This window comes from Corynebacterium minutissimum (assembly GCF_000805675.1).
Classification (GTDB): Bacteria; Actinomycetota; Actinomycetes; order Mycobacteriales; family Mycobacteriaceae; genus Corynebacterium; species Corynebacterium minutissimum.
This window is the reverse complement of sequence record NZ_JSEF01000012.1, coordinates 172,177-287,130: the sequence shown is the minus strand read 5'-3', so window position 1 is coordinate 287,130 and position 114,954 is coordinate 172,177. Positions and strand designations below refer to the sequence as shown.

General features: G+C 58.2%; 105 protein-coding genes, 2 tRNA genes and 1 pseudogene (2 of these 108 cut by a window edge). 50 read left to right on the top strand and 58 right to left on the bottom strand.

From position 1 onward, the window contains the following. From recN to der, 12 genes are all read left to right on the top strand, one after another. On the top strand, positions 1-724 hold the final stretch of the coding sequence (gene recN / locus NX84_RS07650; RefSeq protein WP_039675481.1) for a DNA repair protein RecN. It extends 953 nt beyond the left edge of the window; the window shows 724 of its 1,677 coding nt (coding positions 954-1,677); its start codon lies off the left edge, out of view; the stop codon is at positions 722-724. Between the two features lie 26 nt (positions 725-750). After that, on the top strand, positions 751-1,935 hold the full coding sequence (gene steA / locus NX84_RS07645; RefSeq protein ID WP_039675479.1) for a putative cytokinetic ring protein SteA: 1,185 nt from the start codon (positions 751-753) through the stop codon (positions 1,933-1,935). Further along, complete coding sequence (locus tag NX84_RS07640; protein ID WP_039675476.1) at positions 1,935-2,897, top strand: copper transporter; 963 nt, start codon at positions 1,935-1,937, stop codon at positions 2,895-2,897. The genes steA and NX84_RS07640 overlap by 1 nt, the downstream gene beginning before the upstream one ends. Next, the gene (locus NX84_RS07635) at positions 2,898-3,536 is read left to right on the top strand and encodes an NUDIX domain-containing protein (RefSeq protein WP_039675474.1); all 639 of its coding nucleotides are present in this window, start codon (positions 2,898-2,900) and stop codon (positions 3,534-3,536) included. Next, complete coding sequence (gene xerD, locus NX84_RS07630) at positions 3,533-4,456, top strand: site-specific tyrosine recombinase XerD (RefSeq protein ID WP_231913844.1); 924 nt, start codon at positions 3,533-3,535, stop codon at positions 4,454-4,456. Before NX84_RS07635 ends, xerD begins: the two co-directional genes overlap by 4 nt. Before the next feature lie 48 nt (positions 4,457-4,504). Further along, positions 4,505-5,647, top strand: a complete 1,143-nt coding sequence (locus NX84_RS07625) for an ICP22 family protein (protein WP_052319708.1) — start codon at positions 4,505-4,507, stop codon at positions 5,645-5,647. 142 nt (positions 5,648-5,789) lie between these two features. After that, the gene (locus NX84_RS07620; protein WP_174519849.1) at positions 5,790-6,668 is read left to right on the top strand and encodes a ParA family protein; all 879 of its coding nucleotides are present in this window, start codon (positions 5,790-5,792) and stop codon (positions 6,666-6,668) included. 9 nt (positions 6,669-6,677) lie between these two features. Further along, a complete protein-coding gene (locus NX84_RS07615; protein WP_039675473.1) occupies positions 6,678-7,475 on the top strand; it encodes a segregation and condensation protein A in 798 nt (265 codons plus the stop codon). 20 nt (positions 7,476-7,495) lie between these two features. Beyond that, the gene (gene scpB, locus NX84_RS07610; RefSeq protein ID WP_039675472.1) at positions 7,496-8,068 is read left to right on the top strand and encodes an SMC-Scp complex subunit ScpB; all 573 of its coding nucleotides are present in this window, start codon (positions 7,496-7,498) and stop codon (positions 8,066-8,068) included. 84 nt (positions 8,069-8,152) lie between these two features. Continuing rightward, on the top strand, positions 8,153-9,073 hold the full coding sequence (locus tag NX84_RS07605; RefSeq protein ID WP_039675471.1) for a pseudouridine synthase: 921 nt from the start codon (positions 8,153-8,155) through the stop codon (positions 9,071-9,073). Then, on the top strand, positions 9,073-9,783 hold the full coding sequence (cmk, locus tag NX84_RS07600; RefSeq protein WP_039675469.1) for a (d)CMP kinase: 711 nt from the start codon (positions 9,073-9,075) through the stop codon (positions 9,781-9,783). The genes NX84_RS07605 and cmk overlap by 1 nt, the downstream gene beginning before the upstream one ends. Further along, the gene (gene der / locus NX84_RS07595) at positions 9,776-11,404 is read left to right on the top strand and encodes a ribosome biogenesis GTPase Der (RefSeq protein WP_039675466.1); all 1,629 of its coding nucleotides are present in this window, start codon (positions 9,776-9,778) and stop codon (positions 11,402-11,404) included. Before cmk ends, der begins: the two co-directional genes overlap by 8 nt. 36 nt (positions 11,405-11,440) lie before the next feature. On the opposite strand, the gene NX84_RS07590 is transcribed toward der, so the two are convergent. The 5 genes from NX84_RS07590 to NX84_RS07570 form a co-directional block, all read right to left on the bottom strand. Next, positions 11,441-12,049, bottom strand: coding sequence for a response regulator transcription factor (locus tag NX84_RS07590; protein WP_039675464.1), 609 nt, complete (start codon positions 12,047-12,049; stop codon positions 11,441-11,443). After that, the gene (locus tag NX84_RS07585; protein WP_039675462.1) at positions 12,046-13,161 is read right to left on the bottom strand and encodes a sensor histidine kinase; all 1,116 of its coding nucleotides are present in this window, start codon (positions 13,159-13,161) and stop codon (positions 12,046-12,048) included. Before NX84_RS07585 ends, NX84_RS07590 begins: the two co-directional genes overlap by 4 nt. After that, positions 13,158-13,955, bottom strand: coding sequence for an ABC transporter permease (locus tag NX84_RS07580; RefSeq protein WP_039675460.1), 798 nt, complete (start codon positions 13,953-13,955; stop codon positions 13,158-13,160). The genes NX84_RS07585 and NX84_RS07580 overlap by 4 nt, the downstream gene beginning before the upstream one ends. A 13-nt stretch (positions 13,956-13,968) precedes the next feature. Then, positions 13,969-14,907: an ABC transporter ATP-binding protein gene (locus NX84_RS07575; protein WP_039675458.1), complete on the bottom strand. Its 939-nt coding sequence runs from the start codon at positions 14,905-14,907 to the stop codon at positions 13,969-13,971. 87 nt (positions 14,908-14,994) lie between these two features. Beyond that, a complete protein-coding gene (locus NX84_RS07570; RefSeq protein WP_039675456.1) occupies positions 14,995-15,807 on the bottom strand; it encodes a class I SAM-dependent methyltransferase in 813 nt (270 codons plus the stop codon). Positions 15,808-15,947: 140 nt separating this feature from the next. On the opposite strand from NX84_RS07570, the gene NX84_RS07565 reads away from it, so the two are divergent. Next, complete coding sequence (locus tag NX84_RS07565) at positions 15,948-16,928, top strand: CE1 family esterase (protein WP_306302906.1); 981 nt, start codon at positions 15,948-15,950, stop codon at positions 16,926-16,928. A 32-nt stretch (positions 16,929-16,960) separates the two neighbouring features. Here NX84_RS07565 and NX84_RS07560 read toward each other — a convergent pair whose 3' ends face one another. After that, positions 16,961-18,211, bottom strand: coding sequence for a site-specific DNA-methyltransferase (locus NX84_RS07560; protein WP_052319707.1), 1,251 nt, complete (start codon positions 18,209-18,211; stop codon positions 16,961-16,963). A 502-nt stretch (positions 18,212-18,713) separates the two neighbouring features. Between NX84_RS07560 and NX84_RS07555 the strand changes: the two genes are divergently transcribed. The 5 genes from NX84_RS07555 to NX84_RS07535 all read left to right on the top strand — a co-directional run bounded on the left by NX84_RS07555 (position 18,714) and on the right by NX84_RS07535 (position 26,291). After that, positions 18,714-18,926: an antitoxin gene (locus NX84_RS07555; protein WP_039675451.1), complete on the top strand. Its 213-nt coding sequence runs from the start codon at positions 18,714-18,716 to the stop codon at positions 18,924-18,926. A gap of 254 nt (positions 18,927-19,180) precedes the next feature. After that, positions 19,181-20,584 (top strand): WHG domain-containing protein, encoded by a 1,404-nt coding sequence (locus tag NX84_RS07550; protein WP_039675449.1) that lies wholly within the window; start codon positions 19,181-19,183, stop codon positions 20,582-20,584. A 364-nt stretch (positions 20,585-20,948) separates the two neighbouring features. Next, positions 20,949-22,532: a collagen-like protein gene (locus NX84_RS07545; protein ID WP_039675447.1), complete on the top strand. Its 1,584-nt coding sequence runs from the start codon at positions 20,949-20,951 to the stop codon at positions 22,530-22,532. A 727-nt stretch (positions 22,533-23,259) separates the two neighbouring features. Next, positions 23,260-25,611 carry an FtsX-like permease family protein gene (locus NX84_RS07540; RefSeq protein ID WP_169744706.1) on the top strand — a complete coding sequence of 784 codons (2,352 nt, stop codon included), beginning with the start codon at positions 23,260-23,262 and terminating at the stop codon, positions 25,609-25,611. Continuing rightward, positions 25,608-26,291, top strand: coding sequence for an ABC transporter ATP-binding protein (locus tag NX84_RS07535; RefSeq protein ID WP_052319706.1), 684 nt, complete (start codon positions 25,608-25,610; stop codon positions 26,289-26,291). The genes NX84_RS07540 and NX84_RS07535 overlap by 4 nt, the downstream gene beginning before the upstream one ends. Before the next feature lie 45 nt (positions 26,292-26,336). On the opposite strand, the gene NX84_RS07530 is transcribed toward NX84_RS07535, so the two are convergent. From NX84_RS07530 to NX84_RS07520, 3 genes are all read right to left on the bottom strand, one after another. Beyond that, positions 26,337-26,410, bottom strand: a tRNA-Pro gene (locus NX84_RS07530). 127 nt (positions 26,411-26,537) lie between these two features. Next, the gene (locus NX84_RS07525; RefSeq protein WP_039675443.1) at positions 26,538-26,936 is read right to left on the bottom strand and encodes a YchJ family protein; all 399 of its coding nucleotides are present in this window, start codon (positions 26,934-26,936) and stop codon (positions 26,538-26,540) included. A gap of 9 nt (positions 26,937-26,945) precedes the next feature. Next, positions 26,946-28,133, bottom strand: a complete 1,188-nt coding sequence (locus tag NX84_RS07520) for a bifunctional alpha/beta hydrolase/OsmC family protein (RefSeq protein WP_174519848.1) — start codon at positions 28,131-28,133, stop codon at positions 26,946-26,948. Positions 28,134-28,231: 98 nt separating this feature from the next. On the opposite strand from NX84_RS07520, the gene secA2 reads away from it, so the two are divergent. From secA2 to NX84_RS07495, 5 genes are all read left to right on the top strand, one after another. Continuing rightward, positions 28,232-30,523, top strand: coding sequence for an accessory Sec system translocase SecA2 (gene secA2 / locus NX84_RS07515; protein WP_039675441.1), 2,292 nt, complete (start codon positions 28,232-28,234; stop codon positions 30,521-30,523). 87 nt (positions 30,524-30,610) lie between these two features. Beyond that, a complete protein-coding gene (gene odhI, locus NX84_RS07510; RefSeq protein WP_039675438.1) occupies positions 30,611-31,042 on the top strand; it encodes an oxoglutarate dehydrogenase inhibitor Odhl in 432 nt (143 codons plus the stop codon). A gap of 88 nt (positions 31,043-31,130) precedes the next feature. Further along, positions 31,131-31,880 carry a transcriptional regulator FtsR gene (gene ftsR, locus NX84_RS07505; RefSeq protein ID WP_039675436.1) on the top strand — a complete coding sequence of 250 codons (750 nt, stop codon included), beginning with the start codon at positions 31,131-31,133 and terminating at the stop codon, positions 31,878-31,880. 72 nt (positions 31,881-31,952) lie between these two features. Further along, positions 31,953-32,549 (top strand): bifunctional nuclease family protein, encoded by a 597-nt coding sequence (locus NX84_RS07500; RefSeq protein WP_039675538.1) that lies wholly within the window; start codon positions 31,953-31,955, stop codon positions 32,547-32,549. 275 nt (positions 32,550-32,824) lie between these two features. Next, on the top strand, positions 32,825-33,379 hold the full coding sequence (locus NX84_RS07495) for a MerR family transcriptional regulator (protein WP_111689417.1): 555 nt from the start codon (positions 32,825-32,827) through the stop codon (positions 33,377-33,379). 160 nt (positions 33,380-33,539) lie between these two features. Here NX84_RS07495 and NX84_RS07490 read toward each other — a convergent pair whose 3' ends face one another. The 3 genes from NX84_RS07490 to NX84_RS07480 form a co-directional block, all read right to left on the bottom strand. Then, on the bottom strand, positions 33,540-34,418 hold the full coding sequence (locus NX84_RS07490; protein WP_039675431.1) for a VWA domain-containing protein: 879 nt from the start codon (positions 34,416-34,418) through the stop codon (positions 33,540-33,542). Positions 34,419-34,486: 68 nt separating this feature from the next. Further along, positions 34,487-35,344 (bottom strand): hypothetical protein, encoded by an 858-nt coding sequence (locus tag NX84_RS07485; RefSeq protein ID WP_039675429.1) that lies wholly within the window; start codon positions 35,342-35,344, stop codon positions 34,487-34,489. Beyond that, positions 35,341-36,675, bottom strand: a complete 1,335-nt coding sequence (locus tag NX84_RS07480) for a DEAD/DEAH box helicase (protein ID WP_039675427.1) — start codon at positions 36,673-36,675, stop codon at positions 35,341-35,343. The genes NX84_RS07485 and NX84_RS07480 overlap by 4 nt, the downstream gene beginning before the upstream one ends. 235 nt (positions 36,676-36,910) lie before the next feature. Here NX84_RS07480 and NX84_RS07475 point away from each other — a divergent pair, with 235 nt between their 5' ends. Next, positions 36,911-37,513 (top strand): hypothetical protein, encoded by a 603-nt coding sequence (locus NX84_RS07475; protein ID WP_052319705.1) that lies wholly within the window; start codon positions 36,911-36,913, stop codon positions 37,511-37,513. Between the two features lie 97 nt (positions 37,514-37,610). After that, positions 37,611-38,606 (top strand): hypothetical protein, encoded by a 996-nt coding sequence (locus NX84_RS07470; RefSeq protein WP_126297609.1) that lies wholly within the window; start codon positions 37,611-37,613, stop codon positions 38,604-38,606. Between the two features lie 110 nt (positions 38,607-38,716). On the opposite strand, the gene gndA is transcribed toward NX84_RS07470, so the two are convergent. Next, a complete protein-coding gene (gndA, locus tag NX84_RS07465) occupies positions 38,717-40,174 on the bottom strand; it encodes an NADP-dependent phosphogluconate dehydrogenase (RefSeq protein ID WP_039675534.1) in 1,458 nt (485 codons plus the stop codon). Positions 40,175-40,217: 43 nt separating this feature from the next. Between gndA and NX84_RS07460 the strand changes: the two genes are divergently transcribed. Then, entirely contained in the window at positions 40,218-40,664 is a 447-nt protein-coding gene (locus NX84_RS07460) for a PaaI family thioesterase (protein WP_039675423.1), read from the top strand. A 10-nt stretch (positions 40,665-40,674) separates the two neighbouring features. Here NX84_RS07460 and corA read toward each other — a convergent pair whose 3' ends face one another. Then, positions 40,675-41,748 carry a magnesium/cobalt transporter CorA gene (gene corA / locus NX84_RS07455; RefSeq protein WP_039675421.1) on the bottom strand — a complete coding sequence of 358 codons (1,074 nt, stop codon included), beginning with the start codon at positions 41,746-41,748 and terminating at the stop codon, positions 40,675-40,677. A gap of 107 nt (positions 41,749-41,855) precedes the next feature. Between corA and NX84_RS07450 the strand changes: the two genes are divergently transcribed. Further along, complete coding sequence (locus NX84_RS07450) at positions 41,856-42,458, top strand: class I SAM-dependent methyltransferase (RefSeq protein ID WP_039675419.1); 603 nt, start codon at positions 41,856-41,858, stop codon at positions 42,456-42,458. Here NX84_RS07450 and thiD read toward each other — a convergent pair. Next, positions 42,447-43,268, bottom strand: coding sequence for a bifunctional hydroxymethylpyrimidine kinase/phosphomethylpyrimidine kinase (thiD, locus tag NX84_RS07445; RefSeq protein WP_039675417.1), 822 nt, complete (start codon positions 43,266-43,268; stop codon positions 42,447-42,449). The genes NX84_RS07450 and thiD overlap by 12 nt on opposite strands. Before the next feature lie 104 nt (positions 43,269-43,372). Continuing rightward, complete coding sequence (locus NX84_RS07440) at positions 43,373-44,716, bottom strand: NAD(P)/FAD-dependent oxidoreductase (protein WP_039675415.1); 1,344 nt, start codon at positions 44,714-44,716, stop codon at positions 43,373-43,375. A gap of 184 nt (positions 44,717-44,900) precedes the next feature. On the opposite strand from NX84_RS07440, the gene NX84_RS07435 reads away from it, so the two are divergent. The 6 genes from NX84_RS07435 (at position 44,901) to NX84_RS07410 (ending at position 51,702) form a co-directional block, all read left to right on the top strand. Next, complete coding sequence (locus NX84_RS07435) at positions 44,901-46,193, top strand: class I SAM-dependent methyltransferase (RefSeq protein ID WP_039675413.1); 1,293 nt, start codon at positions 44,901-44,903, stop codon at positions 46,191-46,193. 56 nt (positions 46,194-46,249) lie between these two features. Beyond that, positions 46,250-46,969, top strand: coding sequence for a glycerophosphodiester phosphodiesterase (locus NX84_RS07430; protein WP_039675411.1), 720 nt, complete (start codon positions 46,250-46,252; stop codon positions 46,967-46,969). 239 nt (positions 46,970-47,208) lie between these two features. Further along, a complete protein-coding gene (locus tag NX84_RS07425; protein WP_231913846.1) occupies positions 47,209-48,183 on the top strand; it encodes a carbohydrate ABC transporter permease in 975 nt (324 codons plus the stop codon). Beyond that, a complete protein-coding gene (locus NX84_RS07420) occupies positions 48,184-49,155 on the top strand; it encodes a carbohydrate ABC transporter permease (protein ID WP_052319704.1) in 972 nt (323 codons plus the stop codon). It abuts the gene before it with no gap. A gap of 79 nt (positions 49,156-49,234) precedes the next feature. After that, on the top strand, positions 49,235-50,545 hold the full coding sequence (locus NX84_RS07415) for an ABC transporter substrate-binding protein (RefSeq protein ID WP_039675407.1): 1,311 nt from the start codon (positions 49,235-49,237) through the stop codon (positions 50,543-50,545). 26 nt (positions 50,546-50,571) lie between these two features. Beyond that, complete coding sequence (locus NX84_RS07410; RefSeq protein ID WP_039675405.1) at positions 50,572-51,702, top strand: ABC transporter ATP-binding protein; 1,131 nt, start codon at positions 50,572-50,574, stop codon at positions 51,700-51,702. A 68-nt stretch (positions 51,703-51,770) separates the two neighbouring features. On the opposite strand, the gene NX84_RS07405 is transcribed toward NX84_RS07410, so the two are convergent. Beyond that, positions 51,771-54,692 carry an FAD-binding and (Fe-S)-binding domain-containing protein gene (locus NX84_RS07405; protein ID WP_039675403.1) on the bottom strand — a complete coding sequence of 974 codons (2,922 nt, stop codon included), beginning with the start codon at positions 54,690-54,692 and terminating at the stop codon, positions 51,771-51,773. A 109-nt stretch (positions 54,693-54,801) separates the two neighbouring features. Here NX84_RS07405 and NX84_RS07400 point away from each other — a divergent pair, with 109 nt between their 5' ends. Next, positions 54,802-55,785: a bile acid:sodium symporter family protein gene (locus tag NX84_RS07400; protein WP_039675401.1), complete on the top strand. Its 984-nt coding sequence runs from the start codon at positions 54,802-54,804 to the stop codon at positions 55,783-55,785. Positions 55,786-56,469: 684 nt separating this feature from the next. Here NX84_RS07400 and NX84_RS12990 read toward each other — a convergent pair. The 3 genes from NX84_RS12990 to NX84_RS07385 are packed head-to-tail and all read right to left on the bottom strand — an operon-like array spanning position 56,470 to position 57,718. Next, a complete protein-coding gene (locus NX84_RS12990) occupies positions 56,470-56,634 on the bottom strand; it encodes a hypothetical protein (protein WP_039675399.1) in 165 nt (54 codons plus the stop codon). A 22-nt stretch (positions 56,635-56,656) separates the two neighbouring features. Further along, positions 56,657-57,355, bottom strand: a complete 699-nt coding sequence (locus tag NX84_RS07390) for a YceI family protein (RefSeq protein ID WP_039675396.1) — start codon at positions 57,353-57,355, stop codon at positions 56,657-56,659. A gap of 3 nt (positions 57,356-57,358) precedes the next feature. Beyond that, positions 57,359-57,718: a hypothetical protein gene (locus NX84_RS07385; RefSeq protein ID WP_052319703.1), complete on the bottom strand. Its 360-nt coding sequence runs from the start codon at positions 57,716-57,718 to the stop codon at positions 57,359-57,361. Between the two features lie 129 nt (positions 57,719-57,847). Here NX84_RS07385 and NX84_RS07380 point away from each other — a divergent pair, with 129 nt between their 5' ends. After that, positions 57,848-58,231, top strand: coding sequence for an RNA polymerase-binding protein RbpA (locus tag NX84_RS07380; RefSeq protein ID WP_039675391.1), 384 nt, complete (start codon positions 57,848-57,850; stop codon positions 58,229-58,231). Between the two features lie 75 nt (positions 58,232-58,306). Here NX84_RS07380 and NX84_RS07375 read toward each other — a convergent pair whose 3' ends face one another. From NX84_RS07375 to NX84_RS07340, 9 genes and pseudogenes are all read right to left on the bottom strand, one after another. Next, positions 58,307-58,939, bottom strand: coding sequence for a MusI family membrane protein (locus NX84_RS07375; RefSeq protein ID WP_039675389.1), 633 nt, complete (start codon positions 58,937-58,939; stop codon positions 58,307-58,309). Positions 58,940-59,040: 101 nt separating this feature from the next. Beyond that, positions 59,041-59,955 carry a carbohydrate ABC transporter permease gene (locus NX84_RS07370; protein WP_039675387.1) on the bottom strand — a complete coding sequence of 305 codons (915 nt, stop codon included), beginning with the start codon at positions 59,953-59,955 and terminating at the stop codon, positions 59,041-59,043. Positions 59,956-59,958: 3 nt separating this feature from the next. Continuing rightward, positions 59,959-60,804, bottom strand: a complete 846-nt coding sequence (locus tag NX84_RS07365; protein ID WP_039675386.1) for a carbohydrate ABC transporter permease — start codon at positions 60,802-60,804, stop codon at positions 59,959-59,961. Between the two features lie 173 nt (positions 60,805-60,977). Continuing rightward, a complete protein-coding gene (locus NX84_RS07360) occupies positions 60,978-62,312 on the bottom strand; it encodes an ABC transporter substrate-binding protein (protein WP_039675385.1) in 1,335 nt (444 codons plus the stop codon). Positions 62,313-62,710: 398 nt separating this feature from the next. Then, positions 62,711-63,958 carry a DUF4032 domain-containing protein gene (locus NX84_RS07355; protein WP_039675384.1) on the bottom strand — a complete coding sequence of 416 codons (1,248 nt, stop codon included), beginning with the start codon at positions 63,956-63,958 and terminating at the stop codon, positions 62,711-62,713. 26 nt (positions 63,959-63,984) lie between these two features. Beyond that, entirely contained in the window at positions 63,985-65,115 is a 1,131-nt protein-coding gene (locus tag NX84_RS07350) for an ABC transporter ATP-binding protein (RefSeq protein ID WP_039675383.1), read from the bottom strand. Positions 65,116-65,300: 185 nt separating this feature from the next. Then, a complete protein-coding gene (locus NX84_RS13305; protein ID WP_082013931.1) occupies positions 65,301-66,176 on the bottom strand; it encodes a polyprenol monophosphomannose synthase in 876 nt (291 codons plus the stop codon). A gap of 195 nt (positions 66,177-66,371) precedes the next feature. Next, positions 66,372-67,703 (bottom strand): annotated as a pseudogene (lnt, locus tag NX84_RS13300) (apolipoprotein N-acyltransferase); the annotation flags it as partial. Continuing rightward, complete coding sequence (locus NX84_RS07340; protein WP_039675382.1) at positions 67,703-68,266, bottom strand: FxsA family protein; 564 nt, start codon at positions 68,264-68,266, stop codon at positions 67,703-67,705. The pseudogene lnt and the gene NX84_RS07340, both read right to left, overlap by 1 nt. A 70-nt stretch (positions 68,267-68,336) precedes the next feature. Between NX84_RS07340 and NX84_RS07335 the strand changes: the two genes are divergently transcribed. Continuing rightward, positions 68,337-69,161: a cobalamin biosynthesis protein gene (locus NX84_RS07335; protein ID WP_039675380.1), complete on the top strand. Its 825-nt coding sequence runs from the start codon at positions 68,337-68,339 to the stop codon at positions 69,159-69,161. Here NX84_RS07335 and NX84_RS07330 read toward each other — a convergent pair. Together NX84_RS07330 and NX84_RS07325 are read right to left on the bottom strand one after the other, a co-directional pair. Continuing rightward, positions 69,158-69,892: an SDR family oxidoreductase gene (locus NX84_RS07330; RefSeq protein ID WP_039675378.1), complete on the bottom strand. Its 735-nt coding sequence runs from the start codon at positions 69,890-69,892 to the stop codon at positions 69,158-69,160. The two genes, NX84_RS07335 and NX84_RS07330, sit on opposite strands and share 4 nt — an antisense overlap. After that, a complete protein-coding gene (locus tag NX84_RS07325) occupies positions 69,892-70,974 on the bottom strand; it encodes a M24 family metallopeptidase (protein ID WP_111689418.1) in 1,083 nt (360 codons plus the stop codon). Before NX84_RS07325 ends, NX84_RS07330 begins: the two co-directional genes overlap by 1 nt. On the opposite strand from NX84_RS07325, the gene NX84_RS07320 reads away from it, so the two are divergent. Then, positions 70,973-71,665, top strand: a complete 693-nt coding sequence (locus NX84_RS07320) for a trypsin-like peptidase domain-containing protein (protein WP_231913857.1) — start codon at positions 70,973-70,975, stop codon at positions 71,663-71,665. The two genes, NX84_RS07325 and NX84_RS07320, sit on opposite strands and share 2 nt — an antisense overlap. On the opposite strand, the gene NX84_RS07315 is transcribed toward NX84_RS07320, so the two are convergent. From NX84_RS07315 to NX84_RS07265, 11 genes are all read right to left on the bottom strand, one after another. Next, positions 71,652-74,450: a DEAD/DEAH box helicase gene (locus NX84_RS07315; protein ID WP_039675374.1), complete on the bottom strand. Its 2,799-nt coding sequence runs from the start codon at positions 74,448-74,450 to the stop codon at positions 71,652-71,654. The two genes, NX84_RS07320 and NX84_RS07315, sit on opposite strands and share 14 nt — an antisense overlap. 78 nt (positions 74,451-74,528) lie before the next feature. Continuing rightward, positions 74,529-75,581: a twin-arginine translocase subunit TatC gene (gene tatC, locus NX84_RS07310; RefSeq protein WP_428829327.1), complete on the bottom strand. Its 1,053-nt coding sequence runs from the start codon at positions 75,579-75,581 to the stop codon at positions 74,529-74,531. A gap of 87 nt (positions 75,582-75,668) precedes the next feature. Further along, the gene (tatA, locus tag NX84_RS07305) at positions 75,669-75,932 is read right to left on the bottom strand and encodes a Sec-independent protein translocase subunit TatA (RefSeq protein WP_039675369.1); all 264 of its coding nucleotides are present in this window, start codon (positions 75,930-75,932) and stop codon (positions 75,669-75,671) included. Between the two features lie 81 nt (positions 75,933-76,013). Then, positions 76,014-76,979 (bottom strand): helix-turn-helix transcriptional regulator, encoded by a 966-nt coding sequence (locus tag NX84_RS07300; protein ID WP_039675367.1) that lies wholly within the window; start codon positions 76,977-76,979, stop codon positions 76,014-76,016. After that, positions 76,972-77,970: a helix-turn-helix transcriptional regulator gene (locus NX84_RS07295; protein ID WP_039675364.1), complete on the bottom strand. Its 999-nt coding sequence runs from the start codon at positions 77,968-77,970 to the stop codon at positions 76,972-76,974. Before NX84_RS07295 ends, NX84_RS07300 begins: the two co-directional genes overlap by 8 nt. 48 nt (positions 77,971-78,018) lie before the next feature. After that, on the bottom strand, positions 78,019-79,401 hold the full coding sequence (gene pafA / locus NX84_RS07290) for a Pup--protein ligase (RefSeq protein WP_052319711.1): 1,383 nt from the start codon (positions 79,399-79,401) through the stop codon (positions 78,019-78,021). A 47-nt stretch (positions 79,402-79,448) separates the two neighbouring features. Then, a complete protein-coding gene (locus NX84_RS07285) occupies positions 79,449-79,640 on the bottom strand; it encodes a ubiquitin-like protein Pup (RefSeq protein ID WP_039675360.1) in 192 nt (63 codons plus the stop codon). Between the two features lie 56 nt (positions 79,641-79,696). Then, positions 79,697-81,241 (bottom strand): depupylase/deamidase Dop, encoded by a 1,545-nt coding sequence (gene dop, locus NX84_RS07280; protein WP_039675525.1) that lies wholly within the window; start codon positions 81,239-81,241, stop codon positions 79,697-79,699. A gap of 11 nt (positions 81,242-81,252) precedes the next feature. Further along, positions 81,253-82,809 (bottom strand): proteasome ATPase, encoded by a 1,557-nt coding sequence (gene arc / locus NX84_RS07275; protein ID WP_039675358.1) that lies wholly within the window; start codon positions 82,807-82,809, stop codon positions 81,253-81,255. 36 nt (positions 82,810-82,845) lie between these two features. Next, positions 82,846-83,682, bottom strand: a complete 837-nt coding sequence (locus tag NX84_RS07270; protein ID WP_039675356.1) for a tRNA (adenine-N1)-methyltransferase — start codon at positions 83,680-83,682, stop codon at positions 82,846-82,848. Between the two features lie 41 nt (positions 83,683-83,723). Further along, positions 83,724-84,995, bottom strand: coding sequence for a M18 family aminopeptidase (locus tag NX84_RS07265; protein ID WP_039675354.1), 1,272 nt, complete (start codon positions 84,993-84,995; stop codon positions 83,724-83,726). Positions 84,996-85,084: 89 nt separating this feature from the next. Between NX84_RS07265 and NX84_RS07260 the strand changes: the two genes are divergently transcribed. Then, positions 85,085-85,879 (top strand): RecB family exonuclease, encoded by a 795-nt coding sequence (locus NX84_RS07260; protein WP_039675352.1) that lies wholly within the window; start codon positions 85,085-85,087, stop codon positions 85,877-85,879. 60 nt (positions 85,880-85,939) lie between these two features. On the opposite strand, the gene NX84_RS07255 is transcribed toward NX84_RS07260, so the two are convergent. The 9 genes from NX84_RS07255 to NX84_RS07215 form a co-directional block, all read right to left on the bottom strand. Beyond that, the gene (locus tag NX84_RS07255; RefSeq protein ID WP_039675350.1) at positions 85,940-87,607 is read right to left on the bottom strand and encodes a formate--tetrahydrofolate ligase; all 1,668 of its coding nucleotides are present in this window, start codon (positions 87,605-87,607) and stop codon (positions 85,940-85,942) included. Positions 87,608-87,669: 62 nt separating this feature from the next. Then, entirely contained in the window at positions 87,670-88,977 is a 1,308-nt protein-coding gene (locus tag NX84_RS07250) for an anaerobic C4-dicarboxylate transporter (RefSeq protein WP_039675348.1), read from the bottom strand. 413 nt (positions 88,978-89,390) lie between these two features. After that, positions 89,391-90,914: an aspartate ammonia-lyase gene (aspA, locus tag NX84_RS07245; protein WP_039675346.1), complete on the bottom strand. Its 1,524-nt coding sequence runs from the start codon at positions 90,912-90,914 to the stop codon at positions 89,391-89,393. Positions 90,915-91,005: 91 nt separating this feature from the next. Continuing rightward, positions 91,006-91,851 carry an ATP phosphoribosyltransferase gene (gene hisG, locus NX84_RS07240; RefSeq protein ID WP_039675344.1) on the bottom strand — a complete coding sequence of 282 codons (846 nt, stop codon included), beginning with the start codon at positions 91,849-91,851 and terminating at the stop codon, positions 91,006-91,008. Between the two features lie 15 nt (positions 91,852-91,866). After that, the gene (locus NX84_RS07235) at positions 91,867-92,130 is read right to left on the bottom strand and encodes a phosphoribosyl-ATP diphosphatase (protein ID WP_039675341.1); all 264 of its coding nucleotides are present in this window, start codon (positions 92,128-92,130) and stop codon (positions 91,867-91,869) included. A gap of 79 nt (positions 92,131-92,209) precedes the next feature. Further along, positions 92,210-92,911 (bottom strand): HAD family hydrolase, encoded by a 702-nt coding sequence (locus NX84_RS07230; RefSeq protein ID WP_039675339.1) that lies wholly within the window; start codon positions 92,909-92,911, stop codon positions 92,210-92,212. After that, entirely contained in the window at positions 92,912-93,295 is a 384-nt protein-coding gene (locus NX84_RS07225; RefSeq protein ID WP_039675337.1) for a hypothetical protein, read from the bottom strand. Between the two features lie 24 nt (positions 93,296-93,319). Further along, positions 93,320-94,579: a cysteine--1-D-myo-inosityl 2-amino-2-deoxy-alpha-D-glucopyranoside ligase gene (gene mshC / locus NX84_RS07220; RefSeq protein WP_039675335.1), complete on the bottom strand. Its 1,260-nt coding sequence runs from the start codon at positions 94,577-94,579 to the stop codon at positions 93,320-93,322. A gap of 72 nt (positions 94,580-94,651) precedes the next feature. Further along, positions 94,652-95,476 carry an undecaprenyl-diphosphate phosphatase gene (locus NX84_RS07215; RefSeq protein WP_174519854.1) on the bottom strand — a complete coding sequence of 275 codons (825 nt, stop codon included), beginning with the start codon at positions 95,474-95,476 and terminating at the stop codon, positions 94,652-94,654. 102 nt (positions 95,477-95,578) lie between these two features. Here NX84_RS07215 and NX84_RS07210 point away from each other — a divergent pair, with 102 nt between their 5' ends. Both NX84_RS07210 and NX84_RS07205 read left to right on the top strand, forming a co-directional pair. Then, a complete protein-coding gene (locus NX84_RS07210; RefSeq protein ID WP_039675331.1) occupies positions 95,579-96,604 on the top strand; it encodes an NHL repeat-containing protein in 1,026 nt (341 codons plus the stop codon). A 96-nt stretch (positions 96,605-96,700) separates the two neighbouring features. Next, positions 96,701-97,813: a quinone-dependent dihydroorotate dehydrogenase gene (locus NX84_RS07205; RefSeq protein ID WP_039675329.1), complete on the top strand. Its 1,113-nt coding sequence runs from the start codon at positions 96,701-96,703 to the stop codon at positions 97,811-97,813. Here the strand turns inward: NX84_RS07205 and NX84_RS07200 are convergent. Both NX84_RS07200 and NX84_RS07195 read right to left on the bottom strand, forming a co-directional pair. After that, a complete protein-coding gene (locus NX84_RS07200) occupies positions 97,810-98,193 on the bottom strand; it encodes a hypothetical protein (protein ID WP_039675327.1) in 384 nt (127 codons plus the stop codon). The two genes, NX84_RS07205 and NX84_RS07200, sit on opposite strands and share 4 nt — an antisense overlap. 23 nt (positions 98,194-98,216) lie before the next feature. Further along, positions 98,217-98,792: a YbhB/YbcL family Raf kinase inhibitor-like protein gene (locus tag NX84_RS07195; protein WP_039675324.1), complete on the bottom strand. Its 576-nt coding sequence runs from the start codon at positions 98,790-98,792 to the stop codon at positions 98,217-98,219. 183 nt (positions 98,793-98,975) lie between these two features. On the opposite strand from NX84_RS07195, the gene NX84_RS07190 reads away from it, so the two are divergent. Next, positions 98,976-99,061: transfer RNA gene (locus NX84_RS07190), tRNA-Leu, on the top strand. A gap of 471 nt (positions 99,062-99,532) precedes the next feature. Further along, positions 99,533-99,802, top strand: a complete 270-nt coding sequence (locus tag NX84_RS07185) for a hypothetical protein (RefSeq protein ID WP_039675322.1) — start codon at positions 99,533-99,535, stop codon at positions 99,800-99,802. A gap of 28 nt (positions 99,803-99,830) precedes the next feature. On the opposite strand, the gene NX84_RS07180 is transcribed toward NX84_RS07185, so the two are convergent. Further along, entirely contained in the window at positions 99,831-100,415 is a 585-nt protein-coding gene (locus NX84_RS07180; RefSeq protein ID WP_428829326.1) for a DedA family protein, read from the bottom strand. A gap of 67 nt (positions 100,416-100,482) precedes the next feature. Between NX84_RS07180 and NX84_RS07175 the strand changes: the two genes are divergently transcribed. Then, a complete protein-coding gene (locus NX84_RS07175; protein ID WP_039675521.1) occupies positions 100,483-101,223 on the top strand; it encodes a TVP38/TMEM64 family protein in 741 nt (246 codons plus the stop codon). 37 nt (positions 101,224-101,260) lie between these two features. Beyond that, a complete protein-coding gene (locus NX84_RS07170) occupies positions 101,261-101,836 on the top strand; it encodes a MarR family transcriptional regulator (RefSeq protein WP_039675320.1) in 576 nt (191 codons plus the stop codon). A 15-nt stretch (positions 101,837-101,851) separates the two neighbouring features. Here the strand turns inward: NX84_RS07170 and NX84_RS07165 are convergent, their stop codons facing one another. Further along, positions 101,852-102,700 (bottom strand): DUF3097 domain-containing protein, encoded by an 849-nt coding sequence (locus NX84_RS07165; RefSeq protein WP_039675318.1) that lies wholly within the window; start codon positions 102,698-102,700, stop codon positions 101,852-101,854. Between the two features lie 33 nt (positions 102,701-102,733). Here NX84_RS07165 and NX84_RS07160 point away from each other — a divergent pair, with 33 nt between their 5' ends. Continuing rightward, on the top strand, positions 102,734-103,501 hold the full coding sequence (locus NX84_RS07160) for a hypothetical protein (RefSeq protein ID WP_039675316.1): 768 nt from the start codon (positions 102,734-102,736) through the stop codon (positions 103,499-103,501). Here the strand turns inward: NX84_RS07160 and NX84_RS07155 are convergent. From NX84_RS07155 to NX84_RS07145, 3 genes are all read right to left on the bottom strand, one after another. Then, positions 103,498-104,616: a ferrochelatase gene (locus tag NX84_RS07155; protein WP_039675314.1), complete on the bottom strand. Its 1,119-nt coding sequence runs from the start codon at positions 104,614-104,616 to the stop codon at positions 103,498-103,500. The genes NX84_RS07160 and NX84_RS07155 overlap by 4 nt on opposite strands. Positions 104,617-104,642: 26 nt before the next feature. Continuing rightward, positions 104,643-106,541 carry a DIP1281 family NlpC/P60 protein gene (locus NX84_RS07150; RefSeq protein ID WP_039675312.1) on the bottom strand — a complete coding sequence of 633 codons (1,899 nt, stop codon included), beginning with the start codon at positions 106,539-106,541 and terminating at the stop codon, positions 104,643-104,645. Between the two features lie 1,724 nt (positions 106,542-108,265). Beyond that, positions 108,266-108,772, bottom strand: a complete 507-nt coding sequence (locus NX84_RS07145) for an Rv1476 family membrane protein (protein WP_039675309.1) — start codon at positions 108,770-108,772, stop codon at positions 108,266-108,268. Positions 108,773-109,054: 282 nt separating this feature from the next. Here NX84_RS07145 and can point away from each other — a divergent pair, with 282 nt between their 5' ends. From can to NX84_RS07120, 5 genes are all read left to right on the top strand, one after another. Then, entirely contained in the window at positions 109,055-111,871 is a 2,817-nt protein-coding gene (can, locus tag NX84_RS07140) for an aconitate hydratase (RefSeq protein WP_211251546.1), read from the top strand. 219 nt (positions 111,872-112,090) lie between these two features. Then, positions 112,091-112,660 carry a TetR/AcrR family transcriptional regulator gene (locus NX84_RS07135; RefSeq protein WP_039675305.1) on the top strand — a complete coding sequence of 190 codons (570 nt, stop codon included), beginning with the start codon at positions 112,091-112,093 and terminating at the stop codon, positions 112,658-112,660. 408 nt (positions 112,661-113,068) lie between these two features. After that, entirely contained in the window at positions 113,069-113,515 is a 447-nt protein-coding gene (locus NX84_RS13165) for a hypothetical protein (protein WP_231913678.1), read from the top strand. Between the two features lie 103 nt (positions 113,516-113,618). Next, entirely contained in the window at positions 113,619-114,398 is a 780-nt protein-coding gene (locus NX84_RS07125) for a hypothetical protein (protein WP_039675301.1), read from the top strand. A 186-nt stretch (positions 114,399-114,584) separates the two neighbouring features. After that, on the top strand, positions 114,585-114,954 hold the 5' portion of the coding sequence (locus NX84_RS07120) for a hypothetical protein (protein ID WP_052319701.1). Its footprint extends 191 nt past the window's final position; the window shows 370 of its 561 coding nt (coding positions 1-370); its start codon is at positions 114,585-114,587; its stop codon lies off the right edge, out of view.

Here is a 114,954-nt window from a genome sequence, read left to right as displayed (position 1 = left end):
GTATGCCGCCGATATTGACGGAGTGTTGGCCTGGCGCGAATCTGCCGAATCGAAGCTTGCCACGCTCGATACGTCCACTGAAGCCCTGGAAGCCCTCAAAAAGAAGGTGATGGAAGCGGAAAAGGACATGGTGGCGAAGGCAGAGAAACTCACCGCTTCTCGTGCCACGGCAGCGAAGAAGCTGGGGGCTGAAGTTACCGAGGAAATCCACGGCCTAGCCATGCCAAATTCCACTCTGACGGTCACGGTCAACAAGGCTAAGTATTCCAAAACGGGCGCGGATGAAGTCGAATTCCAGCTCAATGGCAAGCCTTTGGCATCGGCCGCTTCGGGCGGTGAGCTCTCCCGCGTCATGCTCGCCATGGAGGTCGTCCTGGCCAGTGGCGACGGCACAACCTTGGTCTTCGACGAGGTCGACGCCGGCGTGGGTGGGCGCGCGGCGGTGGAAATGGGGCGTCGGCTAGCACGGCTCTCCACAACCAACCAGGTCATATGTGTCACCCACTTGCCCCAAGTCGCCGCCTATGCGGACTCGCATCTGCACGTGTCCAAGGAAAAATTCACCTCCGGCGTGGCAGATCTTAGTCCCCTAGAACGCGTCGAGGAGCTTGCGCGAATGCTCGCGGGCCTCGATGACACCGCGACGGGCCGCGCACATGCGCAGGAGCTCTTCGACCGTGCGCAGGCAGAAGTAGCAGACTTCCGCGCGCCTTCCACACATTGAGCCTCTAACAGGGGAAACTGTCACTCATGAGTCTGTTTTCCCGTAATACCGATCTGCCTGGAGAACACGGCGCGCTCCGTGACTGCACCCCAGGCGGAAAGGGCATGAAGAAGTTCAGCGCCGGTGATTTCGCCGTCATCAACGCAGCCAACATCTCCCGCCAAGAGGCCCAGACCCTCGTTGATATGAAGCCGGCGGCCGTGATTAATGTGGCTGAATTTTCTACTGGTTCCATTCCCAACTATGGTCCGCACATGCTTCTCGACGCCAACGTGACCCTCATCGAGGGCGTCGGCGAAGACTTCGTGGCACATTTCAAGGACGGTAAGAAGGCCCGCCTGACTGAGGACGGCACCGTCTACGTGGGCGACACGCAGCTGGCAGCAGGGACCGTCGTTACTCGTGACCGAGCAGAGAAGAACTTCGCCTCGGCCCAGCAGGAACTCATCGATCATATGGAGGCATACTTCGGTAACTCTATCGAGTTCATTCATTCGGAGGGCCCGCTGCTGATCGACGGTCTCGGCGTCCCTGATGCGGGTTCTGACATGGCAGGCCGCAAGGTACTTGTGGTCTCGCCTTCTGAGGAACACCGCAAGAAGCTCTCCCTACTGCGTAACTTCATTCGCGAATACGAACCTATTATCATCGGCGTCGATGCCGCAGCCGATACGATCGTGGAGCTGGGCTACCAGCCGCATTTCATCGTGGGCAATCCTTCCGAGGTTAGCTCTGAGACCCTGCGCGGGGGTGCCCAGGTTATCCTGCCGGCAGAACCAGACGGCACTGCCGAGGGCCTTGAGCGCATTCAGGACTTAGGCATTGGTGCTATGACTTTCCCGGCTGCTACAGACTCGGCCACGGATCTTGCACTGTTGCTGGCGGATTATCACGATGCGCAGATGATCGTGCAGGTAGGCGGTGCACTCGACCTTGATGACGTCTTTGCCAACAAACCTAATGCCACTCCGGCGGCGCTGTTGTCGCGCATGAAGGCTGGTACCCGTTTGGTGGATGCCGAGGCCGTTATCAACCTCTACACCGCGCCGAGCTCCGGAGCCATGGGGTGGCTGTGGGCTCTTCTCGGAATCCTCGTTGCCCTCGCTGTGGTGATCCTCATCGTGGGACTTGGCGGCGATGAGTCCTTCCTGCAGAACCTTATTGACACCTGGAATAATTTTGCGCTTAGCGTCCAGGGGTGGTTTAAATAATGGCTTCGCCTAAGTCGCTTGTCGTCGCTGGCCTGGGCTTTGGCACGGCACTCGGCGTTGCCCTGGGCACGCTGCTGATTGCACCAAATATGGACTCCACTCCAGGCGGGGGCAAAGCTGGCTCTCACGACGAGGTACGGGAGAAATATGCCGAGCTGGTGGTCGAAAACGAGATTCACGAGGCCCAGCTGGATTCCGCGGACTCGGTCTTGCGCGATCTCAACCGGTTCGTCGTCGATGGTTCTTTGGTACAGCGTCCAGTCATGGTCATTAGCACTCCGGACGCTAAAGAACCGGACGTGAATGCGGTGAAGGATCTGCTGAAGTCCGCCGATTCGACGAACGCCGGCCACATCACTCTCACCAGAAAGTTTGTCGATCAGGGTTCTGCTGACAAGCTGCTGTCCTTAGTGACGAACACGCTTCCGGCGGGCGCCAAGCTTAGTGAAAAGACGGTTGACGCCGGTACGCATTCGGGCGAAGCTTTGGCGGCTGCTCTCATGCTGGATCCGAAGAGTACTGAGCCGTTGGCCTCCGTGGATGACCGCGCTACCCTTTTGCGTGCGCTGCGGAAAGCTGGCTATATCGACTATGAGGACGGCACGATTGTGCCTGCCCAAGCAGTAATTGTTGTCGGCGGCCGCCAGACCGCTAACGATAGCGAGGAAGATGCTCCGGCCCGGTACGCCATCGATACGACAGTGAAGTTCCTCGAAGGATTCGATTCCGTTGGAATGACAACCGTTTACGCTGGTCAGGTGGAGGCTGCGGGAAACGGAGGCGCGCTGGAGAAACTGCGCAAGGCCAAGACGGAAATCACTACTGTGGATTCCATTGATCACCCGGTGTCCCAGATGGCTGCCGTTCTTGCGGTCAAGGAACAGCTGGAGGGCGGACAAGGTGTATACGGCGCCGCTGCCAACGCGCAGAATGCCGCACCGGCGCTGCCGAAGGACCTGTAAATGGCTCACCAGTTTCGCACAGTAGGTACCGAGCAGCTTCTCGACGCCCCCATTATCGCCGTCCGCCGCGATGACGTCGTCATGCCCGGCGAGGTCGTCGCTCAACGCGAAGTCGTGGAACACCTAGGCGCCGTCGCAGTGGTGGCCCTCGATGATCGCAATCGAGTGGCCATGGTGCAGCAATACCGTCACAGTGTGGGCCGACGCCTATGGGAATTGCCCGCAGGGCTTCTCGACGTCAAAGGAGAGGACGAACTCACCGGTGCCCAGCGCGAGCTGCAGGAAGAAGCTGGCCTTTCCGCCTCGCAGTGGGGCGTACTGACTGACTTGGTAACCTCACCAGGTTTCTGCGAGGAAGCAGTGCGAGTGTTTCTGGCCCGTGGTTTGTCTCAGGTGGACAAGCTCGATGCCGAAGGCGATGAAGAAGCCGACATGGCTTTTGCGTGGGTAGACCTTGAAGAGGCCGTGGAACGCGTCCTGTCAGGCGAGATTGTGAACTCCATTGCCGTGGCAGGAATTCTAGCCGCGCATGCCTGCGTCAGTGCTGGCCGAACCCCACGTTCAGTGGACGCACCTTTTGATATCCGCCCGCAGTCTATGGCACGTCGGCGCTTAGGCCCGGACCTCAAGAAGCTATGAGCGGCGACACTCCGGCCCAGTCGGCAGGGCATGCTTGGCTAATGCACCTCATGGTGGAGAAAGGCGCATCGAAAAACACGGTGAGCAACTACCGCCGTGACATCAACCGCTACATCACCTGGCTGGCTGAGCTCGGCATTAAGGACCTGCGGCACGTCCAGCGCACCCATGTGGAAAACTATCTGGTCCATTTGCGTGAATCGCTCGCGCAATCTTCTGCGAGCCGTGCGCTTATCGTAGCTCGCGGCCTACACAAGTTTGCCTTGGCAGAAGGCCTTATCGAAACTGATGTGGCGGCGGAAGTATCGCCGCCCAAGCGGGCGCAGCACCTGCCGGAAACACTGACCGTCGAGGACATTGACACGCTACTGAGTGCAATCCCTACTGACGATGCCGCCACGCCCATCGACATCCGTGACCGCGCCTTGCTGGAGATGCTTTATGGCACCGGTGCGCGAATCTCCGAGGTTATTTCCTTGAACGTCGATGATGTGACGGGCGAGGGACCGCGCTCTGTGCGGGACATCCTCATGCTCAGCGGCAAAGGCGACAAGCAGCGCCTTGTGCCCATGGGGTCACATGCGGTCAAGGCGGTGGAGGACTATCTTGTGCGTTCACGACCAGTCCTGTCCACAGGCGCGTCCCATTCCTTGTTTCTCAATACTCGCGGTAAAACATTGTCGCGCCAAAGCGCCTGGGCCGCGATCAAGTCAGCTGCGGAGCGTGCCCAGATCAAGGCCACTATTTCTCCCCATACCTTGCGCCATTCCTTTGCTACCCACCTGTTGGAAGGCGGTGCGGACGTTCGAACCGTCCAAGAGTTGCTGGGGCATTCCTCGGTGACGACCACCCAGATTTACACTCACGTCACCGCCGATTCACTCCGTGAGGTTTGGCGTACCGCCCATCCCCGCGCCTAAAATCGCGGCAGCTATTCCTTAGAACCAACCCCATACTGAAAGATCCTTATGCCTCAATTTGCATCGCACCGCCGCCGTTTCGCTGCCGCCATAGCCGCTGGGTGCCTCACTGTGCTTCCCGTGGCAGCGTCCAACTGGGGTGATGGTGTGGTTGCGCACGCGCAGGATGCCACGATTCCGGTCCCGGCTGGGCAGACCACGACGGTTTCTCTGCCTGTGCCCGTCAACGTCAACATGGCCGCTGACGGCTGGACCGTCTCCGCTTCCGGTGGTTCCGCCACGGTCACCGCTCCCGCTGCTGGCGGACAACTTAGCGTCCCTGTGACCTACCAGGGCGTCACCATGACCTTTTTGTTGGTCGCTGATGATCACGTCACCGGTCAAGACCTCAATGACGCCGCAGCCAATGGTGATCCAGAAAGCCTTGGCGGGCCCGCTGAGGGAGCTGGCCCTGAGGGCGACCCCGCCCTTGGCGCTCACCGTGATGGAGATTCTGGCGCCAATTCAGGTTCCGGTGAGCGCGAAGGGCGGGAGGCTGATGAAGGAGATGGTGGCACCGCCCCTGGCGCTCACCATGATGGAGATTCTGGCGCCAATTCAGGTTCCGGTGAGCGCGAAGGGGGAGAGGCTGGGCACGGCCAAGCACAGACACCGCATACGGGTCGCGGCTGGGAAGGCGTGGATGATTCTCATACGGAGTATGTCAACCTCGAATCCTCCATTGAAGGGCAGACCATCACCGCGAAGCTTGGCTTCAAGCAAGCATTGGATCTGTATAACCGCTTCAAACACCTCGAAGATGATGGCGTGACCCTGCGCTATCTCAATGCGCAGGGAGAGTTCGTGGAAGGCGTCCAGCGCGACATCGACAAGGCTTCCCGGACAATGACTTTGACCTACCCGGAGGGAACGACTCCCGACAACCCCTTCATCATGCAGTTCGTTCAGAAGGAATCACAGACCGCAGAACTCGTTGTGACGCTGACAGATCCCACGACAGCCATCGCAGAAGGAGTTCCGGCTGACCAGCAACTGGGTGCGGATGGAAAAGACAATGCCGAAGAAAGCGGTGCGGATGACGAGGGGAACAGCGCTGGCAGGCTCATCGCTGCCTTCGGTGGCGTGGGTCTTGTGGCGCTCATCGCTGGACTTGTGTTCTGGCGCTCACGTGGTCGAAAGTCAGGCCACTAGGCTTTATCTCAGTATTATTGCTGGCTATAATCGCGGGGTGGGTGCCCAAGGGGGTACTCTGTAATCACAACGATGTAAGAAGGCGGCGTGGGCACGCGCTGCGGGCCAGACATGAGAGGCCGTGTAGGTCAAGGAAGCAGGTGTGACTGTGAGCGACGAGGGACTGTTTGAGGCCTCGGAGGCACAGGTGGGTTTGACCGGCCGCCCACTGCGGGAGCTGCCGGAACCGGAGCCACTGGAAAAGCATGGGCCCGCCACCATCATTTCGATGTGTAACCAGAAGGGTGGCGTGGGAAAAACTACCTCGACCATCAATATGGGAGCTTGTCTGGCCGAGCTCGGCCGTAAAGTCCTCCTCGTTGACTTGGACCCGCAGGGCGCGCTTTCTGCAGGGCTGGGTCTTACGCATGACCAGATTGGTGACACCATCTATGACGTCATGCTGGATAGCGATGTTTCAGTGCATTCCGCCATCGTGCATACAGGGGTCCAAGGTCTTGACCTAGTCCCCGCCAACATCGACCTCTCGGCGGCAGAGATTCAAATGGTCAACGAGGTCGGCCGCGAGCATACGCTTGCCCGCGCATTGCGTCCTGTACGCAAGGAATATGACTTCATCATTATTGACTGCCAGCCTTCTTTGGGTCTCCTCACCGTCAACGCTTTGGCCTGCTCCCAAGGCGTCATCATCCCTATGGAATGCGAGTTCTTCTCCCTGCGTGGCCTAGCACTGTTGACGGACACCGTGGAGAAGGTGGCCGATCGGATTAATTTTGACCTTGAGGTCATGGGCATCCTCGTCACCATGTTTGATCGCCGTACCCGCCACGCACGTGAGGTTATGGATCGCGTAGTTGAGTACTTTGGTGACAAGGTCTTCGACACCGTCATTACTCGGACGGTTCGATTCCCCGAAACCTCCGTTGCTGGTGAGCCGATTACGTCGTGGGCGCCAAGCTCGCAGGCAGCTAAGCAATACCGTGACTTGGCCAAAGAGGTCATTGAGCGAGCCACCGTCTAGCGTGCCGGTATGACGCAACCGGAAATCACCGGCTTTCGCATCGCGCTGGGTAACTTTGAAGGTCCCTTTGACCTTCTTCTCCAGCTCATCCAGGCGAAGAAGCTCGATGTCACTGAGGTGGCGCTGTCTGAGGTCACCGATGAATTTGTGGCGTATACCCGAGCACTTGGGGAAACCGCGGAGTTGGATGAAACAACTGAGTTCCTTCTCATTGCGGCGACGTTGCTCGACCTAAAAGCGGCCCGCTTGCTTCCACGCGGTGACGTGGATGACCTCGAAGACCTTGAGCTACTAGAAACCCGTGACCTGCTTTTCGCACGTTTGCTGCAATATAAGGCCTATAAGCAGGTTGCGGACCAATTCGCCCAGTGGCAACGTCAAGCCCAACGCCGTTACCCGCGTGCTGTGGCGATGGAGGAGCGCTTCAGCGAGCTTCTGCCACCGGTAAAGCTCGGACATACCCCAGCTAGTTTTGCGGAACTTGCTGCCAGTGTTTTTCGGCCCAAACCACCTGAGGAAGTGGCAACCGGCCACATCCATCAGGTGGCGGTCTCCGTGCCGGAGCAGGCAGGAAAGATTCTCGGCACACTCAAGATGTTGGGCTCTGGTCAATGGATGAGCTTTGACGCGTTGACTAGGGATTGCACGGTGTCCATGGAAATCGTCGGCCGTTTTCTCGCATTGCTCGAGCTGTACAAAGCCAAGGCTGTTGATGCCGTTCAGGAGGAATCCCTTGGGCCGCTTGAGCTGGCTTGGACCGGACTCGATGTGGATCCTGCCGTCGTGGCGGCAGCCAACTGGGATTAAGAAAGGTACGCTACCCAGTCATGGACGCCCACACCGAAGGCACAGCTTTACCACTTATCTCCCAATTGCGCTCACGCGTGGAATCCATCCTGTTAGTGGTGGATTCACCGGCGAGCGTCGAGGCCTTAGCCCGCGCGCTTGATGCGGAGACCACTGTGGTTAGTGATGTTCTTCGCAGCTTACAGCGCGAGCTCACCGAGCGGGGCTCTGGGATTGATCTGCGTGAAACCCCTGAAGGTTGGCGCTTTTATACCCGCAAGGAAAATGCGGATGCCGTGGAGCAGTTTGTGCTCGATGGAACCCAAACCAAGCTCTCTCGCGCCGCTTTGGAGACCTTGGCTGTCATTGCCTACCGCCAGCCGGTCACTCGTGCCCAGGTAGCCGGTGTGCGCGGAGTCAATGTCGATGGTGTGGTCCGTACCCTGATGATGCGTGGTCTGATTCGCGAGCTTGAAGGTGCTGAGGGCCTGGCCCACCAGTACGAAACGACTGAGCTTTTCCTTGAGCTCCTCGGCATTGACTCGCTAGAACGCCTTCCCGACCTTGCGCCGCTGCTGCCGGACATTGAACAGATCGATGAGGACTATTCATAACGTTTGACTCTGGGGTAGGATTGCGCGCAGACCACGGTGCTTTCCGCACCGCAAATTGAAGAACTATTGAGAGGACACAATTCCGTGACTCCACCCGCTCGCCGCGATGGCACACCGGAAAAGAAGCAGCGAGACAGCGACATGATTGTCTCCAATGCTAAGCCGGCCCGCCATCAGCACGTTAAAAAGAAGAAGGCCACTGCAGATTCCGTCGCCCGCGACTTGGGCGCTGATTGGCTGGTAGACGGCAACGATAAGAAGAACTCCCAGAACCAAGGAGAACGCCTCCAGAAGGTCCTGGCTAAGGCTGGCGTCGCATCGCGCCGCCACGCAGAAATCCTCATTGACCAGGGCCGCGTTGAAGTCAACGGCCAGGTCATCATCACGCAGGGCACTCGCGTGAATCCGAACAAGGACGTCATCCGCGTTGATGGCACCCGTATCAACGTCAACGAAGAAACCCAATACTTCGTGCTCAACAAGCCACGTGGCATGCAGTCCACGATGTCTGATGACATGGGGCGTCCCTGTGTGGGAGATGTCGTCGCTGACCGAGTTGTATCGGGCCAGCGACTGTTCCACGTCGGCCGCCTCGATGCTGATACTGAGGGCCTATTGCTCCTCACCAACGACGGCGAGCTAGCAAACCGTCTCATGCACCCAAAGTATGAGGTCACGAAGACCTACCTAGCAACAGTGCTGGGAGAAGGCGACAAGAAACTTGTCCGCCAGCTTCAGGAGGGCATTGAGCTCGAGGATGGACTCGCCAAGGCGGACTATGTGCAAATCGTGGATAAGAATCAGGGCTATTCCCTCGTCCGCGTCGAGCTGCATGAGGGCCGTAAACACATCGTGCGCCGCATGCTGAAGGAGGCTGGCTACCCAGTCCAGCGCCTCGTGCGAACCAAGCTCCACACGGTGCAGCTCGGTGATATGAAGCCAGGCTCCCTGCGTGCTCTGAACTCTAACGAATTGACCAGTCTGTACAAGGCGGTGGGGATGTAATGATTTCGAATATGCCAAACCACGGCCTTATCGTGGCCGTCGATGGTCCCTCCGGCACGGGTAAGTCTACGACTTGCCGCGCGCTGGCCAAGCGTCTAGACGCCAAATACGTCGATACCGGTGCCATGTACCGCGTGGCGACCCTCGCCGTGTTGCGCGCAGGCGTGGATCCTGCAGATACTGCAGCGGTTATTAACGCCACTGCCAACCTTCCTTTGGAAGTCTCGGATGATCCGGACTCCACCCAGGTCATCTTTGATGGTGAGGACGTCTCCCGGGTCATTCGTGAGGATGAGGTTACCCGGAATGTCTCTGCCGTTTCTGCCATTCCGGAGGTGCGCCAGAACCTCGTTGACCTGCAACGTAACCTCGCTGAGAAGGCTCACCGCGCTATCGTGGAGGGTCGCGATATCGGCACTGTGGTGCTTGCGGACGCACCGGCCAAGGCGTTTATGACGGCGTCGGCCGAGGTGCGTGCACAGCGCCGCCATGACCAGAACCTCGCGGCAGGAATTGAGTCTGACTTTGACTCCGTGCTTGCCGCCGTTCAGCAGCGCGACGCTGCGGATTCTTCCCGCGCGACCTCACCGCTGCGTCCAGCGGAGGATGCCGTGCTCGTCGATACTTCAGACATGTCCCGCGATGAGGTCCTTAACGCGCTCGTAGCCGTGGTCGAAAAGTCAGCCTTAAAGGAGGCCTCCCATGACTAATGAACCGCAGAACCCGAATCGGGCCCCAGACCAGGAGCCCGAGGAGTTCGAGACGGAGTTCCATTACCCAGTGGGCAAGCTGGAAGAAGAAGTCGTGCGCGATCCGCATGGCGGTTGGGCTCCGGATGATTTCGACTCAGATGAGTTTGACTATGAATTCGATGAGTCTGAGTTTGACGACTCTGAATTCGGTGAAGCCGATTTCGGTGATGACGAGGATGAAGCTGACAGCGAAGCCCCGCTGAGCGAAGAAGAGTGGGCAGCTCTGTCCTCTGAATTTGGCGTCGATGATGGCCACACGGAGGAGAACCTCTGCACGGTAGCTGTCGTGGGGCGCCCGAATGTGGGTAAGTCTTCTCTGGTGAACCGCTTTTTGGGGCGTCGAGAAGCAGTGGTGGAGGACCACCCTGGTGTCACCCGTGATCGCGTCTCCTACGTGGCGGATTGGAATGGCCAGCGCTTCTTCGTCCAAGACACAGGCGGTTGGGACCCCAACGTCAAGGGCATTCACGCCGCTATTGCGCGCCAGGCAGAGCAGGCCATGGCCACTGCCGACGTGATCGTCTTCGTCGTCGACACCAAGGTCGGCATCACCGAGACGGACGCGGTTATGGCCCGTAAGCTGCAGAAATCCGAAGTGCCGGTCATCCTCGTATCGAACAAGTTCGATTCGGAGACAATGTATGCCGACATGGCGGAATTCTACGCACTGGGCTTGGGCGATCCGTGGCCGGTTTCTGCACAGCACGGCCGCGGCGGCGCCGACGTCCTCGATGAAATCCTGCGTCTGTTCCCGGAGGAGCCACGCAATTCCTCAATTACCTCTGGTCCGCGCCGCGTCGCACTCGTGGGTAAGCCGAACGTGGGCAAGTCCTCGCTTCTTAACAAGCTGACCTCGGAGGAGCGTTCCGTCGTCGATAACGCCGCCGGAACCACCGTGGACCCCGTAGATTCACTCGTGCAGTTAGATGAGCGTCTGTGGAAGTTCATCGACACTGCAGGACTGCGCAAGAAGGTCAAGAATGCGCAAGGCCACGAGTACTACGCGTCCCTGCGTACCCGTGGCGTCATCGATGCGGCTGAGGTATGCATCATGCTTATCGACGCCTCCCAGGAAGTCTCCGAGCAGGACCAGCGCGTCCTCAACATGATTCTGGAGGCAGGCAAGGCTCTCGTCATCGCCTTCAACAAGTGGGATCTGGTTGATGAGGACCGTCGTTACTACTTGGACCGCGAGATTGATGAGAACCTGCGCCACCTACCGTGGGTCACTCGCGTCAATATCTCTGCAGAGACTGGCCGCGCCCTGCAGAAGCTGGAACCGGCGATGATTGAGGCGCTAGACAGCTGGGACCAGCGCGTTTCCACGGGCCAGCTCAATAACTGGATGCGCGAGGCGATTGCTGCCAATCCGCCGCCGATGAACAACAACCGCCTCCCGCGCGTGCTGTTTGCCACCCAGGCATCAACCCAGCCGCCCACGATCGTGCTGTTTACCACCGGTTTCCTGGATGCAGGCTACCGCCGCTATCTGGAGCGCAAGTTCCGCGAGCGTTTCGGTTTCCACGGCTCCCCAGTGCGCATTGCAGTGCGCGTGCGCGAGCGCCGCCAGCGCCGCTAGTCGGCCGAGAGCGACGTCGCCAAGCGCAGAGCATCCCTAGATCCAACCGTTGGTTTCGGCACGTCGCGCGGCCTCGAAGCGATTGGCCGCCCCAGTCTTGGTCATGATGGCGGAGATATGGTTACGCACGGTGCCGCCGCTAAGATGCAGCTGCGCTGCGATGTCCGCGGACCCAAGACCACGAACAAGCAAACGACAGACCTCAATTTCACGCTCGCTAAGAGGGTTATCCGGGGCAAAGAGGATGTCTTGGGCAAGTTGCGGATCGATGACGCGCAGGCCTGCGTGGACGCGGCGGATGGCGTCAGCCAACTCGTCTGGGGGAGTGTCTTTGACGAGGAAACCATCGACACCTGCGTCAAGTGCGCGTTTGACGTAGCCGGCACGCCCAAAAGTGGTGACGATGAGGCTTCGACAATCAGTAGCGGCGATCGTCTTAGCAGCATCTATGCCGTTCATACCCGGCATCTCAATATCGAGCAGCGCCACATCAACGCGATGCTGAGCGACGAGGGCGGCGACCTCGACTCCGGATGAGCACCCAGCAACGACCTCGATGTCCGGCTCGGTATTAAGCAATGCTGTCAGCGCTCCGCGGACTAGCGACTGGTCTTCGGCAATGAGCACCCGTATGGGAGGTGTCATGATGGGACAACCTCCTTTATCTCGCGGACACCATCAAGAGTAAGTAGGACAGTGGTCAACCCTTCCGCTCGCTGAATGATGACATCGCCACCGACATCTTGGGCTCGGCGGCGAAGACCGGCGAGTCCCGTAAGGCCCGCAGCAAGCGCTTGCGTAGCGTCCTCGGTAAAACCGTCTCCATCATCTGTGACCTGAAGGGAATCCTCGCTAAGGATAACCCAGCAGTGCGCAGCCCCCGAATGGCGTACGACGTTGGTGGTGAGCTCGCGCAGCGCCCACGAGAACAAGTCCTCATGCGCCCGCGGACGGATAAGAGTTTCAGGCAGGTGGGGACGGATGCCGGCAGTGTCCAAGATCCGGCGTGCGGCCTGAATCTCGCCAGCAAAGGTGGGGTTCTTCATGCGCGTGACGGTGGAGCGTACCTCTGCGAGGGATAATCGCGACAGAGAACTGATCTCATCAAGCTCGGCTGCGGCCTTGGCTGGATCACGGTCGATAAATCGGCGCGCTACCTCGGCTTTAAGATTGATAGCGGTCAAGGTGTGGCCGAGGAGATCATGGATATCGGCGGCAATGTCCTCGCGTTGTTGGGCTAAATCCAAATCATGCCTTAAGGCTGTTTCGGTGTCTTCGCGCTGAGATAGCGTGCCGAGGGCCAAAATAAGCAGGGGCCAGCCAAAGAGAATGATCGCGAGATCGATAAAGCTTGGGCGAGCGAAAATCCACGCGGAGATACTTGCGACGATACCGGTAAGCGTGATTATGGTTGCGGCAGTCATCAGGGGCTGGGTGAAAGCGACCAAGGCTCCAAGATAGGGCACAAAGCATACGGCCCACACCCCATACGCGGGAATCGCGGCAAGTGCGAGCGCGGCGAGGATGACCCACCGAATTGCCACCCGACGTCCCTGGGACCATCCGCGAGGATAGGCATGGACGGTGCCGAATGAAACAAAATAGGTGACGCAAAATATTGCCGTGATGGCAACGGCCCAGAGGCGCTGCGCCGTGGAATAGGAGGGCAGAACAAGGATCTGCACCAGCCCTATGAGAAGAAAGAGCAACCAAATGGCGGAGAAGACAGCGTCCCGCAGCCTAAAGTCATCCATCATGCTCGGTTCTTGTCGCGGTTGTGAAGGAGTAAGCAAATCCCGACGAAAACCACTGTCCATACAGTGATGTTAACCCATGCGTACCAGAGTGGGTCCTCAATGAAGAGACGCTCACCGTTGATCATTTGGGCACCTTCAGATAGCGGCCAGCGGGCAAGGGCCTGTGCGCCGTACATCGGGGTGAATCGTCCGACCTCAAGCAGGGATTCCTTGAGCGGCATAAAGACGTTTCCGGCGAAAGCGAGAATGACGATTGTGGATGTCGCGATGGAAACAGTGTTCTCCGAAGGGATGAGCATGGCGCAGGCCATACCGTAGACACCGAACGGGATGGCACACGCCGCGGTAATGAGAAAAGAGAGCGCCCATTGGTCCGGCTGCATCGTGGCCTTAGTGAGCCCGCCGGTGATGAAGACAGCGGCGATAGGCAAGATGGCACGGACCGCAATGTTGAGGACATTGGCAAGGCCAAGCTGAGAAGCCCGTAGGGGAGTGAGCGCCAATTGGCGGCCCCACCCAGCGCGATTTTCTGCAACCATAGAACCAGCTGCACCAACGGCTCCAGTAGCGCCGGCGTAGAGCGCCATGCCGATCATGACCAGCGCTGCGACGTTTCCGCCGTTGAATTCGATAGCGCCGTATTCCTGCATGGCGCCGAAGAGAATGTAGAAGATGACGGGTAAGCCGATACTGAAAAAGAGAGTTGGTAGGTCGCGGCGCAAGCGCTTCAGGTCGTGGGCCGCGTACTTTAAGGCCGTACCAAGCGTCGGTGTGGCTGAAGTGAGTGTGCTCATGGCGGATGACTCCTTAACGGGAAATTGTGTCGAGTGAAGAGCCAGAGAGCTCAAGGAACGAATCCTCGAGGCTGTGGCCGGTGATGGTGATATCCTGCGCTGTGGTTTCAGTGAGTAGAAAGCGGGCTACCGCATCAGAATCGCGCGTAGTGATATCGAGGCCGGTGTCTGTGGGAACTAGATGGAGCACTCCCGGTAAGGGCTCGTTGAGGAGACGATCGGGCACGCCATCTGGGAAGGTGGCCCGGATAATGCGGGTGGAATTTGCGTTGCGGATTTCCTCAGTGCTGCCGTCAGCGTGAATCTCGCCTTTGTTGAGCATGACGATGCGCTGTGCAAAGGTGTCGGCTTCTTCGAGGTAGTGAGTGGTCAGCAGGATGGTTCTTCCGGCTTTGGCTTCCTCTCGCATGGTCTCCCAGAAGTGGCGGCGGGCACCAGCGTCCATGCCGGCAGTTGGTTCGTCGAGAAGCAAGAGCATCGGGTCCCCCAACAGAGCCAATCCGAAACGCAGGCGTTGTTGCTCGCCGCCGGAGCATTTGCCTACCCGGCGCGAAAGAATATCTCCTAAATTCGCGCGCTCGATGATGTCCTCGTATGGGCGGTGAGTGGGGAAGGCAGCGCCGAGGAGTTCCAAAGTTTCCTTCACGGTGATATCCGGAAGGAGGCCGCCTGATTGCATGACGGCGCCGATTCGGCCGCTTTTAACAGCAGTATGTGGGGCTTGGCCGAACACGGTGATGGTGCCTGACGTAGGGGTAGTCAGCCCCAAGATGAGATCAATGAGCGTGGTCTTGCCTGCACCGTTGGTGCCAAGTAGGCCGACGATTTCTCCTTGGTGGATGGTGAAGGAGACGTCGTGAAGCGCGCGTACAGGGCTGTGGGACGAAGCGTTGAAGGTTTTGCTGATTCCGGAGACTTCGATGGCCGGGGGTGAGGTATGTGTCGTGCTCATACTTTCACGCTAAGCTCGTAGGGAACCTGCAGCGTAGCCATGACGTCATGAGTGTCGCATGACAATTGTCATGGTTACAGAAGTCAGCTACTCGCCGGGGCGGGCAAGGACGAAGGCATCGGTTCGGTAGGGAATAGCCAACTCTTGTCCGTGGTGAAATCCCATATGTTCAAAGAGGTACCAGTTGAGGTTGTAGGTCATGCGGTCATGAATCTTCTCGCCGTTGCGCAGCCAGTAGGACCGGGTATGCATAAGCTGGTGAAGCTGCTCCGGTGTGAGGGCGTGCTCCCATGTCAGGCGAAGCTCCTTGCGTATCTCCCACGGTGGGGCAATGGTGGGGTAGAAACCGGGACGCTGCACGTCACCCGAGTGCATGATGCGGGATAGACGCAGAATCCATGGGTCCGCTCCGACATCGAGAGTGTTCCACACCAGAACTACTCGGCCACCCGGGCGCAAGACACGATCAAACTCGGCACACGCACGTTTTTCATCTACCCAATGCCAGGTCTGGGCGCAGGTAATAGCGTCGAGCGAGGAATCACTGAGCGCAGTCTCCTCTGCAGTGGCCCGCCAGCAGGGCACGCCCAGTCGAGTGAGCACGCGGGCCATGTCTGGGGAGGGGTCACTGGCATAGACCTCGGGATTACTCAGCGTTTCGGTGAGCTTTCCGGTTCCCGCGCCGATGTCGAGCACCGTGTGGGCCGAGCTGATGAGTGCGGCTACCTCGTAGGGGTAACTCGGGCGCACGTCATGGTAGGTATCGGCCCCATGGGCAAAAGCACGCGCGGAACGTGCGCGCTGCTGAGAGCTCCGGAACGTTGGTCCTTCCTGCGCAGATGCCTTGCGGTAACTGGGATAGTTCTCCGGGCGGGGATGTGGGGAACTGGTGGTGGCCATAATGCTCTTTAAGATACCGCGCCGCTTCGTGATCTTAAGCAACGACCTGTTACTTTGTAGTGGTCATAGTTCAGAAACAACCTTGAGGGGGATGGGCAACCGTGAAGACGCGCGGCGAGCAAGTACAACGGCCGCGTGTTATGCGTACCGTCTGCGCCGTATTATCCGCAGCTGCCTGTGTGGGCGCACTCGGTGCTTGCGGGGGACATGATGATGCCCCTTCGGCCCCCACTAGTCCGGCCGTATGGACAAATGATCTCGGCGTCCCTCTGTCGCCCATGCTTGTGGGCCCGGAACCTGGCGAGACCAAGAATATGAGGCTGTCGTCGGGGCGAACTTTTTTACTGCACGTGCCCGCTGATTACACTCCTGAACGTTCGTGGCCGGTTCTACTCGCGTTCCATGGATGGAATGACAGTCCTGAAAACATGGAAGGCTACACGCAGTTTGATGCGGCGCACGCCATCGTGGCGTATCCCCAAGGATTGGACAAAGCGTGGTCGCCGGCACCCTACGCGACGACAAGTGCCGAAGAAGACCTAGATTTTGTCCATACGATCGTCGATAGTTTGCGAGCGACGTACAGCGTGGATGATGACGCGATTTTTGCCGCTGGATTATCCAACGGTGGTGGCTTCGCAGCGTTCTTAGCCTGCCGGATGCCGGGCACGTTCCGCTCTGTGGCAACAGTGTCGGCGGCGTATTACGAGGGTATTCACTCGGAGTGCTCAGAGCGGCCGGTAGGCCGCCTCGACATTCATGGCACTGATGATCCCGTAGTTAACTATGAGGGCGGAGTCCGCCATGGAACTGCCTACTCTTCGGTGACGGAGGTCATGAACCAACACCAGAAACGCAACAAATGCGTGGGTGATGTACAAACAGCGCGCCTGACAAACGACGCCGTCAAAGAGACCTGGACCGCTTGCCGGGCCCCGCTTCAGCACATTCGTATTGAAGGTGGGTCACACGTGTGGCCGGGACGGCCAAGTAGGGATAAACCTGAGGTGGGGCGCGGATTCGCAACCGACACGGTGTTGGATTTCTTCGGGATTCCCGGCAGGCCGGAAGGCACCGAGGAACATGGCGTAGCGGAGTCCTCGCAGCGCCCAGCCACCTGAATCTAGCAAGGAGAGCCGAGGCTAGCAGTCTTTCAGAGTTCGTCAGGGACAAGCCGAATGTGGTCGAACTCGAGGCCCTCCAATGCTTCTACACGGGCTAGACAGATATCTGCCACTGTGTCGAAGCCAGCACGCCGAGCGGCGCTCGAAGCTTCCGTTGGCTGCGCAATCTGAACGAGGTGGACGCTGCGATGGCCGCCGTCGTCTCGATTGAGCTCAGCCACGGCTTGGGCCGTGGTCCCTGAACCAGCGAAGAAGTCGAGGACTACGGCGTCGGGACCACCAGCAATGGCGATGAGGTGCTTGATAAGTCGTACGGGTTTGGGAAAATCGAAGGTTCCTTGAACGCCAAGTGCCTCTTCGGCGTCCTTGCGCCCGGTGCGGGTAACACCGAAGCGCTCGCCATCAAGGATGGACCGTGGACGAGCGCCCTTCTTTTCATAATTTTTGGTGTAGACGAATCCGCGACGAAAAACTAGCTCGTCATATTGTTCTGCTACCTTCTCCCTGCCCCAGCGCCAGCGGGCAACCTCACTTTTGCCCTCCGGTTGGTGGGGCCAATAGTCGCGGCCATCGGGGCCGGTAATGGGGAAGTCTAGAGACGGAAGATAGCCTAGGGTCTTGGAATCGAGGCGTACTAGTGAGTAATTCCCTCGTTCATCAGTGTGGTTATACCGTGTTGTGGTTTGTGCCTGCGCATCAAGATTGAATCCTGGATTGGATGCAGATTTGGCGTAGCACAGCACATACTCGTGCTCGACGATGGCGTACTTGGAGTCATTCTTGCCGGTTCCGCCCTTCTTCCAGATGAGCTGGCCAGCAAAGCAATCCTCGCCAAAAACCTCATCCATGAGGAGCCGGAGATGAGCCACTTCGGATTCACCAATAGAGACGAAAATGAAACCGTTCTTCGACAGTACGTCCCGTGCCAAGATGAGCCTAGGCAGCATCATGGACAGCCATTCTGAATGCCATTGGCCGAAATGCTCTGAGCGCATGTCACGGCGCTGGCGAAAGTTGTCACGGTAGACGAAGTCCTTGCCAGTGTTGTAGGGAGGATCGATATAGATAACGTCTGTCTGAACACTGCGAGCAATATAGTCCTTGAGAGCATCAAGGTTATCGGCAACGGTGACAGAATTCGGACTTGAGCCAGTGCCTTTGACGACGTCCCTTTTAACCCGAGCTTCTCCGTGCGCTTGGGCAGCAGCCTCATCTTTGCCCGGCCATGTGAGTCCGAAGAAGGATTCGGGGTTTGAGGGTGAGGAACTAGGTGAAGACATAGTGCTGAAAAAATTCTTATGAAAACCGAGATGAGGAATGCATGCACGCCCGCATATCCTGCGCCACGCCCGGAGCTGTCGAGCCTGGATAATGCAGCGCCGGACCTAGATGTTGCATCCGTGGGGCAGTGCTGAAATTAGGGTACAGGGGCCTGTAGCTGAGATGTAATAGCTCACCGCAAGTTGTTGAACGAAAAGGGGTGACGAAGGGGGGTAAACTTTCGTTAAGAAGCTTAAGAATCTCAGCTAGGTCTACCGGCATTGGAGGACGGGCGCAAGCCGAAAGCGCATTTATAAATTACGTGGCAAAGTTTGAAAGTCATCGGTACCGTGGGGGGCGTGGTCGCGAGCAGAAGTTGACGGCTGCTCCTTACTGAGGTGTCGAGAAACAGGAAACATTTCCGTTGCCGGCACTGTCCTGCAGTAATTAAAGGAGAGTCTCAGCCACTTGCTGCGGCCGCAGTGAATTAGAGATGTAATTAGACAGAAGGGATGATACGACATGGGTATCTTCGACAAGGCTAAGGATGCGCTGAACTCCGATAAGGGCGAGCAGGTTTCTGACTCTGCACTGGATAAGGGCGCTGACCTCGCAAAGGGCAAGCTGGGCGAGGATAAGGCTGACAAGATTGACTCCGCACGCGACCAGCTGGATGAGCGCATTGGCAACCAGGGTGCTGAGGGCAACCAGGCGGAGCAGAACGACCAGAAGTAATTAGGTTTCTGCGCCGCTTTTCTGAGTGGTGCCCCTATTGTGGGCATGCTTGGTAAGCGGCACAGCGCAGGAGAGTCCGGGCCCATTCATGTGGGCTCGGACTCTTTTTCTATCCACTATGATGAATATTACATGTCCACTATGTGAGAAAATGATTTCCATATCCTGAACTTAAAGCTGAGTGTAACATTAATAAATGTTAAGTTGTATCGCGTGAAACTAAAACGACGGTGCTACTGGGTAGGCTTATATCCGTGATTACTTCAGTAGGTGCGGAAAAGGGCAACCAGCCCTCACGGCAACTCCTCATTGAACAAGCCGGTCGAGTTATCGCTAAAGCCGGTATGGACGCAGTTCGCCTGCGTGATGTTGCCGACCAAGTCGATGTGCCCCTAGCGGAAGCTCAGGAGCAATTCGCAAGTGACGCCGAACTGGTCGAGGAAACCAAAGAGACTTTGAACCAGGCCCTTCTGTCCGTGGTGGATCTGCACTTTAAGCGCCTCCCAGAGAATGCCACCGCAGTGGATAAACTACGGGCCGCAGCGATGTCCTACTTCTCCTTTGCTGTGGAGGACCCCACCTCTTTCGCCGCCTTCACGGCGGTGCAGGCATCCCCGCGTGAAGGCCTGACCGCTGAGGTTTTCTCTGAGCAGGGCGGCAGCGCAGATACGTGCCCTATTCTAGAGCTTCTCTTCAATTTAACTCGTGATGCCATCAAGGAAGCTGGAGGCACTACTGATGCCCGTGGCACGATGCTTTCCGCATTGGCTATCTTCTCGCACCTACACGGCGTAACCCAGTTGGCCGCCGAAGGTATCCTTCGCTATCTGTCGCCCGCTGCAAAGAAGCAGACCTTTGGCGGCGTTATGGACACTTTGAGTGTGGGGCTTATCCCATTCTTCCGAGGTGAGCGCGTTGAGCACACCGCGCCATTCGGTTTGGTGGGTGAGCAGCCTGAGCCTTTGCTGACTAAGGCCGTTGATTTCCCGCGCGACACGGAAGAGGAGAAGCGCACGGCACTTCTTCGAGGGGCCATCGAAGAGTCTCTTGACCATGGTGTTACTGGTCTCCATATTGGTGGTGCCGCGACTCGTGCCGGGCTGACTGTCCAAGAGGCGGAGCACCTCATTGAAAGCGACCAGGAATTGGCAAGCTACCTGGAGCGATACCTGGACAAGATTAACTACGAGTTTATTTTCCGTCAGGTAACTGCGGTGCCAGAGGGGTCCGGCGCGGTATCCAAGATTAAGGCGACTGGCTATGGCTATGTGTCTCATGCTCTGGCTGATCCGCTCGGCTTCGAGGCGCTCATCAAAATTGCTTCCGGACCCATCGTCCCGATGTCCTTCGAGGATGACTTCCTGCCGAACGCCAACAAGGCTGCGGAAGTCCAGCGTGACTTCAGTGAATTTGGTCAGGCTTTCGGTTTCATCATGTCCCTAGTGCGGGAAGCTATCGATGAAGTTGATGGTCCACGCGCACCGTGGGTTCTCTTCACTCTCGTGATTTCTGTCTGGGCAGGTGCTCATGGTTTGGCCATGTTGAGTGCCAAGGGGCCACTGCGTGGGTACTCCACGGACTTTATCTTCGAGATTCTTACGCACTACATGGATATTGAGCTTGGCGGTGTCATGCGCAGCCTTGGTGTTGCGAAGTAGCCGTTGGGCCTAGGCCTACGCGTGATGTTGTTATGTGCATCACGGTTCCCTGCCTTTCTCTCAGGAAAGGCAGGGAATATTTTTTGCCGATAGGCCTTGGCGCTGACCTAGGGAACCGCACGATTTATCGAAAGGTGCCCACGTGGGGATGATAAATGTCGTAGGCATATGTGTATCGACATTCTGAATGTATACGCTGTGAACTGGCGTTATGTTCAATGGGGTTGGGATCCCAAAAAGGGGGCAATAGTTAATTAAGTGTAGAAATCATTTCTGCACGGCGGTACTGTGGCCTCGTCCGAAACTTGTCGCGCAATTCGATAGCGGTAAGTTGTTCTTCATTTAGGCTTAAGAAAGAATCACCATGCGCCCTATTTCCTCCCGCATTGTTGCCACCGCGGTGGCTGTAGCTACCTCCTCGTCCGTCATCGTTGCACCTCAGGCACTTGCAGTAGAAGCGCCTGAAGATTCCGCCTTCGTTCATGAGCAGTCGGGGTCTGACACGGTGGATGTCAACGGCACCACCTTTGACGAAGACGGCAACCTGATTGATTCTGACAATGCCGGCGACAACGCTATCGATGAGATTGAGCGGGAGTCCCGCGGCAACGAATTTGGTTTCTACGGCGCTGACGATGCGAAGCCATCCACTCTCGATGAGCTGAAGACCACCAAGGCTACGACGACTGACGTGACCGTGACCGCCGTGGAAAAGAACGGCAAGCTGGTGTGTGAGATCTCGGATGCGCCGGGCAAGGAAGGTCAACTGCTGGAGCGCAAGCTCGACCTTGCCAAGGCTTTCTATGATGGCGGCAATAAGCTTTTGCAGACCGTCTGGGAGGTCATCCCAGTGGTAGGGGACCTCGTACCCGCAGATTTCATCAAGAAGATCGGTGCCAGCTCGTGGGAAAAGATTGAGAAGCTCGTCCGCGAGGGCGAAGCGGATAAGTCCGTAACGTGGGACCTGGCTCGCGCTCAGGGCATGGCGATCGGACGGATTGACAACGCAGACGCGGAGGTTGATCTCAAGAACCCTGACGCAGCCAAGAAGACAGTTTCTAACCTCATCAAATTTGCCGATGGTGCCTTTGGTCAGGGCGTGTCTGTAGTCCTTAAGATTTTCAATGCCGCGGTCACCATCGCAGGTCTCTTCCCAGGTGCTAGCGCTGCAAAGGACTTGAAGCTTTCCGACGCCCAGCGTGCTGAGATTGAAAAGACTCTTGGGGGTATTTCCACTTCGGCCTCCGCGCTTGCAGCCGTCAACGCACCTGCCGGCCAGAAGTGCGCTGACATGCTGAACGGCAAGAAGGTCAACAGCGATGAGACCAAGCCCAGCGACGAGACTAAGCCTAGCGACGAGACTAAGCCTAGCGACGAGATCAAGCCCTCTGAAACTCCTGAGACGGGCACTGACGGCAAGGACGGCGTTGACGGTAAAGACGGCGAGCCAGGCCGCGACGGCAAGGACGGCATTGACGGTAAAGACGGCGAGCCAGGCCGCGACGGCAAGGACGGCATTGACGGCAAGGACGGCATTGACGGCAAGAACGGCCGCGACGGCAAGGACGGCATTGACGGTAAAGACGGCGAGCCAGGCCGCGACGGCAAAGATGGCATTGACGGCAAGAACGGCCGCGACGGCAAAGACGGCCGTGATGGCTCCAACGGCATGAACGGTGCGCCCGGTGCCCCCGGTGCACCTGGTCGTGATGGAGTGGACGGACAAGATGGCCGCGATGGTCTCAACGGCCTGAATGGTCGTGACGGTGTAGACGGCAAAGACGGAAAGGATGGCAAGGACGTCGATACGTCCTCGATGGTGGGTTACTCCTTCCTCGCTGCAATCCTTGGTGGCGGTCTCATCGTGTCTGTCTTGGGCGCGATGGACTACCTCTACCTCCTGGGCTACCTGCCCAAGGAAGGCATCCCGTGGCGCGCTAACCGCTAGTTGAGGAGGCTTTCTGCGGTGTAGCCCAGATAGCTTACGCAGATAGTTTGAGGCCACATCCCCGGCTCTTAGCCAGGAGGTGTGGCCTTGCTCTTTTCGTGGGCTTGTTGATCGACGGTTGTGCTGACACGGGGGCATCGTCGCGGCATAAGAGTAAAGAGCACACCGTGCTTTGCTTTCCATCGCAACGACCACGATTCCCTCGAGTTCTACAGGTCGGTTTTCAGCGGTAGGCTCGAAATCCAGACCTATGTGGGCAGCTCGAGAGTGGGGGAGGTTATTTCGGCATGGTGGTTGACCAGTGTCGTGTTGGCCTTAACATCACAGTCCCCGATAGCATCGGTTCGCCAGCGTAGGTCCAAGGGCGATGAGGGACGAGGGACCGCACCATTCATAAGAGCTACCCAGAACGACAACCTTTCCGAGCCGTCCGCTTCCGGCGAGCCCACTGCCGAGCCTTGTGAGGCTCCTGTCGGCGGAGCCGATGGCGTGGAAGGCAATGACGCTGATATGTCCTCTATGGTTAGCTCTTTCTTCCTCGCGGCCCTTCTTGGCGGTGGAATCTTTGCACCATGTGCGTACTTGGGAGGTAGTGCGGAAAGCGGAGGATTTCGTGGGGGACATCATGGCGCACAATCCGTACGTGGGAGGCGTGCTGAAGTAAACTCGACCTTACAGGGTAAGGCTGTCTTTCGACGGTGAGGTGATCCACCCCATGTTTGGCCGAATGCTTCGCAACGATGTCCGCCGAAATGCGGTGTTGACTTTTGCAGTTGCGGCTCTCATGGCGGTTTCGGTCGCGCTGGCGACAGCAAGTGCCGGCCTCATCGCTCAATTGGGCGGGGCAGCCGATGCGTTGCTTGACCAAGCGCGGGCACCACACCTCGTGCAGATGCATGCGGGGGACGTCGATAAGCACAGCATTGACAGGTTTTCCCAGGACAACCCGAATGTCACCGACCACCAAGTCGTTGAACTGTTGACACTCAACAGCTCCGACCTTGTCTTCGCCGGTGTGGACCAACGCGATAACGTCCAACAGAACTCACTCGTTGTTCCACCAAAGAGCGGGGATCTCTTGCTCAATGAGGACAACCAGCCCATTGACGCCGTAGAGCCCGGTACCGTCATCATGCCGATCATGTACAAAATTGAGGGTTCCCTGCAGGTAGGGGACGTTGTGGAGATCGGCACCGGGCCCAGCGCGCGATCCTTGACGGTTGTAGGTTTCACGAGGGATTCAATCATGAATCCACCGATTGCCGGTTCCAAGCGTATCGCGGTCAACGACGCGGATTTTATGGATATCGCTCGTAACTACGGCACGCGAGAGTACCTCATCGAGTTCTGGGTACAGGATCCGGACACCCAGATCCCAACTGTGAGCACCGCATACATGGATGCTGGATTGCCGACTAATGGCCCTACGGTGGACCGTGCTACCTTCCGTATGTTTATTGCAGTAGGCGAGGGGTTTAGTGCCGGAGCGATTATCTTGGCGTCGCTGCTTCTTCTCATCGTGGGGCTGCTCGTTCTGCGCTTGTCGTTCTTGACAACGTTGCGCCACGACGCCAAGGAGATTGGCGTGCTCAGTGCCATTGGCGTCCCCACAAGCCGGATCCGGCGGCTGTATTTGGTGAAATACGCTGCGCTAGCTGCCGCCGCTGCCGTAGTGGGGTTGGCACTTGGTCTAGGATTGTTACCCCTGATGACTCAGCGGTTATCTGCCTACCAAGGCGTGCAGCATGGTGGCGCGGGCGTGGCCGGCGCGATGTGTGGCGCGCTGCTGATGTTTGTTCTTACCGTTCTGTTTGTCCTCGTCATGTTGCGCAGGGTGGGGCGCACGAGCGCCGTAGAGGCTCTCCGAACTGGAGGCACACAGGAGGTTGGCAGGGGACCGCGCCTCCGCCTCGCTACGGCGAAGCGGACACCGACCAATATTCGTCTGGGCTTTATCGCGCTGCTGCGTGGATTGAGCGCGCACGTCCTTCTCTTCTGCGTTCTGGTGATTTCTACCTTCATCGTCATTGTGCCCACCGCTGCAGCCAACACAGCCAATGATCCGCGGTTTAGCATCTATATGGGTATCGCGCAGGCAGACGTGTACATGGGCTGGCGAGCGGAATCGCTTGCGGATGCGGACATTGCTCACGACATTGATGCCACCCTCCAAGAGTCAGATTCCGTGGCTCAACACGTCCTCACCAGAACGTCTCGTCACGATGTGCTTGCGGCTTCCGGAGAACGTATCAGCATGAACATTGTCAGCGGCGACCACGACACCATGCCCACCGCCTATGTCGAGGGCCATGCACCCCGAACCCCTAACGAAATCGCTCTGCCTTTGATGTCCTTGAGCGCAACCGGATATGAGGTGGGGGAGAAGATTCCCGTTGATGTACAGGGTGAACTCAAACCACTGACCATCGTCGGTTCTTACCAGGACATCACCAACGGCGGTAAGACTGCCAAGGCGCTGTTGGATCCCGAGCCCGAAGATGTTACGTGGTATACGGTGTTGGTTGATCTTCAACCTGGCGTTGCGCCTGAGGACGTCCTAGAGGAGTGGTCTCACCGTTGGCCCAAGGCTAACCCCGTCGCCTTGGAAACCATTGCAGAGCAAACCTTTGGACCCGTAGCACGCTCCCTGCGTACGGTAGCTCTTATTATCCTAGCCACAGCGGCCCTGCTTGCCGCTCTAATCACGCTGATGTTCGTACGTATGCTTATTGCTACTGACTCCACGCCGATTGCCATTCAGCGTGCGCTGGGCAACACCGACGACGGCATCCGCGCCCAGTACCTCACTCGGACTCTTTCCGTGCTGGCGTGCGCGGTTCCGGTAGGAATGGTATTAGCCCTCATTGCCGGGGAAGGTGTGTTCAACCTCGGAATGGAACTCATCTTCGGCGGGATGGAGGCGGCCGGCCAAGGAGGCAGCCAGATTCAGCTCATGGTTAATCCCTGGTTGGTTTATGGACTTGTTCCCCTCGTTCTTTCTCTTTCGGTTGCCGCTGCCACCTGGCTGGGTAGCCGCTCCATCAGCCGTACCCATATCACGGAGGTGACTGCGCAATGACAACCATTCTGTCCGCCCGCAACGTAACCAAGGCTTTCGGCGATAACACCGTGCTTCACGGAATTAGCGTCGACATTGCTGCCGGGGACATGGTGGCCATTACCGGGCCTTCTGGGTCAGGAAAATCCACGCTGCTTTATGCGCTCAGTGGAATGGATAGCGTTACCTCGGGGCACGTGACACTCTGCGGCGAAGACCTCACCCAGCTCAGCCAGAAGGAATTGGCGCGACTGCGACTGACCCACATGGGCTTTGTCTTCCAACAGATCCACCTGCTCACTAACCTCAACGTGCTCGACAACATCGTTTTCCCGGCCTTCCTTGCCGGCCTTGCGCCGCGGGATGAGCTCGTGGAACGCGCGCACGAACTCATGCAGAACTTGGGTGTAGCATCCCTAGCGCGCCGCGACATCACCGAAGCCTCGGGAGGCCAACTCCAACGAGTCGGCATCTGCCGCGCGTTGATCAATGAACCGCGTATCATCTTCGCTGATGAGCCCACGGGTGCTTTGGACAGTGAGAATAGCCGCCAAGTGATGGACATCTTCCGTGATATCAATGCTGCGGGCACGACGATTGTCATGGTCACTCACGATGAGGACATTGCATCCTCGAGTCCCCGCCGAGTTCACCTCGTCGACGGGCTCGTGGACTATGACACTCGCGCGAAAGAACGGTAAAACGAAGAAAGCTGGTCAGAACTTCTCTGACCAGCCGGAAAGCTGTCGGACTAACAGGATTTGAACCTGCGACCCCTACACCCCCAGTGTAGTGCGCTACCAAACTGCGCCATAGTCCGCCGTTGCACGCTTGGTGCAACTGCTTCAGATTACACCAGCGGTATTCGCTTCGACAAATTGCTGTTCACGCCGCTTTTTGGTGACCCCGCTGTGCAAGGTGTGGCCTGAGTGGCGCGTGGATCTGTCCTAGAATTCGCCGGAGGAGTAAACCCACTGCCCGCCTTGTCGGCGGAAAGAGGAACGCTCGCGCTGGGAACCTTTAGCAGCACCTTTGTAGAAGGCCTCGAATTCGACGATGCCGGAGTCATCGAGGGGGCCACCGGCAACGGTGTCGATAATGTCGAGGCGGTAGAAGCGAATGCCGGTATCGGCCAGCTCTAGGCGCTCGGGGCGGGTTTCAGGATCCCAGGTGCGCAATAGGTAGTCTTCGTCGCCGGTGACGAAAGCGCTAAACCGGGAGCGCATAAGAGCCTCCGCCGAGGGCGCAGGTGTACCCGCGTGGTAGCGCGAGCAACATTCACCGAAGGTTAAACCCGTGCCACAGGGGCACCGGGCACCAGAGTCGAGGGGGTTGAGAACGATCATGTCTGGTGCCTAGGAATTCATGGCCTCGTTCGTCACGATGGTGGTCGTGACGGTGGCATTGAGGAGGGTGTCGATGGGGGTGGCCATGGAGGCGTCGACAAGCGCGGTGCGTTGCGCAGCGCTCAAGGAATCCGGAAGCGAAATGGTGCGTGTAAACGAGGACTCGGAGTCCTGTGTGACGGTAACGCTGATAGCATCCACAGCCGTGGAATCCACCTTGTGTTCCTTACCCGCAGCCTTCAGCGTTTGGGTGGTAGCGGTGGCGAGGGCCGACATGAGCAGGCCTTCAGCCGTAAAGCCTTGGCCTTTGCCGCCGTCCTTCTTCGTGCGGTCAGCAGTAACGGTGTGCTCGTTGCTGCGCACGACGACTCCCATGCGCGAGCCCACCGCCGGGATGGCGACGGCGGTCGCAGCGTCGACGGGCTCCGGGAGGTTTTCCGGAACAATATACTGTTCAGCCCAAGCGCCAATGAGATCCGCTGCGCGCGCAGCAGCACCCTGTTTGGTCACGAGGTGGTCTGCCTTATCCAAGGCCACAAGGGACTTGGGGTAACGGGTGGTCAGGAAGATATTCTGGGCGTTATCGATGCCCACGGTCTGATCAATCGGGGAGTGCAACAGAAGCAGCGGCTTGCGCAGGCGCGGCAGGTAGGTCTCCGGATTGGTCTCAGCCAGATCCTCGAGGAAGTGGCGGGAAATCGTCAGCGCGCGACCGCCTAGCGTGACTTCAACCTCGCCGTTGGCGTCGACCTCACCAATCTTGTCGGCGTAATGGAGAACGGAGTGTGCTGGGTCAAACGGCGCACCAATGGTAGCCACAGCTTTGAGGGAACGAATGCCGTTAGCCGCAGCGAGGGAAGCTGCACCGCCCAGCGAGTGGCCCATGAGTAGCTGCGGGGCAGAGTAGTTTTGGCTCAGCCATTCAGCGGCAGCCTGAATATCCGCAACGTTTTGGCTGAAGTTGGTCTCCCCAAAGTTTCCTTCCGACTGGCCCAGACCAGGGAAATCAAAGCGCAGGGTGGCGATGCCGAAGTTGGTGAGCTGCTTGCTCACGCGGGCAGCACCCGGTGTGTGGCGGGAGCCGGCAAAGCAGTGCGCGAAGATGGCGAATGCTTGCGGTGGGGTGTCAGGGAAATCGATAGTTCCGGCCATCGCGGTGCCGGTGCTGGAGGGGAGCGTCACGTTCACGGATTGCATGCCAATAAGGATATAAGGGCAAGTGTGAGGCTGCGAACCGGGGTTGACTAGAGTCGACAGAAGACGAGTAAGGCCGCTCAGAAAGGTAAGGAGTGCACATGGGCGCATTCGATTGGTTCTGGAAGGCGATGGGCGCGCAGTCCGAACGCAACAACAAGAAGTCCAAGGCTGTGGTGGCGGCTGCAGATTCAGCGGTGGAGGATGTTGCGGCGCTTGACGACGTCTCAGTGGCCGCCACTGCTCGCTCCTGCGTCAAAGACGGCGCGATCGCGGACAAGTCGCAGTTCCTCGCAGCCCTCGCCGTAGCGAGTGAACGCAAGCTTGGCATGCGCCCCTTTAACGTGCAATCCCAGGCCGTGCTCCGGTTACTAGAGGGCGATGTCATCCAAATGGCGACTGGTGAAGGCAAGACCCTGGTCGGTGCTATGGCAGCGACCGGCTTCGCGTTGACCGGCAAACGCGTGCACGTGGTCACGGTGAACAACTATCTGGCCGCGCGCGACGCTGAGTGGATGCGCCCGCTCGTGGAGTTCTTTGGCCTTACGGTGGCCTCCGTGACGGAAAAGCTGGCACCTGATGAGCGGCGCCAGGCCTACCGCGCTAACATCATTTATGCCCCAGTCAATGAGTTGGGCTTTGATGTGTTGCGTGATAATCAGATCACCTCTCGCGAGCAGACTGTTCAGGCCCGTGCCGACGTAGCGCTCGTCGATGAAGCGGACTCTGTACTGGTGGATGAGGCCTTGGTTCCGCTGGTTCTTGCCGGCAATCGCCCGGGTGAGGAGTCCACGGGTCATATCACCAATGTGGTGTCCCGCCTGCGCGAAGACCAGGATTACGTCATCGCGGAGGATGGGCGCACGGTGGCGCTTACCGATGATGGCGCGGCGCGAGTGGAGCGCGAATTAGGCATTGATTCGCTGTACTCCGAGGAGAACATCGGCTCGGTGTTGGTCAAGGTCAACTTGGCTTTGCACGCAAAGGCTCTACTTATCCGTGATATTCACTACATCATTACGGATGGCAAGCTGCAGCTTATCGACGCCTCCCGGGGCCGCGTTGCCGACCTGCAGCGCTGGCCCGATGGCCTCCAAGCAGCCGTGGAAGCGAAGGAAGGCCTTGAGGTTTCTGAAGGGGGCCGCATCCTCGACACCATTACCCTGCAGGAGTTGATGCGGCGCTACCCCTTGGTGTGTGGCATGACTGGTACAGCCGTTGAGGCCACTGACCAGCTGCGCCAATTTTACGACCTGCATGTCTCCGTTATCGATCGCAATAAGGAGCTGCAGCGCTTCGACGAAGCTGACCGCATTTATGCGACTATCGATGACAAGTCGAAGGCCATCGTCGAAGAAATCGCTGCCCTCAACGCCACTGGGCAGCCGGTGCTCGTGGGCACACACGACGTGGCCGAGTCTGAGGACCTTGCGGATGCTTTGAGGGAACGCGGCATTGAGGTCAGCGTGCTCAATGCCAAAAACGATGAGGATGAGGCTCGCATTGTGGCTGAGGCCGGTGACGTGGGGAGGGTCACCGTCTCTACCCAAATGGCTGGTCGTGGTACCGACATCAAACTGGGTGGCGCTGATGAGGCTGACCGCGATGCGGTGGTAGAGAAGGGCGGCCTGGCAGTGCTGGGCACTTCCCGTCACAGGTCGTCGCGTTTGGATAACCAGTTGCGCGGCCGCGCTGGACGCCAGGGCGATCCTGGAATGTCCGTGTTCTTCGTCTCCCTAGAGGATGATGTGGTCCAGCAGGGAGGAGAGGATGAGTCCCTCTCCGCGCGCCCGGATGCTGACGGCCGCATCGAGTCCAAGCGGGTGAGCGATTTCGTGGCGCACTGCCAGCGCGTGACCGAGGGGCAACTGCTTGAGATTCACGCGCAGACCTGGAAGTACAATCAGCTGCTTGCAGACCAGCGCATCATCATCGATGAGCGCCGTGCCAAGCTACTCGATACCGCCCAAGCGTGGGAAGAATTAGCCGAGCGCGCCCCGCAGCGGGCCGCCGAGCTTGCCGACGTCCCCCAAGACGCCCGCGAGCGCGCCGCCCGTGAGATTATGCTTTACCACCTGGATCTATCCTGGGCAGATCACCTCGAGCTTATGGACGATGTTCGCGAGTCCATCCACCTGCGCGCCATTGCGCGTGAAACCCCCATCGATGAGTATCACCGTATCGCCGTTCGCGAGTTCAAGGACTTAGCCCAACGCGCAGTGGATGATGCTGTTGAGACGTTCAACACTGTGGTGATCGATTCTGATGGTGCCCATTTGGAGGACCACGGTCTTTCCCGCCCGAGTGCGACGTGGACCTACATGGTTTCTGATAATCCACTGGCAGGAGGCGGAAACTCGGTGCTCAAGGGCATCGGAAATATTTTCCGTTAATATAATTTCTCTGGTGGTGGCTCGCGAGGGCAGTGGAGTCGCTACTATGGATTTAGTCAATATCGATCCGACCCTTCGGAGGTAAAAATGAGCGAGAACACCGGAACGCCGGAACCGCAGGCAGAGACTACTTCTGTCTTCCGCGCCGATCTTCTCAAGGAGATGGAAAGCGGTGCGTCGGCAAGCTCTGACGCTTCCGTCGCTGGTGCTGAGAACCTAGCTGAGGGGCAGGCGCTGCTCGTCGTCAAGCGTGGCCCTAACGCTGGCGCGCGTTTCCTGCTGGATCAGCCGACAACCACCGCTGGCCGCCACCCAGAGGCAGATATCTTCCTTGATGATGTCACCGTCTCCCGTCGCCACGCTGAGTTCCGCGCCCAGGACGGCCAGTTTGAGGTTGTGGACGTTGGATCGCTCAACGGCACCTACGTCAACCGCGAGCCGCGTAACGCACAGGTGCTCGAGGTGGGCGACGAGATCCAGATTGGTAAATTCCGTCTGGTCTTCATCGCCGCTAAGTAAGTCCACACCAAGCGGAGGGCTGAGGGAGTTTTCTCCCCGCCACCGCTGTGATGTCCAGACCGTGTAGAAAGCAGAAGTAGTTCCCATCGTGAGCGTCCAGAACTCCACCGCCGCAGCAGCGTCCACTGCCGCTAGGAAGCCCAAGGCCGCCAAGCAGAAGCCGATGTCTATCGGTGTGACGCTGAAGCACCTGCAAAAGCAGTTCCCTGATGTCACGGTGTCAAAGATTCGCTTCCTTGAGTCTGAGGGTCTAATCACCCCGGAGCGCACGCCCAAAGGCTACCGCCGCTACTACCAGAAGGACCTAGACCGCCTGCGCTACATTCTGACAGCGCAGCGCGATAACTACACGCCGCTAAAGGTCATCCGCGAACAGCTGGAGGCAATGGACTCCGGCCAGGTTACGGCGATTGTGTCTTCGCAGGCCGAGGCCCTTATCAGCGCTGGACAGCTGCGCGCGCCGGTGGTCAATCGGCTTACTGACGCCGACGTGGCTGACCAAGCTGGCACCACCCAGGAAGAGATTGCTGGTCTCGTTGCGGTCGGGCTTATCAAGCCGGATTCGGCGGGCTTTTTCGATACCGACGATGTATCGATTGCTTCAGCTGCCGTGGCACTGGAGTCCTTTGGCTTCGACGCTCGCCAGCTGAAGTCCCTGCGCAATGCTGCTCGCCGGCAAGCTGACCTTATTTCACAAGTTGCCTCGCCAGTAGCGCACTCTAAATCCGATACCGCCCCGCAGCAAGCAGAAGAGCTTTCCCAGCAGATGGCAGCGCTCGTCCTGTCCTTGCACAGCACGTTGGTCAAGACCGAGCTGCGCGACGAATTTTTACCGTAGATTCCTCTCGGGCACGTCTATCCGAAGTGGTGCAACAGTTACCATTGCCAAAAGTGTGGGAGAGTGGAAACCATGAATTCTGAAGTATTGAAATTTCTAGGTATCCATCCGGTCGGTCCCGAAAACAATCTTTGCGCTCTGTTTTACTGGGAGGAAGCCGACCGCCACGTGCCCGTTTGGGTGTCACCCATTGACGGGGCGCGTGTTCTCCAGATGTTGGAGCGCCACTTTAACGCTCGCCCGAGCACCTACGAACTTCTTATCGCCTTTGCGGATGAGCTCGACGGTATTGATGAGATCTGTGTATCCGAGTACCGCAAAGGTGCCTTCATGGTGGATCTCGTGGATGGCAGGGGAGAAGAGCACGATGCCCGGATGTGTGATGCTCTCGTCCTCGCAGACCACTACGGGGTTCCCATCACTTTCGAGAAAGACGTGCTCGATGAGGTAGCTATCTACATCAGCGATGAGGACCTGAAGGAGTACTACGGCCTTGAGCGCGATGCTGCTTCACCGGAGACGTTCCCGCACAAGCGCGTGCGGGAATTCCAGGAAAGACTGGCTCAACAGAAGAGCCAGGATGATGATGACTTCGAACAAATGATGCGTGATTCCGGCATCTCCGAAGAAGACTTGCTCGGTGATGACAAGTCTGACGACGAAGACTAGATTCTCACATTAGACACACCACCACGGCGCCCTTCGAGGGGGCGCCTTTTTCTTTACGTCCGCGAACTTTTTAATGACACGCGTGTGACTTATGATGACAATGAGGTAGAAAAAGTCTAAAGTTCTACTAGAGGTTCACGCCGATGTACCCTTGACGTGGTTGACGGCGTGCCCTTTAATAGACAACTAGAACTCCCTTCAAACATCACTGGAGTAATTACGTGAGCAGTAAAGACCTTCACACTGAAACCCTGGACCTTGAGACCGGCGCTGCGCTGGACTACGACGACTGTGGCAGCTACGTCCAAGAGTCCCTGTTCGATATTGGCCCGGATGAGGAGCTGGGCTACCGCGTGCCCATCGCGTGCCAGGTGGCCGGCATTACCTACCGCCAGCTGGACTACTGGGCGCGAACCGATCTGGTGAAGCCTTCTATCCGAACTGCCCGTGGCTCCGGCTCCCAGCGTCTGTACTCCTTCAAGGACGTCCTCGTCCTCAAGATTGTCAAGCGCCTGCTGGATACGGGTATCTCCTTGCAGAATATCCGCCTCGCCGTGGAGTCTTTGCGTGACCGCGGCGTGAATGACCTAGCTGAGCTCACCCTAGTGTCTGATGGCACCACGGTGTATGAGTGCCGCTCCAACGACGAAGTCATTGACCTCCTCGCCGGTGGCCAGGGTGTCTTTGGCATTGCAGTGCCGGGCATCCTCAAGGAGCTGTCCGGAACCATTACGTCTTTCCCGGCTGAGCGCATCGTTGAGGAAGACGAGACCGACGTGGTCGTGGGCCTCGACGAGCTTGCTGCTCGCCGCAAGCGCAAGTCCTCCTAAGGCTTACTGTTCTCTTAAAATAACGCCGCCGCACCTTCTCAGCACTGCTGCTCACGTCAGTGCCTTGGGAAGGTTCGGCGGCTTCATACTTGCTGTAAGGGAAAGTTGGTCAGCGCGAATTCACGCGCGTTAGCTTCTGACTGCCCACGTCCCTGACTGACTACTGTGCGCCAGCCGCGGCCGTGATGCTCTTCTTGTTCGCAATAGCATCTGAAGGATCTGAGACAGTGCTGTAGGAATCAGCAAGTTTTTCTAGCTCAGCATCCTTCTCACCGTTGCCGACGTGGACCACGCTCAAGCTCACGCCCTCGGCACGCGCGTTCTTGACGGCCTCTGCAAATGCGGCGTCATCCATGTCCTGTTGGGTTCCTGTAGTGACCAGGACAACGCGGGTATCCTTGCCGCTTTCGGTAGCTTGGTCAGAAGCGTTTCCCAGCGCGGCAACGACTGCGCTGCGCGTTTGTGGCACGCCACCGGTGCCGAACAACCCCACTGCCTGCGCGACGTTCTCAGCGGGTCCGTAGGCCACGTTCGGACGGTAACCCACGGTTGCCGTAGCAGAAATGGGGGAGGAATAGTTCCACAGGCCCACCTGGCTGCCCTCATCACTGGCAGCCGTCGCGGCATCGGCGACACCCTGGCTTACCGCCTCGAAATAAGGCGCAAGGTTTTCAGAGGTATCAAGAAGGAACAGCGTATTCGGGGCAACCTCAGCAACTGCATCTGCAGGTTTGTCTTCGGAGCTGGGAGTGGCTGACGAGGACTCGGCCTCAGACTCTCCTGCCTTTGTGGACGAGGTGGCTTCTGTGGACGTCTCCGACGCGGACGCCGTTGCTTGAGCGGGGGATTCGCTCTCGGAGTCTGCCGCAGCCGTGGATTCTGCGGGTGTTTCCGCAGCCACGTTCTCGGTGGGATCCGAATTGCCACCGCGGAAAAGGAAGAAGCCACCAATAATCAGCGCCAGCACTGCAAGGATGGCCACAATGATGACCCACGGTGCAAATGAGTAGTTGTTCTTTCCATCCGAGTGTCGGGCCATCTTCTTCCTTCCGCGCTGGGGCCGTGGTGGGAACCTCGGGACATTTAAGTGTGCCCCGACTGGTCACATCAATGGTTCTTCATTGTAGCGGGCATCACGGCACGAATTTGGGAGACAAGCCGTGCGCGGAGGGGCGCGGCGGCGTCGGACAGCGCACGCTGTCGGCGCACATATTCGGACTTACCCTCGGGAGTTTCAATTGGCACAACGCCAAAGCCCCACTCACGGCAGTCATAGGGCGATGCTTCCATATCTAGTGTCCGAGCAGCGACGGCCAGGCGGAAGGTATCAAGGAAAAGTTCACCGGGTATCAACGGCCCCAATTTCCATGCCCATTTGTACAAATCCATCGTTGCGTGGACGCAACCGGCTTGGTCATGATCCGGCTGGTCATCACGTGAAAGGACTGTGAGGTTGAGAGGGCGGGCAGGAGCGGTGAAGAAGCGGAAGGCGTCGTAGTGCGTGCATTTGATGCGGTGTTTGTCGACGACCTCATTCGTTCCTTCCGCACCCAGTCTCAGTGGCAAGTCATGACGCGGAGTATCCGTGTGATAGACCATCGCCCACTCGTGGAGGCCGAAGCAATCGAATTGTATGGGGTTACGGGCAGTCTTCTCTAGCAGCTCGAGGACGTAGCGCACCGTACCGCCGCGACTTTCGAGGAAAGCCTCGGTATCAAGCGCGATTCCCTCAGCAGTGCGGTGATAGAACCGCCACTCGGCGTGGGGAACCTCCTCACCTGCCAGTGCGACACCAATGCCTGGGTGCCAGCGCCGCAAATGCGAGGGGCGCACAGGGTAGTACTCGAAGAGAAAATCGTAGACAGGGTGGTACGAGCCAGGATGGCGGTAGCGCGAGAGGTACTCGTCAGCCGCCTCCTCATGGGCGCGCATTTGCGCCTGCCAGTCTGCGGGTTGAAGTATCATCGCTGACCTGCATTGCCGCGCCGCCGGCGTTGGTTTCGGCCGCGACTGCGGTGGCCCTGGCTACCCGAACGCTGACGCGAAGACTGCTTGTGGGCCTCGCTCTTCGGCTTGTTCTTCGGCTGCTGTTGGTGTGGCGGTCCAAGCGGCTCACCGGTGGGCTTGCGCGCTCCTGTCATCTGAGCGAGTTCGGGGCTGCTGGCGGGGTTGGCGCGGTCACTAATATCGAGGTCCGTGTGGTTAACACCAGCCTTCTGGATGAGCTTGGCTACCTCATCGCGTTGCTCATCGGTCACTAGGGTGACGACGGTGCCAGAATCACCGCCACGTGCCGTGCGTCCGGAGCGGTGTAGGTAGGCCTTGTGCTCCGCAGGCGGGTCGACGTGGACGACGAGCGACACATCCGCGATGTCGATGCCGCGCGCGGCGATATCCGTGGCAACGAGGACGGGGACGCTGCCGTCAGCGAAGCCTTCGATTGCTGCGGTGCGGGAGCCTTGGCCCTTATCGCCATGCAGCGGTAGGGCATTGATGCCGACGCGGCGCAGCTTCTTGGCTTGCCGGTCTACTCCATGCTTGGTGCGCATAAACATGATGGTCTTGCCTTTACGTGCGCCTAGGCGCAGGACCACGTCATTACGGGCTTCACGAGTGCCAATAAAGATGAGGTGGTGTTCCATGGTGTCCACGGCGGCCTCAACTGGTGCGGTGGAGTGGGTAACCGGATCGTGCAAGAACTGATTGACGAGCTTGTTGACTTCACCGTCGAGAGTCGCCGAAAAGAGTAAACGCTGCCCATCTGCGGGCGTGAGCTTAAGAAGTTTTCGCACCTGGGGGAGGAAGCCCATATCGGCCATCTGATCGGCTTCATCGAGTGCGGTGATGGCGACGTGGTCGAAGAAAAGCTTGCCTTGGTCGATGAGGTCTTGAGCGCGGCCTGGTGTAGCGACGAGCAGGTCTACCGGACGCGCGAGCGAGCGAATGTGGTTGTTGATATTGACGCCACCAACGACAGCTAGAACACGCAGCCCCAAAGCAGCGGCGGGTTCTTCTAATCGCTGCTGAATTTGGATAGCTAGCTCACGCGTAGGCGCGAGCACCAGACCACGCGGATGGGCGGGACGGGAGACACCGGACTCCGCCAAGCGGGTGAGCATAGGAAGCCCAAAGGTAAACGTTTTTCCCGAGCCCGTCGGGCCACGGCCAAGCACGTCTTTTCCTGCAAGAGCGTCAGGAATCGCAGCGGCTTGGATGGGGAAGGGGGTCGTGATGCCCTGTTTATCAAGGACACGGACGACGTCGCGGGGAAGGCCGAGATCGGCAAAAGTAGTCATCGCTTCCACAGTTTAACGCCCAGCTTAGGGATTCAGAAACTATGGTGAATCCCTCTTTCGCTAGTAGGGGAAAGATCCCCGTGGCCTGCAACTATGTCAAAATTGCGGCCTAGTTCTCTGTTACTCTTGGCCCATGACAAGCCCTTACGGAAGCTACGATCGCTTTCAACAGTCGCAGCAGGGTAGCAGCGGCTCAAAGCAGGCGCTTTGGACCACTCTCGGAGTGATTTTAGCTGTGGTGCTCATACTCGGATTGTCTCTCTTTGTCGCCCTCCAGGCCCTAAAAGATGCCACCGGTGGCGTCAGTGGGAACCACAATGGGGCGGAGTCGTTAACGCCAGCTGATGACGGCTATTGGGACCGGACCATTGATGTGGATGACATCAATACCCTCCGCGATTCTGCGGGAGATGCACCGGTACCTTCCGTACTCTCAGACCTTACGTCTGACTGCTATGAAGGCACATCCTACTTTGGTCAATCTGACGACGATGGCCGCGATGCACACTGGGTGCCGACCGTGGAGTGCATGTTTGGTGATGATAACGAATTCACCGCGCAATACACCGAGAACAAGGAAGCCATTGCTGCTGCGGAGAGCATGGGGCTGCAGGAATCGATAGTGGACTTTTCTACTGCGCGCGGCTCTATCATTGCTGGCTATATACAGGACTCTGATCTGGTGATTGTTGAGGTTCTGGCTAATGGAGAAGCCGTGATTGAGTACCTCATGCTGCTCACTGAAGATATAACAGGCTTTGACTACGACTGTATGCAGAGGCTCGTCGATGCCGGAATTCTCGACAGAACTCCGGTCCCACCCTTCATCGACGCCTAGCAGTCTCAGTGTGAATGACTGATGACAGGTGGGGATTAGCACCCATGGCCTGTCATTTTCCCGGGAGCACTCGGCGATACTTTGCTAATTTGCAACCATGACGCAACCCCACAATGGCTCGCACTTCCAGCAGGGACCACAGAATCCACAACAACCCACACAGCAGTTCAATCACTCCGGACCGAATGGGGCTCAACAATATGGGATGCAGCAGGGCGCCCCATATGGAAACCATCAGGCAGGGCCGTATGGCGCCGGCGCCCAGGCAAACCCCGCCTTTGCTGAGCCGCAGAAGAAGTCCTCATCGGCAGCGATATGGATTCTTCTTGCCGTCATTATCGCGATGCTCCTTCTTCTTGGCGTTGGGTTTTTCCTAGTTCGGGAGCTTGTCAACAACGATGATGATGGCAGATCCGCTCGCACACCGGAGTCAGCAACTGAAGCGAAGGCGACTGCGCAATCAACAGTGCCGACCTCGGATGACGGTGCAGATACAACTGAAAAAGACTCCGCTGATGATGAGAAACCCACGCAGGTAGAAGCCGCACCGCTTGCACCGCTTGAAGGCTTGCCGGACGACTACTTCGACCACTCACTATCCATTGAGGAAGCCGAGAAGATCCGCGAGGGAGACCTGAAGGAGGCACCTGTTCCGGAAGAACTGGCGGGGTTGAGCGACACATGTGTGCAGGGAGCATCGTTCTTCGGTAAACCCGATGACCAAGGATTCTTCTCTAGTGGCATGGTGCCTACTATCACCTGCTTCTTCGGCGAAGAGGGGGAACTCATGGCTAACTACACCAGAAACACGGATGCGATTGCTGCCGCAGCCAAACCAGGCAGGGAACACAAGGAAAAGTTCGAGTCGCTGGCCGATACGGTCGATATCGTCGGTACAGCCAACGAAGTGAAAACAACTCGTGGGTCGATGCTCTTTATGATTTACAACTCGTATGAGGGCGAGAAAGAGTACGTCATGTCTGAAGTTCTTGCCGGGGAGACGGCCGCCATCGAATACATCTCGACTACAAGCGAAGTTCTTCTGCGCCAACCGCTCATCGACGCAGGAATCGTAGAGCGTGATCGAAAGTAGCATCGGCCGCTAGCGGCTGCGCAGTACGCAGTACATAGTAATGGGCAAAGGCCTCTCACAATGACGGCGAGAGGCCTTCACCCACAGTGTTTGAGCTTGGTACTCGGCAATTAGTACTCGGTGAGGGAGCGATCCCGCGACCACTCAATGTGGAAAGTGCCTTCGCGGTCAACGCGCTTGAAGGTGTGGGCGCCGAAGAAGTCACGCTGGCCCTGGATTAGAGCAGCAGGCAGGCGCTCAGCGCGGAGGCTGTCGTAGTAGGACAGGGAAGACGCAAAGACCGGTGCTGGAAGGCCAAGCTGAGTGGCGGCGACCACGACGCGGCGCCACGGATCGATGAGGCCCTCGAGCTCACCCTTGAAGTATGGGTCCAGGATGAGGGCCGGGAGGTCCGAGTTATTGTCGTAGGCCTCGCGGATGCGGTCGAGGAACTTGGCGCGAATGATGCAGCCACCGCGCCAAATGGTGGCCAGATCACGCGGATCGACGTTCCAACCAAACTCTTCAGAGCCAGCCTTGATTTCATCAAAGCCCTGAGAGTAAGCGATGAGCTTGGCAGCATACAGGGCGCGGCGCACATCCTCGATGAATCCAGCCTTATCAACGTCGAGTTCCTTGATAGTGCCGGATGGCAGCTGGCCCTCTTGTGCAGCCGCACGCTGCGCAGTGGAGGAGGACAAGGCGCGGGCAAAGACAGACTCCGCAATGCCGGTAATGGGCACACCTAGCTCCAGGCCATTAATGGCTGTCCAGCGGCCGGTGCCCTTTTGGCCGGCGGCATCTACGATGACGTCGACAAGCGGGGCACCCGTCTCCGGGTCCTTCTGTGCCAAGACCTCGGCGGTGATCTCAATGAGGTAGGAGTCCAAATCACCGGAGTTCCATTCCTTGAAGGTCTCCGCGATCTCCGCCGGCTCCATACCTGCGCCGTAACGCAACAGCTGGTAGGCCTCACCAATGACCTGCATATCAGCGTACTCAATACCGTTGTGGACCATCTTGACAAAATGGCCAGCACCATCGGGGCCGATGTGAGTCACGCACGGCGTGCCATCGACGTTAGCTGCGATGGATTCGAGAATGGGGCCGAGCGTCTCCCAAGACTCGGCCGGGCCACCCGGCATAATCGACGGACCGTTGAGGGCGCCCTCTTCACCGCCAGAGATACCGGCGCCCACAAAGTGACGACCCTTCTCAGCGACTTCCTTCTCGCGACGAATCGTGTCAGTAAACAGCGCATTTCCGCCGTCGATGATGATGTCGCCTTCATCCATAGCCTCAGCCAGCTGGTTGATGACGGCGTCAGTTGCCTTACCTGCTTGCACCATGATGATGGCCTTGCGCGGACGCTCCAGGGATGCCACGAAATCCTCAACAGTTTCGGATGGGACGAAGTGTCCCTCATCGCCATGGTTCTCGATGAGCGCTCGGGTCTTCTCCGGACTGCGGTTGTACACCGCTACGGTGTTACCATTGCGGGCAAAATTGCGTGCCAGGTTGGAGCCCATAACGGCCAAGCCCACGACACCAATCTGAGCGAGATCTGTCTTTTCAGCAGTTTGAGTCATGTTCACCATCTTACGTCACCAAAATCGACTACTCTGGTGTGGCATGGAACACGCTGAAATCTTTGTAAAGCTTCTCGGCGCGGCGCAAAAACGCCCGCTCAACGAGGAAGAACTCGACCTCATTAACTCCAACCCGCAGGGCCTAGCAGGTCTAATCGGTCTGCGTTATACACACATTTCCGGCGATGAAATCCGCTCTGAGGTTGAAGTTGTTCCGGACCACCACCAGCCGTGGGGTGTGGCTAATGGCGGTCTCTACTGCACGATTACGGAGTCCACCGCGTCCGTCGGCAGCCTCATCGTGGCAGGCAAGCCGGTCGTTGGTGTGAACAATAACACCGATTTCCTCAAACCCGTGGCTGAAGGCATCGTTTCGGCTGTGGCCACGCCGCTCTACAAGGGGCGCCGCACGCAGCTGTGGGAGGTCAAGATTAGCCAGGGCGACGTGCTGCTGGCTGCCTCCACGCTGCGAACGATGGTCGTGCAATAAGCGGCAATCGCTACAGCCAGTGGTTGCGGCGGAACCACCACCACATGGCCGCGACCACTAACACCATGAGCCCAAGTGCGCCGAAGTAGCCCCACGCGAAATGGAGCTCAGGCATGACATCGAAGTTCATGCCATAGATACCAGCGACGAGCGTGGGAGCTGCCCACATGCCGACCACCGCGGAGATAGTGCGCATGTCAGAGTTCTGCTGCATGGTGACTTTGGCCACGGAGGCGTCGATTAGCGAGGTCAAGCGCTCATCAAAGCCCGCTACCTGGTCTTTGACTACCAGCTCGTGATCGTTAACGTCACGGAGGTAGGAACGGATCGTCTTGGAAATGAGATCCTTGTGGTCGGAATTCATCGCGCGCAGTGCCGGCGAGAGTGGGTCGATGGCGTGCTTCATCTCGAGAATCTCGCGCTTAAACATGTAGATGCGGTCAATGTTGGGCAACGAGTTGGGCGTAAAGACTTCCTCCTCGAGCTCATCGACCTCAATGGCGATGAGACGGCAAATTTCGGAGTAGCGGTCCACCATCATGTCCAGAATCTTCCAGGCCATGGCCACCGGCCCTTGTTCCACGAGGTCTTGTTCGTCCTGCACCACGTAGGCCAAGTTGGGCAGTTTGGCGGAGTGGCGCACGGTGATGATGAACGTATCGCCAATAATCATCTGCACCTCACCGGTGGAAATGATTTGGCGCTTATCAGTCACCTCGTCGTGGTCACGGTAGTTCACGGAACGCGCAACAACGAAGAGCTGGTCGTCATAGCGCTCTAGCTTCGGGCGCTGGTGAGCTTGGACGACGTCTTCCACGATGAGCTCGTGAATGCGAAACTCGGAGGCCACCTTGGTCATTTGGGACTCCAGCGGCTCGTGCAGGCCGACCCACACGAAGCCACGTCCGTATTCTTCGATGGTTTGCAGGGCGCTGTGCGGGGTGTACTCACCGGGCAGGGCCTCACCGTCGACGAAAACGCGGCAATGCTCGATGGCGCGCTCGGCTGGCACGGAGAAGGAAGCGGAGGAACTGGGAGGAGCACTCTTTTTACGTGGCCTAAATGGCGACGGTACGTTCGGCATCGGTGACAGCCTCCTTCGCGTGATGTGAGCCCGGGAGGCAAGCTTCCCTGGCGAGTTTTATCTGAGCGGCTAAAGCTTACACCGTGAAAGGGCATATAATTGCTTTTATGCCTACCTGGAAAGAAGTTACCGCAGCTAATCCGGCCCATTCGCACAACTTTGCGCGGAAATGGAAGACGCTTCGAGCCCAGGGTAAGGATATCGACGGCGAAGCCCGGCTAATCGATGCCATGGTGGAACGAAACTCCCGCGTCTTTGATGCGGGCTGTGGCTCTGGGCGCCTCGGCGGTGAGCTGGCTAAACGTGGACACACTGTCGTGGGCGTGGACGTCGATCCAATTCTTATCGAGCATGCCGAACACGACTATCCGGAGGCACGCTGGGAGGTGGGGGATCTTTCCGAAGATGACATCCCGGAGGATAATTTCGACATCGCCGTGGCAGCGGGCAATGTCATGACGTTCATTGACCCTGAAGGTAGGGACGCTGCCCTGCGCAACGTCTTCGACGCTCTTCGCCCAGGCGGGCGTTTCGTCGTCGGCTTTGGTGAAGGCCGCGGCTGGGGCTTTGAGGAGTTTCTCGCCCTGGCCGGAGCGGTTGGTTACCGCGTGGATTTCACCTTCTCCTCATGGGACATGAAGGTGTTCAAGGACAACTCGACGTTTCTCGTCGCGGTACTGACTCGCCCCGGCGCGGACTTACTCGGATAAAGCGAGGCGGCGCATGCGGTGTCCATGGTCGATAGGGCCGTGGCCCTTGCCAACGTGAAGCTCGTCTGCATGCGCGATAGCCTCGTGAATCCACTCAGTGGCCCACTGAAGGGCGGCGTCAAGCGTATCGCCGGCAGCTAAGCGCGCGGCGAGTGCTGAAGAAAGGGAGCAGCCGGTGCCGTGCGTATTCTTCGTCTCCACGCGGGGGCAGGGCACGCGGGTGACGTGGCCATCGGGGCTTACCGTGGCGTTATCGGCGTGCTTGCCGTTGAGGTGACCTCCTTTGACCACGACCCACGTGCCATTGGTGGCCGCCCACTCGCTCGCCACCGCAATCGCCTCTTCCAGTGTGCGCGGTTCCTCCACGTCTGCAAGCACTGCAAGTTCTGGCAGGTTCGGTGTGACGACGGTGGCTCGACGCGCGAGCTCTTGTACCGCGCGTTCTGCCGCTGGCTCCAAGAGGCGGTCCCCGCTGGAGGCAATCATGACTGGGTCGCACACGACCGGAACCCCATCCGGCAATGAGGACACGAACTCGCTGACCGTTTCGGTGATGGCGACGGAGCCGAGCATGCCGATCTTGATGGCGTCGATAAGCACATCGTCCTTCACACAGTCCAGTTGTTCTTGAAGGAAACTGACCGGGGGAGTATGAATACTCCGCACGCCCTGCGTGTTTTGTGCAACCAACGCGGTCACCACGGCCATTCCGTACGCCCCGGCAGCCGCGAAGGATTTTAGATCCGCATGAATGCCAGCGCCGCCTGTGGGATCAGTACCGGCGATGCTAAGAACTCGGGGCAGGGTCATGGTGGCTCTCCTTCAGGCTGGGAACTGGGTGCACCCTCCACCGTAACCGGGAATGAAAAAAGGGGAGAGGATTATCTCCTCTCCCCACGGTGACGCGACGTTCTTTAGTGAAGGTCGCGGTCAATCACATTGCGGGCAACGCGCTGCTGCTGGGTAATCTCCAGGTTGCCGCGGTCACGCGATACAGCGTTGAGCAGCCAGTGCAGGGCCACGAGCACACGGCTGCGGAAGCCCACGATGTAGGAGATGTGCAGGCCCAGCCACGACAGCCACGCCGGGAAACCAGTGAACTCGGTCTTGCCCAGCTTGACCACAGCGTTGAAGCGGGAAATAACTGCCATGGAGCCCTTGTCGAAGTAGTCGAAAGCCTCAGACTCGTTCGCGGTGGATTCCTCATCAATCTTGGCCTCGATGAGCTTGCCCACGTGGTTGCCGCCCTGGATTGCTACCTGTGCCACGCCCGGCAGGCGGTTGAGGGAAATCATGTCACCAACGATGTAGACGTTCTTGTACTCGCCCACGGTGAGGTCCTCGTTAACAGCAACGCGGCCAGCACGGTCAGCCTCAACACCGGCCTGGTCTGCGATGAGCTTGCCCAGCGGGGAAGCAGCCACACCGGCGGACCAAATCTTGGTGGCAGCCTCGATGGTGACCTCTTCCTCGGTCTTCATGTTCTTGTAGGTCACGGCATCCTCGGTCACGTCGGTGACCATGGCGTTGAGGCGGACGTCGACGCCCAGCTTCTCCAGGACGCGCTGTGCCTTGCGGCCGAGGCGCTTGCCAAACGGAGGCAGAACCTGCGGGGCACCATCGAGCAGGTAAATCTTGGCGGAGGTGGAACCGAAGTTGGAGTAAGCGCCGGCGAAGGTACGCTGTGCCAACTCAGCAATCTGGCCGGTGAGCTCCACACCGGTCGGGCCGGCACCGACGATGACGAAGGTGAGCAGCTTTTCACGCTTGGCAGGATCTTCTTCCAGCTCAGCCTTCTCGAAGGCGGAAATGATGCGGGAGCGAATTTCGAGGGCATCATCCAGCGTCTTCATGCCCGGGGCGTACTGGGCAAAGTGGTCGTTTCCGAAGTAGGACTGTCCAGCACCGGCAGCGACGATGAGGGAATCGTACTCGTAGGTGCAGGTTGCCCCGTCGAGCTCAGCAGTAACGGTCTGGTCCTTGAGGTTGATGTCAGTGACCTCACCGTTGATGAAGTGAGCATTGTCCTGGTTGCGCAGAATCTGGCGCGTGGACGGAGCGATCTCACCGGCGGAGATAACACCGGTTGCTACTTGGTAGAGCATCGGCTGGAAGAGGTGGTGGTTCTTCTTGTCGATGAGGGTGATCTCAACGTCTGCGTCCTTGAGCTTCTTGACGGCATTGATGCCGCCGAAGCCTGCACCGATAACAACGACGTGGTGACGGCCGTTAGCTGGACGGTGGGGAGTGTGCGCCATAGCGATTGTGTACCTTCCTGAAGAAAGCTAGAAAATTTTACGCGAGTTAGTCTAAACCCTTCTAGCCGTACATGCATACTATTTGGGGGATTAACTGGCTTTTTGGGCCGCGCCTCCACCCCTTGTGGGCGGGGGCGCTTTATTCTTATCGGGACATGTGTGCGATGAGGAGGCGGGCTTAAGCGTGTATTCCCACTTGGCTTCGATTGATGCTGAGGCGTGGCCGGGCGTGGCCTCGGTACCGTCCTCGCGTCTGCTGCGTTTTACTGCTGGGCGTGCGGAAGCGGAGTTTGCGCAGGCCTGTGCCAAGGCAGGGGTGGACTTAGAAGGAAACGACCCCGATATTGCAGTGCTTCACGACGCCCTCTTCTCCCGCATCGCCGATTCCGGCTGGCTCGGCCTCGCAGAGTCCTATATGGCGGGTGAGTGGACCACCCCTGATTCTGATCGCTTGGTCAAGGTGCTGCTGCGCCTGCTGGGAGTGGGCTACCGCCCGAAGGCGAAGGATGTGGCGGTGGAAGAGTCCACGCCGGGGGAGTTGCCGCTGGATGTGGTGAAGCTTTATGCCGGGGATTCTTTGAGCCACTCGGGAGGCATTTTTGCTAGCGGTGTGCCAACGACAGTGCGCGAAGCGGTGCGTAGCTATAGCGCTCATGCAGGCCGCAAGGAGCCTAAGGAGCATTTTGTCGATGTGACGACGGTGAGCGAACCTACTTCAACCGACCGTGAGGATCTGGGAGATGCGCAGCGCCGGGCTGCGCAATGGCTCCTTGACGCTACCCATACGGGTGCCGGTACCCACCTGCTGGTTTATCCTGCTACGGGTTTGCAGGTGGCGGTGCAGGCAGTGGCTCGCCGTGCGACGGTAGATGTTCTTACGGGAGATGAGGATCAGCGTGCGCTTTTCGACGAACAGCTTCTCCTCGAAGGCGCTGCCGATTCGGTGCATGTGCAAGCAATCGATACCGCGCTGCCGGATCCGAAACAGTGGCGTGGTAGGTATGACGCCATCGTGAGCGTGGAGAAATTGGAGACCCTCTCTCCGCGGGAACGCCGCCGCTTTGTGCAAGTGCTTGACCGCTCCCTCATCAATGGCGGCCGCGTGGGCCTATCCTCCTTGTTCGCGACCTCCAAGATGACTCCGTCTGCGCGTTCAGCAGTGCAGGTCATGCGCGCCTATATCTGGCCAGGCTTGGATTATCCGACGCTAGAGGAAACCTACCAACTTTTTGATAAGCGCTCTAACCTGCGCATCGTTGCGCAAACGCATGTGGGTACGCATTATTTGGAAACCGTGCGCTATCAGCGCAGTTTCTTCGATGGCCGCCTACGTGAGGCAGCGGCCGCTGGCTTTGACCACGTGTTCCGCCGTCTGTGGACCTTCCAGTTTTCCCTGCGTGAGGCGTTGCTTACCTTAGGCATGTTGGACGCGGTCCACGTTGTGGCAACACATCGCCACCGCGGCGGGCGCCGTTAGCGCGGTCTACACTGGGCGGCGCCATCACAACCCACCTCGCGGCTCGGAGGAAAATCATGTCAGACCGCACAGGAATTATCGCACACCGAGGCTATAACGGCTGGTACCCGGAGAATACCCACCGTTCCTTCGACGAAGCCCTCAAACTTGACGTGGCTGGAGTGGAGTGCGACGTCAACCTGACCAAGGATGGGGAAGTCGTGGTCATCCACGATCAGACGGTGGACAGGACATCAGACGGCAGCGGTGCAGTAGGTGATATGACGCTGAAAGAGCTGCGCGCACTTAATGTGGGCACCACTGAGGATCCGCAACGAATCATGCTTCTCGACGAATTGCTTGACCTCGTCGAGTCCTATCCCGGCAAGCAGCTACTCATTGAGACTAAACACCCGTCCCCATTTGGCGCGCGGCTTGAGGAATCGGTAGCGGAGGTCTTGCGTAACCGACAGCTCGATGCCGACCCACGGTTTAGCCTGATTTCCTTTAATCCCGAAGCAATTACTCGGTTCCGGAACCTGCTGCCGTCCCTGCAATCCTTTTTGCTCCTAGAGCCGGAAGAGGGGCTTCCGCAGTCCCGTGAGGGCGCGACGGGTTTCGGGCCTTCCATTCGCCAGGCGCGGAGTGAAGCCGACTTCTTTGGTGGGGTTGAATGCCCGACCTACGTGTGGACGGTGAACTTGTCCAAGGACATGGCGTGGTGCCGCGATAACGGGGTAGAGCTCATGGCAACCGACCTGCCGGAGCTGGCTCTAGAAGTGCTTTCGCGCAGCTAATTAGCGTTAAACCAGGTCTGCATTGGTTTCGCTCATGAGTCTAAAAGGTCTAGCTATAAAAGTGGTGGCGTCACTATTTTAGCGACGTGTGACCGGACGTTTATAGCCGTCGCATTTGTGGCGTGCGACACGCGTATAAGGGGCTTTTGCGGGCTTCACCCCTGAAATTTGTCGGTTGTTTGTCCGGCCAAAACTTTTCGTCAACTTTCTGTTAACCGTCTTGGTCTACCTTTCTCTGCATGGCAATATCCAACCCGGCAAACGGGCACATGACTGCGATCCCCGCAGTCACCGAGAAGCCGGTCGTCTCCGAGGAGTACGCGCGTCACCCACGCAAGCAAAAGCTCGACTGGAGGCAGATCGGCCTCGCGGCATTGCTCATTGGCCCGAACCTTCTCCTTCTCATTCTTTTCACGTATCGACCACTAGTCGATAACATCCGCATCTCTTTCTTCAACTGGAATATTTCTTCGCCGACGATGACCTTCGTCGGCCTGCAGAACTACATCGACTGGTTCCAGGCACCGGATACTGGGCGCGTCGTGTTCAACACTGTCGTGTTCACCTTCTTCGCGGTGGCCGGTTCGATGGTTCTGGGGCTAGCGCTGGCATTGTTGCTGGACCAAAAGCTGTTTGGTCGCGCGGCGGTGCGCTCGATGGTCTTTGCTCCCTACGTCATCGCTGGCGCGGCAATCGGTGTGGCCTTCCAGTTCGTTTTCGATCCTAACTACGGCCTCATTCAGTACTTCTTGGGCCTTATCGGGGTCGATGTGCCGAACTTCTACCAGCAGCAGAACTGGGCACTGTTCATGATTACGGTGACCTACGTGTGGAAGAACGTCGGCTACGTCTTCGTCATCTATCTCGCAGCTTTGCAGGGCCGCCGCCGAGACCTTGATGAGGCCTCGGAGATCGACGGCACCCCAGCCGCACGGCACTTCTTTCGCGTGGTCCTGCCGCAGCTTCGCGGCACCACCTTCTTCCTGCTGATTACTGTGCTGCTTAATTCCTTCCAGGTCTTCGACATCATCAATGCGATGACCGGTGGTGGACCGTTTGGCTACGGTACCTCCACGATGGTCTTCCAGGTGTACCAGGAGACTTTCATCAACAATCGCGCTGGCTATGGCGCTGCTGTGGCCACCATCATGTTCCTTGTCGTGCTTGTCATTACGGTGCTGCAGATCAAGTTGCAGGAAAGGATGGATAAGTAAATGTCTGACCGTCGCGCAATTCCGGCTTCCGTACGCGTAGGCCTGCCACAAGCTCAAGGCGAACTGCCGCCGGTTCCTGGATCCCAGTCCCTCGCAGCGCCCGTCATTACCGAGGCCCAGCGCAAGCGCAAAGGCGAGCCCATCGATCACAGCCACCCAGCAACGAAGGTCGTCGGCTACATCGCCCTCGTTCTTACGGTTCTGATGATTTTGGTGCCGCTGTACTTCATCTTTATCACCAGCTTCAAGTCTTTCCAGGATGTGTACTCGGATCCGATTTCCTTCTGGCCCAATCCTTTCAAGGCGGAAAACTATTCCTACGTCTGGCAGACCTCTGGATTTTCGAGCTACCTTAAAAACTCCGTCATCATCACTCTGATCCTGACGGTGGTGGAAGTAGTCCTTGGCGTTCTGACCGCCTATGCCTTCGCATTCATTCGCTTCCCCGGCCGAAATCTGCTGTTCCTGCTCATCATCGCCTCGCTGATGGTGCCCAACCAGATCACCATTATTTCGAACTACTCGCTGGTTGCGTCGTGGGGTTGGAGAGACACCTACGCCGGCGTCATCATCCCGCTGGCGGGCGTGGCGTTTGGTGCCTTCCTCATGCGCAATCACTTCCAGTCATTGCCCCCGGAAATTCTCGAGGCCGCTCGCATGGACGGGGCAGGATTCTTCACCACCTTGTTCCGCGTGGTCCTGCCGATGTCGTGGCCAACGCTGTCTGCGTTCGTCCTCATCACCGTGGTCAATGAGTGGAACCAATACCTGTGGCCCTTCCTCATTACGGATACACCGGCCGCAGCCACCCTTCCAGTGGGCCTGACCCGCTTGCAGGACGCGGAAGGCGTGACCAACTGGGCGCCGGTGATGGCCGGCACCGTGCTGACAACCCTGCCCATGATCATTATCTTCCTCATACTTCAGAAGCCGATGATCAAGGGTCTGACTGCGGGCGCAGTCAAGGGTTAGTCTGCCCCCAGCCTGCTGTCTCAACGCCCAACTCAATCAAACCCCTCATACTCTTCACTTTTCAAGGAGAACTCCCACCATGTCTCGTAAGACTTCTACTCGCATCGTTGCCGTCTGCGCGGCACTGCTGACCACCGTGTCCCTGACCGCCTGCGCAGGTGGCTCCACCACTGCCGGAAGCGGTTCCAAGGACGGCGGCGACGCCAACACCATCACCTTCTGGTCCAACCACCCGGGTTCCTCCCGCGACCTGGAGCAGGAGCTCATCGATGAGTTTGAGAAAGAAAACCCCGATCTGAAGGTTGAACTGGTCACCGCCGGTTCCAACTATGAGGAAGTTGCACAGCGATTCAACGCTGCCCTTGCAGGTGGCGACCTGCCTGACGTCCTCGTTGCGTCCGACGTCACCTGGTTCAACTTCGCACTGAATGAGGCCACCACGCCGCTCGATGAGCTGTGGGAGATGAACGACATTGACTCTGAGAGCTACGTCGATACCCTGCGTGAGGACTACAAGTACAAGGACAAGCACTACGGCGTACCGTACTCGCGCTCCACGAACCTGATGTACTGGAACACCGATGACCTTAAGGCAGCAGGTCTTCCGACCGATCGCGGCCCGAAGGACTGGGAAGAGTTCGATGAGTGGGCCACCAAGATCAAGGACAAACTCGACAAGCCTGCCGTAACCGTTCCGGATGGCTCCAACTACCTCGACTGGTACTTCCAGGGCATGATTTGGGCCTTCGGTGGTTCTTACTCTGATGAGTGGGAACCGAACTTTACCTCGAAGGAGTCCATCGAGGCAGGTAAGTTCCTGCAGGACCAGGTCAAGGAAGGCCACATCGAAATCTCCACCGACCCGACCGTTGCATTCGGCTCTGGCAAGGCTTCCGGTCTGCTGGAGTCCACCGGTTCCCTGGGTGGTCTGAAGGAGACGGCGACGATTCCGTTCATCACCACCTACCTGCCCGGTCCTGGTCCTTCGGCAGCAACCGGTGGTGCTGGTTTGGCCGTGCCGGCTGGGATTTCTGACGAGCGTAAAGCCAACGCGGTTAAGTTCATTGACTTCCTGACCAACACCGAGAACACCATCAAGTTCTCTCAGAAGACGGGCTACATGCCAGTGCGCAAGGACGCCCTGGATGATCCGGAAGAGAAGAAGTTCTTGAAGGAGAACCCGAACGCCCAGACCGCTATCGAGCAGCTCAACGAGAACACCAAGCCGCAGGACTACGCTCGCGTCTTCGTGCCGGGCGGCGGACAGCGCATCGGTGGCGTTCTGGACCGCATCACTGTGGGCAATGAGGACGTGGAGTCCGCATTCGGTGACCTGCAGAAGGAGACCCAGAGCGTCATCGACCGCGACATCACCCCGAAGCTCAAGTAACACTTCGGATCGTTTGAAAGGACATCATGGCTACTGTTGAATTCCGCCAAGCTTCCAGGATCTACGATCCGAAGAAGCCCCCGGCGGTCAGCCGCATAAACCTCGACATCAAGGACGGCGAGTTCCTGGTACTCGTCGGACCTTCAGGCTGCGGCAAGTCGACGACATTGCGTATGCTCGCTGGGCTTGAGCCGATCGACGAAGGTCAAATCTTCATCGATGGGGCTGACGTTACTGAGACCCGTTCGCGGGACCGCGATGTAGCCATGGTGTTCCAGTCTTACGCGCTGTACCCCAACATGACAGCGCGCCAGAACATGGCGTTTGCATTGCAAAACGCCAAAGTGGATAAGGCAACCATCGAAGAACGCGTGAACTTTGCCGCGAAGATGCTCGAACTGGAAGACCTTATTGATCGCAAACCTTCCGCGATGTCGGGTGGCCAGCGTCAGCGTGTGGCCATGGGGCGTGCTATCGTGCGCCAGCCCAAAGTCTTCCTTATGGATGAGCCGCTATCCAACTTGGATGCAAAGCTGCGTGTTTCCACACGTGCGCAAATCCTGCAGCTGCAGCGCGAGCTCAACACCACCACGGTCTACGTCACCCACGACCAGACTGAGGCAATGACCATGGGGGATCGCGTCTGCGTCCTCAAAAACGGCATCATCCAACAGGTCGATGCGCCAAACACCTTGTATGAGAACCCCGGCAACTCCTTTGTGGCGACGTTCATTGGTTCGCCGGCGATGACGCTCATTGAGAACGTTCCGTTCGTTGACGGACGCGTCGTTGGCGGCAAGGACCATGCTCTGGACTATTACATGCCGCAGGAGCAAGCCGCGAAGGTGTCATCGAACCGCGTCATCGTTGGTGTGCGCCCAGAGAACTGGGAGATTGTCGGCGTAAACCAGCCCGGCGAGCAGTATGGGCTACCGATACGGGTCGATATCGTCGAGCACCTAGGCTCCGAACTGTACGTCTACGGTAGCCGCGAGGAATCGGCCGACGACGTCATCGCGGTCCGTGGTGACCGGATCACGGTGAAGGTGCCGCGCGGTGTTGACGTGCACCAGGGCGACACTATCTACCTGCGCCCGATGAAAGGCGGCTGCGTGTTCTTCGCCCCTGACACCGAAATCAACTACGACTACCTCTAAACCGGGTCGACCACATTTAGCGCGCCGGTGGCGGGGCTCCCACAGTGGGTACCGCCACCGGCGCGTTGCTATGGGGTCACGACCGGACGAGATGCGCGTTCGAGCAGGACAGCGATAGAGTCGTAGGTCTTACCCGCGATCATCTCTAGCCCCATCTCGCAGGTGCGGTTATCGGAGACGTACGCATCGAAATGCTCAGCGTCGAGCGAGGCACGTTCCTCGCGGGTGGCGGACTCGACGAGCTCCGGGTGAAGCATGACGCGGTCACCAGCGGAGCCGCAGCACATCGCACCTTCGGGAACCTTGGCGTCACCGCAGAGGTTGGCCAAGTCGACAAGGTCTTGGCTGATGCCCATGTGATCCGTTGAGCACGTGGGGTGAACGGCAATGCTTCCCATGTTCTTGACAATCGGCAGGTGCGGTGCAATCTCATCGCGCAGCCACTCCACGAGGTCAAGGATGCGCAGGTCCTCCCAGAGTTCGCGGTCAGCCGCGGACAACGCGTCCGGTACCGAATCCAGCAGGCCGTGGGTACAGCTGGCGGCATCGACCACGATGGGCAAGCGGCCATGCTCAGACCAGTGCCACAGGTCACGCACAATCTTTTGCGCTTGGTATTCAAAACCTTCTTGGTAGCCCTTAGAGGACCAAGGCGTACCGCAGCAATCGCCGGCTACATCGTCCGGAATCCATACTGGTTGGCCGGCACGACGGCCGAGCTCGACGACTGCGCGTGGCAGCTCGACCGAGTCCTGCGCGGCTCCTGCCGGGCGGCCGAAGATGCGGTTAATGCAGGCAGGGAAGTAGAGCGCCTGAGCGCCCTCACGTGGGGTCTCTGGAAGTCGGGAGGCACCTTTCGGCAACGGGCCTGGAACAGTCGGCAGAAGGTCAGGCGCCACGACGGTACGGGCCATGTTCGCGCCCAGCTCCAGTGGCTCGTGTGGAATCTTGTTGGCGGAAATAATGCCGGCGCGGGCAAGCTTTTCCACCACATCCCAGCGCTGCGCTGTGGTCAGCGCGACCTTCTCACGGGCTGGGGTAGCTTGCTGGTTACGCAGCTTCTTCATCACGGCACCGGTATCAATGCTGATGGGGCAGGGGATGGAGCACGTTCCGTCGGCAGCACACATATCCACCGCGTCGTACTGATATTCCTTCTGCAGCTGGGCAAGAACCTCCGAGCCTTCCTCTTGTCGGGCCATTTCGCGGCGCAGCACAATGCGCTGTCGCGGGGTAACCGTTGCGTGACGCGACGGGCAGACTGGCTCGCAGAAACCGCATTCCACGCACGGGTTAATCTCCTCTTCCACCTTGGGGAAGGACTTGAAGTTGCGTAGGTGAATGGTCTCATCGCGGGTAAGTTTCACATCAGGAGCAAGGATGCCTTTCGGGTCAATCATGTTCTTGACCTCCCAGAAAAGCTCAAAGGCCTCCGTGCCCCATTCGTGCTCGAGGAAGGGCGCCATATTCACACCGGTGCCGTGCTCTGCCTTCATTGAGCCCTGATACTTATCGATGACCAGCTCCGCCAACTCGTCGAGGAAGTTGGCATAGGATTCACGTTCTTCCTCGCGGTCGAAGCGCGGGGTAAAGAAGAAGTGCAAGTTGCCGAAGGCTGCATGTCCCATGACGGACTCCGGGTAACCATACTTGGCCTGCAGATCCATCAGATCAGCTGCGGCTTCGCCTACCTGTGCCGGTGGGAAGCAAACATCCTCGGTGATGTAGGCCGTGCCGTTGGGGCGGTCAGCGCCGAGCAGACCATACAGGCCATTGCGCAGCTCCCAGGCCCCGCGCATGCCCTCTGGGGTGGTGAGGAATTCGAGGGGGCGGAGCAGTGGGGCGTCGGCAAGCACAGCGCGCAGTCGCTCCATGGCCTGGTTCAGCTCTTCCTCGTCTCCACCGCCGACTTCTACGAGGAGGGCCGCTGCGTCATCGTCGAGGGTTCGCCACGACTCCGGCGCGTGGGAATAGTGCTCAGCCGAGCGGCGCATAACGGGGGCAACGAGCAACTCGCAGGCCTCAGCACCGGTTTCCATAATGGGGTGCACGAAGTTGGCGGCATCACGCAAGTTGGGCAGCTCGACCCAGGTGGTGGCCTTGACGCGAGGTAGCTTCACCGTGCGCATAACGGACTCGGTAATGGCACCGAAGATACCTTCGGAACCAATGAGGAGGCGCTTGAGGATGTGTACCGGCTCGTCCTCATCGAGGAAGGCATCGATGCGCAAGCCGTTGGTGTTGCGGATGGAGAACTTGGTGCGCAGGAACACCACCATCTCGGTATTGGCGCGCAACTTATCGCGGAAGGCGAGCAAGTCTGCATGGAGCTTCGGCTCCTGCTTTCGGAAGGCCTCATCACCGCGAGCGGTGTCAACGATGGTGCCCGACGGGAGAACGAAGACGAGTTCTTCGATGCTGTGGTAGCTATCGCGCTCTAGTGAACAGCGCATTCCTCCGGAGTTATCGGCCAACACACCACCGATGGTGCATACGGAGGTGGACCCCGGGTCCGGGCCCAGCATGAAGCCATGGCGGGAGAGCACCGCTTGGGCATCGCCCAAAATGACGCCGGGACGTGACCATAGTTTGGTGCCTCCTTCGCGCACCTCCATGCCGGAGAAGTGCGTCTTGACGTCGACCAAGATGTCATCGCTCATTGCCTGCCCATTGAGGGACGTGCCGGCGGCACGAAATGTCATATGGCGGTTATTCGCGTCGCAGTAAGTCATGAGCGCCGAAAGGTCAGCGGCGTTGCGCGGGGAGACCACGATGTTGGGGATAGAACGGTAGGGACCGGCATCCGAGGAGAAACGCACGAGGTCGCTTAAGCGGCCGTGTACGTTTTCTTTACCGACGATGGCTTCCATGTCCGCGACGAGCTCGGCAGGGGAGCCGTGGCTGTAGCGGGCAGGGACGGCGTCAGCTTGGCTGGTAGTTCCCTCAGGACGTGAGAGGCGAGAGGTATCGGGGCTGAAGAGCTTTGACATACCTCTAATCTATCGGTTGACAGTAAATATGAGCCAAATGGGGTACGTGTCGTCTGTGATATGAGATACTTAGTCCACTGAATGAGATTCTTGATGGAAAGGACGCGCTATGACCAGCCCACGTACGGAAGGGGAGCGCGGCGAGAAGATCGCCGTCTATGCCTTCCCCCTCGTCATCATTGCCTGCGCTGCCGTGGCATTTGTGAGCCCCAGTACTTTTGAGCCGGTTGGCCAGTACACCAAGCAACTGCTCATGGTCATTATGTTCTCCATGGGCTTGACGCTGACCATCCCGGACTTAGCGCTGGTGGCGAAACGTCCCATGCCTATCTTTTTGGGTGTGCTCTGTCAGTTCGCCATCATGCCCACGAGCGCGCTGCTGGTGGCACAGGTGCTGGGGCTTTCCGACGCCGCCACCGTCGGCCTCATCCTCCTGGGCTCCGTCCCCGGTGGCACAGCTTCCAATGTCATGGCCTTCTTAGCCAAAGGCGATGTGGCGTTGTCCGTGGCTATGACCTCGGTGTCCACGTTGGTCTCACCAATCATGACGCCGCTGCTCATGTTGTGGTTGGCGGGCCAGACCGCGGATGTGGATGGCAAGGGCATGATGTGGTCGCTCGTGCAGACCGTCCTTATTCCGGTGGGCTTGGGTTTGCTCCTGCGCGTGTTGGCTAGCAAGGCTGTGGACAAGGTTCTCCCTTTACTGCCGTGGGTGGCGATTGCCGGCATTGGCGCTGTGGTGATGGCCGTGGTGTCGAAGTCGCAGGAGAAACTGGTAACAGTAGGCCTTGTCGTCTTTGTGGGCGTAGCGATTCAGAACCTCATCGGATTCGTCTTCGGCTACTACTTGGCCAAGCTTGCCCGCGAGCGCGAGTCCGCAGCGCGCACAACTGCTATTGAAGTCGCCACGCAGAACTCTGGCTTGGCCTCAGCACTAGCGTTGCAGTTCTTTACTCCGGAGGCAGCACTTCCTGGAGTGGTGGCTGCCGTGTGGGCCAATGTCACCGGCGCAATCTTTGCGGCCATCGTGAGGCGCAAACCCCTCGACGAAGAACCTGCGGCCGAAGCACGTGCTGCACAGGCAGTGAGCTAGTTAAGAGAAGGCAAGAGCCTCCTTAACTCGCGAAAGTCTTACTTCAGAAGCAATTCTGAGCCGGACTTTGTAGAGTTAGGGAGGCCTTAATACTGTGGTTGGTGCTGGACAAGATCTGGGCGCTTATCGGCGCCACGCGAATCACTTCGCCCTAGGCCAACGTTGGCAAAGCCCCAGACCTGAAACCCGCAACACGCTGGTCGCCAAAAGGGGGATCAAGTAGTCGCGGGATAGGCGAGCATGGAGTTTCGGGATCGAGGTCTGGGGGTATGGAGAACCTTGCGGGAGCTCACTATGGCAGGGGCGTGGGCCATCCTTATAATCTGACATAATGTACATTATCGGACAACGGGATTAAAGGCTCTGCTGGTGGCTTTAAGTATTGCCGGCGTTCTGCTGACATCCTTCGCGCTTGGATTTGGAGTGATGCCCATTCATCCCCACACGGATATGGACGTTTCGAAACTGTGCCGATGAGCGGCTAGCGCGTTGCAGGGTGAAAATGAACCTTAGGGGCTGAGGGTTATGATGATCGTCCCTTCATTCCCTTGGTTGGGTCTGCTGGTGTGTGAACACTCACTCCAGGCTTGAACCTCCCTCGTGTTGTCTCCGGCCAAGACATTTCATAATAACGTCAAGTGACTTTAAGTGGGGTATGTGGATGTAAGGAGAAAACTCGCGGTTTTAACGCTGGCGGTAAGCAATGACGAGTTGAACGGCCGTCAAAGCCACCAAAAGCGCCGAGATTGCCACCATCAACTTGGTTCCGGTGAACCAGATAAAGATTCCGAAACCCGTGAGTACCGCGAGGCGAATCCACAACACAGTGATGAGATACTGAGACTTCATAATTGATATGCCCTAAAGCAGGTTATTTCTGAAGAGTCACGCGGACGTTGACGTCGCCCACCTCAGAGATTTTGGCGGCGATCATCTCAGGGGTCTCAATGCCGAAGTCCAAGCGGTTTATCGGGATATCGCCGCCGAGGATGATGGTGTCACCATCGCGCACGACCTGGAAATCTGCCGTGACCTTCTGGGTTTCGCCATGGATGGTGAGATCACCGGTGAGCGGAATGGTGGCTGGTGAGGCATCATCAGGAACGCTGGATAGATCGGCCGGTTCGGTCAGCGTAAACGTTGACTCTGGGAACCTTGTGACCTCAAAGAGTTTGGTCTTCATGTTCTGATCGCGCACCTTCTTATCGGTGGTAAGCGAGGTCATATCTACGGTGATGGTGGCTTCCTCTACAACCGAGCCTGAAATGGTGGCCTGACCAGTAACTTCTTTGGTTGAGCCAGAGGTAGTGCGCTTGTCTGCAGGAAGGATTTCGTCGATAGTAAAGCCCGCTGATGTGAAGTTATATGGTGAGCCTTTGACCACGTGCCATTCGCCGTCAAGCTCAGTCGACGCTGCCTTAATTCGGTCTAGATTGATCGGCTCAGTCTTGACACCGCGGCCCATAACCAGGGAGAACACGAGCGGTCCGAGAGCTAATGCGGTCGAGGCGAGAATCAGAATCACGAAGATGCTGATGACCAGCTTGCGGTTACCAAATACAGATTTCATGTTCTATCTCAATTCCTCCAGCTTGCGTGCTAACGTGACCAGCTCCGTACACAGCTCCTCCATCTCTTCGGCGCTGGCGCTTTCTGACGCCGCCGTTGCCACATCCTCTGCGCAGCAACGCAACTCAAAGAGGCTATCTCGAAGCTGATCTGCCTTTTCTGGGGTGAGGATAACGGCATTGGCAGGGATGGTAGTTCCCGCTACGTTCTGGCGCTGCTCATATGCACGCTGCTTACATGAGGCAGAGCAGAACTTGCGTGGTCGACCGCGCCCGCCCTGCGGGATGTCTTTGCCGCACCATTGGCAGGTGGTGGCGCCTTTTCGACGTGGCGAGCCTGGCTGCCGATCCTGTGTACCAATCACTCCACACACCTTAGCCCATAAAGCTGAGGGTGGGAACAAAGGCTTGGGGCCGTTCGTTATACTAGAGGAACTTTAGGTGATAAAGGTCGATCCTTACCCTCCCTCACTACTTGAAAAGGATGATGTTGCATGGCAGATCGCGTGCTCCGTGGCAGCCGCATGGGCGCAGTGAGCTACGAAACCGACCGTGACCACGATTTGGCACCCCGCCAAATGGTGAAATACCGCACCGAGGACGGCGAGATTTACGAGGTGCCATTCGCGGACGATGCGGAAATTCCTGAGGAGTGGATGTGCAAGAATGGCAAGCTTGGCACCCTCGTGGAGGGCGAAGGCGTGGAATCCAAGCCAATCAAGCCGCCGCGTACCCACTGGGACATGCTGCGTGAGCGTCGCTCTATCGAGGAACTTGATGAATTGTTGACGGAGCGCATCGACAACCTCCGTTCCCGCCGTCGCGCAGCTGCTCGCTTGCTTAAGGAGCAGAAGGAACAGGAAGAAAATGAGTCCTAACACCACACCGAGCTTCGTGTGGTGATGACGAAGGGTAGAGGCCCATGTGGGTGCCTCTACCCTATTGTCGTTTTATCAGTCACGTGCTGCCTGCGTCGAGAGCTCTGGCCACTGCAGCGCAAGCTCAGCTAGGTAAATGGCGAGGGCCGGGCCGAGCACGGCGAGGAAGAATACGTAACTCCCCCATTGTTCCGGGAAAAAGAACGGAAAGAGAACCAAGAGCACACCTGGCGCAATGGCCAGGAGTGTTCGAGGTAAGTGCGCTACTGCGTTGGTTATGGCTGCTGCACACCGACGCCGAAACCCAATGTTCGGCGCATCGAGATGGAAGAACCACACACTGATGCAGCTCAGTACGATGAGTCCGGAGATAAGTGCGGCACGTAAAACGATACCCATGTGCCCTAGGTCGGCCCTTGCAATGATGGCGAACTCATATGCAGTTAGCCCTACTGCTGCGAGACAGATGAGCCACCAGGCGGTATTGGTCCATGGACGGGTGAGCAAGTTCCGGATGAATGCGGAACCACGTCGCGAGCCCTCCTCCCGAACCATGTGACCGGTGACCTCGTGAGCCGTACGCAGCGACATCCCTCCGGTTACCACTGGAAAACATGTGATGACGACAAGCACGTTGACGATGACAAGGTCAGCGAACAGGCTCAGAACGGCATAGAACTTCGATTCGGGCCCTAGGAAGCGGTTCATGGTTTCCTAACCTATCGGATGTGAGCTGACAACAGAGAACAAGCCTCCCGACTGGTTACGGGAGGCTTGTTGACACGATGGTGGTTCGAGGCCGAGATTGCTTAGCCCTTGACCGCGCCCGCGGCCACGCCTTCGATAATGTGCTTCTGCGTCGAGAAATAGAAGATGACAATCGGAATGATGGCGAGCACGAGCATGGCCATCATGGCACCCATATCGCGGTTACCGTTGGAACCGACGAAGGACTGGATAACCACCGGGATGGTCTTGTAGCGGGTCGACAAACCAATGACCAAGTACGGTAGCAGGTAGTCGTTCCATACCCACATGGCGTTAAGAATGGCAACCGTTACGGCAGTGGGCTTGAGCATAGGCCACACCACGCGGAAGTAGTTCTGAATCGGGCCACAGCCATCAATCATGGCGGCTTCCTCAACATCGATAGGAATCGATTTTACAAAGCCTGCAAACATGAACACCGAGAGTCCAGAACCGAAGCCCAAGTACAGGACCACAATTCCTAGTGGGTTATTGAGGTGGAGCATGTCAGCAATCTTGACCGTCGGGAACATGACCATCTGGAACGGGATAATCATGGATACGACGAACAGGTAGTACAGCAAATTAGTCCACCAGGTCTTGACGCGCGTGATGTAATAGGCCGTCATGGCGGAGAAGAACACGATGACGATAACGGAGAGAATCGTGATGACGAAGGACCACAGCGTGGCCTCAAGGAAGCCCTGCTTGGTGAGTCCCACCATGAAGTTCTCAAATCCTACCCAGGTTTCGCCAACCGGCAAGGAGAACGGGTCCGAGGAAATCGCGAACTTCGACTTGAAAGAGTTGATAAAGATGAAGAGGATCGGGCCAAGGAACACGAAGGTGAAGAACACCAGGATGGCGTAGATCACGAACTTGGCAGCACCCGACATGCGGGTTTCATTGTCTGAAGGTAGTTTGTGCTCCTTCTTCTTGGTGGCCGGAACGGCTTGCGCTGAAGTGCTGGTAGTCATGACTTAAGCCTCGATTTCCTTGGAGCGGGTCGCGCGCAGCTGGAAGTACGCGATGACGACCACAACGACGACGAAGATGACGGCCTTGGCCTGTCCCACGCCTTCGACGTTCATTCGGTTGAACAGCGTGTTGACGATGTTGAGCGCCACCATTTCCGTCTGTCCGCCAGGCGCACCGTTGGTCAGTGCTAGGTTCTGGTCGAAGAGTTTGAAGGAATTCGACAGAGTGAGGAAGAGACAAATGGTGATCGATGGCATGACCATCGGGATGGTCACGTGGCGGAGCATTTCCCACTTGTTAACGCCATCAAGCTCAGCGGCTTCGATGAGTTCTGGTGGAACGTTCTGCAAGCCGGCGATGTAGATAATCATCATGTAGCCAATGAGCTGCCAGTTGAGCAGCATGATGAGGCCGGCGTAGCCGAACTTCCAGTCGGCCGAAATCGTGGTGGCATAGTTGGCGAGGACCGCATTGATCATCGTCTGCCAGGTGTAACCCAGCACGATGCCACCGATGAGATTAGGCATAAAGAACACTGTGCGGAAGAAGTTGGTACCTCGCAGTTTGCGGGTCAGCATCCACGCCAAGAGGAAGGCGAAGACATTAACGGTGATCACCGAGACGATGACCACGAGGACGGTGAAACCGAAGGCTGAGATAAAACCTTCGCGTTCGGAGAAAGCTTTGACGTAGTTGTCAATGCCCACCCACTTGGCGTTGGTGATTGTGGTGAACTTCGTGAATGACAGGAAGAAACCCACGATGAATGGGACCAAGAAGGCAATCATGAATGCCAGCAAGGTGGGCAAGACAAAGACTGGGAAGTACTTCTTCAGCGTTGCTTGCATGGTGGTGAGACCTTCAATTCAGTAAAACTGTGTGAGTGAATCGTGCGCGGCTCGCACACGCGGTGTGTGAGAGCGTCTGCTTCCCCTCCCCCTGCGTTGACTGCTCTTGAGAGGGGTAGCACACGCCCCCACAGAGGGAGCGGGCTGGGGCCGTAGCCCCTAGGAGTTATCAATTAACCCCAGTTGGTTTCCTTTTCAGCGGCCCAATTGTCCTTAAACTGAGCAACAACATCCTCCCACTTCAAGGTGCCGGAGGCGTACTGCGAGAGAGCCTGGCCAAAGTCATCCTTGAACTGCTGGGACGGGAAGTACTGGAAGTTCCATGGATACGTGGTGAGATCCTTGTTTGCGATGGCCTCTGCCACCTGCTTTGCCAGCGGATCGCTTGGAGTGTCTTCCTCGGTGTAGGACTCGAATGGCGCGATGAAGCCTAGGTCGTTGACCACGTGCTCCTTGCCTGCATCAGAAGTAAACAGCCAGTCGACGAAGTCCTTCGTGGCCTGCTGGTCTGCTTCAGATGCCTCGGAGTTGATGCCGAGGTAGTTCTCGGTACCAACGTTGAGGCCAAACTTCTCCTCATCCGGAAGGCCCATGTACATCGGGAGGAACTTAATCTTGTCTTCCTTCACCACGTTGCCAGAGGTCTCAGAAATCTGGGACCATGCCCAGTTACCGTTCTGGACCATGGCGGCCTTGCCTTGGGCAAACTCAGCCATGGAGTCGGTCACCGTCTTGGACGGAGCGAGAGTCTTTTCCACGGTGGAATTGTCCAGGTAGAGGTCGAAGAGGTTCTTGAACTCCTTGTTGTAGGAGAAATCAATTTCGTTGGTGTCTTCGACGTTCTTGTCCTGGTACTCCTGCCAAATTGGGGCGTTAGCCAGGTGAGTCTGCCAGCGCCAGTCTTCACCAGAGGTCAAGGAGGTGGAAGCGAAGGCGCCGTCAATGCCGAGCTCGTCCTTCTTGGACTGCATATCCTTGGCAACTTCCTCGAGCTTCTTGTAGCTGGTGATTTCATCGGTGGACTTGATCTTTGCGCCAGAGGTTGCGATGTACTTGTCGAAGATCTCGTCGTTGTAGATGATTCCGAATCCCTCTACAGCAAACGGAACACCGCGTACTTCGCCGTCCTCGGTGGTGAGTGGCGGAATATCCTCGGTGAGCTGCTTTGCCACCTCAGTATCGGACATGTCAGCCATGTAGTCCTGCCAGGTGATGAATCCTGCCGGGCCGTTTACTTGGAAGAGCGTCGGGGCTTCGTCCTTACCAATCTCAGCCTTGAGCGTCTGCTCATAGGAGCCGGAGGCGGCGGTAACGACCTTGACCTTCACGCCGGTTTCCTCGGTATAGGCCTTAGCAATCTCTTGGTATGCGGCATCCTGCTCAGGCTTGAAGTTCAGGAAGTAGACATCGCCTTCGTCGTCTGCAGAACTGGAGGAGCAAGCTACGAGGCTGGCGGCGGCAAGCATGGAGGCCATGGTGACCGACGCGATGCGAGTGAGACGCTTCATTGTTTCCTCATCTTTCTTGATGAAACGCGGGTTAAAGGGGCGTGCAGTAATCGCTGACCCCTGCGTATGTGGTTATCTCCGGGCCATTGTCCTCAGTAAAGAAGAGGCGCCCGGCGCCTACTAGTTGTGAAACTAACGGGATATATCCGGTTATGAACTAGTTAGCCTGACTCCTACTTTAGTGAGATAATCCACATAAACAAAAATAAATTGCACGAATACGTCCGATTGTGACCATATGCATAGCCAAGTGCCCGTAAATGCCCCATTTATGGGGGCATACGGACTCAAATATGGGTTCTAGAACAAGGAAGTGCGCCTCAGAAGTTTGTAGATCTGTTGGTTCACAGCGTTAACTAGGGCGCGCGGGCGGTTATAACAAATCGCCGATCTTGTGACTAAAGCTCTGCGTCGGAACTGCGTGAAACCGTTCGTAAAAGCCGTGCCTCATCGCGGCGAGATGGCAGTACGGTAGCGAGATACGACTCGGTAGCCTCTGGGAGAGAAACGGCTTCTCCCCTATCTTGAGAAAGAAACCAGCGGTGATCCGTAATCTCGTGAAACACCTGGGCTGGTTCAAGCTTGCCCAGCATGTCATCCGGAATGGCGGCAATGGTGGGTTCGTATTCATGAGTCATCCAGCGGTGTGCGGCTTGGGTAAGGCCGACATGGGGACTGCATTCTACTGCTTGGTAGGCCTGAATGGAGCTGAGGAGACGCTGGGCCTGGTGTTCCTCCACACTCAACCCTGTGAGACTGAGGAGCTGCGCGCGGTAATGCCCTGGGTCCACCACAACGGGCCGGATACGGACGGTGTGCTTGGAATCGTCCTTGGTGACCTTGAGTTCGCCCACTTCGAACCCCAGCTGATTGAGGCGATCAATGCGCTCGGAGACTTTCCAGTACTCGTTCGCGTCCACAGATTCTTCCGCGGTGAGTTCCTCCCAGAGCTCGAGATACGAGGACTCGACGAGGCTGCCGAGCGCGATAGCATCGATGTCCGCGTCTAAACAGTCACCCGCTTGTAGGTCCATGAGTTCGCCGATGATGTTTACGCGGGCAATGTCGAGGTCGTAAAGCCTGCGTGACTCGGACAGATTTGGCTGAAATTCCCCTGTTTCAGCGTCAACGAGGTAAGCCGAGTAGGTCTCGGCATCACGCCGGAAAAGCGTGTTGGACAGGGACACATCGCCCCAGTAAAAGCTGAGCAGATGCATGCGCACGAGCAACACGGACAAGGCGCGGATGAGCTTCTCAGCCTCCACGGTTGTCAGTTGTCGGGAAAAGATTTCACGGTACGGCAGAGAGAATTCCAGGTGCTCGGTGACCAAAGCAGCAGTGAGCTCGCCATAGTCCTCATCCGCAGGATGGCGGCCAGTAATTACCGCAACCGGACGGACGCTAGGCGCCCCTAAGCGCTGGAGTTCGCGAAGCATCTTGTACTCATGATGAGCAGTGCGCACACCAATCTCCTTCACCGCGACGATGCCTCGCTCGACACCCACAAAGCGAACGATGTGCCTAGAAATACCCCTAGGCAGCGCGGCGATGAGTTCATCGGGCCAGTGCTCCAAAGGGGTATCCCAGGGAAGCGTCAGCAATGCTGACGCATACGTCGAGGAGGTGATGCTCATGGACTCCTTCATGACAGGTCACCTCTTTCGCAGACGTCTTAGGGCAGACGGACGCCGGTCGATGCCGAGAAGTTGTGTTGGCCGCCCTCAGCAATGCGGGCATGGAACACACTGCCGGGAGCGGGCGCGGTGTTCGGAGCTGCGCGCACGACGATCTGACCAGACTCCGGAACGTCCTCGGCCGAGGAGCCAAGGTCACCATCGCCAACGAGCTTGCCGTAGAGGAAGGAATCGGAACCAAGCTCCTCCACGAAGTCCAAGGTAATCGGGATGGAGTGCTCGGTGGACTCGCCTTCGGGGATGATCTCCAAGGCTTCTGGGCGGAAACCGATGGTAATCCGGTTGTTGTCCTCCGGAGTCATTGCGGCGAGGGTTTCTTCAGAGAGCGCGATACGCGCCTGGCCAGAGGTTGCCACCCCATCCTTCACCGTGAAGGTACCGAGGTTCATGGCTGGGGAGCCAATAAAGCCGGCGACAAAGACATTGGCCGGGCGGTCATAGAGCTCGCGCGGGGCACCAACTTGCTGGAGGTAACCGTCCTTAAGCACCGCGATGCGGTCGCCCATGGTCAAGGCCTCAGTCTGGTCATGGGTGACGTAGACGGTCGTGACTCCCAGCTTGCGCTGTAGCGCGGCGATCTGGGTACGAGTCTGGACGCGGAGCTTGGCATCGAGGTTCGACAGGGGCTCATCCATGAGGAAGACCTGCGGGTTACGAACGATGGCACGGCCCATGGCCACGCGCTGGCGCTGACCACCCGACAGTGCCTTCGGCTTGCGCTCGAGATACTCCGTAAGGCCGAGGGTTGCTGCTGCCTCATCGACTCGCTGGTTAATTTCGTCCTGCGACTTGCCAGCAATCTTGAGGGCGAAACCCATGTTCTCGCGCACGGTCATGTGGGGATAGAGCGCGTAGTTCTGGAAAACCATGGCAATGTCACGATCACGCGGGGCAACATTGGTCACGTCCTTGTCGCCGATGTAGATGGCGCCATCTGTGACGTTTTCCAGACCTGCCAACATGCGCAGCGTGGTGGATTTACCACATCCGGACGGGCCGACGAGAACGAGAAATTCGCCATCGGCAATGTCCAAATTGAACTTCTTTACGGTGGGCTCTGAGGCGCCAGGATAGGTCAGAGTAGCGTCTTTGAACGATACGGTTGCCATTGCAGTGTCTCCTCCATCGGCAGGTACGTGCCGAACGATCCTTAGTGTGAGAATGACGTGAAGTGAATCACGTTGCACGGTGAAAAGTGCTACTTACGACATTAGCACTGCACCTGGTCATTACCACAAAAGCCCGCAAGCAATTTTCTGCTTACGGGCATTAAGGGCGGGAGGCAAACCGGTGTTTAGCGCTTCAACGTGTTGGAAACCAAGTGGGTTACATCGTTTACGAAATCGCTGATTGCGTTCTTTGCCTTGGTAGCCTTGGCACCGAGCTCTAGATCGTCCACGGTGCGGCTGGCAAGCTTGGATACTTCACCGCTGAAATCGCTGACCTGTTCCGAGCGGTGCGCGATTCCCCACTTGGTGACCTCGAGGAGAGAATCCTTAACAAATGAGCCGTCCAGCTTGGACTCGCCCAGCTCACGCTCGGTAAAGGTAATCGGGACCTCGCGAACATCAAAGCCATCCTTGATTGCGCGGAAGGCCACGTCCACCTGGAAGATGTAGCCAGCCTTGGACAAGCTGTCGAAGTCGAGATGCTCAAGCAGTTCACGGCGGAACGCACGGTAACCGGCGGTCATATCGTTAATACCTGCGCCAAGGGCGACAGAAATGTACCTATTGCCTAGGCGTGAGAGCAGCTCGCGGTTGGCCGGCCAGTTCACGGTTTCACCACCCGGAACATAGCGCGAGCCGATAACGAGATCTGCGCCCTTGTCGATCTCTTCGAGCAGCAGGTGCAGCTGCTCCGGGGCGTGAGAGCCGTCCGCGTCCATTTCGCACAGCACCTGGTAGTCTTTTTCCAAGCCCCACTCGAAGCCAGCAATGTAGGCACCCAAGAGGCCGCCCTTGCCTTCGCGGTGCAGGACGTGCAGGTTAGCGTCCTCTGCAGCCAGCTTGTCGGCTGCTTCACCGGTGCCGTCCGGGGAGTTATCGTCCACGATGAGAATGTGAACCTCCGGGGTGGCCTCGCGCACGCGGCCGGTGATAAGTGGCAGGTTCTCAATCTCGTTGTAGGTAGGGATAATGACCAGGGTGGATTCGCGGGTCGAGCTCACTAGTTCTTTGCTCCTTAAGACTTCTTTTCTAGGCGCGCTGCCGCGTGACACGCGGGTGGAATAGACCGCCAGCAGCGCGCAGACCGTTCCAATGATAACCATGAGCCATTGCAGGATCGAACCATAACGCACCGCAAAAGTCCGGCCTTCTCTTAAGGGAAGCTCTTCCTCAAGATAAGCCGGTTCAAAGATTCCGCTCGCCTGGCTGACACTGCCATCCGGATGCACAATGGCGGAGACCCCCGAGGTGGCGGCGACGATGACCGCACGGTCAGTCTCCAATGCCCGAAGCCTGCTCATAGCGAGCTGTTGGTAAGTCATGTCCGAGTCACTAAACGTCGCGTTATTCGTGGGCGTGGTAAGTATCTGCGCCCCGTTGTTAATCGCTGTGCGGAAGGCTTGATCAAAGCTCACCTCGTAGCAGGTAGCAACGCCCACAGTCGTGCCAGCCATGGTGACCACGCCTGGGCCATCTCCTGGTTTCATATCCCCGGCAAGGTCCACCAGATCGGTGATCTTGGCAAAGAAGTCCCGCATCGGCATTGTTTCACCGAAAGGCTGCAAATACTTCTTGTGGTGGTGCTCTCCTACCGTGCCATCGGGATTGAAAACCTGCATCGTATTGCGTGCTCCCACCTCATCAGTGGTCAAGGTACCGACGAGGATAGGGGCATCGATGTCGTGAGCGGAGGCGTCGATAAGCGCCCGCGCGTCTTGGTTGGTGAAGGGATTGATATCGGAGGCGTTTTCTGGCCAGATGACGATGTCGGGGTGCGCGCCATCCTGGGCAGCCTGTTCGGTAACCCGGACATGGTTGTCCAGCACCGCGCGGCGTTGGGCAGCAAAATCCAAGCCGAGGCGTGGAACGTTGCCCTGGACTGCCGCAGCCGTTACCGAGCCCGTCGTGTTACCGGGACGATTGATGCCGAAGCCTGCGAGAAGACCCGCGAGCAACGGCAGCGCCATGAGCGCGCAGGCAAGTTTCGGTGCGCGGGCTAGACCGACCAGGCCCGCCGCGACACACACCACGGCAAAGGAGATCAGCGCAGGTCCGCCCCATGGCGCGAGGTATGCCAGGGGACCTTCAATCTGCCCCCAAGCCAGACGCACCCACGAGAACCCACCGAAAGGCACCGAGGACCGTAACAACTCCACCGCGACGTAGAAGAAGGGAAAGAGCGCGAAGCCATGGCGCCACCGCAACAGGGCCGCCCCACCGATGCCCAACAGAATGCTGTAGAGGGACAAAAAGATCGCCAGCGCAATGTAGGGCATACTGCCGACGAGCTCACCAATCCACGGCAGTGTGAACAGGTACAGCACCGCACTGTGCACCGCGGCGATGAGGGCAGCCCACGCAAGCGTCGGCTGAAGCTTCGACACATCACTCCGCCACGGCGACAACGCTGCCACGAGCAGCGCAATGCCAATGATGCCAGCAGCCCACCAGCCGCGTGGTTCGACGGCAAGAAACGTGATACCGCCGGAGACAGCGGCCAGTATTAGGCGCGCGAGTACCTCTACCACTACTTCTTGCCGTCCCCGAAGTCCTCAGGCTTGACGTGCTGGGTCCACTCCCGCAGCTCGTCTTCATCAATGACCTCGTGGTTAAGGTTGTTCGGATCCGTCGTCCCCGATGGTCCCATAGATCCAAAAGAACCATAGGAATCGCGGTGCTGGGCCATTGGTGAGGCCTCATACACACGCACACCGAGGTTCTCAATCTTCTTAAACATGGATGCGGCCAAGAGCGTTCGGATAATAGAACGCGTCGGTGCAAAGATCAGCAGCGCACCCAATATCGTGGACACAAAACCCGGCGCAGAGAGCAGCATGCCGCCTACCATGGTCAAACCCACATTTCCTGCGGTTTTACCTGGCGTGGGGTCTTCCATGACATACATGCCGTCCCCGGTCTGGCGGATGCGGGCAGACATCATGCGGCGCACCTCCCAGCTGGCGATAGTCATGCCGAAGAGCATGGTAAGCCCTAAAGCAAGCAGGGCCCACAGAACGCCGATCCAATTCGCGACGGCCCAGAAGGCGAGGGTTTCCAGAAGGATGTACGCGATGAACAGAACAAAGGGCATGCCGCCTACCCTACTTGGTTTACCTGCCCGTTCGCTGTTACCCCTCCCTGGGCAATTAGACTGAGTCATCATGTCTCATACCTTGCACTTCTATCCCGCTGGCGGCGTGGTGACACCTGAGCAGTGGCTGGCGCTGGGCCAGGCCGCGCGCGAACACGCTGATGGTTACGTCTACCTCGATGAGCACAGCGTGGTTACCCTGCGTGGAGTGGACGACGAAGCCGATATGAGCAGTGTGTCACTGCCCCACAGCGCCCCGCACGTCGTGGCCTCTCCGCTGTCTCTGCATGCTCGTACCTTGGCTGTGCGCGTGGCTGAGGAGCTCGCTGCGGCGGTGCCGGAGCACGAGGCTGTTTACACGCGCTTGGTGCACACCGTCGTGGGCATCGACGGCGGCCACGGTGACATTGTGGCGCACGGAGTGTCGCTAGGCCTACAGCTGCAGAACCCGGCAAATACCACGTCGGTGCGCCTTATCCAGGATGGTCGTGTGTCCGATGAGGCGCTGGCGCTTGACGACGCCCTCCCCGCCCTCATCGATTCCGTTCTTACGGCGGTCACGAGCGACGCCGTTGCGAGCGAAGCTACGTCCTCCGCCGAAGCTGAAGGAGCCCACTCGGATCGTGGTCCCGCAGCATCGGCACAGGCGCCCATCGGTTGGCTTACTGAGCACACTGCTGAGGGCCGCGTCGATTTGGGCGCAGGTTTGCACAAGGGCGTTCTGCCGGGCGAGTACGCGGGGCTGATAGCACAGCTAGATGTACCTATTACGGTGACACCGTGGCGGGGCTTGGTGCTCCATGACCTTGCGGATGGTGATGCGGACGTCGTCCTGCGCGTCCTTGCTCCACGCGGCTTTATTTTCGACGCGCAATCCCCCTATCTGCAGGATTAACGCGGCATGTGTCGCCAGATGGGGCGCGGCACGAGCTTCATAATCCAGGCCAAGAGCTGAAGCGCGCGTGGAATCCATAGCGTGCGCGAGCCTGAACCGGATTCAATAGCCCGCGCGACGGCTTCCGCGACGACGTCTGGCGTCACCGACAACGGCGCCGGCTTCATACCAGTTGTCATGGAGCCGATAACAAAACCAGGACGTGCGGTTATGAGTGCCAAGTCCGTGCCGTGCAGTCGGTCCGCTAGGCCCTGGCAGAAAGCATCCAGCCCAGCTTTGGTCGAGCCATAGACATAGTTGGCACGGCGCGCCCGCCACCCCGCAATCGACGAGAAAGCGACGATATGGCCAGAGCGCATGACATCGGCCAACACGGTGAGCATGGATACCTGCGCCGCATAGTCCACCAGCGCGATGTCGAAGGCATGGGCCTCGTCGTGTTCGGCACGTTCTTGATCCCCCAAGATGCCGAAGGCAACCACGGCCGTGGTGATGGATTCGCCCGCTAGCTGTGCCGCGCGCTCGACGACGTCTCGATGACTCTCAACTTCAGTGGCATCAAAGGACAGGGTATGGACGGCGGTGGCTCCTGCATCGGATAGCTCCTTGTGTAACTCCTCCATGCCGTGCTCGCCCCGTGCTGCCAGGACGACCGGGCGGTCATGGCACAACCGACGAGCGAGCTCTCCGCCAATGTCGCTGCGCCCGCCAAGAATCAACAGAGCACCCATTAGCGCAGCTCCCGGGGTGCCTGGTTGAGAGATTCGTGGCCTTCCGCAGTGGTCACCACAATGTCCTCTAGGCGCATTCCCCATTTACCTGGAACATAGATGCCTGGCTCGATGGAAAACGCCATGGACTCAGTGAGCTCCAGCCCATTGCCTTCCATGATAAAAGGCTCCTCGTGAGTAGACAGCCCAATGCCGTGGCCCGTGCGGTGCGTGAAATGCTCACCCCAGCCGGCTTCCTCAATGATCTGGCGGGTTACACGGTCAATTTCTTGTGCACTTACGCCGGGGCGTGCCGCTGCACGTCCCGCCGCCTGCGCCTTCTCCAGCACTGCATAAGCCTCACCGAAATCGGCCGGTGCTGCAGCGACATCACCACCGACGACATACGTCCTCGTGCAATCGGAATGGTACCCCGAAGGCAGCGTGCCACCAATGTCCACCACAACGGGATCGCCGGCAGACAGCACGCGGTCACCATAATCGTAGTGCGGGTTCGCACCGTTGGCACCGGAACCGACGATGATGAAGTCAACCGCGCTGTGTTCGCGCAGTATGAGCTGACGGAGGTCCTCTGCTACCTCTGCCTCTGTGCGGCCTGGCTGCAGGAGACGAGGCACCTCGATGTGGACCGCATCGATTGCGTGCGCCGCCGTGCGGAGCTGATCAATCTCATCGGCATCTTTGCGAGTAAAGAGCTCAGAGAGGGCGTCCGTGGCTAAGACATAGGATGCTCCGTCGAGCAGAGCTTGGAAGCGCAGCACGTGATCGGCCGTTAGCGTCGAACCTAACGCTACATGGTGCGGGCTAAGCCCTTCCAAGGCCAGCGCATACGGATCCTCACCGTCTTTCCACCCGCGAAGCTCGGCGTCGACGCACTTAAGGGACTCAATATCGGTGCTCGGAGCCACGATTTCCGGCTCAGCATCGGGGCGCAGCACTAAGCAAGTAAGCCGTTCATGGGAAGACACCCAGGAGCCAGTCAGATAAGCGAATTCAGCGCCAGTGCCCAAGAGAGCCACGTCAATGCCGTGTGCGGCCACTGCCTCACGCGCGCGCGAAAGACGGGAAGCGTAATCAGTCATGCCCGTCAGCTTACCCGTCATGCTGGGCCGTACCGAGTGCCGAACTGTGCGCTTCCTCGATAGGCTAGAGCACGTGAAAGCTCATCCTGCTGTCGTGAAAATCCGCACCCGCAACGGGTACTGCTCGGGTGTATTAGTGGACTCCTCACTTGAGCCACGAACTCAGCACCGCGCTGAACTGGTCCTGACCTGCGCGCACTTCTTCCGTGACGGCCTCGAAGAGAGCGACCAGTACAAAGTCAGTGGTGGTTTTAGCCGGCGAATTAAAGCCGTGCGCACCATCGACGGCACCGATATGGCACTGTGTGCGCTCGATTCTCCAGCTCCTGCTCGCGACGTGCCCGGAATTGCTGCACAGACCCCATCGTTCCGTGATCCGATTTCTACGTGGGGATTCGGGGGCAAGGCGCGTCGCGCACAGCTGCGTCAAGGACTCTTTCTTATGCCCTTCTTCCGCGTTTGGTCGGTGGACTTTCGCACGACGGTCTCGCCCGCCGGCATGGTGTTTAACACACTTCCGGCTGTGAAAGGTGATTCAGGTGGCCCAGCATTCCTCAATGACGAGGTCGTAGGTACCCAAGCTCTCATCCTCAATCCTTTGGGCAAGAACCTTCGCATCGCTACCTTGGCGCTGGTTGCGCCCCACCGCCGAGCACTCATCGCGGCGGCCGCGGACCTTAAGCGCCGATAGCCACCACTCCTCGCTGAATAGCGTCTATGGCGCGCCGGGCATTGCGGCGAATTTCGTCCTCGTAGCCGGTCTTGGCTATTTGTTGGAGCAGGTCCACCACCTGGCGGCACCACCGCACGAAGTCACCCGGGGTAAGCTCAGCGCCCGCTTCGTTGGCGGCGGCCATGCAGTAGGCCAACGGTGCACCTGCGGTCCACTGGTGAATGGCGAGCGCAAAAGCAGGTTCCGGCTCACGAGTTTGGGGCAGGTTATGCCGCTTTTCATCAGCAACAAGTTCGGTATAAATCCGCCACGTAGCCTCCATGGCGTCCGCCATGGGATCGGTAGCTGCGCTCGCCTCACCGCGTGTGGCCTTGCGGTTTTCAAAGACACAAAGGGAAGCCACACCAGCTAGTTCTGCTGGGTCTAGCTCGTTCCAGATACCTCTCTTGAGACATTGCGCTACGAGGAGGTCCGATTCGGAATGAATCTTGGCCAAGCGCTCACCTTCGTCGGTGATGACGGGCTCGCGGTCATCACCGTAGCCCTCAAACTCGACATAATCCATCTCAGCGAGGAGGTCGACGATGCGCTCGAAGGTGCGGCCCAAGGTATCCGTGGCACGTTCCACCGTAGTTTCGAGCTTTTCCAAGTCCCGCTCGCGACGAGCCAGCTTCTGGGCTACACCGGCTAGCTGTTCGCGGTCAGTAGCCGGCCAATGGTGGACTGGGTGTTGGCGAATCGCATCGCGTAGCTCTCCCACCTTTTTATTGGGACGGTGTCGTGGTTCCGTACGCATCTTTTTCGGCCGCTTGTAGAAGTCCCGCTTGAAGGCATCCTGAACATATTTGTTGTTGCGGCGCGGATTCTTCTGCACTCCGCGTGGCAGCTTCATGTGGCCCACGGTGATGGGTGGGTTCTCAATACCTTCGGCGTCGATGCGCCCGGACCATCCTGTTTCGGTGGTGACCCACGGGCGGGGATCAGCGGTTTGATTAGCTGGAGTAATAACGACTGCCAAGGTGGGGCGCTTGCGTGTAGCGATGGCGATGACGTCACCTACCTGGAGGCGTGCAAGGACAGCGGCGACTTCCTTGCGGCGCTCGTGTTTCTTATTGGCTTGGGCGGCCTTCTCTTCCTCAGACAGCGCACGGCGCAGACGCATATAGTCCATGAGGACCTCGGCGGCATCATCACCGTCTTTTGTAGGTGGTGCTAGGTGGGAGATGGCGTCCTCAAGTTGCGCTCTAAGTTCGCGCACGCGGTGTTCCGCACGTTCAATCTCACGGGTTTCTTCCACCACGGAACCGTCTGCTTGGAACTGAGCGAAGGACTTCTCCAGCAAACGGAGAGACTCGTCAAAGCCGAGCATGCCGAGCAAGTTAATCGCCATGTTGTAGCCCGGTTCAAAGGTGGAAATGAGCGGGTAGGTACGTGTTGAGGCAAGCCCGGCGACGGCTTGAGGGTCCATAGCTGGCGCCCACTGGACAACGGCATTGCCCTGCGTATCGATGCCACGGCGTCCCGCGCGTCCGGTGAGCTGCGTGTACTGTCCCGGGGTGAGGTCGACGTGAGCCTCACCGTTGAATTTGATGAGTTTCTCCAGCACCACCGTGCGCGCAGGCATATTAATGCCAAGGGCCAAGGTCTCAGTGGCAAAAACAGCCCTGACCAAACCCTTGACGAAAAGCTCCTCCACGATGTGCCGGAACGCCGGCAGCATACCGGCATGATGGGCGGCGAACCCACGGGATAGCGCTTCGCGCCAACGCTTGAAGTCCAAAACCTGCAAGTCTTCTTCCGGGATTCCTTCCACTCCGCGGTCCACGATGGCCTTGATTTCGGTTGCTTCCTCCGGAGCGGTCAGAACCATGCGGGAGCGCAAGCACTGGTAGAGAGCGCCATCGCAGCCAGCCCGGGAGAAGATAAAAGTAATTGCCGGCAGCATGTTCATGGACTGCAGCTCTTTGAGCACCTCTGGACGGCCGAGTGGGCGGTAGCGGTCCTGGGCGCGGGGCGCTCCGCTGCGCCTGTCACCACCTTTGTGGCGGGCACGAGAGCGGAAGCTGGCACGTTTGTACTCGTAGCGTTCGTTGCCGTGATCGGACGTGCGCTCCCCCGACTCCAGCCGCTCAATGCGGCGCGCCAATTCGGTGTTGACCTGTCCGCCGGAATCCGGCTCGAAGAGCGGGTAAATCTTACGCCCCACCATCATCCATTGATCCAGCGGGACTGGGCGCTTCTCTGAGACGATGACGGTCGTATCTCCACGCACGGTGCTGAGCCATCGACCAAATTCTTCTGAGTTGGAAACGGTTGCGGAAAGACCAATGATGGAAACATGTTCATCTAGGTTGAGGATGACCTCTTCCCACACGGCTCCACGGGAGGCGTCTGCAAGGAAATGGATTTCATCCATGACCACGTGAGTCAGCCGGTCGAGCGCACCAGAGCCGGCATAGATCATGTTGCGCAGGACCTCAGTCGTCATCACCAAGATGTCCGCGGAGGAGTTGATGGAAACGTCACCAGTGAGCAGGCCGACGGCGTCTTCGCCATGCGCTTCGACGAGATCGTGATACTTCTGATTGCTGAGGGCCTTAATCGGTGTGGTGTAGAAACAACGTGTGCCCTGGCTCAACGCTAGTGATACGGCAAATTCACCCACGATGGTCTTACCTGCGCCAGTTGGCGCACAGACCAAGACACCATGACCGTCCTCGACGGCCTGGCAACCTTCGACCTGGAAGTCATCCAGGGAGTACGGCAGGGCGCGGGTAAACTCATCCAGATGCGTCAGTGTCATAAGCACCCAGGGTACCTGCCCAGCGCACCTTCGGCGCAGTGAGTCGCCTGTCTCAATTAGAGGTTGGAAACGGCAGGTCTAGAGTACGTCGTCGAAGAACCCACCCTGGGGCGGCTGTGTACTTGGCTGGGAGCTCTGCGGTGAGGCCTTAGAGGGGGATGGAGACGCCGAGACACTCGTCGGGGCTTCAACGGGAGTCGGTGCCTCAATGCCGCCTGGTCCCTCGCCCAGTGGAGAGGCTGTCTCATCGTCAAGGTCCATCCACTCGGGGCGCGTACGGTTTCGGCGCTTGTCGTTGATTCGGCAGAACTGGAAAGCGATCTCTACGAGCAAGACCAGTGCCAACGCCAAGACCAACATGGAGAAAGGCTCTTGACCTGGAGTGACTACTGCGGCGAAAATCATAATCACGACGATGATGATGCGGCGTTTGTCCTTGACATGCTGGTACTCCAAGACACCGACCATATTGAGGCACACGATGAGCAGCGGGATTTCGAAGCTCACGCCGAAAATCATGAGCAGCGCTAGCAGGAAGTAGAAGTACCGCTCACCCGTCAGGGCTGCGGTCTGGAATTCCTCACCCATGCCCATGAGGAACTCTAGGCCGACGGAGAGGATAAAGTAGGCCAGCACAGCGCCAAGGACGAACAATACGACTGCCGAGAAGACAAAGAAGAAGGTGAAGCGGCGTTCGTTCTTGTGCAGGCCGGGGACGATGAAGGCCCAGATTTGGTACAACCACACAGGTGAAGACAGCACTGCACCGGCAAGTGCACCTACTTTGAGGCGCAGCAGGAGCATCTCAAAGGGACTGGTGGCCAAAAGGCGGCATTCGCCGTCGGCAGTGAAGGATACACGGCTTTCCTCAGGCAGTGAACAGTATGGTCCACGAAGGATTTCGCCGAGGGGAGCGATGTTAAACGGGGCGTTTTGGTACCAAATAAACCCCACAATGGTGCCCACAACGAGCGCGAGCAGAGAGATGACAATACGCCTGCGTAGTTCTTGCAGGTGCTGAACCAGGGTCATCTCCCCGGTAGGGTTCTTAGGCTTGCGCCGAAGCTTTGAGGTCCACTTCTGCCTGCGAGACGTTGTCGTCGTAGTTGGTGGTGTGCTCCTATCGCTCAAGGCACACGTCCTCCCCTCTCAGGCAGAAAGTTGTTGTTAGTGGTGGGTGGGCCGCGTCTAGTTCTGTGCGTTCTAGTTCTGTGCGTTCTAGTTCTGCGTGCCGTCGACCGGCTTGGTGGAGCGCGGCTGCATCTCCGGGCTATTCCAGAAGTCCTCGTCGTTCTTCTTCGATGCAGCGATCTGGCCCTGCTCGTTAGTGGTGTTGTTCTCGTCCTTCATCTCTTTGACCTCGGACTTGAAAATGCGCATGGAGCGGCCGAGAGAACGGGCCAGCTCTGGGAGTTTCCTAGCACCAAACAGCAGCACAATAACGAGGACGACAAGGCCGATTTCCAAAGGTCCCACGGTCATGGGGATGCCCCTTCTTTCGTAGTTGGTGGTGCGCGCTGTAAAGGAAGACTTCACCATACAACGGGCGCACGCAGAGAGCTCTTAATCTGGGTGTTGAGTATAACGCTCCACGGCGCGTTTTCTATGCTGCGAAATCGTCTCAACCAGTTTCTCAGGCCCCACAACACGCAATCTATCACCCTGACCGAGGGCAAAACGGCTAAACCAGTCTTCCGATCCGACCGGCATCGTTGCAGCTATGAGGCCATTTCCTAACTCTTCGCCAAGAGTGATGTCATAGTGCTCGGCTAGCCAGGTGAACTCTTGGTGAATCTCAATCTGCGCGGTGAGAGTGTGATCTAGACCAAAGGGAGAATCGGGGTTAAAGTCCAACTCCCTCACGTGAGGGGTCGCGGCAGTATCGAGGACCTCAACATTGTGCATGCGGTCAAGGCGGAACGTGCGGTGCTCCCCTGCTGAGTCATCCCACGCCGCTAGATAGGGTTCACCATCCACGATGAAGATGCGCGCTGGGTGAACGGTGCGTTCCGTGGTTCGATTAGAGGACATGCTCCAGTAGGTAAAACGCACCTGCTGGCGCTTGTCGACGGCTCTCGCAAGCGCCGCCTGCACCGCGGATTCCTCGGGGTCGCTGGTGGCTAGGGAATCGTAGATAGCCGCGGTCTTGTCGTCCATGATGGCGCGCAGTTTGGAGGCGGCGGAATGGACCGCGGAGACGTCGACAAGCCCCGGCATTGCTTCCAAGGATTCGAGGGTGAGCAGCAGCGCGCCGGCCTCCGTCGGCGTAAGGCGCAACGCTTGGGTCAACCCTTGGTCATTGTAGATTTCAATGCCATCGCGATAGCTGAAGCTCAAATCAATGAGGTCTTCAGTATTGCGCCCCACACCGGAGCGAAAGAGCCTATCGATGGCATCTTTAAGCTCCACGGGCGTCATACCGAGGTCTTCTGCAGCTTCCATAGGGCTCAGTCCCGGATGGCTACGCAGGTACGGGATGAGGTTGAGGGAGCGCACAAGCGCCTGCAGCTTGCGAGACTGATCAGCCATGGGCTTCCTCCTCGCGGGCACTGCGAAGCAAGGCCAGGATGTCGAAGCGGACGCCCTCGGGTTCGAGGACAACCACGTCCGGCGCATATCCTGCGGCGGTGCGGACGAGCCAATCACGGTCGACGTCGTAAAGCTCGACATGCCCATCTGAGCGCCGCGTCCCCGCATCCACTAATTCCGCGGCCTGGCCTTGAGGTACCTCGAGCACTGCCGTGACGGTCTCACCTCGCTGTAGGGCTGCGACGACGAGGTCTTGCAGTGGTGCACTCTGCTCGAGATGCGTGGCCTCTTGGCGGGAACGGCGCACATCATCGATACGCGTAGCGCGAAACGTGCGCGGAGCCTCGCGGTCAGCGTCCCAGCCCACGAGGTAGACACGGTCACGGTGATTGACCAATCCCCAGGGATCCATGACTCGGCGCACCGGCTCGGAGGCCGGAGTGGCGTAGTAATCAAAGGAGATACGCACGCCAGCGCGGACCGCAGTGAGGACAGCCTTGACCAGCTCCGGGCTGAGCTTAGTCATGTCATTGACGGCCGTATATACGGGCGCTCCAGAAAGATCACGCGAAGCACCCGAGGCAGCAATCTTGGTCCACGCAGACAAACTGAAGTCGCTTAAGCCACCGGGAGTGCCAATACCTCCGGCCACGCCAAGAACCATGGCTTCCTCGGGAGTGAAATCGACCGGCGGTAGCTGGTAGTCCTCCGGGTTGAGCCGGTAAAGCGGCCCCTCAGCGCCACTGGAATGCACCACCGGCACACCGGCGCGCTGCAGTGTACGGATATCGCGGGAAAGCAGCTTGCTAAAGGCATCGTCGCTTTTGTCCTGGTAGCCCTCGACATGGCTGCGAATCCAAGACGCACTCCGGTCTGGAACACCTCCCTGGTGAGCGGCGCCGTGCAACGCGAAGGCGAGGTTGGTGAGCCTTTCAATAGCCATATCCCGTGCAGGAGCCCGAGTGGCTGCACGGTCAGTGGACGACGGCATAGTGCTAGGCTCCTTCAGGCTCAAGGCTGTGGTTTACACGCTATGGTGCTAAACGCTGTGATGCGAACGCATGTAGTCTAACAATCCATCCAAGCGCGGGTCCGCGGACACGAAGGGCTCGGAGAACTCCTCCGTCATCGGCTCTGGGCGGTTGACCTTCATCCGTGTCCAATCCACAGTGATGGCCGCATTGAGCTCACGCGCGGTGGCAAGGAACTCACCGCGCAGCTTGGCACGTGTAGTCTGAGGCGGCTCCTCAACGGCAGCAGCGATGGCAGCATCATCAATCCAGCGCTTAACCATCCCGCGCTGCTCCAGCACGCTATAGAGCCCGCGTCCGGGGCGAATATCGTGGTAGGTCAGGTCAATCTGGGCCAGCTTGGGGTGGCTCCACTCCCCTCCTAGACGGGTGCGGTAGCGCTCCAGAAGGCTTCGCTTGATGACCCAATCGATTTCACGGTCGATACCGGAAAAATCCTGAGTATCGATGGCCGCGAGCGTACGCTGCCACAGGTCAACTACGCGTGCCATCTCTGCGGTAGGGGTACCGGCATCGTCGCGATGGTCGAGCCAACGCGTGGCGGCATCGCACAAGGCCTGTTGGACCTCTAAGGCGGTGACCGTGGAGCCATCGGCAAGCGGCAGAGCCGTGCTCCCCGTGGGCTCGAGAGCAATTGCGCGAATGTGGTGGATAGGGTCCTGCACGGAAAACTGCGGTACGTCGAAGCCTGCCTCAAGCATCTCCAGCATGAGCAGCGCGGAGCCAACCTTGAGCGCTATCGTTGGTTCCGCCATGTTCGAGTCACCCACGATGACGTGCATGCGCCGGTAGAGCTTTGAATTGCCATGCGGCTCATCGCGCGTATTAATGATTGGCCTTGATCGAGTCGTCGCCGAGGACACGCCTTCCCATACCTGGTCGGCGCGTTGCGACAGCACAAAACGCGCCGGCTCATCGCCCTTAGCCTTCTGGATCATTCCAGCGCCACAGATGAGCTGGCGGGTAATCAAGAATGGCAGCAGTGCCTGGCCCAAGTCCTTGAGCACAACGTGGCGGCTTATGAGGTAATTCTCATGGCAGCCGTAGGAGTTTCCAGCAGAATCCACATTGTTTTTGAACAGGTAGACTGCGCGTTCTTCGCCTTGAGCGGCGAGAGCTGCTTCTGCTTGTCGAGCGAGGCGGTCCACCATCACATCACCGGCGCGCTCGTAGGCGATGAGCTGGCTCAAGCTATCGCACTCCGCTGTAGCAACTTCTGGGTGGGAACCCACGTCGAGGTACAAGCGCGATGCGTTGGGAGCGAAGATATTCGAGGAAGAGTATTCCGCCACGACGGGGCGAAAAAGTAGGCGGGCAATCTCATCAGGGGACAATGCCCGCTGCCCGGAAGCCGCGGAGGCGGTGATACCGTACTCTGTTTCAATGCCCATGATGCGCCGAGCGTATACAGGCGCAGTATTGGCGGTGTTCTCCACCTTTATTCGCCGCCCTTTTGCACGTAGGAGCGCACAAACTCTTCGGCGTTGGACTCCAGCAAGCCATCGATCTCATCGAGGAGATCGTCGGTACCAGCGGTGTTGATGCTGACCTGACCGGCCTCGAACTCTTCGGCGTTATCACCGGAGTTGTTGCCGCCGCCGGCGTTGATCTGCGATTGGTTACCACTCATGGTGAAGGCTCCTTTCGTGAGCTGCAAACGAGATGACGCAGGTTAAAACGCGCGCTCTAATACAACGTAGGGTACTCGATGGGCACGCCCAGCTGGCGTAGTCCCTCCACGAATTCTTTCGCATGCGCGCTGGATTCGAGCAGCGTGCCGACGTCTTCCCTCCCCAGCCGCGTAGTCACATCGAGGGGAACATGGGCAGCGCCGGACTCGGCGCCGTTGGATTCGCCAACGCGGAATGTCAGCGATTGCCAGGAGGCGGCGAGGACGTCCTCACCAAACTTCTGGGTGGCGCACCCGCGCAGGTAGGCGCGAGTATCACTCGGTGGATTCTCGGCGGCGTGGATAAGCTCCTCTTCGGTAACGAGTGTGCGCATCTGTCCTTTGCGCACGAGCGCGTGGTGAAGGGACTTGGCGGGATCGATGTCGGTGTACTGAAGATCGATGAGTGCGAGCTTGGGATCCTCAGGGGCGACACCACGGTCGAGGTAGCCCTTGATAAGGCGGTACTTGGCTACCCAATCCAGCAGGTGTGCCGCTTTCAAGGGGTTGTCTGCAAGAAGACTCACAACCTCGTCCCAGGCAGCGAGGACCTTCTCGTCTGCTGCTGAGGTGGCAGTGACGCGCTCGCGGTAGACACGGAGGATGTCGAGGGCGGTGAGGCGACGGCCATCGTGAAGCACCAGCTCATGACTCAAGGTGAGGTCGCGGCTGACACGCTGAACCTCGGCCACGGGATCTGCCAAGCGCAGGTCACTAAAGTCGACGCCGTCCTCGATGGCATCGAGCACAAGCGAGGTCATGCCGAGCTTGAGGAGATTCGAGGTCTGTGACATGTTGGCGTCACCAATGATGACGTGGAGGCGGCCAAAGTCTTCTGCCACCGCATGCGGCTCGTCGCGGGTATTGATGATGCCGCGGTTAAGCGTGGTTTCGAGGGAAATCTCGGTTTCGATATAATCCGCGCGCTGGGAAATCTGGAATCCGGGTTCATCGCCATCGGGGCCTAGGCCCATGCGGCCGGCGCCCGTCACTACCTGGCGGGTTACGAAGAAGGGAATCAGGCCCTGGGCAATGTCCTTAAAATCGGCACCACGGGAGTATTGGTAGTTCTCGTGGCTGCCGTAGGACGCACCTTTGCCGTCGACGTTGTTCTTGTAGAACTTCAACGGCGGGCACGGCTCGTGGTGTGCGAGGACCGAGGTTCCCTGGGCTGTGAGTTCGTTGACGGCATCAGCTGCGCGGCGCAGGATGAGGTCGCCGGCGGCGTCGTACAGCATGGCATCCCACGCGTTTGTGCATTCTGGCGAGGAGTACTCGGGGTGGGCATGATCGACATAGAAACGGGCACCATTGGCGGTGACCACGTTGGCGACGCCGATTGCATTGGGATCCACCACGGGAACGGTGTGATAGCGCTTGAGATCAAACCCACGGCTATCGCGCAGCGGGTGTTCCTCACGGAAATCCCAGCGCGAACGCGCCCCGGTGTGCAGCGCAGCATAGGCCACGACGGCATGTGTCGAGGTCACGATCGGAGACAACACTGGGTTCGATGGTGTGGCGATACCGTACTCGGTCTCAGTACCCATGACTCGGTTGATACGGCTCATCGTTATGCTCCCATCACTTCGACGCCGGTGACGTGTGCGCCGGCAGAGGTACCGGCGACGATCTTGGCCCATTCTTCCGGTGTGGCGGAGGTCGGCACGTACTCGGATTCAGCCTGTTCCGCGGCGATGGCCTCGTGGAGGTGCTGTGCGGTAATTCCAGGACCAGTTCCATCGGCTGAGTCGAGCGCTTCTTTAAGGGCGAGCTTCTTCGCACGAGAGACGATATTGGCAATCATCGCACCAGAGACGAAATCACGATAATGCAGCACGCGCGGCTCCGCATTGGCGTAGAGCAGCCGAACGAAGGGGCGGTCAGCGTAGAGATCGTCGACGGCGGTGTCGATGAGCTCCGCGAGATCGCCTTCGTGCGGCACTGACTCTGGGAAGTGGCGGAAAAAGATCTCGCGCGCGCCGTCTTTGGTGGGACGGTTGATGCGAATCTTGATATCGAGGCGCCCTGGGCGCATAATTGCCGGATCAATGAGCTCTTCACGGTTGGTCGCACCGATGACGATGACGTTGTTGAGCTTTTCCACGCCGTCGAGCTCCGTAAGCAGCTGTGGGACAACTGTGGTTTCCATATCGGAGGACACGCCTGAGCCGCGAGTGCGGAAAATGGATTCCATCTCATCGAAGAAGATGATCACTGGGCGTAGGCTGCCGTCTTCGGAAGGCTCAGAGGCCAACTCGCGGGCGCGTTCAAAGATGAGTCGGATGCGACGCTCGGTTTCGCCAACATACTTGTTGAGCAGCTCCGGGCCCTTGACGTTGAGGAAGTAGCTCGGGGCAGTTGCTCCCAGAGAACTGGACAGAGAATGCGCCACAGCCTTGGCAATGAGAGTCTTGCCGCACCCGGGAGGGCCATAGAGCAGCACGCCTTTGGGCGGCTGGAGATCGTATTGCCGGTAGAGGTCTGGGTGCAGGAAAGGCAGCTCCACAGAATCCCGAATCTGGGAAATCTGCTCATCCAGACCGCCGATGTCATCGTAGGAAACGTCTGGAACTTCCTCGAGGGTCAGCTGCGCCACCTCAGTCTTGTGCACGCGTTCGGCCGCGACGGCGGACTTGGGCTCGATTAGAAGGGTATCGCCCGCGCGAACCTCGTCCCGCAGGTGCGCGGCGAGCACAACGACCTGCTCCTCCCCTGCGGAGTTGGTGATGACCGCACGGTCGGTGCCGAGGCGCTCATGAAGCGTGGCAAGCGAGCCCGTTTTGACCGGCGCACAAGCTTCCACTACAACAAAACCTTCGCCCAAGCGCACCTGCTGGCCCACCTTTAACGAGCCAGGCTCGAGGTTGGGTGAAATCTTCACGCGCATGACGCGGCCATTGGTATACACCTCAGCATCGCGGCGTGAATCGTGTGGCCGGCCGGAATAGCCTAGGAAGACTCCATACGTGGAGGCAGGTTCCGCCAAAGCGTCAACTTCAGCCAGAAGCTGTTGGAGCTTGATGCGCGCATCCTTCAACAAGGCGGCGAGCTTAGTGTTGCGCTCAGAGAGTTGATCAATCTGCCGGCGCAACTGGGTGTGCTCGGAGGCGTGGGTGGCATCGTTCATAGGATCCACCCTAGCGCGCGTACAGGCCCTTACCCCCTACTTTCGTGCGCGGCGCTGCGGGCGGGGCGGCGTGACGCCGTCGGCAAGCCGGCGCGTCCAAATCAGGAAGGCAGTGTGGGCGTTCATGCGGTGCTCCGGGCGCGTAGCGAGGCCCTCCACCTTCCACTCGCGCACGAGAGACTCCCACGCCTTGGGCTCCGTAAAGCACTTAAGCTCACGGATGCCTTCCATCACCTTCATAAGCTGTGGCACGGTGGCCACATAAGTCATGAAGACGCCACCCGGAATGAGGATGTCACGTACCTTTTCTAGATGCTCCCACGGCTCGAGCATGTCGAGGATGACGCGGTCCACAGGGCCGCCCAGATCCTCGACGGTCACATCTGCCAAGTCCCCCAGGCGCGGGCTCCACCACTCGGGCTGCTCGCCGAAGTATTCCTTGACGTTGTCCACCGCGTATTCGAGGTGATCATCGCGGACTTCATAGGAGTACACGTGGCCTTGAGGGCCCACGGCACGCAGCAGCGTCATGGACAATGCACCGGAGCCAGCACCGGCCTCAAGCACGCGGGCACCCATGAAAATATCGCCTTCGACCAAGATCTGTGCGGAGTCCTTGGGGTAAATCACTGCTGCACCGCGCGGCATGGAGAGCACGTGATCCACCATGAGGTGGCGGAAGAGGAGGAAGGAGCTGCCCAGGGAGGAGTCGATGACCGATCCTTCATCGAGCCCGACGATGTCATCGTGATTGATGATGCCCTTGTGCGAGTGGAACTGGCCTCCCTCTTCGAGGAAGATGGTGTAGTGACGGCGCTTAGCATCAGTAAGCTGCACGCGGTCGCCGTAGCTGAAGGGGCCAGAATATGCCATAGCGTTTAGGGCCTTTCACAAGTGAGGGAGGGATGTCCGGGTTAACCCACCAAGTATGCCTCAAGAGCCTGGCCGAGCCATAGTTGGTCACGTTCGCCCACAAGCTCGCGGGCGGAGTGCATCGACAGCATCGGCACACCGACATCCACAGTGGGGATACCCAAACGCGTGGCAGAGATTGGACCAATCGTGGAGCCACACGGCACATCATTATTGCCCACGAAGCGCTGGTACGGAACACCTGCACGGCGGCACGCGTCCTCCCAGAGATTCACCGTGACAGCATCGGAGGCATAACGCTGGTTGCCGTTGATCTTGGTCACGGGGCCCTGGCCGATGATTGGATGATGCGTAGGGTCGTGTTTTTCAGCATAGTTTGGGTGCACCGAGTGCGCTGCATCTGCTGATACACAGCTGGAGCGGGCAAACATCTGGAAACGCTGCTCCTCGTTCGCGCCGAGCGCACGCGCGGTACGCGTGAGCACGTCTCCCAGGATGGGACCGCCGGCACCATAACGGGAGGAGGAGCCAACCTCTTCGTGGTCAAATGCGGCCATCACCAGAATGTCCTGGTTGTTAAGCGCTGCGCTTGACGACGCCACTCCAACCATCGCCCGCAGCGAGGCATGAACGGAGGATAGATTATCCATACGCCCGGCAGCGATGAGCTTCTCCCCCGCGCCGAAGACCTCCCCGCGGTGGGCATCCGCAGTAATGAGATTGAAGGAGGCAATGTCATCGGGTTCAACGCCGAGCTGGTTGCCGATCACGCCCATCACGGAGGTCTCTGGCGTACCTACGGAGAGTACCGGCTGCATGTGGCGTTGACGGTCCGGCTTGAATTCATCCTTGCGGTAGAGGTGGATGGCCAGCGAAGGCAGGCGCAGGAGCGGACCAGTGTTGACGAGATGGCGGGAACCATCCTTGGTCAAAACTTGGCCGCCCACGGTGAGCTCGCGATCAAACCAACTGTGCAACAAAACGCCGCCATAGACTTCCACAGCTACCTGTTGCCACCCAGCGGAATCGAAGTCCGGAGTGGGCTTGAGGGCAAGGCCTGGGGAGTCGGTATGAGAACCGATGATGCGGAATCCGGATTCAGGGCTAGCCCCTTCCGGTACATACCACGCCATGACTGCGCCTCCCCGCACCATGACGTGTCCACCTGGTTCGGCTGACCACTCCTCGTTTTCCTCCTGGCGGCTAAATCCCGCCTCCGTCAGCTGGCGCGCTACTTCTTCAGCAGCGTGGTAGGAGGAGGGGCTAGCAGCGATGAAATCGAGAAAGTCTTTCGTGGTATCCGTCGTAGTCATACCTTCTAGCTTGCCACGGTTGGCAGCAGTGCGTCCTGAAGTATGCGCAGCAGGGTTTTCATGAGCCGTGCGCTAGGCTAGGCAACATCATGCCGAAACGACTAGCCCTCTCCCCTTCCCGCGCGTCCGACTACAACCAGTGCCCTTTGCTCTACCGCTTCAGGGCTATTGACAAACTCCCTGAACCCAAGACGAGGGCGCAGATCAAGGGAACGTTGGTTCACGCTGTTTTGGAAAACATGCATAAACTCCCGCGCGAGGAGCGTGACTACCCGGCCGCAGTAAAAATGATTAAGCCCGAATGGGTCTCGATGGTTGAGGCGGACCCGGATCTGAGGGAGCTCGTCCCTGCCGAGGAAGAATTGGACTTCTTCGTCGAGGCACGTGAACTGGTCAAGGGTTATTTCCAGATGGAGAACCCACAGGGCTTCGATGCCCACGAGTGCGAGATGTACGTGGATACGGTTTTGCCCAATGGTGTGCCCGTCCGCGGCTTTATTGATCGCGTTGATGTAGCGCCCACCGGGGAAGTACGTGTGGTGGACTACAAGACCGGTAAGAAGCCTCTTCCCCGGTATTCACACGATGCGCAATTCCAGATGCGTTTCTATGCACTCGTGTATTGGCGGATCATGGGCACGATTCCGGCGCAGTTGCGCTTGATGTACCTCAAGGTGCTGGATTCGATGTTCCTGACTCCGGGTCCTGAGGAGCTCGAATATTTCGAGCGTGACTTGGGTGAGCTGTGGGCGAAAATCGAAGGTGATGGCAAGGCTGGCGATTTTCGCCCCAAGACCTCGAAATTGTGCGGCTGGTGTTCGTTTCAGGACCTGTGCCCGGCCTTTGGCGGTACGCCGCCCGAGTACCCCGGCTGGCCGGAGTAGAACGGTCGAATAACCGCTCTACTAGTATCCACACACCCCCGACCGCACCGGGACCTAAAATTAGAACAGGCCGGAAATCGTGCCATCTGCAGCAACATCGATGTTGTTCGCTGCTGGCTTCTTAGGCAAGCCCGGCATAGTCATCACATCACCCGTCAACGCCACGATGAAGCCGGCACCAGTTCGCGGCTGGAGCTCACGGACATGCAAGGTATGTCCTTCAGGAGCACCTAGCTGGCTTGGGTCGTCGGAGAAGGAGTACTGCGTCTTGGAGATCACCACCGGGTAGTTCTCCCAGCCGTTGTCCTTGATGTACTTCAAATCCTTGAGGGCCTTCGATGAGTACTCAACGTTTTCAGCGCGGTAGATCGTGGTGGCGATGGTCTGGATCGACGCCTCAATGCCCTCTTCAGGATCGTAGAGCTGCTTCGAGCTGCCCTCAGAGAGATTCTCAAGCAACAGCTGTGCAAGGTCGATTGCGCCCTCGCCACCCTTAGCCCAGACATCAGCTTCCTCTAGAGCGACACCGAATTCCTTGGCCCACTGACGCATGAACTCACGCTCTGCGTCCGTATCGCTGCCGAACAGGTTGAGGGCAACAACTGGGGTCAGTCCGAAGCTGCGGAGATTTTCTACGTGGCGCTCGAGATTGACCACGCCCTTCTTCAGCGCGTCAAGGTTCTCTGTGGTGAGTTCCTCGCGCGGCTGGCCACCGTTGTATTTCTGCGAACGAATCGTAGCCACAACCACGGCACCGGCTACATCAAGATCACCAAAGCGGGCCTTGATATCCATGAATTTCTCGCCGCCGAGGTCAGCGCCAAAGCCAGCTTCAGTTAGGACGATGTCACCAAAGCGCATTGCAGTCTGGGTTGCGAGCAGAGTATTGCAACCGTGGGCGATGTTGGCGAAGGGGCCTCCGTGGACGAAGGCCGGCGTCCCAGCCAAGGTCTGTACCAGGTTAGGGTTAAGCGCGTCCCGCATAAGCGCAGTCAAGGCACCCTCGGCATCCAAGTCGCGAGCAGTTACTGGCTCGTGGTCGTAGGTGTAGCCCACCGTGATGTCACCCAGGCGCTTCTTCAGATCGGCGAGGTCCGTAGCGAGACCCAAAATTGCCATGATTTCCGAAGCTGCCGTGATGGTGAAGCTGGTCTCTCCTGGTACGCCGTGGGCAGGTCCACCCAACCCAGTGATGACGTTGCGCAAGGCGCGGTCATTGACATCGACACAACGCTGCCATGTCACGCGACGCGGATCGATGTTGAGCGTATTGCCTTGATGGATGTGGTTATCAATGATGGCGGCCAGCGTATTGGTGGCTGCGGCGATAGCGTGAAAATCACCGGTGAAGTGGAGGTTGATGTCCTCCATAGGAACTACCTGCGAGTAGCCACCACCGGCAGCGCCACCTTTGATGCCCATGACTGGTCCCTGGGAAGGCTCACGGAGAGCGACGATAGCTTTCTTACCGAGTGCGGCGAGGGCATCGGTGAGGCCAATGAGGACCGTCGATTTACCTTCACCGGCCGGAGTCGGCGACACCCCCGTTACGAGAACAAGCTTTCCTTTAGCGGGCGTGTCCTCAATGTGGGTGATATCCACTTTGGCTTTCGTGCGGCCAAAGGGAATCAATGCTGATTCGGGGATACCAGCACGGGAGGCAATCTCAGTGATGGGCTCCAGGTGGTGGGCTTGGGCAATGTCAACGTCTGAAGGTTGAGTACTCATGCCCACCAGTTTAGCGCGGTGAGAGCCCGATTTTTAGCGTGCACTGGCTAAATAATGGCTGGCTAGATAAGGACGGCGCCGAAAAGGTAGCAGAGAACAATCGACAGCACGATGTTCAGCACACCCGGAACGATAAATGGGTGGTTGAAGACTGCCTTGCCGATGCGTGTCGAACCGGTATCGTCCATCTCCACTGCTGCCAGCAGAGTCGGATACGTCGGCAGGATGAACAGTGCGGACACCGCTGGGAAAGCGGCTACAGCGGTCAGCGGGTTGACACCAAGTGCCAATGCGGCCGGCATAAGGGCCTTGGTGGTGGCTGCCTGCGAGTACAGCAGAGCCGCAGCAAAGAAGAGCACGACAGCCAGCAGCCATGGAGCCGATGCGATGATCTCTCCGGAGAGCTCCTGAATATCTTCCAGGTAGTGGTTAATCAGGGAGGTGCCCAGCCAGGCAACACCCAACACGCAGATACATGCGGACATACCGGATTTGAACACCGGGGTATTGAGAACATCACCAGCCGGCACCTTAGTCAGCATCACGATCAGGGTTGCTGCGGTGAGCATCACCGTCATAATGGCCTCATTACGTGGCAAAGTCGGTTCCTCAATGAGTCCAACCTGCGACGAGGTCAGCGTAGCCCACAGCATGACGATGACAATGGCCACGAGGAAGATGATGACGGAAGACTTCGCGCCCTGGCTCGGGCTGTAGTTGGACGCTCCTTGTGGAAGCTTGACCAGACCCTGCTCCTTACGCTGCTGATATACGGGATCATCCTCCAACTCAACACCCGCACGGTTGGCTACCCATGCTGCCGGGAAGATGGCGAGGAACGTAGCTGGAATAAGGACAGCCAAAATCTGGAGATAGCCCACACCCATCGGCTCAAGCAATGATGCCAACAGGACGACTGCAGCAGAAATCGGTGAGGCACAAATCGCCATCTGCGAAGCGACCACGGAAATGGACAACGGACGAGAGGGGCGTACCTTTCCTTCCTTGGCCACCTCAACAATGACCGGGAGGGTAGAAAAGGCGGTGTGGCCCGTACCGGCAAGCACCGTCATGAGCCAGGTAACAATCGGTGCATAGAAAGTGATTCGTTTGGGATTCTTGCGGAGGAATTTCTCGGCGAGATAAACCAAGTAATCCATACCGCCAGCGCGCTGCATGGCAGCGATGGCGGCAATGACAGTCATGATGATGCCGATGACGTCGAAAGGAATGTCCTCGCGCGTAATCGGAACTCCGGTAAGGCCGAGAATCAAGACGCCCAGGCCACCAGCCATACCGATTCCGATGGAACCGATTCGAGCACCCAGATAAATCGCTGCTAGGACAATGAGAATGTGCACAACAACCATGTGTGACTCCAATATTCGCAGCAGTGCTGCGGGACAAGAGGGTAAGTCGCGCCCTACCCGATGCCTGTGGGGTCAAGCACGACAACTGACTGTTTTTATTCTGCCCTATTTGAGCGAAAAAATGCGGACTTAAGCCCGATTGTGTCCACTTACACACCCGTAAGGAGGTCCGGTCTTAGGCCAATTTAGTGCGGAACAATCCCACCCCACCGCCAAAAACCACCAGGTAGCAGTGTCAAGAGTCACGTTGCTCACCCACCCAAGACCTAAGTCAGGTTACACACCCGTAGGGAGGTTTCTCTTTTCCCAAACAACGGAGAAAGGAATCAGCGCCCGCACCGGCCAGCAATGGCGGTGGGGGCGCTGAAGTAGCACAGTTTGACGCCTGCACGTGCGGGCGTCATTACGACAATTTATTCGTCAATGTACAGCTGACCACGGAACTCTGGGTGCATCAGGTTCTCAACAGACAGCACGCGGTTGAGGGTCTCTTCGTCGAGTAGGCCCTTCTCCAGGACCAGTTCCTTGACGCCCTTGCCGGTCTCGAGGGACTCCTTGGCAATGAGGTCACCATTGTGGTGGCCGATGAACGGGTTCAGGTAGGTGACGATACCGATGGAGTTCTCCACGTAAGCACGGCAGACATCAGCGTTGGCGGTAATACCCTCAACGCACTTCTCGCGCAGGGTGTCCACAGCATTGCCCATGATGCGGATGGACTGGAAGAGGGCCTCACCGATAACCGGCTCCATGACGTTGAGCTGGAGCTGGCCAGCCTCAGCAGCCATGGTGACGACGTGGTCGTTACCAAAGATCTTGAAGCAGACCTGGTTAACAACCTCTGGGATAACCGGGTTGACCTTACCCGGCATGATGGAGGAACCAGCCTGACGCGGTGGGAGGTTGATCTCTGCCAGACCAGCACGCGGACCGGAAGACAGAAGGCGCAGGTCGTTACAGATCTTGGCCAGCTTCATGGCGGCACGCTTAATCGTGGAGTGCAGAAGCACGTAGGCGCCGCAGTCAGAGGTGGCTTCGATGAGATCGCGAGCGGTCTTGATTTCCAGACCGGTGACCTCAGACAGAGCGGCGGTGACCTGGTGGCGGTAGCCAGCCGGCGTATTCACACCGGTACCGATGGCGGTAGCACCCAGGTTGATTTCGAGGAGACGCTTCTGGGAATCGCGCAGGATAGCCTGCTCCTCAGCGAGGTTGTGGGCGAAAGCCTTGAACTCGTCGCCGAGGGTCATCGGCACAGCGTCCTGCAGCTGGGTACGGCCCATCTTCAGGATGTCGTAGAAGTCGTTGCCCTTGGCATGGAATGCAGCCTGAAGGGCATCGATACGCTCAATGAGGTCCTCCATGGCGTAGTACAGGCCGAGGCGGAAGCCAGTCGGGTACGCGTCGTTGGTGGACTGAGACATATTGACGTCATCATTCGGGTTAATGATGTCGTAGGCGCCTTTTTCCTCACCGAGGTGCTCAAGCGCCAGGTTAGCCACGACCTCGTTGGTGTTCATGTTGAGTGAGGTACCTGCGCCACCCTGGAAGACATCCAGCGGGAACTGATCCATGCAGCGCCCCTTCTCCAAAATCTGGTCACAAGCCCAAATGATGGCTTCTGCCTTCTTCTTGGGCAGAACGTGAAGGCGGCGGTTGGCCATTGCGGTGGCCTTCTTGACCTGAACCATGCCGCGGATGAAGTCCGGAATGGTGTTGATGGTTACGTAGGAAATCTGGAAGTTCTCAATTGCGCGCAGCGTGTGGACGCCGTAATACGCATTGTTGGGAACCTCCATGGAGCCGAGGAGGTCGGTTTCAGTACGAGTCTTTTTGGTGCTCGTAGCCTTAGGTGCCTTGTTAGTAGCCTTCTCCTCAACCTCAGACTTGGCGGCCTTGGTCTCGGTCTGAGCATCCTTCTTAGTGGACTTTGCCATGATGGCTGACTCCTTGCATATAAATCGAAGAACGACGGTGGTCACCCTTCATCGTAGCCAGGAGTGCGAATAAAATGTTTGGACTCTGCCCCTAAAATCGGGCAATACGGAGATCCGATGCAAGAATTGCTTCCGCTCCTAGCTCGGCAAGGCTGTCCATCACCTGGTTCGCCATTTTGCGGGGAACCATCACGCGGACTGCTACCCATCCTTCACGTGCCAACGGAGAAATTGTCGGACCCGTCAAGCCAGGCGTGACAGCTTCGACGTCTGGGAGATTCGTCTCGGCCACGTTGTAATCGAGCATGACGTAGTGACGTGCGTTGAGGATGCCGCGAATACGACCAAGCACAACGTTTTCTTCGTCTGTCAGTTCCTCCCCCGCGCGTTTGATTACAACAGCTTCTGACGCCACGATGGGGTCCCCGAAAGGCTCAAGGCCCTGCTGGCGAAGCGTGGCTCCCGTGGAGACAACGTCCGCGATAACATCGGCCACGCCTAGGTGGATGGAAATTTCGACCGCGCCGTCAAGGCGGATGACCTCTGCCTCTATGCCATTGGCTGCCAAGTGGTCGCGCACAACATTGGGGTACGAGGTGGCAATACGCTTGCCCTCCAGTTTGTCCACAGTCCATTCCTCGCCTGCGGGCGCGGCATAGCGGAAGGTGGATGCTCCAAACCCAAGGTTGAGTACCTCGTTGAACTTGGCGCGGGAGTCTTGGGCAAGGTCCCGGCCTGTAATGCCGAGGTCAAGTACGCCTTGAGCAACGTAGATGGCGATATCCTTGGGCCGCAGGAAGAAGAATTCAACGCCGTTCTCCTCATCCACGACGTTGAGCGATTTATTGTGTCCGCGGCCTTTGTAGCCGGCCTCCTTGAGGATTTCGAGAGCAGACTCGGACAGGGAACCCTTGTTGGGAACAGCAATTTTGATCATGGGATGTGGCTTTCTCTAGAGGTAGCGATAAATGTCGTCGAGCTTCAGGCCGCGCTTATGGGCCATGACCTGCAGCCAATACAGTAGCTGCGACATTTCCTCAGCGAGTTCCTCGTCGGACTGGTATTCCGCGGCGATCCATACCTCGCCAGCCTCTTCGACGATTTTCTTGCCCAGGTGGTGAATGCCTTTGTCATAGGCCTCAACGGTGCCGGAGCCTTCAGGCCTCTCGGTGATCTTCTGGGACAATTCCTCAAACAGGCTCTCAAAATTCTTCACAAGCGCATATTCTTCCACACCGCTGCATAGAATTCTGCTCTCCGGCCGAAATTAAAGAGCCGTCGTACCCTATTCAGCGTTAGCGCTGGATGCGGGTGAACCAGGAATACACATCGTCTGCAGTAGCACCTACGAGGTGCCGCGCAGAATGCAGGTGGGAAATCTCTGTTGCCTCCGCAGGAACCTCAACGTGGTCACCTTCAGGAAGAGCGATGACGGCACAGCCGGCGTCGACAGCCGCACGCATTCCGGCAGCAGAGTCTTCAAACACGAGGCACTCCCCTGGTTCCAAGCCGAGGCGGCGTGCGGCCTCGGCATACATGTCCGGAGCAGGTTTGCCATGAGGTACCTCGTCACCACAAATGGTGTCCACAAAGTAGCCGCGGCCCAGCGCCTCAATAGCAGAATCCGCCACATAGCGTTCCGTATTGGTCGTCACCATCATCGGCATGCCGTGCTCCTTGAGTTCGCTGAGCAGCTCAGGAACGCCAGGGAAAATTTCGAGGTGTTGAGCAAACAGCGATTTAACGTAGTCAAACATGAGCGTGCGGTAGCGCTCCGTATCGCCCGGCTGCAAAGTCACGCCAGCTTTATCGGCGCAGATATTCAGCGTGTCCTCAAAGGTCGCGCCCACAGTGGCAAGACGCTCAGTTGGCGTGAGGCGGCGTCCCAAGCTCTCCGAGAGATGAAACGTGGCCTCTTCCCACAATGGCTCGGAATTGGTGAGTGTGCCATCCATATCCCAGAAGATTGCGGATGGTCGACGAATCTGCACAGTCAATTAGAAGTCTAGCTCCGGAAGCTGCGAGAGGGCCTCATCGTCGGCGCCTGTGGCAGCCGAGGCAGAGTGAATAAGCTCGGTCAGCTCTTCCTTCTCTTCTGGCTCCAAGACAGCATCGGCATTCTTACGGTTGAAGGCTCCGAGCTTCTCTACTGATGGCTTCACTGCAGCGCTGAGAATCGGACCTTCTGGGTCGTCTGGAAGCTTGTCCAGATTATCGAGGAACTCCTCGATAATCTCCTTCAGTTCCGGGAGGACGGCGGCATCGAAAGGTGCCTCCCAGAACTCCTTCTCATCCTCCTTGAGGTAATCGCCGGTGGCGAAGGATTGAAGGTTAGAAATGAACTCGTCAACGGTGGGCTGGAATTCTGCGCGAATGCTCATGAGCTAGATAATGCCTGAAGATCTCTAGAGGCGCACGCCCAACAGAGAATTAACTGCTGTGCGGATAAGTGAGGCAGCGTCTGCAGTGCTCTCTTCGCTGGTATCAGCTCTTTCATTGATTGCCTCAGCTGCCCAGGCGTCAAGGGTTTCAAGCGCTCGTGGGGTGTCGAGATCGTCGGCCAAAGCTGCTCGCACATCCTGAATTACCGTCTGCACGGACTCCACGGAGCCGGGGCTCTTTGCGGCAGCACGCCAGTGCGTCACACGCTCTTGAGCGGCACTAAGCACATCATCAGACCAGTCCCGATCGCCGCGGTAGTGGCCGGCATACACACCGAGACGGATCGCTGAGGGGTCCACGCCAGCTTCGACTAGCTTATGCACGAAGACGAGGTTTCCCAAGGACTTCGACATCTTCGTGCCGTCTAGTCCAATCATGCCGGAGTGGACGTAAACCTGCGCCATGCGCTCTACCTTGAGTGCAGCTTCTGCGTGGGCTGCAGAGAACTCATGATGCGGGAACTTCAGATCAGAGCCACCGCCTTGAATAGTGAAGGTGGAACCTAGGCGGTTAGTGGCAATAGCCGAGCACTCAATGTGCCAACCCGGGCGGCCAGGACCGAAGGGGGAATCCCAGGCAGGTTCTCCTTCACGGTGCGCGCGCCAAATCAGAGCATCAAGTGGATCTCGTTTACCGGGGCGGTCGGGGTCACCGCCACGCTCGGCAAAGAATGTCTCCATTTGCTCACGGGAATAGTTCGACTCATAGCCAAAGTTATCCGTGGCCTCGATTGACGCGTAGACATCGGGGAATTCCGGATCATCGACCGTATAGGCCGCGCCGACGTCGAGAAGCTTCTGCACCATCACCGTAATCTCATCAATAGCTTCCATCGCACCGATGAAATGCTGCGGTGGGATCACAGACAATAGCTCCATATCGGAGCGGAAGAGATTAATTTGAGAAGTACCCAACTCGCGCCAATCCACGCCATCGCGCTCAGCCCTCTCGAAAAGTGGGTCGTCGACGTCGGTGATGTTCTGTGCGTAGTTGACCTTATAGCCGTTGTCCAGCAGCTGGCGATAAATAAGATCAAAGGTGAGGTACGTTGCTGCATGGCCCAAGTGAGTGGAATCGTACGGCGTGATGCCACAGACGTACATGCTGGCGGTATCGCCATTGATATCTACCTTTGAGACAACCTCATCGGCCGAATCATAAAGGTGAAGCGGGACGGGAGTGCCAGGAACAGAATCGACGTGCGGTGTAGGCCAAGAATGCATGCCCACAATCCTAACGCGCACCCCACTCTGATGACACGACCGCGGCTGTCGAACCTTGCTTTGGGGCGAACTTTAGGGCGCGAGCACTCCCAGTGCCAGCAAGATCATGACGATGATGCCGACTGGGATACGGTAAGCCGCGAACCATTCGAAGGAGTGGTTGCCCACAAACTTCAGCAACCATGCGATGGAGGCGTAGCCGACGATGAAGGCAATACCCGTTCCCACGAGCAATTGCATACCAGTAGCGGATTGACCAACGGTGGGGCCGAAGGCGTCGCCCAGCGAGAAGAGCCCGGAAGCCATCACCGCCGGAATAGCCAGAAGGAAGCTGAAACGGGTAGCTACTTCGCGGTCAAGGCCAAGGAAAAGGCCACCAGAAATCGTACCGCCGGAACGGGACACACCGGGGATAAGCGCAAGGCACTGGCACAGGCCCATGACGATGGCATCACGCATGGTTAGTTCCTCAAAGCTGCGCGTCTTTTTACCCATACGCTCAGCCGCGATGAAGACGAAGGAAAAGAGCACCAACATAGAAGCCGTGATCCATAGATTGCGGAGGTTGTCACGGATTAAGTCTTTGCCAAGGACGCCAAGAATGCCAATAGGAATGGAGCCGACGATGACCATCCACCCCATGCGGTAGTCCTGACCACGCTTGTCTTTGTTGGCAAGGCCAACGAACCAACCTTTGAGGATCTGCCAGATCATGCCGGCAAAATACACGATGACGGCAAGCTCGGTACCGAGCTGAATGACGGCGGTAAAGGAAGCGCCTGCGTCCTGCCCCCAGAAGAGCGTAGAGACGATGCGCAGGTGGCCAGATGAGCTCACGGGCAAGAATTCAGTAAGGCCTTGGACAAGGGACAGGACAATGACCTGCACCCATGTCATGGCGTCAGAAGCAGCTGTTGTAGTCACTCGCGACAGCCTACTCGTCGCACGTTCGGCTTCCGGTTTGCACCACGCTGGCTGCTAGGATGAGGAATCGTGAAAATGCGTCGAGTTTTGCTTTCTTGTGCCCTTCTCACCAGCGCTTCTGCCCTCGCAGCGTGTGATCCCACGGTGGGAGTAGGAGGAGATCCCGACTCGGCCGTCTACGGCCAAGCAGAGCCTGCCGACTCCCCTGCTACGCAGGACCCGGCTGGCAAGGTCGTGGATTTCGACAAGGTCACTGACTCCGCTGCGTTAGGTGACGTTCTCGCAGTCCGCACCGCAGAAGCCCTCACGGTAGGCACTCAGGCTGACTTTGAGTCGGATAAGGCGGCGCGCGTGGACATCGATAAGCACTGTGGAGACCTCACCGCATCCCCCTCTCATTTTGCCGTAGCCTGCGGGGACAAGGTTCTTCTCATTGATCCACAGCAGCCAACTTCTCCGCAGGAACTCGCGGTGGATGAGGAAGCACCAGTGACAGTTGCCGCCGAAACCTCTACCGGGGAGATCTTCGTGGGCTCGGCGGATTCTAGGACAGTGGGCGTCTACAAGGATGACGAGCGAACCGGCACTATCAAGGTAGAAGCAGGCAGTGACCAGCTTATTTCCGTGCCTAATCCGGATGGGGCGGATGGCGTCGTTCGCGTTCTGCGCCAGGACTCCACAATCCAATCCCTGGATTGGGAGAAGGACCGCGCCGGTGGCCGTCTGCGCGTGGGCCAGGGTGTTGGTCAGATTGCCGGCGGTGACGGAGCGGTGGTCGTCGCTTCGGATACCGTGGGCAAACGTGTGGCCATCTACACTGCGAGCGACGTCATCCGTCTCCACCAATTCGGCAACACGGAGGGCACGCCCTGGGCTGTAGCCTGGGACAATGAACGGGAGTTGGCCTGGGTCACCACCACTGACAACAACCTGCTTCATGCCTACACCGTCTCCTCCGGGGTGCCAGAACTCGTTGGAAGCATTGAAACGGTAGCTGGCGCGGAGAACATCGCCGTGCTTGGCGACGGCACACTGGTCACTGCTTCCGCTAGCGGTGACGGGCTGCAGTTCATCAGCGATCCGGAGCTAGACGGCTCCTAGGCGCTCCTAGGCACTGAGTCACTGAGACACTGACCGCAGTTATCCCATTCCATCACTTACTCTTCCACCAGGCACTAAGGACTAGAAGGACTTTTCATGCAGTATTCCGCGCTCGACCGTGCTCGCCACGCCGCGTATCAGGTTGCTCTGAAGGGAATGTTCCGGCTGAGCCCGGAGCGCATCCACGGCATCATCAACATGGGACTTGCTGGCCTGCAGGCAGCTGGCCCCGCTAACCGGTTGTTGGCGAAGGTGCTCCCAGTCAATGATCCCATGCTGGAACAGGAAGTATTCGGTGTGCGGTTCCCTCGCCCACTGGGTCTTGCTGCTGGTTTCGATAAGAATGCCTCCTCACCAGATGCGTGGGCACCGATGGGCTTCGGCTACGCGGAATTGGGCACTATTACGCCGAAAGCACAGCCTGGAAACCCAGCTCCACGCCTATTCCGACTCAAACCGGACAAGGGGATCCTTAACCGCATGGGCTTCAACAATGAGGGAGCTCTCCATGCCGCGCGCAACCTGCGCAAGCGCCGCTACAACGACGTCATCGGCATCAATATTGGTAAAAACAAAGTGACCACCCCTGAGCACGCCGTGGACGATTACCGTCAGTGCGCGTCGGTCCTTGGGGACCTAGTTGACTTTGTGGTGGTCAATGTCTCCTCCCCCAATACTCCTGGTTTGCGTGACTTGCAGGCGGTGGAGTCATTGCGCCCGATTATGGAGGCAGTCGTGGAATCCACGTCCCGCCCCGTCTTGGTGAAGATTGCGCCGGACTTGTCGGACGAGGATATTGATGCGGTGGCTGATATGGCTGTCGAGGTTGGCCTCGCTGGCATCGTGGCAACCAACACGACGATTTCTCGTGAGGGCCTTCGCACACCTGCTGATGAGGTAGCGGCGATGGGCGCCGGCGGTGTGTCGGGACCTCCGGTCGCTGCGCGTTCTCTGGAGGTGCTCAAGCGCCTCAATGCCCGCGTGGGCAATGAGCTCGTTCTCATCTCCGTGGGCGGCATTTCCACCCCTGAAGAAGCCTGGGAGCGTATCAGCGCTGGCGCTTCGCTGCTGCAAGGTTATACCGGCATGATTTACGGTGGCCCGGACTGGATTCGCGATATTCACCGTGGCATTGCGCTCCAGCTGCGCAATCACGGTCTACGGAATATTTCCGAGGCCGTGGGGTCCGGCTTGGGATGGATTGATTAATGCACTGTGCGGCGGATGACCGCCGCACACAAACCTGCGCCCGCGGCGTAGAGGAAGACCACGTACTGCCCCACTGTGGTGAGAACCGTGCTCGGTAGAGCTCGGCTCGCCACGATCAGGACGAGGGCAAGCACGAGCGCAATGATTTGTTCGCGGCTCCCGCGCTGATCGCGCCGTTGCGTGCTGAATGCGCCGACGAGAAGCGCTGCGCCCACAATGGCGAGGCGCCGCCATGTCCACTCAAAAGTGGCTCCCCATCCGTCGGTAAAAATGGAGACCAGCCCGAAGAGTGCTAGCACGGCGGCCAGCAAGGTAAAAGCGCCACCTACTCGTAGGCCGGCGGGGATGGCTACTCCGTCGGTTTCGGGATGATTAGTCATTCTGATGAGTGTAACGGGGCGAATTAGTGAGCCTCGTACCAGCCCCAGGTAACCGCACGGCCCAAGGTGTGGAAGAAGAGGTTGAAGCCCAGCACGGTGGGCGTGGAGTCAGGATCAATATCGAGCTTTTCTACATCCACCGCATGGACGGCGAAAAGGTAGCGGTGCGGGGCATGGCCAGCCGGCGGCTGGGGGCCATAGTAGACACGCTGGCCGGAGTCACCGCGCAGGCTAATGACGCCTTCATGTCCCAAGTCCTCAGCGGATCCAGCCCCCGTGGGGAGTTCACGAACATCCGCAGGGATGTTGAAGGCCGCCCAGTGCCAGAATCCGGAACCGGTCGGCGCATCTGGGTCAAAACACGTCACAGCAAAGGATTTCGTTCCTTCGGGTACCTCAGTCCAGGACAACTGTGGGGACACATTCTCTGGCGCACGGAACTTCTCAGCAATCTCCGTTCCTTCTTCGATATCGGTAGAGGTCACGGTAAACGCTTCTACCTCTCCCAACGGGGCGTAGGGATCCGGCCCCGGGAAGCGGGAGTCCGCCGCATAGCTCGGTGTAGCGCTTGCAGTCTTGTCAGATGTGTTGCTAGTCATACCTCCTTTCTACTGGACAGAACTTTTGTCCGCAGAAGATTTGCTCACTATCAACTTTCATCGGTGTGTTTTAGCACGCAATAGGACGCAGAAAAATTCAGGATGACGTCGCGATTTGTGTACTGCAGGCCAATCGGGATACAGTATGCGAGTGCCCAGCCGAGAGGCTGAACAAACACCCTAGCCCGGGTGGCGGAATGGCAGACGCGCTAGCTTGAGGTGCTAGTGTCCTATTAACGGACGTGGGGGTTCAAGTCCCCCCTCGGGCACACTGTGAAATCTCGAGACATCGTTCCGGTCGGTGTCTCGAGATTTTTCGTTCTCAGAGCCGAGGCCAACACTTAGGCTAAAGGCCACATTCACGGTAGATAAGGGCCAGAAATTTGAAATTTTTCGCTCTTATCTACCGTGAATGACAGTGACAGGTGTGCGAGCCCTAGGGCTGTCGGCTGGAGCCCGAAAATCGACATTCCTAGAACTTCTTCTGAAAGCGCTAGAAGCAGCAGAGCTGGGCCTCACAAGGGCATATTTTTAGCAGCCGTCTCTTCGGTGTGGAAAGCCGCAGAGGATCGATGGCTCCGATCCAGAAACCCCCTCGGGCACAAATTATGGCCCGTGCCTCACTGAGCCATAAGAGATTTAGTAGGGCGCGGGGTTTCTGTTTGCAGGTACAGTGGGGGCCGTGACATGAGCCACGTGCGCTCTTATCCCCTTTCCACGCGCCCATCAAGGAGTTCTATATGACGGCGACCTTTACGTACCTTGACCCGTTCACCGCCCAGCGCAAGGTTATCGACGCTCCCGAGGGCTCTGAGTATGTCGTCGTCAAGCGTCGCGGTGAGACCGTAGTGGACGGTGAGGTCATGAGCTTCCACGCCACGCACGCAGACGCCCGTGACGCCGTAATGGCAGGGCTTACGGAGGAATTTAAGACGGCAGTGGATAATGAGCCCATCTACGTCACTCACGCTCGCCTGCGTGGTGAGTATGCGCGCTACGTTGAACTCTAACGGCCGCGCCTTGTCGTGGGCGTAGGGTTTAAGCCCGCGGGGTTGTCTGTTCTATTTCTGTGGCCTTTTTCTTGCCAGTGATGTAGCTATGTAAGCCCTTGATAACAATCGGCGCTACGGATATCACCACGATGAGAATCATGATTTTGTCGATGGAATCAGCGATGCCTGGGATGCTGCCGAGGAAGACGCCAATCAGGTTCATGGATACCACCCAGGTCATTGCCCCGCCGACATTCCAACCGACAAAGTTCTTGTAGGGCATGTTTGCTGTGCCAGCGGCAACTGGGATGTAGGTGCGCACGATGGGCACGAAACGGCCCAAGACGAGCGCGAGGGGGCCGTGCTTGCGGAAGAAATCCTCGGCTGAGCGCAGGTATTCCAGATTGAGAACCTTCGCGTCCTTTTTAAAGAGGCCACGCCCGAAGCGATGCCCAATCCAAAAGCCCACCTGGTCACCAACAATTGCGGCGGCCATTCCGGCAATGAGAAGGACCCAGATTGACACCTGCAACTCTTGGCGCAGGGTCGCGGCCATGACAAGGAGAGAGTCGCCGGGCAAGAATGGGAAGAAGAATCGAAAGTGGCTACCCCAGCAACTTGTTTCCAACACCACAGGAAGCTGCCAGCTACCAGCTCAGATGTGGGCCACGGGACGAGCAGCGCTAGGCTTATTGCTCATGGGCTCACGGTGGATTCACAACGCAGGAGACTTCCTAAGATCGCTTGGATGTGCCGCGTGGAACAGCGTGCGTGCTTGGTCATGGCGGCGTTGGATTCTCGTAAGTGTCGGCTGCGTGACACTCATTGCAGCGGCCGTGCTTGTCGACGTCCCCGATATCGCCGCCCTACGCCAGTGGTCGGAACACCTCGGCCCGTGGTTTGTCGTTGCCTTTACTGCCGCCTACGTCCTCTTCACGCAATTCCCCATCCCGCGCACCGTGTGGACAGTTGCCGCTGGCCTTCTCTTTGGTCCGTGGCTGGGGCTTGGAGTGTCGCTTGTAGCCCTCACGATGTCCGCGACGCTGTCACTTATCGTTGTTCGCAGTCTTCTAGGTGAGTGGATTCGCCCTCACTTGAGCCATCCAGCGGTTTTCACGATCAATACCCGCTTGGAACGGCGTGGCTGGTTGGCCATTGCCTCGCTTCGCCTCGTCGCAGGAGTTCCCTTTTGCTTAGTAAATTATGTTGCGGCGCTTACCCCTATTCCCATCGCGCATTTTGCTCTGGCGACTCTTATCGGCTCGATCCCCACAACGGCTATTGGCGTGTTCTTTGGTGATGCCCTTGCTGGGCATGCTGATCCCCTCACTATTGTGGCGCTTCTTGTAGCTGCTGCGCTCGGCGTGGCTGGCCTGGTGCTCGACACGCGCCTTCCCGCAGGACCCACCATGAACACTCAGGTCAAGTACAAGGAGTAGACTGAGGCTTGTTTCTTGCCGGAAGGAGTCTCCCACAGTGCTAGCAGTCCATGCTCGTTACCGCGGCCGTTCAGTGCGCCGAGCCGAACTGGTGCAGCGTTCCGCCGCTGCCCTATCTACTTTGGAGGGCATCGGAGAGTTTGAAGTACTGGGGGTGGAAGACATCTGTGCGGTGGCCTACTCGGCCTCCTCAGTCTGTGACGTGGTGATGGCCTTGCTGGCTGATGGTGACTGGGCTATTGGCATCGGTGTTATTCCCGGCGACGATGCTAGCGACAAAGAAACTCGCGCCGTTGCTACAGCGGCCGTCAAAGGTTCGGCCCGTGCGGGCCACGTCTACGCGAAGGTCGATCGCCGTGGTCGTGCGGCGGAAGCCAGTGACATTGCCGCCACCTTCGCGCTACTTGGGTTCGTCCTCAACAAGCGCACGATGGAAGGCCGCGAAGCTACGTCACTTGTGCGTGGTGGGCTTAACCAAAACGAGGCGGCTGAAGAGCTCGGCATTTCCAAGCAGGCCATGTCGCAGCGCCTCCAAGCTGCTGGCTGGGCGGCAGAGACTGCCGGATGGCAATTAGCGGTCAATCTCATCGAGCGCGCTAACTCGACGAGCTAGGGCCCGTCCTCTTCTTTACAGTAAATCTTCCTTCGTCAGCTCCGGCGTGGTGACGAAATCCACGAGGCGTTCCACCGCTCCGATGAGGGTTGAATCGAGGTCGCGGAAGGAATTGACCGCGTTGTACACACGGCTCCATCCTTCCTTGGGGTCGGACCATCCAAGACGAGCACAGGTGCCCGTCTTCCAGTCTTCACCGTAAGGAACCTCTGGCCAGGCGCGAAAACCGAGGCGCGCGGGTTTTACGGCGGCCCAAATGTCGATGAAGGGGTGCCCCGTGACCAACACGTGCTCGCCCACCGTCTGTGTGAGACGCGTTTCCTTGGAGCCTTTCACCAGATGGTCTGCCAACACGCCAACCCGACGCCCCGGGCCCGGCTGGAACTCAGCCAAGCGCTCCTCTAAGTTATCGAGGCCTTCAAGGTATTCCACGACGACACCTTCCACACGCAAGTCATGGCCCCAGACCTTTTCCACAATCGCGGCGTCATGGATACCTTCCACCCAGATGCGGGAAGGTGCAGCAACTTTAGCCTCAACATTCTCGACGCGGCGCGAGCCTGAATTGGATTTGCGCGGCGCCTGCTTTTCTACGTAGCGAGTCAGAGTGACAGGTTGGCCCTCCAGAAGAAAACCACCTTTGACTAGGTTGAAGACGCGTTCCGCTCCGTGGCGATCTTCGAGCCGGACCACTGGACCCCATGCAGTCTTGTCGACGCCCATCACAGCACCCACAAAGTCATCTCCCCGGACTTCCACCACCATGCCGGGTTCTGCGGGAACCTCGGAGTACTGCGGTTTTTGTGCGCGTGCGTGTCCGGCGAAAATATCGCCACCATATGGGTCTCGGGGATTGATGTTCATAGCGGTTAACCCTATCGTCTACACTGGCCAGCCATGGATATGCGCGCCGAGGTTTGGTCCCCTGTTCAAAACGTCGCCGTGTGGCTCGGGGCATGGTTGTGGGGTCACGAATCCACCGATGACTTCCTTGATGCCATCACGGAGTTGGGCGGTGAACAGCTTGGGCCCGAGGGAAGTCCTTTTGTCACCCTTCTCGCTCACCTTCGCCGCGAAACGGGGGACATCATTGCCCGCGGTGAGCGCGAACCGCTTGTGCGCCTCATCTTGTCAGGTCCTGGCGAAGCACCGGCGTTGCCTGCTGGCTCGGAGTCTGCTCGTGCAGCCGCCGAAAATCCTGCGGGCGCCATTGTGGTGCGCACCAATGATCGCGATAGACATCTGATTCTGATTCCCAGTTATGCCGACGGCGCAACTATCTGGACTCTCATCGAGGAGACAGACCCACTGCCCGCGCCTGCGTGGCTAAGTCCAGGCGATGCCGATGCACTCTTGAGTCAAGCCACCACTGAATCGGCGGCGCTTATTGAGGCCACCGGGTATAGGAATGATGTTCTCCCTAACCCGCGACTCACGGTGGGAACCCTCAGTGACTTTTACGACACCCCAGGTTTGCCGTCTTCTGTTCCGGCCCGCGCCGCAAAGCTTTTCGCGCGCGCCGACCGCGTCGCCGCCATCATTGAAACGGTGACGGACCGAATCCAAGACCACAGTCTCGATCCGCAATTACTCCGGCTGTGGCGACACATCCGCCAAGCGCGTATAGCCGGAGTAGCCTACGCACTCAGCGACTTTGCCCGTTAGTGCGACTTCTTCAGCGACCAGATATCGCAGCAGCCCTCGGCGCAGGGAGCACCGTTAACGGTGCAGCCTTGGGCCGTGACGTTTCCTAAGGATGCTGGTTCAGCTCCTTGCTCCAGTTCATCTATGAGATCGATGACCAAGGAGGCGAAACGCTGTGATGGGCCGGCCGTCCGTGTGCGATACACGCTCACACCCATCTCATCAGCTGCTTGTTTCAGCTCAGAATCGAGGTCCCAGATAACTTCCATGTGATCCGAAATGAAGCCGATTGGGCATACAACAACGGCCTCAACGCCATCGTTAGTGTGAATTTCCGTGGTGTGGTCAACAATGTCCGGCTCCAGCCACGGAGTAGCTGGGTTACCGGAGCGGGATTGCCACACGAGGTCATAGTCGCCCACTCCAGCCGCCTCAGCGACGAGACGAGAAGCCTCAGCGACCTGGCGGGAGTAAATATGCTTGTCGCCTTCCGCACCACCGACGGCATCGTGTGCCGAGGGAACTGAGTGGGCCGTGAAAAGCATGCGGGTCTTTGGAAGTTTGTCTTCCGGCACGTGTGCATACGCCTCCCGAATCGCTTCTGCCATCTCCTCAACAAACTTCGGGTGGTCAAAGAACTGGCGCAGCTTAGTGAAGGTAATCTCCGGCAGTCCCTTTTCCTCGGCGTAGGCGCGCAGCTTGATGATGTCCTCGTCGTACTGACGGCACGCACTGTAGCCGCCCCACGCTGACGTGGCGAATACCGCGACATTGCGCACACCATCAGCAGCCATCTGCTCTACTGCCTCGGTTCCGAACGGGTGCCAGTTACGGTTTCCGAAGTAAACCGGTAGATTATGTCCGCGGTCTTTCAGCGCTGTTTCGAGATTCTCAATGATCTCGCGGTTCAAAGCATTGAGGGGGCTTACCCCATCAAAATGGAAATAGTGTTCGCCAACTTCTTCTAAGCGTTCGCGTGGGATGCCGCGGCCGCGGGTGACGTTCTCCAAAAACGGAACGACCTCCTCGTTTCCTTCCGGGCCACCGAAAGAAAGAACGAGGAGGGCGTCAAAAGTGGAGGGTGCTCGGCCAGTGCTCGAACCGGCACCGGGGGCAGTACGCTGTGCTTCAGTCATACGGCCCAGTTTAGCAATGCTCCTAACTAGATCAGGCGCACGGCATACGGAGCCATCCCGGCCTGACGGACCGGTGTGATGCTGACATTCTGGCCCGACTGAGGGGCTTCGACCATGGTGCCATCACCCAGGTAGATAGCGACATGCTGGTTGCCGCTTGGACCATAGAAGATCAGGTCACCGCGTTCAATCTCGCTGGTGGAAATCTTCTCGCCCTTCTGATACTGATACCCCGTGTAGTGCGGCAGAGAGATGCCCACGCCAGCAAAGGCGTAGAGGACGAGACCCGAGCAGTCGAAACCAACCTTGTTGTAATCGCCGTGAGAGTCAGCAACGCCCCCATCGCGGATACCCTGAGTCGGGCCGTTAGCGTCACCGCCACCCCACGCATATGGGACGCCGACCTGAGAGGTGGCGCGTTCAATGACGGTCTCGATCTGAGCTTCACGAGAAGCATCGCCCAGCTTCGATGCTGCCTTATCGGTTACACTGTCGGTCGTTTCGAGGGCTTCCAACACGCCTGAGAGGTCTGAGGTGAGGGAATCCTCATCGGCTTCCTCGTCCTCATCGTCGAGACCAACAGACGTAGTTGTCGGCCTCGACGTTGACGTCTCGGAAGAGTCTTCGGATGCAGTGCTTGTCGACGTCCCGGAGTCCTCGCCCTGGAGAGCGAACAGCTTTGAGGAGCCCTGTGCCAAGGCGTCAATCTCTTCTGCAGTCAGACTATTACTGTGGCTGGGTTGAGAGGCTGCCACCATCGATGCCACAGTGCCAACAACACCAATGCCCAAGGCAACGGTTTCCGGATCGATAGAGCGAGAATCGAGAGAGCTGCCACCGCGGTTGGCGCGGCGATCCGCACTCTTAGAGGAAAGCTCCTTCACATTAGGATCGGAAGAGAGCGTATCGGCAGCGCTAGAGAGTTCCTTCATCTCTTCTGGAGAAATCGACGGAGAAGTGTGTTGAGCCTGCAGCGAGCGATCACGCGCTTCCTTCGCTGAGGGGCCCTCGACGGCCGCTGGCTCAGAGGTTACTGCGCCCGGTGTCGCGGCCGGCTCTTCCGTCTCCAGCGGTTCCTTTTCTTCAGGCTCCGTACTATCAGGGATGCGCGAAGCCTCTTCGGTCAAGTTGTTATCCTGGACATTGTTTCCAGCCTCAACACTTGACTTTTCAGTATCGTCAACCCCCTTAGCTTTATTTAGGGCCTTATGAAGCTCGGACAGCTGTGATAGAAGGTCGGTACGTTCCGCAGCGGAATCCTCAATAGTTGACTCCGATTCAGCGAGCAACTGACGTGCAGACGCCTCTGCTTCGGACGCCTGGTTCTCACGCTGCTCGGCAAGTTCTTGAGTCTTGCGCAGCTGAGATTCCTTGTTGGCCTTTTGAGTACGCTCCTGCTCCAGCTGGGTAAGAACGTCCTGTTGCTTATCGGACTGGGAGCGAAGGAAAGACTGACGCTCGAGCATGTCGGAGCGTGCGTCTTTGCCCGCTGCCTGAGATACGGCGTCGGAGGTGTTGGCACGGCGGTAAGCAGAGCGCGAGATGTCATCGAGCTTCGCCTGAGCCTGCGCCACCTCATCTTCAGCAGTGTCGAGCTGCTGACGTGCCGTGGTGGTGCCACGACGCGCTTGCTCGGCCTTCGTTCGAGCATCATTGAGGTTAACGAGCGCCCGGTTCACTGCTTCGCGCTGCGAACCGATGGTGGCTTCGGCTTCGGCGATGCGCTCCTCAATCTGGGCAATGGCCCCGGCGAGGTCCGCAATGGAGGGATTGTCTGAGGAAAGCAGCTCCTTAACGTCGAGCTGTTCTGGTTCCGCCGCTACTGCTGGCGTTAGAGATGAAACTGTAGACAAGGCGGCGGTCGTCGCAATAGCAGCGCACACTGCTTTAAGACGACGGAAGCCGAATGGTGAAGTGGTGGCCACGAGAATAGTCTCCTCAACACCTACCGAGTCCCGGGACCGGCAAGCTAAGCGGGAAGGCGTAATGGGTGCCTTTCCCCTCCCTAGTCGACACGACGATTGAGGGAGGAATTGCTCAAGTTGCGAATACGGGGGGCCTTCTCTGTTGCATGCGTGGTCTAGCCCCAAGGGAGCTAGTGCTTGAGGAGCATGCTTAAAGAAGGAGTGGGGGCTCATCCTAGAGAGGTGAACTCGTGAGAGGTCCTGTCACTAGCGTGGAGGTGTCTGGCCTATCGCGGGTGTACATCCGGCGCACATCTAGGACCGCACTCGCGGGGCAAAGTTCTGCTTGCTCCCTAGGGGTCCCGATCGCGAAGGGGGCACACGCAACGCGGAGAACATCGCGCTGTGAGGTTCCTCCTCGCTAGGCGCCACGCTCATACATTGCCGTCCGCACCATCTAAGGGTCAACGGATAGCAACATGGCTGGCACCTAACCGGGAACCGACAGGACGAGAATGCGCAGCACTCTATGCAAAGAGTGCAAACGAAGCGTAAAAGAGCCTCTCCCACTCGGTAGGTAGGTGTCTTTGTGATGAAAAAGTCGAACACTGGTACCGACTGCACAATGCCACTCATTCTGCTACGCGCTAAGAAACGCGGCGCTCATCCGCCAGGCGGTGATCCTCAACTTCCGTAATCGCTCGTGGCGTGCTTCCCCACATACCCGTGCGTCGTCTTTGTTGAGAGTCAAGGCTTGGCCCATGAACACATGGAGCAAGAGTCAACCCGTGAGTCGATACGTGAACCATACGTCACCGACACGCCATGTCGCACACTTTCCCCATTTTTCACACGGGTTAAGTCCAGCCACAGAGCCTTACAGGAGTACCTAACCTGCAACGATTTCGTTACCAACGTGTGACTGTGATGTTTATCACTAATGCGTAACGCGCCCTCTCCTCGGCGACGCGCCGCGGGCCAAAGTGGGTTAGCCGACGTCTAGCCACACATTTCGACAGGCACTCAGAAGCGTTCAACGCGGCAACCACAAGACAAGGTTCAGGGCTTGTCCCCGTTTTCTGGCCGCACCCAACTTCCCTCAAAATCGACGGCACTTGTTCCGTGCGATTTCGTCGCCATGTGGCGATGGTTGAGGCCTTCACAACCAGGTCGACGTTCAACGCTTCAAGGTCACATCTGGGCAACTGAATTCCTCCCCAGGGCTTTACCTGAGCCCCTCAGATCAAAGCTTTCGCGGCGACAACTCAGACCCTTTCAGGTGGCACAGATCCGGCGCCACGACGCGCCTTATCTCGGGCCACTTAGACGCCGTCAATGAGACTGAGCGCAGAATCACTTCTCCAAGCCCCAACCACTCCCCCAGGGCCAAAGTAAAGTCTTAGTGGTTGACTTCCACCACTTCCCTACCCTTCTCCCATTTTTTTCAATCGAGCCACCAGGTAGTTCGTTTATGGGCTATTGAGACCTCTTTACTACCTGCCACAGACCCCCTTTAAACGACCGTGACGCCGTCATCTGAGCGTGCCAGAGGCTTCCGTACAGAGGGCCCTCAGGCCAAACCTAGGGTGCCCGAATCGGAGGCTCGGTGGGCATCTGCGGGCGCGTGCTGCCGCTCGCTTCAGGAGGCAGATTTCCACGAGTCTCAGAGGGGGCAATTACCCCCTCTTTGGTTGGCCGGAGAAGTGACGGTGGACGCCGCGGATTGAGTAGGCCTAGTGGCCCGGCTAGCCCACCGGAGCCTCAACGACATCAGTGGCCGGTTTCGTTGCGGGAGCTTGTCGAGCCGCGTGGCGGAATGCGGTGAAGGCAGCCAACGCTGCGAGGCAGAAAAATATTCCAACGATGCAAACCCACGGGACTGAGAAATCATCTGCCGTGGCATAGAAGTCGTTCACCAGTGTGACCTGATCGAGGCCTGTCGGCAGGGAATCCTCGCCCGCTTCAATAGCGGCACGGTCATAGGAATCGCTCACAACCGACACCTTCATAGGTGCTTGAAGGATGACAGTGTCTAGGCCGGTCTTTTCTTGAAGAGTGGTTGCAAGGTCGCGGAGATCTGGAATCTTCTCCGGGAATACGTCGACAACCGCTACCCCATGATCGGGATGAAGGGAGGCGGCGATGGGTTCCTGGAGGGCGTCGTCAAGCGCGAGCTCGGGGTTGGAGAAGGCGACCCCATCGTCCGAGAGTTGCTCGGCGATGTCATCTACATCTACGCCAGCCGGGATCATGGAGTACTCCTTACTGTTGTGCAGCCTCGAGCCTAAGCCCGCAAGTACAGGATGAGGGTGGGTGACGCGCCGGTACCCCCGAAATGGATGAAACAGAACGCGCGTACTGTTATAGTGGCACCAACCGTGGGTTCCAGCCTCTACAATGGACAAGGAACCTTCGCGTTCTGAGAACGTCGATGTGCCACAGTCCCCGGACGTCGGCACGGCCTCGATGAGCTCGATGGACCTTAGATAAGTGTTCGACAACCCACAAGCGAAAAGCAAGGAATGGAGCTCCCTGTGACTGAAAGCCTGAACTCCTTCGGCGCCAAGAAGACCCTTGATGTCAACGGTAAGTCCTATGACTACTTCGACATCAACGCGGTTGAGGGCCTAGAGAAGCTGCCGTACTCCCTTAAGGTGCTGGCTGAGAACCAGCTGCGCTACGAGGATGGCAAGAACGTAACCAAGGATCACATTAACGCTTTGGCGAACTGGGATCCGTCCGCAGAGCCGGACACCGAGATCCAGTTCACCCCGGCTCGTGTCCTCATGCAGGACTTCACCGGCGTTCCCTGTGTGGTCGACCTCGCTACCATGCGTGAGGCCATCGCTACTCTCGGAGGCAAGCCGGATCAGGTGAATCCGCTCAACCCGGCCGAGATGGTTATTGACCACTCCGTTATTGTTGAGGCCTTCGGTTCCTCCGAGGCTCTGGAGAAGAACGTTGAGATCGAGTACGAGCGCAACCAGGAGCGTTACCAGTTCCTGCGTTGGGGCGCCGAGAACTTCTCCAACTTCCGCGTTGTTCCTCCGGGAACCGGTATTGTCCACCAGGTCAACATCGAGTACCTGTCTCGCGTCGTCTTCGACAACGAAGGCGTTGCTTACCCGGATACCTGTATCGGTACTGACTCTCACACCACTATGGAGAACGGCCTTGGCATCTTGGGCTGGGGCGTTGGCGGCATCGAGGCTGAGGCAGCCATGCTGGGTCAGCCGGTCTCCATGCTTATCCCGCGCGTCGTCGGCTTTAAGCTCACCGGTGAGATTCCGACCGGCGTGACGGCTACCGACGTTGTTCTGACTATTACTGAGATGCTCCGTGAGCACGGCGTGGTTCAGAAGTTTGTCGAGTTCTATGGCAACGGTGTGAAGTCCGTGCCGCTGGCTAACCGCGCCACCATCGGTAACATGTCCCCAGAATTCGGCTCCACCGCTGCGATCTTCCCGATCGACGAGGAGACCATCAAGTACCTCGAGCTCACTGGCCGCCCGCAGGAGCAGATCGACCGTGTTGAGGCATACGCCAAGGCTCAGGGCATGTGGCTGGAGCAGGATGCTCCGGAGGCTAAGTACTCCGAGTACCTCGAGCTGGACCTGTCCACCGTTAAGCCTTCCATCGCTGGCCCGAAGCGCCCGCAGGACCGCATCCTGCTTTCTGAGGCAAAGGAACAGTTCCGTAAGGATCTGCCGACCTACGCTTCTGGTGACGTCGTCGCAGACGAATCCACCATTGAGGCAAAGCGCATGACCGCTGAGGGCGGCGACGAGAACTCCTTCGTTGACGTTACCGGTGGCCTGAACAAGTCCCGCGCAGGTGAGGGCGAATCCGCAGCCAAGGGTGGTTCCGGCCGTCAGTCCAACCCGGTGACGGTCGTCTCCCCGAATGGCGGCGAGTACACCTTGGACCACGGCATGGTCGCTATTGCTTCCATCACTTCCTGCACCAACACCTCCAACCCGTCCGTCATGGTGGGCGCTGGCCTCATCGCCCGCAAGGCGGCTGAGAAGGGCCTCAAGTCCAAGCCGTGGGTTAAGACCATTTGTGCACCGGGTTCCCAGGTTGTTGACGGTTACTTCCAGCGCGCAGACCTGTGGAAGGACCTCGAGGCTCTCGGCTTCTACCTCTCTGGATTCGGCTGCACCACCTGTATTGGTAACTCCGGCCCGCTGCCTGAGGAAATCTCCAACGCCATCAACGAGCAGGACCTGGCTGCTACCGCAGTGCTGTCCGGTAACCGTAACTTTGAGGGCCGCATCTCCCCGGACGTCAAGATGAACTACTTGGCTTCCCCCATCATGGTTATTGCTTACGCTATTGCCGGCACCATGGACTTCGACTTCGAAACCCAGCCGCTGGGTCAGGACCAGGAAGGCAACGATGTCTTCCTCAAGGACATCTGGCCATCCCCGCAGGAGATCGAGGACACCATCCAGCAGGCAATCTCCCGCGAGCTGTACGAGGCTGACTACGCCGACGTATTCAAGGGTGACGACGCATGGCGCAACCTGGATGTACCGGAGGGTGAAACCTTCGAGTGGAACGAGGATTCCACCTACATCCGCAAGGCTCCGTACTTCGACGGTATGCCGACTGAGCCGGAGCCGGTTGAGGACATCAAGGGTGCTCGCGTCTTGGCTAAGCTCGGTGACTCCGTCACCACTGACCACATCTCCCCTGCTTCCTCCATTAAGCCGGGCACCCCTGCTGCTCAGTACCTGGATGAGAATGGTGTGGAGCGCCAGGACTACAACTCCCTGGGTTCCCGTCGTGGTAACCACGAGGTCATGATGCGCGGCACCTTCGCCAACATCCGCCTGCAGAACCAGCTGGTGGACGTTGCTGGTGGCTACACCCGCGACTTCACCCAGGAGGGCGCACCGCAGGCCTTCATCTTCGATGCTTGCGAGAACTACAAGGCCGCTGACATCCCGCTGGTCGTCCTGGCCGGCAAGGAGTACGGCACCGGTTCTTCCCGTGACTGGGCTGCCAAGGGCACCAATCTGCTGGGCGTGAAGGCCGTTATTACCGAGTCCTTCGAGCGTATCCACCGCTCGAACCTCATCGGTATGGGCGTTATCCCGCTGCAGTTCCCGGAGGGCGAGTCTCACGAGTCCCTGGGCTTGGACGGTACCGAGACCTTCGACATCGATGGTATTGCAGCTCTCAACGAGGGCGGAATTCCGAAGTCGGTTCACGTGACCGCAACCAAGGAGTCCGGCGAGACCGTCGAGTTCGACGCCAAGGTTCGCATCGATACGCCTGGTGAGGCCGACTACTACCGCCACGGCGGCATTCTGCAGTACGTGCTGCGCCAGATGGTCAAGGCCTAAAGAGGCTCAGACCGCTGTGAGAGCCCACGAGGTGGGCTCTGCATAGCTCAGCGGAAGGCCAGCTAGCAACAATTTGAGTGCTGGCTGGCCTTTCTTTATCCACAAAGCTTTCCATTTACCGAGTCGTTGGAATGTATTTCACTACTCGGTTCCCCTCCCGTACCCGCTATCGTTGCGGCAGATTCGTGCCGCGCTTCCTTCCAAGGAGATTGTCCAGCCATGCCGATTATGAGCGATTCCGAGCTCAACCGCCGCCGTAACGACATCCTCGTCGGGGCGAGAAAATGTTTCGCTGAGTATGGCTATGAAGGCGCGACAGTCCGCCGATTGGAAGAGGCCACCGGAAAGTCGCGAGGCGCCATCTTCCACCACTTCGGTGATAAGGAATCGCTCTTCCTCGCGCTGGCTCGGGAGGATGCCGCCCGGGAGGCGGAGGTCGTGGCAAACAACGGTCTGGTCGAGGTGATGAGCGAAATGCTCCGCCACCCGGAACGCCACGAATGGCTCGCCACCCGCCTTGAGGTGACTTCAATGCTGCGCACCGATCCTTCCTTTGCCACTCGCTGGCGCGAGGAGCAGGAAGTCCTTGGCAAAGCCGTGCGCGCCCGCTTGGAATCCAATGCTGAGAAGGGCCGGCTACGCGACGATGTCTCCATCGACACCTTGGTGACCTATCTAGAAACGTTCATGGATGGGTTCATTAACCGCCTCGCACTTGGTGACACGTCGAACTTGGAGCAGGTTCTTTTGTTGGTTGAGCAGACAATCCGTGGAACGCGTGCCCACTAGTTGAGGAATTGTGTCTCCTGATGGCAGCCTGATGGACCGCTAGCCCTCGCTACACTGTGAGGCATGGACCACATTCCCATGTGCCTTCCTCGTGCAAGGTTCGACATCTACTTAGGTGACAAGACAAGGCTTGTCCCTGTGCAAGCTCGCGCCCACGATGCACAACCAAACCCGCACGTCGATACGTCGGGTTTACGTGAGGTAATAGCGGATGCTGGTCCTCAACCCGGGCGTCTTAAGTTCGGTGACATCGCCGTCTGGTTCCCAATAGCTCTCGTTGGTCTGATCATTAGTAGCGTGACGTTTTCTTTCCTCACTAGTGGTCTTGGGCCCCGGAACAGCCCCCATTCTGGTTTCGATCCATTTGCTTTGATCCCAGTGTTCGGCTGCCTCTTTGGCCTATTCTTTGTGGGGCTCGGAGTGTGGAACGTCCTCACAGCGATTGGCAGTGCTCGGCGTCTTCGTACAGCGTGGCGAAACGGCTGGATTGAATACCGGCCCGCGCTTATCGGTGAGCTTGTTTACTTGAGCAGCAAGACCGAAGGCTCGGAAAAGAATGAGAGGACCCATTACTATTACTCCGCGCCGCTGCTCATTCTTCAGCCAGACGGCTCTTTCTCGAACGCAACGTCCGGCGAGTTCCGTGCCAACTATCCAAACGCACTAAAGTCACGGGGCGCTGCCTTGTCAGAGGCTTCCCGCGCAGCAACGGTTGATTCCACCCGCAACAATGGGTGGATCGTCGCCGCGTACCGTACCGATAGCCAGGTCTCAGAGGCAGAAATCCCCTGTGGATTATCCACCAAGCAAATCGATGCCATTCTCCGCTTTGCCGAACAGCGATGGATTACATAGCCCACTAGGTGCCAGGTCTCGCACGCAGTATTGACGGGTATTGCTCCCCTCAAGGCCTGTTGTACATAGCCCACAGGGTTTCACTACCGCTAACCTGTGAGGTATGACTCACTCTCCCATCCGGTTTCCGCGCACGAAGCTAAAAATCTCAGGTAGGTTCCCGGAATCCCTCGCTCCCAAGGAATCCGAAACCCATGATTCTCAGCCAAGGCAAGAGATCGACCGCAGCGGTATCAGGGAGGCCATTGATTCCACCGGCTTGCCCCCAGGGCGCGCTAGCGTCCACGATACGCTCTTTGGCTTCGTCTTTGGTTTCTTCGGCGTAATCGCCGCTGTTCTCGCATCCGGTATCGGGTTCGTCACCCTTTTGTTGGGTGGAAGTCAGGAGGGGATTGACAGCGGTCTCCTATACGGCCTTCCCATTACCGTGGTGTTAGCTGTCTTATTTTTGTGGCTTGCCATCTTCCTCGTGCGCAGTGAAAGGCAGAGAGCCAAGCGCATGGCCGCTGCTTGGAAAAACGGATGGATTGAATACCGGCCGGCACTCATCGGGGAATTGGTGTTGCATCGCCGCAGGAGGAGTGACGACTCAACAGATCATTTCTACAAAGCTCCACTACTCGTTCTTCAGCCGGATGGCTCGATGCCGAAAGCGCATAGCGCTGAATTCAGGAGCGGGAATCCCAATTGGCTGAAGATGCGCGGATTCACCGTGGCGGATGGCCCACTGGTTGCCACCGTCGATTTCAACCACAACAACGGTTGGCATGTCGTGGCATACCGAGCTGACGATCCCAACCCCACGCCCGTGCTTCAACACGGCCTCAGCAAGGAGCAAGTGGAGGCTGTCTTGACTTTCGCCGAAAACTCATGGGTGAAGTAGGTAGTATGCCCCAGGATGTACTCGCACCGTTCGACTTCCAGAGCCTTTTTTTATTCTGACCGAATTATTCCGAAAAGCAAGCGGTCTGTGTCCTCGCCTAATCCGGCACCCGCAACACCCGTGGTGGCGCGAGCTGTATACGCAACCGGGCCCTTCCCAGGGAACTCAGCTCTCAATAAGAAGTCATTGCTGGGGCGTACCATCCTTTCGCTGGTGCTCGGAGCGTCGGCGATTGCCCTGTTCATGGAGAATGATTTCATCAGCCACCCGGTGATTTCCTGGGCTACCAAATTGTTCTTTGTCGCCGTGTTCATTGCGGGAATGGTCGACCTCGGGCAGACAGTGCGACGCAACACGTGGGGTGCGCAACGGGTTCGCTTGGCCGCGGAGAACGGGTGGATCGAGTACTACCCAGCGCTAATTGGAGAAATCTGGAACACTGGCACCGTCAAACATGAGTATGCTCCGACGGAGTATTGCTACCAGGCTAAAGCGCGACTGTTCTCCCGAGATGGCTCGAGCTTTGACATCACCACTGAGGTCTTTTCTGACAATC

What these genes read in the sequence shown, in the direction of transcription:
- steA (WP_039675479.1), top strand. Translation starts at nt 751, where the DNA reads ATGAGTCTGTTTTCCCGTAATACCGATCTGCCTGGAGAACACGGCGCG.
- NX84_RS07640 (WP_039675476.1), top strand. Translation starts at nt 1,935, where the DNA reads ATGGCTTCGCCTAAGTCGCTTGTCGTCGCTGGCCTGGGCTTTGGCACG.
- NX84_RS07635 (WP_039675474.1), top strand. Translation starts at nt 2,898, where the DNA reads ATGGCTCACCAGTTTCGCACAGTAGGTACCGAGCAGCTTCTCGACGCC.
- xerD (WP_231913844.1), top strand. Translation starts at nt 3,533, where the DNA reads ATGAGCGGCGACACTCCGGCCCAGTCGGCAGGGCATGCTTGGCTAATG.
- NX84_RS07625 (WP_052319708.1), top strand. Translation starts at nt 4,505, where the DNA reads ATGCCTCAATTTGCATCGCACCGCCGCCGTTTCGCTGCCGCCATAGCC.
- NX84_RS07615 (WP_039675473.1), top strand. Translation starts at nt 6,678, where the DNA reads ATGACGCAACCGGAAATCACCGGCTTTCGCATCGCGCTGGGTAACTTT.
- scpB (WP_039675472.1), top strand. Translation starts at nt 7,496, where the DNA reads ATGGACGCCCACACCGAAGGCACAGCTTTACCACTTATCTCCCAATTG.
- cmk (WP_039675469.1), top strand. Translation starts at nt 9,073, where the DNA reads ATGATTTCGAATATGCCAAACCACGGCCTTATCGTGGCCGTCGATGGT.
- der (WP_039675466.1), top strand. Translation starts at nt 9,776, where the DNA reads ATGACTAATGAACCGCAGAACCCGAATCGGGCCCCAGACCAGGAGCCC.
- NX84_RS07590 (WP_039675464.1), bottom strand. Translation starts at nt 12,049, where the DNA reads ATGACACCTCCCATACGGGTGCTCATTGCCGAAGACCAGTCGCTAGTC.
- NX84_RS07585 (WP_039675462.1), bottom strand. Translation starts at nt 13,161, where the DNA reads ATGATGGATGACTTTAGGCTGCGGGACGCTGTCTTCTCCGCCATTTGG.
- NX84_RS07580 (WP_039675460.1), bottom strand. Translation starts at nt 13,955, where the DNA reads ATGAGCACACTCACTTCAGCCACACCGACGCTTGGTACGGCCTTAAAG.
- NX84_RS07575 (WP_039675458.1), bottom strand. Translation starts at nt 14,907, where the DNA reads ATGAGCACGACACATACCTCACCCCCGGCCATCGAAGTCTCCGGAATC.
- NX84_RS07570 (WP_039675456.1), bottom strand. Translation starts at nt 15,807, where the DNA reads ATGGCCACCACCAGTTCCCCACATCCCCGCCCGGAGAACTATCCCAGT.
- NX84_RS07565 (WP_306302906.1), top strand. Translation starts at nt 15,948, where the DNA reads ATGCGTACCGTCTGCGCCGTATTATCCGCAGCTGCCTGTGTGGGCGCA.
- NX84_RS07560 (WP_052319707.1), bottom strand. Translation starts at nt 18,211, where the DNA reads ATGTCTTCACCTAGTTCCTCACCCTCAAACCCCGAATCCTTCTTCGGA.
- NX84_RS07555 (WP_039675451.1), top strand. Translation starts at nt 18,714, where the DNA reads ATGGGTATCTTCGACAAGGCTAAGGATGCGCTGAACTCCGATAAGGGC.
- NX84_RS07545 (WP_039675447.1), top strand. Translation starts at nt 20,949, where the DNA reads ATGCGCCCTATTTCCTCCCGCATTGTTGCCACCGCGGTGGCTGTAGCT.
- NX84_RS07540 (WP_169744706.1), top strand. Translation starts at nt 23,260, where the DNA reads ATGCTTCGCAACGATGTCCGCCGAAATGCGGTGTTGACTTTTGCAGTT.
- NX84_RS07535 (WP_052319706.1), top strand. Translation starts at nt 25,608, where the DNA reads ATGACAACCATTCTGTCCGCCCGCAACGTAACCAAGGCTTTCGGCGAT.
- NX84_RS07525 (WP_039675443.1), bottom strand. Translation starts at nt 26,936, where the DNA reads ATGATCGTTCTCAACCCCCTCGACTCTGGTGCCCGGTGCCCCTGTGGC.
- NX84_RS07520 (WP_174519848.1), bottom strand. Translation starts at nt 28,133, where the DNA reads ATGCAATCCGTGAACGTGACGCTCCCCTCCAGCACCGGCACCGCGATG.
- secA2 (WP_039675441.1), top strand. Translation starts at nt 28,232, where the DNA reads ATGGGCGCATTCGATTGGTTCTGGAAGGCGATGGGCGCGCAGTCCGAA.
- odhI (WP_039675438.1), top strand. Translation starts at nt 30,611, where the DNA reads ATGAGCGAGAACACCGGAACGCCGGAACCGCAGGCAGAGACTACTTCT.
- NX84_RS07500 (WP_039675538.1), top strand. Translation starts at nt 31,953, where the DNA reads ATGAATTCTGAAGTATTGAAATTTCTAGGTATCCATCCGGTCGGTCCC.
- NX84_RS07490 (WP_039675431.1), bottom strand. Translation starts at nt 34,418, where the DNA reads ATGGCCCGACACTCGGATGGAAAGAACAACTACTCATTTGCACCGTGG.
- NX84_RS07485 (WP_039675429.1), bottom strand. Translation starts at nt 35,344, where the DNA reads ATGATACTTCAACCCGCAGACTGGCAGGCGCAAATGCGCGCCCATGAG.
- NX84_RS07480 (WP_039675427.1), bottom strand. Translation starts at nt 36,675, where the DNA reads ATGACTACTTTTGCCGATCTCGGCCTTCCCCGCGACGTCGTCCGTGTC.
- NX84_RS07470 (WP_126297609.1), top strand. Translation starts at nt 37,611, where the DNA reads ATGACGCAACCCCACAATGGCTCGCACTTCCAGCAGGGACCACAGAAT.
- gndA (WP_039675534.1), bottom strand. Translation starts at nt 40,174, where the DNA reads ATGACTCAAACTGCTGAAAAGACAGATCTCGCTCAGATTGGTGTCGTG.
- NX84_RS07460 (WP_039675423.1), top strand. Translation starts at nt 40,218, where the DNA reads ATGGAACACGCTGAAATCTTTGTAAAGCTTCTCGGCGCGGCGCAAAAA.
- corA (WP_039675421.1), bottom strand. Translation starts at nt 41,748, where the DNA reads ATGCCGAACGTACCGTCGCCATTTAGGCCACGTAAAAAGAGTGCTCCT.
- NX84_RS07450 (WP_039675419.1), top strand. Translation starts at nt 41,856, where the DNA reads ATGCCTACCTGGAAAGAAGTTACCGCAGCTAATCCGGCCCATTCGCAC.
- thiD (WP_039675417.1), bottom strand. Translation starts at nt 43,268, where the DNA reads ATGACCCTGCCCCGAGTTCTTAGCATCGCCGGTACTGATCCCACAGGC.
- NX84_RS07440 (WP_039675415.1), bottom strand. Translation starts at nt 44,716, where the DNA reads ATGGCGCACACTCCCCACCGTCCAGCTAACGGCCGTCACCACGTCGTT.
- NX84_RS07430 (WP_039675411.1), top strand. Translation starts at nt 46,250, where the DNA reads ATGTCAGACCGCACAGGAATTATCGCACACCGAGGCTATAACGGCTGG.
- NX84_RS07425 (WP_231913846.1), top strand. Translation starts at nt 47,209, where the DNA reads ATGGCAATATCCAACCCGGCAAACGGGCACATGACTGCGATCCCCGCA.
- NX84_RS07420 (WP_052319704.1), top strand. Translation starts at nt 48,184, where the DNA reads ATGTCTGACCGTCGCGCAATTCCGGCTTCCGTACGCGTAGGCCTGCCA.
- NX84_RS07415 (WP_039675407.1), top strand. Translation starts at nt 49,235, where the DNA reads ATGTCTCGTAAGACTTCTACTCGCATCGTTGCCGTCTGCGCGGCACTG.
- NX84_RS07410 (WP_039675405.1), top strand. Translation starts at nt 50,572, where the DNA reads ATGGCTACTGTTGAATTCCGCCAAGCTTCCAGGATCTACGATCCGAAG.
- NX84_RS07405 (WP_039675403.1), bottom strand. Translation starts at nt 54,692, where the DNA reads ATGTCAAAGCTCTTCAGCCCCGATACCTCTCGCCTCTCACGTCCTGAG.
- NX84_RS07400 (WP_039675401.1), top strand. Translation starts at nt 54,802, where the DNA reads ATGACCAGCCCACGTACGGAAGGGGAGCGCGGCGAGAAGATCGCCGTC.
- NX84_RS12990 (WP_039675399.1), bottom strand. Translation starts at nt 56,634, where the DNA reads ATGAAGTCTCAGTATCTCATCACTGTGTTGTGGATTCGCCTCGCGGTA.
- NX84_RS07390 (WP_039675396.1), bottom strand. Translation starts at nt 57,355, where the DNA reads ATGAAATCTGTATTTGGTAACCGCAAGCTGGTCATCAGCATCTTCGTG.
- NX84_RS07380 (WP_039675391.1), top strand. Translation starts at nt 57,848, where the DNA reads ATGGCAGATCGCGTGCTCCGTGGCAGCCGCATGGGCGCAGTGAGCTAC.
- NX84_RS07375 (WP_039675389.1), bottom strand. Translation starts at nt 58,939, where the DNA reads ATGAACCGCTTCCTAGGGCCCGAATCGAAGTTCTATGCCGTTCTGAGC.
- NX84_RS07370 (WP_039675387.1), bottom strand. Translation starts at nt 59,955, where the DNA reads ATGACTACCAGCACTTCAGCGCAAGCCGTTCCGGCCACCAAGAAGAAG.
- NX84_RS07365 (WP_039675386.1), bottom strand. Translation starts at nt 60,804, where the DNA reads ATGCAAGCAACGCTGAAGAAGTACTTCCCAGTCTTTGTCTTGCCCACC.
- NX84_RS07360 (WP_039675385.1), bottom strand. Translation starts at nt 62,312, where the DNA reads ATGAAGCGTCTCACTCGCATCGCGTCGGTCACCATGGCCTCCATGCTT.
- NX84_RS07355 (WP_039675384.1), bottom strand. Translation starts at nt 63,958, where the DNA reads ATGAAGGAGTCCATGAGCATCACCTCCTCGACGTATGCGTCAGCATTG.
- NX84_RS07350 (WP_039675383.1), bottom strand. Translation starts at nt 65,115, where the DNA reads ATGGCAACCGTATCGTTCAAAGACGCTACTCTGACCTATCCTGGCGCC.
- NX84_RS07340 (WP_039675382.1), bottom strand. Translation starts at nt 68,266, where the DNA reads ATGCCCTTTGTTCTGTTCATCGCGTACATCCTTCTGGAAACCCTCGCC.
- NX84_RS07335 (WP_039675380.1), top strand. Translation starts at nt 68,337, where the DNA reads ATGTCTCATACCTTGCACTTCTATCCCGCTGGCGGCGTGGTGACACCT.
- NX84_RS07330 (WP_039675378.1), bottom strand. Translation starts at nt 69,892, where the DNA reads ATGGGTGCTCTGTTGATTCTTGGCGGGCGCAGCGACATTGGCGGAGAG.
- NX84_RS07320 (WP_231913857.1), top strand. Translation starts at nt 70,973, where the DNA reads ATGCCCGTCAGCTTACCCGTCATGCTGGGCCGTACCGAGTGCCGAACT.
- NX84_RS07325 (WP_111689418.1), bottom strand. Translation starts at nt 70,974, where the DNA reads ATGACTGATTACGCTTCCCGTCTTTCGCGCGCGCGTGAGGCAGTGGCC.
- NX84_RS07315 (WP_039675374.1), bottom strand. Translation starts at nt 74,450, where the DNA reads ATGACACTGACGCATCTGGATGAGTTTACCCGCGCCCTGCCGTACTCC.
- tatA (WP_039675369.1), bottom strand. Translation starts at nt 75,932, where the DNA reads ATGACCGTGGGACCTTTGGAAATCGGCCTTGTCGTCCTCGTTATTGTG.
- NX84_RS07300 (WP_039675367.1), bottom strand. Translation starts at nt 76,979, where the DNA reads ATGGCTGATCAGTCTCGCAAGCTGCAGGCGCTTGTGCGCTCCCTCAAC.
- NX84_RS07295 (WP_039675364.1), bottom strand. Translation starts at nt 77,970, where the DNA reads ATGCCGTCGTCCACTGACCGTGCAGCCACTCGGGCTCCTGCACGGGAT.
- pafA (WP_052319711.1), bottom strand. Translation starts at nt 79,401, where the DNA reads ATGGGCATTGAAACAGAGTACGGTATCACCGCCTCCGCGGCTTCCGGG.
- NX84_RS07285 (WP_039675360.1), bottom strand. Translation starts at nt 79,640, where the DNA reads ATGAGTGGTAACCAATCGCAGATCAACGCCGGCGGCGGCAACAACTCC.
- arc (WP_039675358.1), bottom strand. Translation starts at nt 82,809, where the DNA reads ATGAACGATGCCACCCACGCCTCCGAGCACACCCAGTTGCGCCGGCAG.
- NX84_RS07270 (WP_039675356.1), bottom strand. Translation starts at nt 83,682, where the DNA reads ATGGCATATTCTGGCCCCTTCAGCTACGGCGACCGCGTGCAGCTTACT.
- NX84_RS07265 (WP_039675354.1), bottom strand. Translation starts at nt 84,995, where the DNA reads ATGACTACGACGGATACCACGAAAGACTTTCTCGATTTCATCGCTGCT.
- NX84_RS07260 (WP_039675352.1), top strand. Translation starts at nt 85,085, where the DNA reads ATGCCGAAACGACTAGCCCTCTCCCCTTCCCGCGCGTCCGACTACAAC.
- NX84_RS07255 (WP_039675350.1), bottom strand. Translation starts at nt 87,607, where the DNA reads ATGAGTACTCAACCTTCAGACGTTGACATTGCCCAAGCCCACCACCTG.
- NX84_RS07250 (WP_039675348.1), bottom strand. Translation starts at nt 88,977, where the DNA reads ATGGTTGTTGTGCACATTCTCATTGTCCTAGCAGCGATTTATCTGGGT.
- aspA (WP_039675346.1), bottom strand. Translation starts at nt 90,914, where the DNA reads ATGGCAAAGTCCACTAAGAAGGATGCTCAGACCGAGACCAAGGCCGCC.
- hisG (WP_039675344.1), bottom strand. Translation starts at nt 91,851, where the DNA reads ATGATCAAAATTGCTGTTCCCAACAAGGGTTCCCTGTCCGAGTCTGCT.
- NX84_RS07225 (WP_039675337.1), bottom strand. Translation starts at nt 93,295, where the DNA reads ATGAGCATTCGCGCAGAATTCCAGCCCACCGTTGACGAGTTCATTTCT.
- mshC (WP_039675335.1), bottom strand. Translation starts at nt 94,579, where the DNA reads ATGCATTCTTGGCCTACACCGCACGTCGATTCTGTTCCTGGCACTCCC.
- NX84_RS07215 (WP_174519854.1), bottom strand. Translation starts at nt 95,476, where the DNA reads ATGACATGGGTGCAGGTCATTGTCCTGTCCCTTGTCCAAGGCCTTACT.
- NX84_RS07210 (WP_039675331.1), top strand. Translation starts at nt 95,579, where the DNA reads ATGCGTCGAGTTTTGCTTTCTTGTGCCCTTCTCACCAGCGCTTCTGCC.
- NX84_RS07205 (WP_039675329.1), top strand. Translation starts at nt 96,701, where the DNA reads ATGCAGTATTCCGCGCTCGACCGTGCTCGCCACGCCGCGTATCAGGTT.
- NX84_RS07200 (WP_039675327.1), bottom strand. Translation starts at nt 98,193, where the DNA reads ATGACTAATCATCCCGAAACCGACGGAGTAGCCATCCCCGCCGGCCTA.
- NX84_RS07195 (WP_039675324.1), bottom strand. Translation starts at nt 98,792, where the DNA reads ATGACTAGCAACACATCTGACAAGACTGCAAGCGCTACACCGAGCTAT.
- NX84_RS07185 (WP_039675322.1), top strand. Translation starts at nt 99,533, where the DNA reads ATGACGGCGACCTTTACGTACCTTGACCCGTTCACCGCCCAGCGCAAG.
- NX84_RS07175 (WP_039675521.1), top strand. Translation starts at nt 100,483, where the DNA reads ATGGGCTCACGGTGGATTCACAACGCAGGAGACTTCCTAAGATCGCTT.
- NX84_RS07165 (WP_039675318.1), bottom strand. Translation starts at nt 102,700, where the DNA reads ATGAACATCAATCCCCGAGACCCATATGGTGGCGATATTTTCGCCGGA.
- NX84_RS07160 (WP_039675316.1), top strand. Translation starts at nt 102,734, where the DNA reads ATGGATATGCGCGCCGAGGTTTGGTCCCCTGTTCAAAACGTCGCCGTG.
- NX84_RS07155 (WP_039675314.1), bottom strand. Translation starts at nt 104,616, where the DNA reads ATGACTGAAGCACAGCGTACTGCCCCCGGTGCCGGTTCGAGCACTGGC.
- NX84_RS07145 (WP_039675309.1), bottom strand. Translation starts at nt 108,772, where the DNA reads ATGATCCCGGCTGGCGTAGATGTAGATGACATCGCCGAGCAACTCTCG.
- NX84_RS07135 (WP_039675305.1), top strand. Translation starts at nt 112,091, where the DNA reads ATGCCGATTATGAGCGATTCCGAGCTCAACCGCCGCCGTAACGACATC.
- NX84_RS07125 (WP_039675301.1), top strand. Translation starts at nt 113,619, where the DNA reads ATGACTCACTCTCCCATCCGGTTTCCGCGCACGAAGCTAAAAATCTCA.